Source organism: Paraburkholderia sp. BR10872 (assembly GCF_040965835.1).
GTDB classification, from domain to species: domain Bacteria; phylum Pseudomonadota; class Gammaproteobacteria; order Burkholderiales; family Burkholderiaceae; genus Paraburkholderia; species Paraburkholderia nodosa_A.
The window spans coordinates 57,672-138,627 of sequence record NZ_JBFRCN010000016.1; the positions used below are offsets into that span (position 1 = coordinate 57,672).

Below are 80,956 nucleotides of genomic sequence, written 5' to 3' on the forward strand. Positions count from 1 at the left end.
CGCCCGCTGTCGGTTCGTCGAGCAGCAGCAATTCGGGCTCGTGCAGCATGCAGGCCGCGAGCGCGAGCCGCTGCTTCCAGCCGCCCGAAAGCGCACCCGTGAGCTGGCTCGCGCGGCTGGCGAGCCCGAGCGATTCGAGCGCGCGGTCGACGGCTTCGCGCCGGTTCGGCATCTCGTAGATGCGCGCGACGAAGTCGAGGTTCTCGCGGATCGTCAGGTCTTCCCAGTACGAGAATCGCTGCGTCATGTAGCCGACGTGACGCTTGATCTGCGCGCTCTCGCGCAGGATGTCGTAGCCAAGGCAGGTGCCCGAACCCGAGTCGGGCGTGAGCAGCCCGCACATGAGCCGGATCGACGTGGTTTTGCCGCTGCCGTTCGGGCCGAGAAAGCCGAAGATCTCGCCGCGCGCCACACGCAGCGACACGTCGTTGACGACATGCTTGCTGCCGAAACGCTTGTTGAGATTGCGCACGTCGATGGCGTAGTCGCCGGCGGATCGATCAGGTGTGCTCATTGAAGCGTCACCTCGACCGGCTGGCCCGGATGCAGCTTCACGGCGTCTTCTGCGGAAGGCCGCGCCTCGATCATGAAAACGAGCTTCGCGCGGTTCTCGTTGCTGTAGATGACGGGCGGCGTATATTCGGCGGCGTTCGAAATCCACGTGATGGTGGCGGGCACCAGGGCGGCGCAGCCGTCGCAGCGCACGTTCACCTTGCGACCGGGCGCGAGCGATCCGACGATCGTTTCCGGCACGAAGAAGCGCACCTTCACGTTCTGAGGCGGCAACATCTGCACGACGGGGTTGCCCGCCTGCACCCACTCGCCTACACGAAATAGCGTGTCGTAGACGAGGCCGCCGCTCGGCACACTCACGCGCTTCTGGTCGAGCCGCCACTGCGCCTGTGCGAGCGAGGCGCGCGCGGCCTCGACGTCGGCGGCCTGGGCGGCGATTTGCGCGCTACGTCCCGGCAGATTCGCCACGCGCACCTGGTTTTGCAACTCGCGCACCTGGGCGGCCGTGGAGGCAGCCTGCGCGCGCGAATCGTCGAGCTGTGCCTGCGCAATACCGCCCGCGCGAAGCTGTGTTTCGTCGCGCGTGAGCTGGAGCGCGGCCTTGCGCGCGTTCGCCTCGGCCTGCGCGAGCTGTGCCTCGGTCACGCGCACTTCGGGCGGACGCTTGCCCGTCTGGAGGTCGGCGAGTTGCTGCTGTGCGGCCGTCAGCCGATGCTGCGCCTCGTCGCGCGCAGCCGCTTCCTCGACGGAGTCGAGCGCGAAGGCGGCCGCATTGGCGGCGACAGTCTGCCCGCGTTGCACTTCGAGGTGTGTGAGCGTGCCCGGCTGCGAAGAAGCGAGATAGACGTACTCGCCTTCGGCATAGCCCTGCCAGCCAGCCGGTCCATGCCTGGAACACGCGGCTAACACGAGCAACGCAGTGCATATGACGGCAATGAGGCGCTTCATGACGCGTCCCCCTTGCGGCTCCCCGTCGAGCCCGTCGCGCGGCGCGCACGCGTGGCCTGCGGCGCGGGCCGCAAGGCCGCGCTCAACAGCGCGCTCACATGCCGATGCAGTGCCTCGCGCTCGATCTTCGGAAAGCCGCGCACACTTTGCCAGAGCTTCGAAGTGGCGAGCGGCAGCATGACGAGCGCGAGAATCGAGATGAACAGCAGCGGAGCTTCGAGTTCGGCGTTGACGCTGCCATCGCGCTGCGCCTCGTTGACGCGCGCGGCAAAACGTTGCAACTGCTCGGTGGGCAGACGCTTGAGCATGCGCTCGCGCAGCAGGCCGCCTTCGTTGACGATTTCGCGCAGCCAGAGCGGCGGCAGCCAGGGCATGCGCGCGGTGACGTCGAAGAGCCGCGCGACTAGTTCTTCCACGAGCGCGTGAGGGTCTTGCGAGAGATCACTGTCAGCGCTATCCACACTCTCCCACACGAAGGCAATGGAGCGCGCGATGCGCTCCTCGACCACGGCGTCGAGCAGCTTTTCGCGATTCGTGAAGTAGTAGTGAACCATCGCGGACGTCACGCCGGCGGCCTCGGCGATCTGCGCCATGGTGGTGGCCGCGATGCCTTGCTCGCCGAACAGTTGCGTGGCGCTGGCGAGCAGCCGCTCGCGCATGTCGAGGTCGGCGGCGGCGGGGCGCCGGCCTCGCGGGCGGGCCGCAGCAGCAGCGGTGCGGGTGATCATCGTTCTACTTTAATTCACGCGTTAGTTAAATTCAAACTATGAGAGCAATGGGTTAACCCTGCGACAGTTTCTTGCGGGTTCTTTCAGAACTTTCCTATACACAATTGCCGCCAGGTCGTTCAGGCTGTGAGATTCACGCTGAAGGGTCAAACAAATACGCCACCATGGAACAAAAAATGAAACGCGTCGTCGTCATCGACGACCATCCGATCGTGCTGAAGATGCTCGCCAACGTGCTCAATACGGAGTACGAACTGGTCGGCGAGTGCAGCGACGGCGAAGCGGGCCTGCGCCTCGTCCAGCAACTGCATCCCGATCTGGTCATTCTCGACCTCGAGTTGCCGAAGCTCGACGGCCTTTCCGTGATCCGCGGCGTTCGCACGACGCAGCCCGGCGCACGCATTCTCGTGCTCTCTGCGAAGCCCGAGCTGGTCATGGCCAATCACACGCGCGTCGCGGGCGCGAACGGCTATGTCAACAAGAATCGCGGTGTGGAGGAACTGTGCGGTGTGGTCAAGGCGGTCTTGCTCGGCTACGACTGCTTCCCGGCAGGTAGCTGCGGCGGCGGACGCGACGTCGCGCTCAACGGGCTGTCGCCTCGCGAAGTCGAAGTCCTGCAGTATCTAGCGCGCGGTTTGAGCAACAAGGGTATCGCGGCACGGCTTGGGCTTTCCGATAAAACCGTCAGCACCTACAAGACCCGCGTACTGGACAAGCTCGGCGTGTCGTCGCTTGCGGCGCTGATCGAGTTTGCGACGTTGAACAAGCTGATCGAATAGCTCGACCCGGAGCCCAGTCGAAAAAAAAGCCCGACTTGCGTCGGGCTCCAAGTGTGACCGCACCCGTTGCCGGGCGCGGCACCTGCAAAAAACTGCGTACTTACGCCGCGAGCAGCGAGCGCAGCACGAACGGCAGAATACCGCCGTGCTTGTAGTAGTCGACTTCGATCGGCGTGTCGATGCGCAGCAGCACCTGCACGCGCTGGTCCTTGCCGTCCTTGTGGTGGATCACGAGCGTCAGGTCCTGTTGCGGCTTGAAGTCGTCCGTCAGGCCTTCGATGTCGAACGTTTCTTCGCCGGTCAGGCCGAGCGACTGAACGCTGTCCGAACCCTTGAACTGCAGCGGCAGAACGCCCATGCCAACGAGGTTCGAGCGGTGGATACGCTCGAAGCTGCGTGCGACCACGGCCTTCACGCCCAGCAGCTGCGTGCCCTTGGCTGCCCAGTCACGCGACGAACCGGTACCGTACTCTTCGCCTGCGAACACCATGGTCGGCGTGCCGGCGTCGATGTACTTCATCGCTGCGTCATAGATCGAGAGCTGTTCGCCGCTCGGCTGATGGATCGTCAGGCCGCCTTCCACGCGCGTGCCGTCGGCCTTCGCCGGGATCATCAGGTTCTTGATACGCACGTTCGCGAAGGTGCCGCGCATCATCACGTCGTGGTTGCCGCGGCGCGAGCCGTAGCTGTTGAAGTCGGCCTTCTGCACGCCGTTTTCCTTCAGCCACTTGCCTGCGGGCGAGTCTTCCTTGATCGAGCCAGCCGGGCTGATGTGGTCGGTCGTGACCGAGTCACCGAAGATGCCCAGTGCGCGCGCGCCCTTGATTTCGGGCACGCCCGAGGACGGCGTCATCGAAAAATCGCTGCCGAAGAACGGCGGCTCGGCGATGTAGGTCGACTTCGGCCAGTCGTAGACCTGACCTTCTTCACCTTCGATCTTGCTCCACAGGTCGCCCTTCTTCGTGAGCTGGCTGTAGTTCTTCTGGAACGCGTCCGGATCGAGCGCGAACTTGAGCAGCGCGTTGACTTCGTCGCTCGTCGGCCAGATGTCGCCGAGGTAGATGTCACGGCCGCCGTTGCCCTTGCCCACCGGTTCCGTCATCAGGTCGCGCGTGATGTTGCCCGCGATCGCGTATGCGACCACCAGCGGCGGCGAGGCCAGGAAGTTCGCGCGGATGTTCGGGTGGATACGCGCTTCGAAGTTGCGGTTGCCCGAGAGCACCGCAGCCGCGACGACGTCGTTCTTGACGATCGATTCGTTCAGTTCGGGCGTCAGGTCGCCGGCGTTGCCGATACAGGTCGTGCAGCCGTATGCCGCGAGTTCGAAGCCGAGCTTCGAGAGGTACGGCAGCAGGCCCGTTTTCGTCAGGTATTCGGTGACGATGCGCGATCCCGGCGCGAGCGACGTCTTGATGTGCGGCGCGACCGTCAGGCCCGCTTCCACGGCCTTCTTCGCGAGCAGACCGGCGGCCAGCAGCACGCTCGGGTTCGACGTGTTCGTGCACGACGTGATCGCGGCGATCAGCACGTCGCCGTTGTGCAGCTTGACCTTGTCGCCCGCCGCGTATTCGGCGGAGAGGTCGGCGGCCTTCTTGTTGAAGCCGTTTTCCGCGACCGGCTTCGAGAACAGGTCCGTGAAGGTCGACTTCACGTTGCCGATTTCGATGCGGTCTTGCGGGCGCTTCGGACCGGCCAGCGACGGTGCGACCGTGCCGAGGTCGAGGACGAGCGTCTTCGTGTAGTCGATGTCGCCGGCCTTCGGCACGCCGAAGAGGTCCTGCGCCTTGAAGTAGTTCGCGAACGCCTCGATTTCGGCTTGCGTGCGGCCCGTGCCCTTGAAGTAGTCGATCGTCTTTTCGTCGACGGGGAAGAAGCCCATCGTCGCGCCGTACTCCGGCGCCATGTTGCCGATCGTCGCGCGGTCGGGCACGCCGATCGACGCCGTGCCTTCGCCGAAGAACTCGACGAACTTGCCGACGACCTTCTCCTTGCGCAGCATTTCGGTGATGGTCAGCACGAGGTCAGTTGCCGTGCAGCCTTCGCGCAGCTTGCCCTTGAGCTCGACGCCCACCACGTCAGGCGTGAGGAAGTACACCGGCTGGCCGAGCATGCCGGCTTCCGCTTCGATGCCGCCCACGCCCCAGCCCACCACGCCGATGCCGTTGATCATCGTGGTGTGGCTGTCGGTGCCGACGAGCGTGTCCGGGTAGTAGACGGTATCGCCGCCCTCGGCCTTCTTGTGCACGCCGCGCGCGAGGTATTCCAGGTTCACCTGGTGGACGATGCCGATGCCCGGCGGCACGACCTTGAACGTGTCGAACGCCTGCATGCCCCACTTCATGAACTGGTAGCGCTCGTTGTTGCGCTGGAATTCCAGTTTCATGTTCAGGTCGAGCGCGTCTTTCTGGCGGAAGTAGTCGATCTGGACCGAGTGGTCGACGACGAGATCCACCGGCACGAGCGGCTCGATGACCTTCGGGTCCTTTCCGACCTGCTTTGCCACGCCGCGCATGGCGGCGATGTCGGCGAGCAGCGGCACGCCGGTGAAGTCCTGCAACACGACGCGGGCGACCACGAACGGGATCTCGTCGACGCGCGTGGCGTTCGGCTTCCAGTTCGCGAGTTGCTCGATGTGCTCTTCCGCGATCTTCTTGCCGTCGTAGTTACGCAGCACAGACTCGAGCACCAGACGAATCGAGACCGGCAGACGATTGATCTTCACGCCAAGCTGCTTGCCGAGTTGCGGCAGCGAGTAGAACTTGCCTTTGCCGGAACCGCTGTCGAATTCTTTTAGCGTTTTGTGGAGATTGTGGGCCATAGTGTTTTCCTTCGTTTAATCGCGGAAATAACGCTTACTGCTCGTTTGCTGCTGTCACTGATACCTGCCTGATTGCTCAGATCACATACATGTCGACGTACTCGTTGACGGGCAGGGCGCAAAGCCGCGCCTCGTCGAGCGAGACATCGAGAATCGCCTGCTGCTGCTTCGCGGGGAAGCGGCGCGCGAGGTTGATTCGAAACTTCTCGATCAGCAGCGGAATGCCTTCTTCGCGGCGCCGCTTGTGGCCGATCGGGTACTCGACTACGACCTCGTCGAGCGTCGTGCCGTCGATGAGCTCTATGGTGAGCGCATTCGCGATCGAGCGCTTGTCCGGATCGTGATAATCCTTCGTAAATTGCGGGTCTTCCACGCATACCGTCTTCGCGCGCAGCGCGTCGATGCGCGGGTCGCTCGCGACGTCGTCTTCGTAGTCGGAGGCGGTGAGGCGGCCGAAGATCAGCGGCACGGCGACCATGTACTGGATACAGTGGTCGCGATCGGCCGGGTTGGCAAGCGGGCCGCTCTTGTCGATGATGCGGATGGCCGCTTCATGCGTGCGGATGGTGATGCGCTTGATGTCCCCAGCCGTCTTGCCGCGTTGCGCCAGCACGCCGTGCAGCGTCATCGCGGCTTCGGCAGCGGTCTGCGCGTGGAATTCGGCGGGGAACGAAATCTTGAACAGCACGTTTTCCATGACATACGTGCCGTAGGGGCGTTGAAACCTGAACGGCTGTCCCTTGAACGAGACGTCGTAGAAGCCCCACGTTTTTGCCGTGAGCGCCGAGGGATAGCCCATCTCGCCCGTTTTCGCCATGAGCGCTAGGCGCACGGCGCGCGAGGTGGCGTCGCCTGCGGCCCACGACTTGCGCGAGCCCGTATTGGGCGCGTGGCGGTAGGTGCGCAGCGACTGGCCGTCGACCATCGCGAGCGAAACGGCGTTGATCAGCTCGTCGCGCGTGAGCCCGAGCATTTGTCCGACCACGGCGGTCGAGGCGAGCTTCACGAGCAGCACATGGTCGAGACCGACCTGGTTGAACGAGTTTTCCAGCGCAATGCAGCCCTGGATCTCGTGCGCCTTCACCATGCCTTCGAGCACGTGCTTCATGGTGAGTGGCGGCTTGCCCTGTGCGACGGCGGTGCGCGAGAGCCAGTCGGCGGTCGCGAGGATGCCGCCCAGGTTGTCCGACGGATGGCCCCATTCGGCGGCGAGCCAGGTGTCGTTGAAGTCGAGCCAGCGGATCATCGCGCCGATGTTGAACGCGGCCTGAACCGGATCGAGCTGGAATGGCGTGCCCGGCACTTTCGCACCGTGCGGGACGATCGTGCCCGGCACGATCGGTCCCAGCAACTTGGTGCAGGCGGGGTAGGAGAGCGCCTCGAGTCCGCAGCCGAGGGTATCGATCAGGCAATGCCGGGCCGTCGTCAGCGCGAGCGCGCTGTCAACCCCGTCTTTGGCAAACCCGCCCAGCACGTAATCGACGATATCGACCAGTACCTGGTCCGGCTGCGGCCTGACGTTGGAGATCAGGGCGGACATCGAGGCGATCCTGCGGTCCTTACTGGCCCGCGGCGCCGCTGGCGGCTGCCGGAGCGCGGTTAGCCGGGTTCAGCGCTTGAGCCTGGGTCGGCGCCATTGCGCCTTGCTGCATTGCAACAGTCTTGCACTCGTCGGCCAGACGCGAGCTGTCCTTGTCCGAGAACAGCATGGCCTTCGTCGGGATCACGACGAGGTCGAGGCCGGTGGCGGCGTCGTGGAAGCGGTCGGCGCCCGTGGTCGTGACCTGACGCGGCAGGTTGTAGTTCTTGTTCGCCCAGTGAACGGTGACGATCTGGTCACGCGCCATGTCGCCCTTCAGGTCGAATTGTGCGCCTTCAGCGCAGCTCCAGTGCTCCGAGCCTTCCGGGATCGGATCCATCTTCGCTTCCTTGGCCGGGTTGGCCTTGCGCTTGATGATGCGATGCTTCGGAGCCGGCTTCTTGGCGGTCGTGGTCGACGTGCCTTGTGCGGCGGCGTCGGTGGCAGCCAGCATCAGCGTCGAGGACAGCGTGCCGATGACAGCGGCGATCAGCAGTTTCTTCATGAGTGTCAAACCTTTATCTATCTAAAAGCGGTTGATCAGTGCGCGGTTGAACAGGCAACCGCCGTTTGCACTGCGCGCGCCCGGAAAGCGCGCAGCGGACGCTATTTTCACCTATTTATCGCCATGAACTTCAATTTCTCCGGCCCGGTGTTGTTTGCGCCGTGGTTCGCAAGTAACTGCCTGTAACTGTCCGTGACTGCCGTCGCTGCGCCAGGTGGCGCGCGATGCGCCTGTTTGCCTTGGCGCAGTATGTTGAAAACGTTTTCTGCGTCTTCCCGGCGCGCATTCATGCCGACTCCCGCGTCGGCTCCCCGCTCGCGAACAGCGGCGCCGCTTCGGCCGGCACGGCGCGGCCCGTGGCGCGCGCGCGGCGCAGCACCGACCAGTAATAGCGATAGCTCGCGCGGTCGTGCAGCGTGTCGCCGTGGCGTGTCGGACCCCATTGTGCGTGCTGCGCGGCCAGCAGGATTTCGGCGGCCAGCGCGATTTCTTCGTCGCGCGGCGCGAAAGCGGCCACGATTGCGGGAATCTGCGCCGGGTGAATGCTCCACATGCGCGTGTAGCCGAACTCGTTGCGTGCGCGGCGCGCGTCGTTCGCCACCACGTCCATGTCGCGCACTTCCGTACTGACGTTGTGCGAGGGCACGCGCCCGAACGCATGGCACGCGGCCGCGATTTCGAGCTTCGCGCGGCGCACGAGCGGGTGGTCGAACTGGCCGGGCGAGCGCATCGCCGTGTCGGGAATCGCGCCGTCGTGCGCGGAGACGAAGTCCATCAGCCCGAAGCTCAGCGACTCGACGCCGCGCAGCGCGGCGAGGTCGAACACACGAGCGAGTGCGCCATGCGTTTCGACGAGCAATTGAACGGGAATGGGCTTGTCGATCCCCATCTCGACGCGCGTGGCCTCGATGAACGCCGTCATTTCGGCGGCGTCGCCCACGGCGCGGATCTTCGGCAGGGTGATGAAGGCCGGCGCGCGCTTCGCGGCGCGCAGGATCATGCGCACGTCGTCGCGCCAGTGGGGATGATGGAAATCGTGGATGCGCACGCCGATGCGGCCGAAGCGGTCGTGTTCGCCGCCGATGAACGACGCCACGAGTTCGGCGTGTTCGGCTTCGCGGCCGACCTGCGCGCCGTCTTCGCAATCGAGCGTGATGTCGAATACCGGGCCCAACTGCTGCTGCAGCGCGAGCGATTTGAGCATCAGCTTCTCACTGCCCGCGTAGTGGTCGCATGCGGGCAGGATGGCGGGCGGCGCTTCGCCGTCAAACAGCACTTCGGCTGGCAGAATGGCGCGCATCTTCGGCGTCGGGAGTCGAGTTTTGTAGGAGATACCGGATTCGCATGCGCCCTGCCGGCAAGGCGCATGCGGATCGGGTCGAGGCGGGCCGCGGAGGCTGCCCCGCGTGCCCATAAAGCAGAACGGAACGGGCGTCAAACGCGCGTTCCGTTCGTCCAGCCGGCTTACTTGCCGAGCAGGTGAGCGACGCCTTCGCGCTCTTCGAGCAGCTCAGCCAGCGTGCCGTCCATCTTCTCGCGCGAGAACGCGTCGATTTCGAGGCCTTCCACGCGCTTGTATTCGCCGTTTTCGCAGGTCACCGGCACGCCGTAGATGATGTCTTCGGGGATGCCGTACGAGCCGTCCGACGGGATACCCATCGTGACCCACTTGCCGTTCGTGCCGAGGACCCAGTCACGCACGTGGTCGATTGCAGCGTTGGCGGCCGAAGCTGCCGACGAGAGGCCGCGCGCTTCGATGATCGCCGCGCCGCGCTTGCCGACCGTCGGGATGAACGTGTTGCGGTTCCATTCGTCGTCGTTGATCAGCTTGGTCAGCGACTGGCCTTCCGCCGTTGCGACACGGAAGTCGGGGTACATCGTCGGCGAGTGGTTGCCCCACACGGCGAGCTTCTCGATCGAAGCGACCGGCTTGCCCGACTTGGCGGCCAGTTGCGAGAGCGCGCGGTTGTGGTCCAGACGCAGCATGGCGGTGAAGTTCTTCTTCGGCAGGTCCGGAGCCGACTTCATGGCGATGTAGGCGTTCGTGTTGGCCGGGTTGCCGACGACCAGCACCTTCACGTCGCGGCTGGCGACGTCGTTCAGCGCCTTGCCCTGAACCGTGAAGATTTCGGCGTTGGCCGAGAGCAGGTCCTTACGCTCCATGCCCTTCGAGCGCGGACGTGCGCCAACCAGCAGGGCGACGTCGGCGTCCTTGAACGCGACCTTCGGGTCGTCGGTGATGACCACGCCCGCGAGCAGCGGGAATGCGCAGTCGTCCAGTTCCATCACGACGCCCTTGACGGCGGCTTGCGCTTGCGGCAGGTCGAGCAGTTGCAGGATGACGGGCTGATCCTTGCCGAGCAGGTCGCCATTCGCAATGCGGAACAGCAGGGAGTAAGCGATCTGACCTGCGGCGCCGGTGACGGCAACGCGCTTTGCGGGCTTAGCCATTGAAAATCTCCAGGAAGATGCGTTAGACGCCAGGGTAAAACGCCATTCTATATGCGCGATACACGAAGCGTAGGTGAAACAGGCGGTCTTGATCGCCGGCGTGCGCGCTTCACTGGAACGACCATGACTGACAAGCCGTGAAGCGTGCGCCGCCGGCACGGACCGCCGTGCCGGTAACCTGTGCAACATGGCAAGAGGTGAACGGGGCGCCCTTCGAGGGACACCAGACGCTGGCCGCTTCGCGTGTGCCGACTCCTGCAACAGCTCGCTCGGGCTCTACCACAGACGCGCGGCGCGCAACGACTCACGCGTGCCGGCTGGGCGGATCGAAACCTTTACTGCGTTTACTGCGTGAGGGAACAGCATCGTGCAAGGCGGCTCGCGGCGCATTCGCCACGAGGTGGATGCAGCCGGCGGCGCCTCTTCGTCATGCCTTTTTCATCTCCTGAAATTAGCATGCAGGCCGCCCGCAAACCCTTGCTCGATCGGGAGTGTAGGAGTCGTCAGGGTCAAAGTCAACAGTATCTTATGTCTTATATAAGACATAACTATTGCAGGCAAAATGCTTGATGCGTAGGGGGCTTTATGTTGAAATGCGCGCCATGAGTGCAAACCCGGCCAGCAACGCGAATTCCACCGCTCCCGAGAGCGGGGCTCAAGCGTCTGCGCCCGCGGTTCCGCCGTCCCCGACCTTCAGTCCGCTGTACCAGCAGATCAAGGGGCTCATTACCCAGAGCCTCGAGTCCGGCGAATGGAAGCCCGGCGAAATCATCCCCAGCGAAGTCGAACTGGCCGCCCGTTACAAGGTGAGCCAGGGGACCGTGCGCAAGGCGATCGACGAGCTGGCTGCCGACAATCTGCTGGTGCGCCGCCAGGGCAAGGGCACGTTTGTTGCAACGCACAACGAAGAGCGCGCCCAGTTTCGCTTTCTTAGATTACTCGCCGATGACGGCGCGGAGCACCCGCACGTGAGCAAGCTGCTCGAGTGCCGGCGCCTGCGCGCTTCGGCCGAGATCGCGCGACAGCTCGACCTCAAGCCCTCGGACCCGGTGGTGCTGATCCGGCGTCTCTTGCAGTTCGACGGCGAGAGCACCGTGCTCGACGAAATCTGGCTGCCCGGCGGGGTGTTCCGCGGGCTCACGAGCGAGCGCCTCGCCGAGTACAAAGGCCCGCTCTACGCCATGTTCGAAGCGGAATTCGGCACGCGCATGATTCGTGCGACCGAGAAGATCCGCGCCGTGGCCGCGGAGCCCTCGGTGGCCGATCTTCTCAAGGTGCCCGCAGGTTTTCCTTTGCTGTCGGTCGAGCGCGTGTCATATACCTATGGAGACCGGCCGGTCGAGGTGCGCCGCGGATGGTATGTCACAACCGGGTACTACTATCAGAACGATTTGAGTTGACGGGCGACCGCGCAAAAGGCGCGGAGCCTTCCCCAGAGTGCCTTTGCTTGCGCGCACCACCAGCCGTACCCGACGTGGATTTCGCTGCAGCGCGATATGAAAAGGCGCTAAAATTGCGAATTAGTGTTAACACATAGTAGGGGTCTAGCATGGCAGAAGCCGCAAAAAAACCGAGGCCGGAATACCGGAACATCGGGCTTGGGCAGATATTGTTCGCATACCGCCTGCCTCTGGCCGGTCGTGTGTCGATCGGCCACCGCGTCAGCGGTGCGTTGTTGTTCCTGTTCCTGCCTTTCATCTTGTTCCTGTTGGACCAGAGCCTCACTTCGGAGCTTAGCTTCGAGGTATTCAAGGGCTTCCTCTCCAATATCATCGTCAAGCTCATCGTGCTGGTCCTCGGGTGGGCGTTCCTGTTTCACTTCTGCGCTGGCGTGCGTCACCTGTGCATGGACTTCAACCATGGCCTCGTGAGCAAGGAAAAAGGCAAGTCGACCTCCCTCGTCGTCGTGATCGTCTCCACGGTCCTCACGATCGCCTTTGCGGCAAAACTCTTCGGAGCGTTCTAAAAAATGTCGGCTAATAACGGTATCGGTCCGAAGCGCCTTGTCGTCGGCGCTCACTACGGCATTCGCGACTGGATCGCGCAACGCGCCACCGCCGTGATCATGGCGATCTACACGATCGTGCTGCTCGTGCTGTTCTTCGGCGCGCACGACTTCTCGTATGACGGCTGGGCCTCGATCTTCGCCGCGCAGTGGATGAAGCTCGCGACGTTCGTCACCCTGATCGCGCTGTTCCTGCACGCGTGGGTCGGTGTGCGTGACATCTGGATGGACTACATCAAGCCGGTCGGCCTGCGCATCACGCTGGACGTCCTCACGATCGCATGGCTGCTGGGCAGCCTCGGCTACGCCGCTCAGATTCTCTGGAGAGTGTAAAAGAATGGCTGCAATCAAGAATTCATTGCCGCGTCGCAAGTTCGACGTGGTCATCGTCGGTGCTGGCGGCTCGGGGATGCGCGCTTCGCTGCAACTCGCGCGCGCTGGCCTGTCGGTTTGTGTGCTCTCGAAGGTATTCCCCACGCGTTCGCACACGGTGGCGGCCCAGGGCGGCATCGGCGCCTCGCTCGGCAACATGAGCGAAGACAACTGGCACTACCACTTCTACGACACGATCAAGGGCTCCGACTGGCTCGGCGATCAGGACGCGATCGAGTTCATGTGCCGTGAAGCGCCGAACGCCGTGTACGAGCTCGAACACATGGGCATGCCGTTCGACCGTAACGCCGACGGCACGATCTACCAGCGCCCGTTCGGCGGCCACACGGCCAACTACGGCGAGAAGCCGGTCCAGCGCGCCTGTGCTGCTGCTGACCGTACCGGCCACGCGCTGCTGCACACGCTGTACCAGCAGAACGTCGCGGCGAAGACCACGTTCTTCGTCGAATGGATGGCGCTCGACCTGATCCGCGACGCCGACGGCGACGTGCTCGGCGTGACCGCGCTCGAAATGGAAACGGGCGACGTCTACATCCTCGAAGGCAAGACCACGCTGTTCGCCACGGGCGGCGCGGGCCGGATCTTCGCGGCATCGACCAACGCGTTCATCAACACCGGTGACGGCCTCGGCATGGCGGCCCGTTCGGGCATCGCGCTGCAGGACATGGAGTTCTGGCAGTTCCACCCGACCGGCGTGGCCGGCGCGGGCGTGCTGATCACGGAAGGCGTGCGCGGCGAAGGCGGCATTCTGCGTAACTCGAACGGCGAGCGCTTCATGGAGCGTTACGCGCCGACCCTGAAGGACCTGGCGCCGCGCGACTTCGTTTCGCGTTCGATGGACCAGGAAATCAAGGAAGGCCGCGGCGTGGGTCCGCACAAGGACCACGTGCTGCTCGACCTTTCGCACATCGGCGCCGAGACGATCATGAAGCGTCTGCCGTCGATTCGCGAAATCGCGCTCAAGTTCGCGAACGTGGACTGTATCAAGGAGCCGATCCCGGTCGTGCCGACCATCCACTACCAGATGGGCGGCATCCCGACGAACATCAACGGCCAGGTCGTTGGCACGCCCAAGGGTCATGAAGAAGTCGTCAACGGCTTCTACGCCGTGGGCGAATGCTCGTGCGTCTCGGTGCACGGCGCAAACCGTCTCGGCACGAACTCGCTGCTCGACCTCGTGGTGTTCGGCCGTGCGGCTGGCAACCACATCGTCAAGCACGTCAAGGAGCTCAAGGACCACAAGCCGCTGCCGGCCGACGCCGCCGACTTCGCGCTCTCGCGCCTTGCCGAGCTCGACAAGTCGACCTCGGGCGAGTACGCGCAAAGCGTCGCGAACGACATCCGCGGCTCGATGCAGAAGCACGCAGGCGTGTTCCGCACATCGAAGCTGCTGGCAGACGGCGTGAAGGACATCGCGGAGATCGCTGAGCGCGCGAAGCACATTCACCTGAAGGACAAGTCGAAGGTGTTCAACACGGCGCGCGTGGAAGCGCTCGAAGTGGCGAACCTTATCGAAGTTGCACGCGCAACGATGGTTTCGGCTGAAGCCCGTAAGGAAAGCCGTGGTGCACACGCACAGAGCGACTTCGAACACCGCGACGACGAAAACTGGCTGCGCCATACGCTCTGGTTCAGCGAAGGCGACCGACTCGATTACAAGCCGGTCCACATGCAACCGCTGACCGTCGAGTCCGTGCCGCCGAAGGCGCGTACGTTCTAAGGCACACGCCAGTCAAAAGGAATTGGAAATGGCCAAACGCATTTTTGAAGTCTATCGCTACGACCCGGACAAGGACGCGGCGCCGCGCATGCAAACGTACGAGCTGGAACTCACGCACGAGCGCATGCTGCTCGACGCGCTGGTCAAGCTCAAGGAACTGGACGAGACGCTGTCGTTCCGCCGTTCGTGCCGTGAAGGCGTGTGCGGTTCGGACGCCATGAACATCAACGGCAAGAACGGTCTCGCGTGCCTCACGAACCTGAACGACCTGCCGGCGAAGATCGTGCTGCGTCCGCTGCCGGGCCTGCCCGTCGTGCGCGACCTGATCTGCGACTTCACGCAGTTCTTCAACCAGTACCACTCGATCAAGCCGTACCTGATCAACGACACGCCGCCGCCCGAGAAGGAGCGTCTGCAGTCGCCTGAGCAGCGTGACGAACTCGATGGCCTGTACGAGTGTATTCTGTGCGCAAGCTGCTCGACTTCGTGCCCGAGCTTCTGGTGGAACCCGGACAAGTTCGTCGGCCCGGCAGGTCTGCTGCAGGCTTACCGCTTCATCGCGGACAGCCGCGACGAAGCGACCGGCGAGCGCCTCGACAACCTCGAGGACCCGTACCGTCTGTTCCGCTGCCATACGATCATGAACTGCGTCGACGTTTGCCCGAAGGGCCTGAACCCGACGAAGGCGATCGGCAAGATCAAGGAACTGATGTTCCGCCGCGCGGTTTGATGTTGTTGTTCTGAAATGGAATCGCACCAGTCTGACCCCCATCGCCGCGCGCGCCTTCGCTGGCGCGCGCGGCGCGGCCTGCTCGAAAACGATCTGATTTTTGAGCGGTTTTTCGAGCGCTATGAGCATGAACTCAGCGACGCCGACGTGGGCGCTCTCACGCGCCTGCTCGAGCTGAGCGATAACGACCTGATGGACTTGCTGCTCGCGCGCAAGGAACCAGAAGGCGACCTTGCCGACCCGGACGTGAAGCGGGTGCTGGAGCTGCTTCGGAACGTCTGAGCGCGGCGGCAATATGGAGGCGCCGCGCCCGACGTACAAAACTATCGAATCCCGTGTTTATCTTCGATTGAGGATGTGCTATGACCCCGTCTGATGTAAAAGCCACGCTATCGTTCAGCGACAATTCGCCGAGCGTCGAACTGCCGATCTACAAGGGCACGATGGGCCCGGATGTGATCGACATCCGCAAACTGTACGGTCAGACCGGCAAGTTCACGTATGACCCGGGCTTCATGTCGACGGCCTCGTGCAACTCGGCGATCACGTACATCGACGGGGACAAGGGCGAGCTGCTTTACCGCGGCTACCCGATCGACAACCTCGCGCAAAACGCCGACTTCCTCGAAACCTGCTACCTGCTGTACCGCGGCGAACTGCCGAACGCGGCGCAGAAGGAAGAGTTCGTGAAGACCGTCACGCAGCACACGATGGTTCACGAGCAAATGCAGTTCTTCTTCCGCGGCTTCCGTCGCGACGCGCACCCGATGGCGATTCTGGTCGCCGCAGTCGGCGCGCTTTCGGCGTTCTATCACGACTCGCTCGACATCAATAACCCGAAGCATCGTGAAGTTTCGGCGATCCGTATGATCGCGAAGCTGCCGACGCTCGTCGCCATGGCGTACAAGTACTCGATCGGCCAGCCGTTCGTGTATCCGCAGAACAATCTGTCGTACAGCGCGAACTTCATGCGCATGATGTTCTCGAACCCGTGCGAAGAGTACAAGGTCAACGACGTGCTCGTGCGCGCCCTCGACCGTATCCTCATCCTGCACGCCGACCACGAGCAGAACGCTTCGACGTCTACCGTACGTCTGGCCGGTTCGTCGGGTGCGAATCCGTTCGCGTGTATCGCTGCGGGTATCGCCTGTCTGTGGGGCCCGGCGCACGGTGGTGCGAACGAAGCCGCACTGAACATGCTGGAAGAAATCGGCTCGCCGGACAAGATTCCTGAGTTCATCAAGCAGGTGAAGGACAAGAACTCGGGCGTGAAACTGATGGGCTTTGGCCACCGCGTGTACAAGAACTACGATCCGCGTGCGAAGCTCATGCGCGAAACGTGCTACGAAGTGCTCAACGAACTGGGCCTGCACGACGATCCGCTCTTCAAGCTCGCCATGCAGCTCGAAAAGATCGCGCTGGAAGACGAATACTTTGTGTCGCGCAAGCTGTACCCGAACGTCGACTTCTACTCGGGCATCGTGCAGCGCGCACTGGGCATCCCGACCTCGATGTTCACGTGTATCTTCGCGATGGCACGTACGGTGGGCTGGATTGCGCAGTGGAACGAAATGATCGCCGACCCCGAGCAGAAGATCGGCCGTCCGCGTCAGCTGTTCATCGGCGAAACGCCGCGCGAAGCGAAGCCGATCTCGCAACGCTAAGCAGTTTCGCTTTGCCACGCCGCGCGCTCGATGGCGCGCCGCGTGCGAGCTCTCATGCAAACGCCCCGACGGGTTATTGCCCGTCGGGGCGTTTTCTATTTGAGGCCGCGGCCGCGCTCAAATCCAGCCGTCGATCTTCAGCCCGCTCGCCGCTTCCGCTTCCTCGCGCGTGACCTCGCGCACCGTCTCGCCGAAGCTCCACACGTGGCCTTCGGGGTCGCACGCCACATAGACGCGGTCGCCGTAGAACTGGTCCGCCGGCTCGCGGATGATCTTTGCCCCGGCGGCGCGGGCGCGTTCGCAATGCGCGTCGAGGCCGCTTTTCAGCTGCACGTGGACCGACTGCGTGTTCCTGCCTTCCAGTTCGGCGGGGCTCGTGTAGGGCATGCCGGGCCAGCCGCCGCAAATCATCACGTAGCCGTCGCCAAAGCGCATTTCCGAGTGACCGAGCTTCCCGTCCGGCGACGTGACGACGAACTGGCGCGTAAAGCCGAATGCCTTTTCGAGCCAGTCGAGCGCGGCGAACGGATCGCGATAGTAGATGGCAGACCCGAAGGCCGGACGCGGCGAGATATTGCTCATGCTTGTCTCCCAGGCAGTACGTGTGACGAATCTAGCACCAGCGTGGTGCGATTGCGCGCAGCGCGCTCACGCCCGGCCTTACCTCCCACGTAATCGTCAGCTCGCACGGCATCGACGACGATGTCGCTCATCGGCACACCCCACCCGCAAGGAGCGACGACCATGGCAACTTTCAACGCCCGCCAACCCGGCTACATCCGCATCGACGACGATACCGCGCTGCACTATCGCGACTGGGGCGATGGCGCACCGCTCGTGTTCCTCTCGGGCTGGACGCTCAACGCCGACATGTGGAACTACCAGTGCGCGCCGCTCGCGGCCGCGGGTTTTCGCTGCGTGGCCTACGACCGCCGCGGGCATGGCCGCTCGAGCGACCCTGGCCGCGGCTACGACTATGACACGCTCGCCGACGATCTCGAAGCCGTCCTTGCCGCCCGAGGTCTGGAACGCGCCACGCTGGTCGGCCATTCGTTCGCGAGCGGCGAGATCGTGCGCTATTTGAGCCGCTACGGCTCGCGCCGCGTGGCAGGCATTGTGCTGCTTTCGCCGGCGTCGACGCCGTGCTTGCTCAAGACTGCTGACAATCCTGGCGGCCTCGATGCGAGTCTTTTCGAAGCGTCCATCGAAGAGATGCTCACGTCGTTTCCCGACTGGATCTCGCGGCGCGCCGAGGCTTACTTCAGCCCCGGTACATCGCACGCGGTCATTCAGTGGACGGCCGACATGATGCTGAACGCGTCGCTGTACGGCGCGGCGCAGCTGTCGCGCGTGCAGATGGTCACCGACTTTCGCCGCGAACTGGCCGCGATCGACGTGCCGGCGCTCGTGCTGCACGGCGACTGCGATGCCTCGGCGCCGCTCGAGATAACCGGACGTCCCACGGCGGCCGCGCTCGAGCACGCGACGCTGAAGGTCTATGAGGGCGGCACGCACGGCATGTACTTCAACCACGCCGCGCGTGTGAACGACGATATCCGGGAGTTCGTCAAGCGGTGGCAGGCATGAAACGCGACACGTCCAGTTCGCGGAACCACGTCGCGATACAAGTCGTAATCAGGGCCTGGCCGCTCGCGCCGGGCGCAACGGAATAGTGCCCCCGCGCCCCTCGTTTTGCAGATGACACGCGGCCGGCGCGAGCCCGCTCACGCGCTGCGTGCCAGGCGTACCGATGGAGTCTTCACGGCCAAGGCGCACAGCCCGTGCGCTGCGAGGCCGGTCCGTCGAGAGGGGCGACATCATGCGCAAACTTCTCGTCTTCACGGCGCTGGCCTGTCTGGGCGCCTGCACGACGTCGGCCACGTCGCAGCAGCCCGCGGACGCGTCGTCTTACCCGCCGCCCGACTGCCGCACCGTCACCGGCACTGCCGAGATCGACGGCGCGCCGCAGGTGATCAGCGGTCTCGCCTGCCTGCAGCCCGACGGCACCTGGCAGATCGTGCAGGGTAACGACGGCACGCTGGTCTACCCGGTGGCATGGACCGACGCGACGACCTGGTACGCCGGTCCATGGTACGGCTGGTGGCCGCCGGTGTTCGTGGGCGGCTCGTTCGTGTTCGTCGATCACTTCCATCACTTTCATCACATGGATCACGTCTTTCCTGGCGGCCCACATATGCATCCGGGGCCAGGCATGCACGGCGGATTTCATGGCGGTTTCCACGGTGGTCACGGCGGCGTCTGGAGCGGGGCGGGTGGCATGCATGGCGGCTCGCATCGCTGAAACCCACCGCACGGCCTGATTTGCGCACGGCGAATCCTTTATGATGGAGCGCGCCTTCCCACCCGAGACGCTCCATGTTTTTTGCCGCGCATTCCCTGCATCGCCGCCTGAGCATTGCGATCGGCACGCTCGCGATCCTCGTCGGCATGCTGGGTGCGCTCGGCACCTTCCTCGTCGTGCGCAGTCTCGCCGCCGAGTTCAACACGACGCTGCGCGATGCAGCCGCGCACGTGCAGACCGGCGTGCCGCATCGCGCGATCGAGCCGCGCGGCGACAGCGACGCCGCCGACAATTTCGTCGTGCAGATCTGGTCCGCCGACGACGGCGAAGTCCCGAGCCGTACGAGCAACGCGCGTGTCGCGCTGCCGCGCGCGCCAAGCGGCTTCTCGTCGGTCGAATACGACGGCGAGTCATGGGACGTGTTCGCACTCGCCGCCGGCGACGAATACATTCAGGTGGCCGAATCGCGCAGCATGCGCAATCGCAACGCCTTGCGCGTGGCGTTCTGGAGCCTGTCGCCGGTGCTCGCGCTGCTGCCACTGCTCGCGCTCACGATCGCGGTGACGGTGCGCGTTTCACTGCGGCCGCTGGAGCGCGTCGGTCGGCGTGCGGCGAAGGTCGATCTGCACGACCTCAAGCCGCTCGAAGTGGGGCAGGCACCCGTCGAGCTGCGACCCTTCGTCGAGTCGATCAATCGTATGATCGAGCGCCTTTCCGTGCTCGTGAATGCCGAGCGCATGTTCATCGCCGATGCCGCGCACGAACTGCGCTCGCCGATCTCCGCCATGCAGTTGCAAATCGACAACCTGCACAACGCGCCGCCCGAACAGTACCCGGAGCGCTTCGAGGAACTGCGCCGCGGCATCGTGCGCACCGGGGCGCTCGTTTCGCAGCTGCTCGGTCTCGCGCGCGCCGAAATCGGCAGCACGCAACGCGTGCTGGCGGAGGTGCCGCTCGCGCAAGTCGTCACTGACGTGCTGGCCGACCTGCTGCCGCTTGCCGACGCGCGCGGTGTCGATCTGGGCGTGACGTGCCTCGACGACGTGACGATGCGCGCAACCGAAACAGACATGCGCGTGCTCGTGCGCAATCTCGTGGACAACGCGATTCGCTATAGCCACGCAGGCGCGAACGTTGACGTGGCGGTGCGTCGCGAGGACAAAAGTGTCGTCATCGACGTGATCGACAACGGACCCGGCATCGCCGAGGCCGATTTGCCGCGCGTGTTCGACCGGTTTTTTCGCGCGGGTGGTCATCGGGGTGACCCGCGTGGTAAGCACGACTCGCACGGCAGCGGCCTTGGTCTCGCCATCGCGCAGGCGGTAGCGCGCAGCTATCGCGGGTGCGTGACGCTCGCGAACCGGCGCGATGGGCAAAGCGGAATCGTCGCGCGTATCGAATTACCGCGCGAGTTGCCGCGCGCGTGAGCACCGCGTCGATCTAGCGAGCACAGGTCAGGCAAATCCGGGAAGCATGCGAAACAAGGGACAGACACGATGCGCATTCTGCTGATCGAAGACGATCTGCTGATCGGCCCAGCGCTGCTGCGCGCGTTGAAGGACGCGTCATACAGCGTCGACTGGGTGCGCACGGGCGAGAGCGGTCGCGACGCCATTCGCGACGGCTCGTATACGGCGGTGCTGCTCGACCTCGGTCTCGGCGATATGAGCGGGCTCGACGTGCTGCGCACGCTGCGCGAGTCGCAGGACGCCACGCCCGTGCTCATCATCACCGCGCGCGACGACGTGGACACGCGCGTGGAAGGCCTCGATCTCGGCGCCGACGACTATCTCGTGAAGCCATTCGAGAGCAAGGAGCTGCTCGCGCGCATCCGCGCCGTGGTGCGACGCAAGTCGGGCTTTGCCTCGCCGACCATGGGCAGCGGCCGCGTCACACTCGACATGAACGCGCGCCGCCTCACGTTCGACGGTCAGTCCGACGATCTCTCCGCGCGCGAATACGCGCTCATGCTCGCGTTGCTCGAGCGGCCGGGCGCGATCCTGTCGCGACAGCAAATCGAGGAGCGGCTCTATGGCTGGGGTGAGGAAGTGGAAAGCAACGCGGTCGACGCCGTAATCTACAGCGTGCGCCGCAAGTTCGGTCACGCGGTGATCCGCAATGTGCGCGGGCTCGGCTGGGCCGTGTGCGTGTGAGCGTCGGCGCAATCGAAGAAAAAAGCGCGCAAAAAGCTGCGCGCTGTAAAAACCGCGGCGGGCGCGGGGCTCGCCGCGTGGCGCGATGCGCGGGGGAAGGTCACGCATCGCGCTCGAACTTACGCCAGCAGGCGCTGCCAGGGTTCCTTCTGCCACGCACGGCTAAGCGAGGCGAGCAGCGCGACTTCGCTTTCGGCCACGTGCCGGTCCGAATACACGGCCACATGGCACAGATTCAGCACTTCGGCACGCAGCGCGGGATCGTCGAGCTCGCGCATCACCTGCTGCATCACGTCGGAGTCGAGCTTGCACGCATCGCTCCAGTTCAGGTGCGAAGTGGTCTGCAAGTCTTCGCAGAGGCCCTTGAGGATGTCGCCGAATTCGCCGGGCGCAAGGCCGAGCCGGTCGGCCAGGCGCGCGCGATGGACGGCTGCAAGCTCCTCGCTGCTCAGGTGGCCGTCTGCGAGCAGCGCGACGGCGACGATGCGGCCCGCGGCTTGCGGGCTGTTGCAGGTATAGGTACGCATGGTCAGGAATCCTCTTCAAACGTGATGTCGATAAAACGGCAGGCGCAGCAGCGGCTCAGTCGAAGATGTCCTGCAGCCACGACTTGCGACGGTGGCTGTTGCCGCGGTAGCTTTCGTGAGCGCGGCGCGGGGCATAGTCGCCGTGTCGCGCGCTGTGCTTCGAGCCGTGCTGGCGGAATGCCTGTGCATCGCCTTCGTTGCGATAGTGCCGGTTGCCGCTGCGTTCGATCAGCTTGTCGAGTTCGCCGCGATCGAGCCAGACGCCGCGACACTGCGGGCAGTAGTCGAGTTCGACGCCCTGACGCTCAGTGAGCGAGAGGGTGACGTCAGGGCAGTTGGGGCATTTCATGATGCGCTCCGTGATGAGTGACAGTTCATCGAGGCCCGTGCCGTCTTGCCTGAAGGGCAGTGCGGCCTCGATGGAAACCATCCTGACAGAGCAAAATGAGCGAAGAATGAGGAGCGCGCCGGCCTGACGCCGGTCAGGCGGCCGGCCACACTAGAACTGGTAATTGATCGAGACGTCGCAAACGCCGCCCGTCTTCGACTGGATGATCGGGCTGTGCGAGGCGCTGCCGAGCAGGCGCTTGATGGCGCCGTCCGCGCTCACGAACCAATGTTTGTTGACGAAGTAGACCATCGTGATGCCGAAGCCGGCCGACTTGAGGCCCGCGCTCGCGTCGTACTGACGGTAACCCGACGCGGCCGCCTGCTGCGGCGTCACGCCAAACCAGCTCTGCATGTAGTTCGAGTCGGCGAATGTGACCGAGGGGCCGGCGAACCAGTAGAAGTTCTGGTTGCTGCCGGGCAGCGGCATATAGGCGCCGAGATCCGCGGTCCAGCCGTTCGAACCGCCGAAACTGCGCGTGAAGGCGGTGCGGAACACGAGCGGAAAGTCCTTCGAAATCACGTACTCGCCGGCGATCTTCAATTCGGGCGCCGGGTTGATGTTGCCCATGCCGTGCAGCCGCGTCGGGTCGTCCTGGCCGCGACGTCCGAGGTCGTAGGCCCCGGCGACGCTCACGCGCCAGTTCGGGCCCTGCAGAACGTTGACGCCGAAGCCTTCGCCCGTCGAACCGAACAGGATGTCCTTGTAGCGCAGATCGATGCTCGGCCCGACCAGCGTGTGATAGCGGTCCGAGCCGTCGTAGCGCGGTTCGAAGGTGGCGCCCACGCCGAGCCGCGCCTCGAAGTCGGGACGGTTCGGCTGAAACATCTTTTCCAGCGGAATGCCCGCGGAATATTGCCATTCGCCGAGCGGCGAGGGGGTCTGCGCCTCGGCACGCGGGGCGAGCGCGGCGAGAGCGCATGCCGCAGCGGCGAGAGACACACGCTGCGTGGCCCGCGAGCGGCGCGGCGCCGATGGTTTTATTCTGTTTTTTCGTTGTTGCGCAGTGCGGATTGCGAGTGGCATGAAGCCTCCGGGTTTGCCTGGTGAGCCGCGGCGTCGTTCGTTGAGTGCGACGCACTCACAATGGAACTCCGCGCGGCCGGGCTCGTCGAGCAAACCTCGTGCCTGGCTTGTCCATGACCGGGCGGCGTCCGCCCCGGCGACTCGCCGCGCCCCCCGGTGGCGATGGCCGTCGAAAGCGTGAAACGAGTCTTGATAATAAGGAAAACTAATTGAATTGCGAAGGCTCCACGCACCGTTCTGGAGCGCCGCAATCACCCGATTAAACCTTGGCGCCGATTTGCCGTTAGACAGCTATGGACCTCGGCGATGCGGCCCCCCTGTGTCGCGGAACCCGAAGCCCATGTTGCACCGTTCTCACAGCGGTCACCAACTTGCGCCGGTCGTGGTCGGGCCGGCGCATCCTCTTTTTTGTATCCCGAACCCTTTTGACGCACGGCCGAGCGGCGCCCGCTACGGCGTGGCGCCCCTGCGCGCCGACGACGCGCGCGCCGGGTAACGCTGATACAGGTATCGCGACTACCACCCAACTCCCTGTTTTTTATCGCTTTTTTTCGGAAGGGGTCCTGTGGTGAGCGGGTTTCGCGTGGCATAATCGATTCACACTGTATTGCCCCGCAGTCAAACATTTCCCCGCACATCATGGCAAAGACGCTCTACGACAAATTGTGGGACACCCATGTGGTCCACACGGAAGACGATGGCACGACGATTCTCTACATCGACCGTCATCTGTTGCACGAAGTCACCAGTCCGCAGGCTTTCGAAGGCCTGAAGCTGCACGAGCGCCCGGTGTGGCGCATCAGCGCGAATCTGGCCGTTTCCGACCACAACGTGCCGACCACGGACCGCAGCCACGGCATTGCCGATCCGGTCTCGAAGCTGCAGGTGGACACGCTCGATTCGAACTGCGACGCCTTCGGCATCACGCAGTTCAAGATGGCCGACCAGCGTCAGGGCATCGTGCACATCGTCGGTCCGGAACAGGGCGCAACGCTGCCCGGCATGACCATCGTCTGCGGCGACTCGCACACGTCCACGCACGGCGCGTTCGGTGCGCTCGCGCACGGCATTGGCACGTCTGAAGTCGAGCACGTGCTGGCCACGCAAACGCTCCTGCAAAAGAAGAGCAAGAACATGCTCGTGAAGGTCGAGGGCCAGCTGCCGCGCGGTTGCACCGCGAAGGACATCGTGCTCGCCATCATCGGCAAGATCGGCACGGCGGGCGGCACGGGCTACGCCATGGAGTTCGGCGGCTCGATGATCCGCAGCCTCACGATGGAAGGCCGCATGACCGTGTGCAACATGGCGATCGAAGGCGGCGCGCGCGCCGGCATGGTCGCCGTGGACGACACCACGATCGAATACCTCAAGGGCCGTCCGTACTCGCCGCAAGGCGCGGAGTGGGATCAGGCCGTCGAGTACTGGAAGAACTTCCGCACCGACGAAGGCGCGCATTTCGACCGCGTGGTCGAACTGAGCGCGGCCGACATCGTGCCGCAGGTCACGTGGGGCACGTCGCCGGAAATGGTCACGGCAGTCGACAGCCGTGTGCCGGACCCCGAGCGCGAGAAGGACCCGGTCAAGCGCGACGCGATGGAACGCGCGCTGCAGTACATGGCGCTCGAACCGAATACGCCGATCGAGTCGATCAAGCCGGACAAGATTTTCATCGGCTCGTGCACGAACGCACGCATCGAAGACCTGCGCTCCGCCGCTTACGTCGTGAAGAAGCTCGGCCGCCGCGTGGCGCCGAACATCCGCCTCGCGATGGTCGTGCCGGGCTCGGGTCTCGTGAAGGCGCAAGCCGAGCGCGAAGGCCTCGACAAGGTGTTCACCGAAGCCGGTTTCGAATGGCGCGAGCCGGGCTGCTCGATGTGTCTCGCGATGAACGCCGACCGGCTGGAGCCGGGCGAGCGCTGCGCGTCTACGTCGAACCGCAACTTCGAAGGCCGTCAGGGCGCGGGCGGTCGCACGCACCTCGTGAGCCCGGCCATGGCAGCCGCCGCGGCAATCGAAGGCCATTTCGTCGACATTCGCAAGCTGGGCTGAGCAGAGGCTACACGGATCATGGAAAAATTCATCGTACACACCGGCGTCGTGGCGGCGCTCGATCGCGAGAATGTCGATACCGACGCGATCATTCCCAAGCAGTTCCTCAAGTCGATCAAGCGCACCGGCTTCGGCCCGAACGCCTTCGACGAATGGCGTTACCTCGACCACGGCGAGCCTGGTCAGGACAACTCGAAGCGCCCGCTCAACCCCGACTTCGTGCTGAACCAGCCGCGTTATCAGGGCGCCTCGGTGCTGCTCACGCGCAAGAACTTCGGCTGCGGCAGCTCGCGCGAACACGCGCCGTGGGCGCTCGACCAGTACGGCTTCCGCGCGATCATCGCGCCGAGCTTCGCGGACATCTTCTATAACAACTGCTTCAAGAACGGCCTGCTGCCGATCGTGCTTTCCGAAGCGGATGTGGATCACCTGTTCAACGAGACGTACGCGTTCAACGGTTTCCAGCTCACGGTCGATCTGGACAAGCAGGTCGTGCGCACGACGGACGGCTCGAAGGAATATCCGTTCGAAGTGGCCGCGTTCCGCCGCTACTGTCTGCTGAACGGCTTCGACGACATCGGCCTCACGCTGCGTCACGCCGACAAGATCCGCCAGTACGAAGCCGAGCGCCTCGCGCGCCAGCCGTGGCTGAACAACCGCGTGCTCTGATAACTGCACATACGCACACTGAACAAACAGCGAGGAATCACAGGATGAAGATTGCAGTGCTGCCGGGCGACGGCATCGGTCCCGAGATCGTCAAGGAAGCCGTCAAGGTGCTCAATGCACTCGGCGAAAAGTTCGAGCTGGAAGAGGCGCCGGTTGGCGGCGCGGGCTACGAGGCTAGCGGCCATCCGCTGCCCGAGGCAACGCTCGCGCTGGCGAAGTCGGCCGACGCGATCCTGTTCGGCGCCGTGGGCGACTGGAAGTACGACAAGCTCGAGCGCGCGCTGCGTCCCGAGCAGGCCATTCTCGGCCTGCGCAAGCATCTGGAACTGTTCGCGAACTTCCGCCCGGCGATCTGCTATCCGCAGCTCACGGGAGCGTCGTCGCTGAAGCCGGAAATCGTTTCGGGCCTCGACATCCTCATCGTGCGCGAACTGAACGGCGACATCTATTTCGGCCAGCCGCGCGGTACGCGCGAAGCGCCGGACGGCAACTTCAAGGGCGCGCGCGAAGGCTTCGACACGATGCGCTATGCAGAGCCCGAAGTGCGCCGCATCGCTCACGTGGCGTTCCAGGCCGCGCAAAAGCGCCAGAAGAAGCTCACTTCTGTCGACAAGGCCAACGTGCTCGAAACGTCGCAGTTCTGGAAGGACATCATGATCGATGTCTCGAAGGAATATCCGGACGTCGAGCTGTCGCATATGTACGTCGACAACGCGGCCATGCAGCTCGTGAAGGCGCCGAAGGCGTTCGACGTGGTGGTGACCGGCAACATGTTCGGCGACATTCTCTCGGACGAAGCCGCGATGCTCACGGGCTCGATCGGCATGCTGCCCTCGGCCTCGCTCGACAAGAACAACAAGGGTCTGTACGAGCCGTCGCACGGTTCGGCACCGGATATCGCGGGCAAGGGCATCGCCAATCCGCTCGCCACGATCCTTTCGGCTGCCATGATGCTGCGTTACTCGCTGGGCCGCCCGGAACAGGCGGACCGCATCGAGAGCGCGGTGAAGAAGGTGCTGGAACAAGGCTATCGCACCGCCGACATCATCACGCCGGACTGCAAGCAGGTCGGCACGGTGGCAATGGGCGATGCGGTGATCGCAGCGCTGTAAAGTCGCACGAAGGGCATGCCGTTTCAGGCGTGCCCTTTTTTGTTTCGCGCGCCTGAACGGGCGTCCAAATAGCGGAAAGCATGGTTTTTCCGCGCAAATTAACTGTTTCGTGTATATTGCTTCGATGGCGAAGATCTCCCAGATCACGACTGTTACGAACATCCACGGCATGAAAGCCCGTGCGATTTCGCTCGCCATCACCACGAAAACGACGATTATCAAAACGATCACCATTCGTTGATCGCTCGTCGTGCCCGCTCATCTTCCCCGCGCGGCCACGCCGGGCGAGCGAAGCGGGGAAGTGTCCATCTCAAGGGTTAGTCATGAACGTAGGTCTCGTAGGTTGGCGCGGCATGGTCGGCAGCGTGCTGATGCAGCGCATGCAGGAAGAACGCGATTTCGACCTGATCGAACCGGTGTTTTTCAGCACCAGCAACGCAGGCGGCGCGGCTCCGTCGTTCGCCAAAAACGAGACGAAGCTCAAGGACGCGAACAGCGTCGACGAGCTCAAGAAGTGCGACATCATCATCACTGCCCAAGGCGGCGACTACACCAACGAGGTGTATCCGAAGCTGCGCGCGGCAGGCTGGAACGGCTACTGGATCGACGCCGCCTCGGCGCTGCGCATGAAGGACGACGCCGTCATCATCCTCGACCCGGTCAACCTCGACGTCATCAAGGACGCGCTGGTCAAGGGTCAGAAGGACTTCGTCGGCGGCAACTGCACGGTCAGCCTCATGCTGATGGCGCTGGGCGGCCTGTTCCGCGAGAACCTCGTCGACTGGATGACGGCCATGACCTACCAGGCCGCTTCGGGCGCGGGCGCGCAGAACATGCGCGAACTGCTCTCGCAGATGGGCGCGCTCAACGCATCGGTTGCGGGCGATCTGGCGAATCCGTCGTCGGCGATCCTCGACATCGACCGCAAGGTGCTGGCCACCATGAACAGCGACGCCATGCCGACCGAACACTTCGGCGTGCCGCTCGCGGGCTCGCTGATTCCGTGGATCGACAAGGATCTCGGCAACGGCATGTCGAAGGAAGAGTGGAAGGGCGGCGCGGAAACCAACAAGATTCTCGGCAAGCCGGCCATGGGCCAGCCGGGCTCGATTCCGGTCGACGGCCTGTGCGTGCGTATCGGCGCGATGCGCTGCCACTCGCAGGCGCTCACGATCAAGCTGAAGAAGGACGTGCCGCTCGACGAGATCGACGGCATCCTCGCTTCGGCCAACGACTGGGTCAAGGTCGTGCCGAATCAGCGCGAGGCGTCGATGCGCGATCTGTCGCCGGCCGTGGTGACGGGCACGCTGTCGGTGCCGGTTGGCCGTCTGCGCAAGCTGGCCATGGGCGGCGAGTATCTGTCGGCCTTCACGGTGGGCGACCAGCTGCTGTGGGGCGCGGCTGAACCGCTGCGCCGCATGCTGCGCATTCTGCTCGACAAGTGAATGAATTAAACTACGCGGCTAATGACGCGTAGACAGGGTGAAAAGCGCCGCGCCAGTCGCGGCGCTTTTTTTGTTGCATGCTTTTTATTGCATGCATCGATGCAATCGCCCCGAAGCACACACCTATTTGATCGACAGCCGCAAGAGCGGTATGCCAGGGCAACTGATGATCGTTCGATTTGATTCTGTTTCCGCCGCGCCTCGCGCGAAGCGCGCCCAAGGGCGGCGCGCCATCCGCGCCACCGTGGCGGCGGCGAGCTTCCTGTTCTGCGGCCTCGCCGCTGCGCAGGGCGGCGCGAGTGCGGCGCAAGGCGCGGCAGGTGCCAGTGCCCCCAGTGCTGCATCGTCCACCGCGGCGGCGGTGAGCATCGCGGGGCAATACACCGTTCGTCCCGGACAGTCGTTGCATGACGTGGCCGTCGACCTCACGCAGTCGCACGACAAGGGCACGCTCGCACGCATGAGCCACGCGCTCTTCGATGCGAACCCCAGTGCGTTCATCAAGCAGGATCCCAGTCGCATGCGCGTGGGTGCGACGCTGAACGTGCCGGCCACGCCGGACGTTTCGAGTGCGCCGCAGGGCATGACGGCGGCATCGGGTGGGGCTGCAGCTTCGGCTGCCGCCAGCGCTGCCGCCACGGCGGCCGCACCTGCTGCACCTGCTGCACCTGCCAGCACCCCGGCCGCTGCTTCGAGCGGCGCTGCCGAGGCGGTAGCGGCTGCATCGTCGGCGGCTGCTGCCGCAACGGGCGGCGCGAGTTCGGCAAGTGCTGCCGCGACGACTGCGGGGGCTGCCTCGGCAGTCGCAGCGAGCGGCCCCGAAGCGCCGGCGCCAGGCGCTTCTGGTGCCGCTGCCATGGGCGCCAGCGCCGCGGCGCCGGCGTCGGCGGGCAGCGACTCGCACGTATGGAGCGGTGCGGTTCAGCAGGCCCCGGCCAGCAGCGCATCGGCACAAGGCGCGAAGGCGCCCGTGACCGTCTCCAGCCTGCAGCAGCTCCTCGCACTGAAGAACCGCGTGCTGATGGCGTTGCAGCAGCACGGCATCGGCAAGCCGGCGCAAACGGCGGGCGGCGCGTCCGCGGGTGCGCCTGCTACCCAAGGCGGCGCGCCTGTGCAGAACGGTGCGGCGAACGCCGGCCCGGCTGGCGGTCAACCGGAAGTCTCGCCGATCGCCATGGGTGCCGTGGCGGCGATCGTCGTCGCGCTGCTGGCGTTGTTCGTGCGCCTGCTTACGCGCAAACGCAAGAAACCGGCTAAGCAGGCGCCTGAGGTTTCGCCCGAAGCGCACGAGCCGACACCGTCTGGGTCGGCTGCTGCCGCCGTTGCCGCCGCGCCTGTGGCCGACGAGCCGCCGGTGTTGCACGAGCCGATTTCGCGCGCCGGGGATGAGCCGGGCGTGAACGAAGTCGCGCCTCTCGAGGAAGCGGAGTTTGTGCCGCCGGTTGCGCCGGCTGAACCCGCTGCGAACGAAGTCGCGATCACGCCGGTGCCCAACCCAGCCGTGACTGCCGCGCCGCTCGAACACGACGAAGCGCTGCCGCCGACGCTCACCGACACACTGCACCCGGCCCCTGCGCAAGCGCCTTCGGCAGCGCAGGAAGCTCACGCGGCCCCCGAACTGCCGCACGACGTCGAATCGGCGGAGCCGCAGACGCTTGCCGACGCGACCAACGCGGCCAGCCTCGCCGCAGCGGCGGAGTTGGGCGCGGATGCGCTGCCGCCCGAAAGTCTCGGCGCGCCGCGCACAGCCGAAGACGCCGAAGCGCTGGCGCGCACGCTGGAGGAACCGGCGCACGCCCAAAAGCCGGCTACGCCCGATCTCGCGCTCGACTTCGGCGACGGCGCACCGCAAGCCGCGCAGCCGCAGCAAGCCGCGCAGGCGCCGCAGGCCGAATCGCCCGTCGCGACACCGCCCATCACCGAAGCCTTCGAGCGCCCGCCGGCGCCGCTTACCGCACCTGAAACCCCGTCAGCACCCGCAGTCACCGCAGAGGACACGAGCTACGCCGAAGTCCCGATCGCGTTCCCGCAAGATGCAGTAGACGCGCTGGGTGGCCTCGACCTGCCCCTGCCGCCGCGTATCGGGGAGCCGGTCATGCCCACCGCGCCGCTCTCGACCGAGCCGGCCGCCACACCCGAGGCGTCGGCGCGTCTTTCTTCGCCGTTCTTCGACCCGCCTCCGCCGCTGGCGGGCCAGGCCATCGAAGCGGGTACGGCGGGCGCAGGCGCGCTCGCGGGCCTCGGCGCGCCGCGCTTTGGTGCGCTCACGCTCGACTTCGACCTGAACCTGCCGCCCGATTCGGCCGAGCCGCTGCCGGTCTTCACACCCGAGCAGCTCGCGCGCATCGCGCGCAACAAGCTCGACCTCGCGCACGAGTACATCGCGCTTGGCGACGTGTCCGGCGCCCGCTCGCTCATCAACGAAGTGATCGAGTCGAACGACCCCGCCACGCGCAGCGACGCGCAGGCGCTGCTGTCGACGCTCGCTCCGCTTTCGTGACGCTGCTGCAAGCCGTATGCGTATCGCGCTAGGAATCCAGTACGACGGCGCCGCGTTCTGCGGCTGGCAGTCGCAGCCGCACGGCAAGACGGTGCAGGACGCGCTCGAACGCGCACTGCGCGAGTTCGCCACCGTGCCGCTGTCCACCATCGTCGCGGGCCGCACCGACACCGGCGTGCACGGCCTCGGCCAGGTGGTGCACTTCGACACCGACCTCGACCGCACCCCGTTCTCCTGGGTGCGCGGCACCAACGCGTTCCTGCCCTCCACGGTGGCGGTGCAGTGGGCCAAGCCGATGCCCGACGCATTCCACGCGCGCTTCGCGGCGTTCGAGCGCACCTACTACTACGTGCTCTACGTGAACCCGGTGCGATCGCCGATGCTGGCGGCCCGCGCGGGCTGGATCCATGCGTCGCTCGACGTCGATGCCATGCGGGAGGCGGCGGCATGCCTCATCGGCGAGCACGATTTTTCGTCGTTCCGCTCGTCGGAATGCCAGGCGAAGACGCCGGTCAAGCATCTGTACCAGATCGACATCCGGCCGCAGGGCGACTTCATCCACTTCCGCTTTCGCGCCAACGCGTTCCTGCACCATATGGTGCGCAACCTCATGGGTTGCCTCGTGGCCGTGGGGCGAGGGCGCTATCCGGCCGCGTGGATGGCCGAGGTGCTGGCGGGCCGCGACCGCACCGCCGCCGCGCCGACCTTCATGCCCGATGGCCTCTATCTCGCCCAGGTAGGCTATCCTGATGAGTTCGCGGTACCCGCGCCGCATACTGCGAGCGTGCCGTGGAGCGCGATCTGGAGCGACGCGCCCGAAGGCCGTGCCTGAAGCGGCCCGCACCGCAAATCGCCCCAGTCAATCACGTTGCGATTGAAGCATCGAGACCAACACCGCATCCAGAACCATGACGTCAGCCGAGCAACTCGCCCCCGCGCACCGCACCCGCATCAAGCTGTGCGGACTTTCGACGCCCGAGGCGGTTGCGCACGCCATCGACCTGGGCGCCGACGCCGTCGGTTTCGTGTTCTATCCGCCCAGCCCGCGTTCGGTGAGCGTGGCGCAGGCGGTCGAGCTCACGCGCGACCTGCCGCCGTTCGTCTCGGTCGTGGGCCTCTTCGTGAACGCCACGCCGCAGTGGATGAGCGAAGTGGCCAGCAATGTCTCGCTCACCATGCTGCAGTTCCACGGCGACGAAACGCCCGAGCAGTGCGAGTCGCTGGCTTCCGTTGCCGGTTTGCCCTGGTTGCGCGCGCTGCGAGTCGCGGCCGATACTCAGCAGGCCGATTTGATAGAATCGGCTAATCGTTATTCATCAGCCAGCGGCCTGTTGTTCGACACCCATGTCGAAGGTTACGGCGGCGGCGGAAAGGTCTTCGATTGGTCACTTATTCCCGCAGGGCTCGCGCGTCGGGCCGTTTTGAGTGGTGGCTTGAACGCGCAAAACGTCAGTGATGCGATACGCCAGGTGCGTCCGTTCGCTGTCGATGTCTCCAGTGGCATCGAAGTGCCGGGCGCAAAGGGCGTGAAGGATCACGCCCGCATGGCGGCGTTCGTACGCGCGGTGCGCGAAGCGGACGCGGGATGAAATCCGGGGCGCATGCCCCTTTGGCCGGGACGGCCCGCGCAACGCGGGTCCTTCCAAGCCCGGCCGAGCGAGTGACTTATGTACAATTTGCCAGATGAACGCGGCCACTTCGGCCCTTATGGTGGCGTATTCGCTGCCGAAACCCTCATGCAGGCGATCGACGAACTGCGCGACGCCTACGCGAAATTCAAGGACGATCCCGACTTCCGTGCCGAATATGAGCGCGAGTTGAAGCATTTTGTCGGCCGTCCGTCGCCGATTTATCACGCACAGCGGTGGAGCGAGCTGCTGGGCGGCGCGCAGATCTATCTCAAGCGCGAAGACCTGAATCACACCGGCGCGCACAAGGTGAACAACGTGATCGGCCAGGCGCTGCTCGCCAGGCGCATGGGCAAGCCGCGGGTGATCGCCGAAACCGGTGCAGGCCAGCACGGCGTGGCCACCGCAACGATCGCGGCGCGCTTCGGCATGGAGTGCGTGGTCTATATGGGCGCCGAGGACGTGCGCCGTCAGGCCGCCAACGTCTACCGCATGAAGCTGCTGGGCGCCACTGTGGTGCCGGTCGAGTCGGGCTCGCGTACGCTCAAGGACGCGCTCAACGAAGCCATGCGCGACTGGGTCACCAACGTCGAAAACACCTTCTACATCATCGGCACCGTGGCGGGCCCGCACCCGTACCCGATGATGGTGCGCGACTTCCAGCGCGTGATCGGGGACGAATGCCGCGTGCAGATGCCCGAAATGACGGGCCGCCAGCCCGACTCCGTGATCGCCTGCGTGGGCGGCGGATCGAACGCGATGGGGATCTTTTACCCGTATATCGACGACACTTCGGTGCAGTTGATCGGCGTCGAGCCTGCCGGCGACGGCATGGACACGGGCCGTCACGCCGCCTCGCTCGCGGCGGGCACCGTGGGCGTGCTGCACGGCAACCGCACGTACCTGCTGCAAGACGAGAACGGGCAGATCATCGAGACGCATTCGATTTCGGCGGGCCTCGACTACCCGGGCGTCGGTCCTGAGCACGCGTGGCTCAAGGACAGCGGCCGCGCGCAGTACGTCACCATCGACGACGAGGAGGCGCTCAAGGGCTTCCACGACTGCTGCCGCATCGAAGGCATCATCCCCGCGCTCGAATCGAGCCACGCGCTCGCGTACGCGGCGAAGCTCGCACCGACGTTGCCGAAGGAGAAAATCCTGCTGGTGAACCTGTCGGGCCGCGGCGACAAGGACATGCACACGGTCGCTGAGCGATCGGGCATCCAGTTCTGAGCGCCCGGAGCGACACAAGCGATGCGTGACGAGTTCGACGAGCCGCAGATGCCGGCGCCCGTGGGCGAGGTGAACGCCGAAGCGGCCGCTCTGGAGGCCGCAGAGGCGGTCGCCAACGCGGCCGCCGAGTTACCCATACTCGCCACGGTGCCGGAGACCATCCGGCTCCTGAACCGCGATTTTCTGACCGATGCAGCCAACCTGCCCGACGCCTCGATCGATCTGATCGTCGCCGACCCGCCCTATGGGCTCGGCAAGGACTACGGCAACGACTCCGACATGCGCTCGGGCGAGAACTTCCTCGCCTGGACGTATGAATGGCTCGACCTGGCGATTCCGAAGCTCAAGCCCACGGGCTCGCTCTACGTGTTCTGCACGTGGCAGTACGCGCCCGAGATCTTCGTCTATCTCAAGTCGAAACTCACGATGATTAACGAGATCGTCTGGGATCGTCGCGTACCCAGCATGGGTGGCACGACGCGCCGCTTTACCTCGGTGCACGACAACATCGGTTTCTTCGCGGTGTCGAAGAATTACTACTTCGATCTCGATCCTGTCCGCATCCCGTATGATGCCGCCACGAAGAAGGCGCGTTCGCGGAAAATATTCGAAGGTAGCAGGTGGCTGGAGCTCGGCTATAACCCCAAGGACGTCTGGTCCGTCTCGCGGCTGCATCGCCAGCACGCGGAGCGCGTGGATCATCCCACCCAGAAGCCCCTGGAAATCGTCGAGCGCATGGTGCTCGCGAGCTGCCCGCCGGGCGGCCGCGTGCTCGATCCGTTCATGGGCAGCGGCACCACGGCAGTCGCTTGCGCACGTCAGCAGCGCGAATTCGTCGGCTATGAAATTAACGAAAGTTACTGCGCGATCGCGCGCGAACGCGTCAGCGCGGCCGCCGCAAGCGCCGTTGCGGCCGGCGCCTGATGCGCCGCCGCCGGACCCACGCGCAGTAACGCCTAAAAGCTGAGGACCCTGAAATGTCCCGTATCAAGACCACGTTCGAGGCGCTTGCCGCCCATGGCCGCAAAGGCCTGATCCCGTTCATGACGGCCGGCGACCCCGACCCCGCGCGCACCGTCGAGTTCATGCATGCGCTGGCCGCAGGCGGCGCCGACGTCATCGAGCTGGGCGTGCCGTTTTCCGACCCGATGGCCGACGGCCCCGTGATCCAGCAATCTTCCGAGCGCGCGCTCGAGAAGGGCGTGACGCTCAAGAGCGTATTCGCCGACGTAAAGCGCTTCCGCGAAACCGACGACAAGACGCCCGTCGTGCTGATGGGCTACGCGAACCCCATCGAGCGCATGGGCGCCGATGCGTTCGCGCGGGCCGCGAAGGAAGCGGGGGTGGACGGCGTGCTCGTGGTGGACTACCCGCCCGAGGAGTCGGTCGAGTTCGCGGCGAAGATGAAGGCCGCCGACATCGATCCGATCTTCCTGCTCGCGCCGACTTCGACCGATGAGCGCATCGCCGAAGTAGGGCGCGCCGCGAGCGGCTATGTTTACTACGTCTCGCTCAAGGGCGTGACGGGCGCCGCGAATCTGGACGTTTCGAGCATCGCGGGTAAAATCCCGGCGATCAAGAAGCATGTCTCGCTGCCCGTGGGCGTGGGCTTCGGCATTCGCGACGCGCAAACGGCCGCTGCCGTCGCGCAGGTTTCGGACGCCGTGGTGATCGGCAGCCGAATCGTTCAACTGCTCGAACAGGCCGCGCCGGAGACGGCCGCCGATACCCTCACGGAGTTCATCACGGGCATTCGGTCGGCGCTGGACGAAGTCTCCGCCGGGTAGAGCTGGCAGGCTAGCGTAGTTGGCTAGATTCGAGACTGCTGTAAAATCCACTTTTCGCCATGCGCGGTCGGGGTCGGAACCCGGTCGGTTTTACCGATCGGGCGATGAAACGGTCCGCCGCGCCCGCGCATCACGAAGGTCAAGGAAGGAACATCAATGAGCTGGCTCGATAAACTGCTGCCGCCCAAGATCAAGCAAACCGATCCGAAGAGCCGCAAGAGCATTCCGGAAGGGTTGTGGATCAAGTGCCCGTCGTGCGAAGCGGTTCTGTACCGCAACGATGTCGAGGCAAATCTCCACGTTTGCCCGAAATGCGATCACCACATGCGCATCAATGCGCGCGAGCGTCTTGACGGCCTGCTCGATCCGGAAGGCCGCTACGAGATTGGCCAGGAGATCCTGCCGGTCGACGCGCTCAAGTTCAAGGACAGCCGCAAGTACCCGGACCGCCTGAAAGAGGCGATGGACGAAACCGGCGAAACCGACGCCATGGTGGTGATGGGCGGCGCGATCCGCACGCTGCCCGTGGTGGTGGCCTGCTTCGAGTTCTCGTTCATGGGCGGCTCGATGGGTTCGGTGGTGGGCGAGCGCTTCGCGCGCGGCGCGCAAAACGCGCTCGAGCAGCAAGTGCCGTTCATCTGCTTCACGGCTTCGGGCGGCGCGCGCATGCAGGAAAGCCTGCTTTCGCTCATGCAAATGGCCAAGACCACGGCCATGCTGACCAGGCTGGCCGAAGCCAAACTGCCGTTCATCTCCGTGCTGACCGACCCGACGATGGGCGGCGTTTCGGCGAGCTTCGCGTTCCTTGGCGACGTGGTCATCGCCGAGCCGAAGGCGCTGATCGGCTTTGCCGGCCCGCGCGTGATCGAGCAGACCGTGCGAGAAAAGCTGCCGGAAGGCTTCCAGCGCGCGGAATTCCTGCTGCAGAAGGGCGCGATCGACATGATCCTGGACCGCCGCAAGCTGCGCGACGAAATCGCGCAAATGCTGGCGCTGCTGCAGCGTCAGCCTGCCGACGCGGTGGCTTGAACCCGGCTTTGAGCGATCTGCGGCGCTGCGTGCGCCGCAAGCCGCAACGCTTTACCCGACGCGCCGCGAGCGAAAGCAAGCGGCGCGTTGTCATTTCCGCGATAATGCCGTTCTTTCGAAGCGGATCATTCGCGTGAACCCTCCGCCGTTGGCGGCGTCTCACGCGCAGCACCTGGCAATTTCTATCCTGATGAGTACCTTTCCCACCCTCGACGCGTGGCTCACGCACCTCGAAACTGCGCATCCGGTCGGCATCGACATGGGGCTGGACCGCATCCGTCAGGTGAAGGACGCGCTGGACCTCAAGTTCGACTGCCCGATCATCACGGTGGGTGGCACGAACGGGAAGGGCTCGACCTGCGCGATCCTCGAAACGATTCTGCTCAAGGCGGGCTATCACGTGGGCTGCCACACCTCGCCGCATCTGCTCGAGTTCAACGAGCGCGCGCGCGTGGACGGCCAGCAGGCCAGCGACGCCGAGCTGCTGCCGCACTTCGAGGCCGTGGAAGCCGCGCGCAATTCGCTCGCCACGCCCGTTACGCTCACGTACTTCGAGTTCACGACGCTCGCGATCATGCATCTGTTCGCCTCGCGCGGGCTCGATGCCGTGATCTTCGAGGTGGGTCTGGGCGGGCGTCTGGACGCCGTCAACGTGCTCGACACCGACTGCGCGATCATCACGAGCATCGACCTCGATCACACCGAATACCTGGGCGACACGCGCGAGAAGATCGCGTTCGAGAAGGCCGGCATCTTCCGTGCGGGCAAGCCTGCGATCTGCGCCGATCCGATGGCGCCGCAGTCGCTCATCGACCATGCCGAGGCGATCGGTGCCGAACTTTGGCTCTTCGGCCGCGATTTCCGCTACGAAGGGCAGCCCGGCAACGAGCGCCAGCAGTGGAGCTACGTGGGCCCGACGATGCGGCGCTCGGCGCTCGCCTATCCGGCGCTGCGCGGCGCGAACCAGCTGATCAACACCTCGGCCGCGCTCGCGGGCCTCGAGTCGCTGCGCGACCGCCTGCCGGTTTCCGCGCAGGACATCCGCCTCGGCCTCGCCAACGTCGAACTGCCTGGGCGCTTCCAGGTGCTGCCAGGCAAGCCTTCGATCATCCTCGACGTCGGCCACAACCCGCACGCGGCGGCCGTGCTCGCGCAAAACCTCGGCAGCATGGGCTATTTCCCGTACACCTACGCGGTGTTCGGCGCGATGCGCGACAAGGACATTGCGGGCGTGATCGAGCACCTGAAGGGCGAGATCGACCACTGGTGTGTGACCGACCTGCCGCTGCCGCGGGCGGCCACGGCCGAACAGCTCGAAGAAGTGCTGCGCGATGCGGGCGTGACGGACGGCGCCGACAGCAGCGTCACACGCTATGAAAATCCCGCTGCCGCGTTCCAAGATGCGCTAAAACGTGCAACCGAAAATGATAGAATTATTGTTTTCGGAAGTTTTCTGACGGTTGCCGGGGTGATGGCCTGGCGAAAGTCGCAGCAACACTGACCGCCCGGCACCGTACGCCGCCCACGTAAGACAGGCCAGGTAGGCCAACAGCAAGCCATACATGGGAATTTTCTCGTTCGGCAAGAAAGATGACGCTGACGCGCCCCGCCGGCGCGGCACCGAGTCCGGCTCCAGCCGGCGCAGCAACCAGAGCACGCGCGTGGAACGGCGCAGCCGCCGGCCGGACCGGTCGGGCGACGCCGAGGCGATGCTGCTCGACCCCACACTCCCTGAAAAGCAACGCGCGCGCCGGCGTCTCGTCGGCGCGATCGCGCTCGTGCTCGCGGCCATCGTGATCCTGCCGATGGTGCTCGATTCGCACCCGAAGCCCGTCACCGACGACATCGCCATCGACATTCCAAGCCGCCCGGTCGACAAGGCCGCCGCGCGCCAGCACGACGCCGAAGACACGCAGGCCGGCGTCGCGCCCGACAATCCCGCAGCCGCTGAAGCGTCGCCAGGTGCGTCGGGCCTCGCGGCCGCTTCGGGCGCCGCGGCCACGCAGAGCGCCCAAAGCACGGTCAACACGCCGGCACCGGCTGCCAAAAGGCCCGCACAGGCGGCAGCCGCTCCCGCCCAGTCGACGCAAACCGCCCAAACGCAAAAGCCCGCTGCCAAGCCGGCCGCGTCGGCCAGCGCGACCGTCGCCGCGAACAGCAAGCCGACGACTGCCGCAAACGACGCCGCCGACACCGGCGGCGCAAATGGCGCGAAGGCCGAGTCCAGCGCCCCGGCGACGCCCCCGGGCGCACGTTTCGCGGTGCAGCTCGGCGCGTTCTCGAACGGCACGACGGCGAACAATTGGGTAACGAAGTTGAAAGCGGCGGGAGTACCCGCATATACCGAACAGCGTAAGGAAGCAGACGGCACGACGCGCACGCTGCTGCGCGCGGGCCCGTTCCCGGACCGCGCCTCGGCCACGGCGGCGATCGCCAAGGTGCGTGGCGCCGGCCTGATGGCGGGCTCGAACGCCAACGCGGAATAAGCCGTCGATGTTCACCGCATTCGACTACGCTGTAATGGCGGTGATGGGCCTGTCGGCGCTGCGCGGCGCATGGCGGGGCTTGATCGGCGAGATTTTTGGATTGATTGGCTGGATCGCGGCGTTGCTCGTGGCCTGCCGCTACGTGGATCACGTGGTGCCCTGGATTCCGGCGAACTGGCCGGGCGGGGCGCTGACCCAGTGGCTGATCGCCTTCGCGCTGATCGTCATTGCCGTGGTGCTCGTGGCCGGCGTGGGCAACGCATTGATCGGCCGTCTGGTGCAGGTGAGCGGATTGTCCGGCGTGGACCGTTCGCTCGGGATGATGTTCGGCCTCGTGCGAGGCGTCGTGCTGGTGCTGATCCTCGTCGTCCTCGGCGGGCTGACCGAGCTGCCCCAGCAGGACTTCTGGCGCCACGCGCTGCTTCGGCCTTATGCCGTGCAGGGCGTGCTCGAACTGAAACCGTTGTTGCCCGAGGCGCTCGCGGCCTACGTTCACGTCTGATCAGAAACTGATCGGACGCGATGCGAGGCACAGCTTCCCGGCAACACTGCCCATTTGCGGCGCTCGACCGGTGTGAATGAAGCCGGGTGACCCGCGACCGATTTCGCTTTTTTGAAGGACCTGCCATGTGCGGCATCGTAGGCGTAGTTTCCCGCTCTCCCGTCAACCAGCTCCTCTATGACGCGCTGCTGCTGCTGCAGCACCGCGGTCAGGACGCGGCCGGCATTGCCACCGCGAACGGCAGCACGTTCCACATGCACAAGGCCAACGGCATGGTGCGCGACGTGTTCCGCACGCGCAACATGCGCAGCCTCCCCGGCACCAGCGGCATCGGCCAGGTGCGCTACCCGACGGCCGGCTCGGCGTCGAGCGAAGAAGAAGCCCAGCCGTTCTACGTGAACGCGCCGTTCGGCATCGTCCTCGCTCACAACGGCAATCTCACGAACTGGCAACAGTTGAAGGAAGAGATGTTCCGTGTGGATCGCCGCCACATCAACACGCATTCCGACACCGAAGTGCTGCTCAACGTGCTCGCGCACGAAGTGCAGCTCGCGACCTCGGGCCTCGAGCTCGACCCGGCCGCGCTCTTCAAGGCGGTTGCGGGTGTGCACCGCCGCCTGCGTGGCTCGTACGCGATCGTCTCGTTGATCTCCGGCTACGGCCTGCTCGCGTTCCGCGACCCGTTCGGCATTCGCCCGCTGTGCATCGGCAAGATGGAAACGCCGGAAGGCACCGAATGGATGCTCGCATCGGAATCGGTGGCGCTCGAAGGCATCGGTTTCGAGTTCGTGCGCGACGTTCGCCCGGGCGAAGCGGTGTTCATCGACTTCGACGGCAACCTCTACTCGCAGCAATGCGCCACGGCGCCGACGCTCAACCCCTGCATCTTCGAACTCGTGTATCTCGCGCGTCCGGACTCGGTCCTCGACGGCGTGCCCGTGTACAACGCGCGTCTGCGCATGGGCGACTATCTCGCCGAGAAGATCAAGCGCGAGCTGCCCGACGTGAAGATCGACGTGGTGATGCCGATTCCCGATTCGTCGCGCCCCGCGGCCATGCAGGTCGCGAACAAGCTCGGCGTGGAATATCGCGAAGGCTTCTTCAAGAACCGCTACGTGGGCCGCACCTTCATCATGCCGGGCCAGGCCATGCGCAAGAAGTCGGTGCGCCAGAAGCTCAACGCCATGGGCATCGAGTTCAAGGGCAAGAACGTGCTGATCATCGACGACTCGATCGTGCGCGGCACCACCTCTCAGGAAATCGTGCAGATGGCGCGTGACGCCGGCGCGACCAAGGTGATCTTCGCTTCGGCGGCGCCGCCCGTGAAGTACCCGAACGTCTACGGCATCGACATGCCCACGCGCGGCGAGCTCGTAGCGCACGGCCGCACCGATGACGAAGTGGCGCGCATCATCGGCGCCGATTACCTCGTGTATCAGGACGTGGACTCGCTCAAGCAGGCAGTGCGCGACATCAATCCGGAGTTGAAGCAGTTCGAGGCTTCGTGCTTCGACGGCGACTACATCACCGGCGACATCACCAGCACTTACCTCGACAACATCGAGACCGCGCGCCTCGCGCCCCAGGCGCAATCGGACCGCGACGCCGCGAGCGACGCGATGGACGGCGGCTCCCGCTCGCAATTGCACCTGCAGCTCTCGGTGGAGTGATCCCTTCGGCAAACGCGAGCGTGAGGCTCGCGTTTGCGCCGATTCCGAAAGCCCGCTTTCTGCCGACGCAAAAGCGGGCTTTTTTGCGCCTGCGCGTGCAGGATCGAAGCCTGATTGTTCAGCACACGGAGAACACGAACATCGACGACACCTTGGCTCGCGGACGATCTCGCACGCGGGCTCGATGCGGCGCAGTAAGTAGTTTTAAGCAGGGGTTGTATCATCGTGGGTCGGGCGCTGCCCGGCCCATTTCCTTTTTTCTTTCCCGTGAGTTCACCATGCCCATTGTCCGTGCGTTGTTCGTCTATCCCGTGAAGTCATGCGGCGCGATCGCGCTCGACGATGCGCAGCTCGGCCTGAAGGGCATCGAGTGGGACCGCCATTGGATGGTCGCCGACGAGAACGGCCGGTTCGTCACGCAGCGCCAGTACGCCGCCATGGCGCGCATCGTGCCCGCGTTCGTCGAAGACGGCGTGCGCCTCACCATGGAAGGCATGAGCGAAGCGCTCCATCTGCCGTTCGCGCAGCGCGGCGGCGAGGCGCGCGTGCCGGCGACGGTCTGGGACGACGATTTCGAGGCGCTCGACGAAGGCGATCACGCGGCGCAGTGGTTCACGCAGGCGATAGGCGTGCCGGTGCGGCTGCTGCGCTTCGCGCATGACGTGACGCGTCTCGCGAGCAAGAAGTGGACGAACGGCGAAGACGCGCCCACGCAATTTGCCGACGGCTTTCCGATTCTCGTGACGAGCGAGGCGTCGCTCGCGCAACTCAACGAGCGCCTCGCGGCGAAGGGCGCGCCGCCAGTGCCGATGGCGCGCTTTCGTCCGAACATCGTCGTCGGTGACATTGGCGACGCATTCGAGGAAGACTTCATCGACACGCTCACCATCGAATCGGCTACAGGCGGCGAAGCGGTCGTGCTGCGTTTCGTGAAGCCCTGCGCGCGCTGCCCGATCACGACGATCGATCAGCTATCGGGCGAGCGCGACGCGCAATGGCCCACCGAACCGCTCGACACGCTGGCCGTGTTCCGCGCCGATCCGCGCGTGGACGGCGGCCTCACGTTCGGCCAGAACGCGATGGTCGTGACGGGCGCGGGCAAGCACGTGACGGTGGGCGCACGCGCCGAGTGGGAATACCGCTTCGACGATTGAGGCGCGCTTGCGCGCTCAGTGTGACGGCAGCGCGCGCCACTGGCCGGGCGCGAGGCCAAAGCGGCGCGTGAATGCGTGCGTGAACGCGCTTTGGTCGCCGAAGCCGACTTCGAGCGCGATGTCGGTGAGCGAGGCGCGCGGGTCGGCGAGCAGCGTGAGCGCCGTGTCGAGCCGCAGCCGCTGTAAATAGCGATGCGGCGTCTCGCCGAACGCTTCGATAAAAAGCTGATGAAAGCGCCGCATGCCGAAGCCGCAATGCGCGGCGAGATCGGCAATACGCAGCGGCTGGGCGAGATGCGCGCGCAGCCACCGGTCGATGCGGGCGAAGTCCAACCCGGCAGCCGCGCTGAACTGGGCGCTGGCCGCCACGCCGGTTTGTGCAATGAAAGCCGCGCACAGACGCGCCGAGGCGTCCCAGTGAAAGCGGCGCGCGCGCAGGTCGGCACTGTCGCGCGGCGGCGTGGCTGCGGCGGCGCGCTGCGCGATCTGATTCACGAGCTGCGTGAGCGCGGGGTCGAGGCGCACGGCGCGCGCGGTGTCGAACAGCCGTTCGGGCACCGCGAGCGTTGCCGCGGGCAGGTCGAGCACGAGCTGGCGGTTATCGCCAATACCCATGTAGTCATGCCGTGCGCCCGCCGGAATGAGCCACGCGGAACAACTGTCGATGCGCTCGCCCCGGCCGTTCACGGTCATCTCCATTTCGCCGTCGAGACCGAGCACGATCTGGTGAAAATCGTGCAGATCGGTTTCCTCGATCGCGCCGTAGCGGCGCAGTTCGACGCCGGGCGCGGTGACGGGAGCGTGGTGATGCGGATTCATGATGACCGGTTGCGATTGCAAATAAGGCGAGCGCCGTGAAGCGTCAAGCGGGCATCAGACGTCGAGCAGTTCGACTTCGAACACGAGCGTCGCGTTCGGCGGAATCACGCCGCCCGCGCCGCGCACGCCGTAGCCCAGTTGCGGCGGAATCGTCAGCTTGCGCACGCCGCCCACCTTCATGCCCTGCACGCCTTCGTCCCAGCCCTTGATGACCATGCCGCCGCCCAGCACGAACGCGAACGGGTCGTTGCGGTCCTTGCTCGAATCGAACTTCTGGCCGTCCGTCAGCCAGCCGGTGTAGTGCACGCTGACGGTCTGGCCGGCCTTGGCTTCGGCGCCGGTGCCTTCGGTCAGGTCCTCGTACTTGAGGCCGGATTCGGTGGTCACGATAGACATGGAAAAACTCCTGATTCGGATAGGTTGGACCCGTTATTGTAGGCGCTTTGGAGGGCCGGGCGGGCGGCGGCTCGTCGGGCACGCCAGTTGCTCACTACGCGCTGCCTATAATGGGGACCGCTCGCCCGGCTTGGGGCGAAACACGAGGAATCAGATGTCGACTTCGCAAAACCGTACCGAGCGCACGGCGCGCCTGTGCGCCGAAGCAGCGTTGTTCATGCGCGACCACGTGCTCTCGCGCGTCTCGCATGATCTGCGCAGTCCGCTCAATGCAATTCACAGCTGGGCTTACGTGCTCGAACGCAAGATCGACAACGCCGACGCCTCCGCGCAACGTGCGCTCGGCGGCATTCGCACGGGCGTGGAGCAGCAGGTTCGGCTGCTCGAAACGCTCGTCGATACCACGCGCGCGCAGACGCGCAAGCTGCGTATCGAGCGCGCGCCGTTCGCCGTCGCGGCGCTGCTCGGCGAAGCCGCGGATGACGCCCGCGCCGCGCTCGGCGATGCGCGCGGCGTGACATTCGCCGTGCAGGACGCGACAGGCGCGGCGACGCTCGACGGCGACCGGGAGCGCATTGCGCAGGCGCTGTGGCTGATGCTGGTGTTCGCGGCGGAAACGAGTGCTCAGGGAGCCAGCGTGACGCTCGCGGCGAGCGCGAGCGCCACTGCCGCCCAACTCGAAGTGCAATGGCGCGCCACGCGTGCGGCGCTCACCGACGGCGCGCTGGCGCACGTGCTGGAACCGTTCGCGCGCGCCCAGGCGAGCGAGCAGCAGGAAGCGGGTCGCTACGCCTGGGTGCTGGCGCTGTGCCATCGCGTGGCCGAGGCGCATGGCGGACGCTTCGAGGCGCCGGCTCTCGTGGGCGAGGGCGAGGAGATGGTGCTCGTACTGAATGTGCCGCTGAGCGGCGCGTGAGCAGGGTCGAGCCGGATCGCACCTGACCGACTGCCGCGTGAGCGTCGGGCCGGATTGAGCCCGCCGCATCTTTCATCCACCTTGCACCCTTATACTGAGCGCTTCGTCCCTCGGAGCCTTGTGTCTTGATCCAGCTTCTCGCCCTCATCGGGGCGTTCCTGCTCGTTGCCCTCAACGGTTTCTTCGTCGCGGCCGAGTTCGGCCTCGTCAAGCTGCGCGCCACGCGCGTGCAGGCCCTCGCTCAGCAGCACGGCTTGCGCGGCCGCCTGCTCGCCAAGGTTCACGGCCAGCTCGATGCCTATCTTTCCGCGTGCCAGCTCGGCATCACGCTCGCTTCGCTCGGCCTCGGCTGGATCGGCGAGCCGGCGTTCGCGCAGTTGCTCGCGCCGGTGTTCGAACTGCTCGGCGTGCAATCGGCGGAACTCGTGCACGCCATCTCGCTGGTGTTCGCGTTCACGGTCATTTCGTTCCTGCACATCGTGGTGGGCGAGCTTGCGCCGAAATCGCTCGCCATCCGCCAGTCCGAGAAGATTTCGCTGTGGACGGCCATGCCGCTCTACGGCTTCTACTGGACCATGTATCCCGCGATCTGGGTGCTCAATACGAGCGCGAACGCGGTGCTGCGTCTCGCGGGCCTGTCGTCGGAGCACGGCCACGACACGCACTATTCGACCGACGAACTCAAGCTGATCCTGCGCAGCCGCCGCGCCGCCGCCCAGGCCGAGGCCGAGGCGCATGACGCGACGCACGAGCCGCGCGGCGCAAAGAGTGCAAACGGCGCGGTGCCGCTGCTGCCCGCACCCGCCGCGAACGCCTATAGCGCCGACGAATGGAACACGCTTGCCCATTCGCTCGACTTCTCGCGCCTCACCATTTCCGACCTCATGCGGCCGACGCACGAGATGGTGGGCCTGCGCCGCGACCTGTCGCTGCGCGAGAACATGCAGATCGTGGCGCGCCATCGTTTCAGCCGCTACCCGCTGTTCGAAGACGCCGCGGGCGAGCGCGTGGCAGGCCTCATCCACCTGAAGGACCTGCTGCTCGCCCGAGAGGCGGGCAACGCCCTCAGCGATCTCGGCAAGTTCGTGCGCCCCGTGCAATACGTGCGGCCCGAGACGCCCGCACTGGCATTGTTTCGCCGCTTTCGCAAGGGCGCGCCGCATTTCGCGCTGGTGGGGCACAAGAACGCGCGCCCCGTCGGCTTTCTCACGCTCGACAACCTGCTCGGCGCGCTCGTGGGCCAGATTCACGACGAGTTTCACCAGGCCGACACCGACTGGACCCGCATGGACGACGGCACGCTGATGGGCCGCGGCAGCCTGCCGGTGGTGTCGCTGGAGCAGGCGCTCGGCATCGATATCGACGAAGGGCGCGCGGAGTCGGTGGGCGGCCTCGTGATTCATGCGCTCAACGACCTGCCCACCGAAGGGCAGCGCGTCGGGTTCGACCGCTTCGATATCGTCGTGAAGAAAATGAAGGGGCCGCGCATCGTGCTCGTGCGCGTGTATCCGAAAGATCTCGAGGACGAGGGCGGCTGAGCGCGCCTCGCGTGCAGCCTAGCTGCGCGCGAGTGTGGCGAGCACCGCGACGGGCATTGCGCCCAGGATGTCGCGCAGTGCGAGCGTCCCGCCTTCGCGCACCGTGTGCGTGGCGTCGCTGAGCCAGTCGTGCAGCGTGGCTGGCGCGCATCCTTTGGGCAACTCGACGGTCGTATCTTCCCAGCGTTCGGGCGCGACGAGCGGGGTGTCGCCATCCAGCAAGCCCGCCGCGAAGCGTGTGCCGATCACGATGGCCCACGCGTCGCCGTGATGGCGCGCGAAAGCGATCACATGCGAGGCCTGCGCGCCGCTCACCGTAAGCGGCAGATAGTCGCCTTCGCGCAGCAGTTCGGGTGCGCGCGCTCGCAGCGCGAGCAGGCGGTGCACGGTGGCCAGCTTCACCTGGGCGTTGCGCCAGTCCTTCAGCTTCGCGGCGGGCGCCTGCTCATCGAGCGCGGCCGCGCGGGCGGCGTAATCGACGGGCCGCCGGTTATCCGGATCGACGAGGCTGAAGTCCCAGAGTTCGGTGCCCTGATAGAGGTCGGGCACGCCCGGCGAGGTGAGCCGCAGTACCGTTTGCAGCAGCGTATTGAGTGCGCCAGCGGGCGCCACACGCGCGACGAATTCGGCCAGCGCCTGCAGAAAGCCGTCGCGCCGTTGCGGTGCGAGGATATCGAAGAGAAATGCCTGGCACTCCGACTCATAGGTTTCGTCGGGCGAGAGCCAGTTCGTGCGCAGCTTCGCTTCGCGCAACGCCTTGAGCAGCCACGTCGAGACGCGCTCCGCCAGCGCATGCACGCCCGCTTCGTCGCCCGGGTCCAGTTTGGGCGGCCAGCAGCCCACCAGCGTTTGATACAGCATCGCCTCGGCGGCCGGTCCCGGCGACCATGCCGCGCCGGCCGTCCCTTCGTTGCGGCGATGCGTCTGGTTCAGCGTCGACCAGGCGCGCAGCGTGGCACTCCAGTCGAGCGCCATCTCGCTCAATACGGCGAGCCGCGCCCGCACGTCCTCGCCGCGCTTGTGGTCGTGCGTGGCCGTGGCGAGCAGCCCATAAGGACGACGCTGGCGCAGCCGGTTCGTCGCATGAAAGTCATGCAGCGTGCGCGCGAAATCGTCGGGGTCCGCGCCCACTTCGTTACGCGAGAGCAGGCGGCCGTAGCGATAGAGCGCCGTGTCCTCCGTGGCCTTCGCCGCGAGCGGCGCGGTGAGCTGGGAGAACAGCGCGAGCGCTGTGCGCTGCGCGATGAGCGCGTGGCTGAGCGGCGTATTCCCCTGGTTGCCGCCCGCACCCGCGTTCGCCCCGGCTGGCGCGGCGCGTGGCGTCCTGGCGGCGCTGCCTCCACTGTTGCCGCCGCCGCTGCTGGCGTTGTTCGCGGCAGGTTCGGGGGCGCGACCGCCGAGCCAGCCGTCGACGAGGTCGAGCGCCGCGAGGCTCGCGCGCGGCAGTGCACGTCGCGCGGCGTCGAGCGCAACGTCGAAATAACGGTTGTCGAGCGCGCTGCGCAAACCGTTCGCCGGATAGATCCGGTAGATCGGGAAGTACATGGCCAGATGGGCAGCCACGCGATGCACCGACGCATAGGTGGTGTCGCGCGTGCCCGGGAGTTCGCGCGCGATGCGGTGCAGCGCACGCGTCACGTGGTCGAGTTCCGCGGGCAGATAGGCGGCCAGCATCTCGCGGCGCGCGTCGAGCGCGTAGGCCGCGAACGGCCGGTCGTCGCCGGAGATGGCGGCCCACGCCTCGGCGAGCGGCGCTGCGCCTGCAGGATCGTGCAGCAAGGCGCCCACGTCGTTCATGAAGTCGTAGCCGGTCGTGCCTTGCACGGGCCAGTCGTCGCGCAGCGTTTCGCCTTGCGCGAGGATCTTCTCGACCACGATGTAGGGCGGCGTGGCGCGCAGCGAGGCGAGCCGCTGCCGCAGGCGTTCGCAGTACTCGCGCGGGTCCGCGAGCCCGTCGATATGGTCGATGCGCAGGCCGTCGATCACGCCGTCGGCGTAAAGGCGAAACACGAGCTTGTGCACGGCCTCGAACACGTCGTGACGTTCCACGCGCACGCCGGCGAGCGCGGTGATGTCGAAGAAGCGCCGCCAGTTGATCTCGTCGGTGGCCGTGCGCCACCACGCGAGCCGGAAGTGCTGGCGCTCCAGCAGGCGGTGCAGCCGCTCGCGCGGCACCGGGTCGCCGCTTGCATAGGATTCCAGAACGAAGTCGATGGGGTCCGTGCCGACCCGCTCGACGAACGCGCGCAGCGCGTCGCAACCGGCGCTGGCGCGCGCCTGGTCGTCGGGCTGGGTCGTGAGGCCCTGGAATGGTCCGGCGAGCGTGTTGAGATCGGCGCGGTTCGCGGACTGCAGGAGCGTCGCGTAATCGGTCGGGCAGATCGGGCACACGTGCGGCCCGTACTGCACGTAAAAGCGCGCGGCGGCGGGATCGAACTTCAGCTCGATGCGGCCTGCGGCGAGTTCTTCGCCGTACTGGGCGCCGAGAAACGGCATCAGCACCTTGCCGCGCAGGGCGGGGTCGGGCGAGTGCCAGTCCACGTCGAAGTGGCGCGCGTACGCGCTGTGACGTCCCCATTCGAGGATGTCGAGCCACCAGGCGTTGTGGCCGCCGCCCACGCCCATGTGATTCGGCACGAAGTCGGCGATGATGCCCATGCCGCGCTCGTGCACCTTCGCGGCGAAGCGGCGCAGCGCGCCTTCGCCGCCCAGTTCCGCGCTCACCGTGCCGTAGTCGACGGTGTCGTAGCCGTGCATCGAGCCGGGCTGCGCGGTCGTGACGGGGGAAAGGTAGAGATGGCTCACGCCGAGCGCGGCGAAGTAGTCGAGCTGCGCGAGCGCGTCGGCGAACGTGAAGCCGTGATGGAGCTGCAGGCGCAGCGTCGCGCGAGGGTGTGTCATGGCGTCGGCTTCTTTTCGGTCGCACCTGGCGCCGAGCTGGCGGTTGAGTTCGCGGTTGAGTTGGCGTCGCTCGCGCCTGCACCGGCGCTCGGCTCGGCGCGCGTGCGCGCAACGGCCTCGCGTGCGCGTACGACGGCTTCGACGCGCGCGGCGACGGCCGGATCGGCGAACAGCGTCTCGACGGGCAGCGGCAGGCGGCGGCGCCAGTTCGGATGCTCGTCGATCGAGCCGGGCAGATTCGGCTGGTCGGACAACGCGAGCAGGTCTTCGAGCGGGCAGGTGACGAGCGGGCTATGCGTTGCCGCGACATAGGCGAGCGCGGCATTCACGGGCGGCTCGTCGGCCGGCGGCGGTTCGGTGTCGCGCGGCGCGAGCCCGCTGTGCTGCAACGCATGCCAGAGTGCGACGCGATCCGTCGCGCGCCGCGCGCGGTCGAGCGCGACGGGGTCGCGTCCGTCGGCACGCGGGAGCGTCTGGCCGATGCGGTTGCGCCAGTCGATGTCCGCGCCGCTCCACCAGCCCGCGACGGTCGGCAGATCGTGTGTGGTGGTCGTCGCGACGCCGTGCGGGTCCCAGCGCGCGGGCGCGAGAAAGCCCTTGCCGTCGTGCTCGAACCACAGCACGCGAATGCCATACAGGCCGTGCGCGGCGAGCCGCTCGCGCAGCCCCGGCGGCACGGTGCCGAGGTCTTCGCCGATCACGATCGCGCGATGCCGCCACGATTCGAGCGCGATGAGCCGCACGAGGTCGTCGAACGGATAGCGCAGATACGCGCCGTGGCGCGCGCTTTCGCCTTCGGGCACGAGCCAGAGCCTGCGCAGCCCGAGAATATGGTCGATGCGCACACCGCCCGCATGGGCGAAGGCCGCGCGCAGCATGTCGATGAACGCGCGGAAGCCGTTGTTGTGCATGGCGCGCGGCGAGAACGTCGTGAGCCCCCAGCTTTGCCCGGCCTGGTTGAAGATGTCGGGCGGCGCGCCGACCGAAACGCGTTGCAGCATGTCCTGCGGCAGCGACCACGCGTGCGAGCCCGCGCCGTCGCAGCCCACGGCGAGATCGGCGACGAGGCCGATCGCCATGCCGGCCTCGTGCGCGCTGCGCTGCGCGCCCGAGAGCCCGAGCGCGGCGAGCCATTGCAGGAAGCGGTGAAAGTCGACTTCGCGCCGGTGCTCCTGCGCAAACGTCGCCACGTCGGCGCTGCGCGGGTCGCGCAGCGGCTCGGGCCAGTCGCGCCAGTGGCGCTCGCCGCCGGGACCATGCAGCATGGCTTCCTGCAGCGCCTCGAAACGCGCGTGGTCTTCGAGCGCCTCGCCGCCCTGCGCACAGAACGCGGCGAAGGCGGCGGCACGCGGCGAGCCGCTCGCGCGCTCGTCGGCGTCGAAGCGCTCGAACAGCGCGCGCAGCACCTTGAGCTTGAGCGGCAACGCACGCTGCCAGTCCACGAGCGGCGCGGCTTCGAGTTCGCGCCACGCGTCGAGCGCATTCGCGGCCGCGCTCGCGTCGTGCGCGGCCTTGGCGCCGAAGTCCGCAGCGGGGTCGATGTGCGCGACATTGACCCACAGGCGCGACGACGGCGAATAGGGGCTGAAGTGACCCGGCTCGGCGCTGAACATCGCGTGGGTCGGGCTTACCGCGAGCGCCTGCGCGCCGCGCCGCGCGCTTTGCGCGGCGAGCGCGGCGAGCGCGCTGTAGTCGCCGATGCCGCCGTCGCCGTTGCGTCGGAGTCCGTACAATTGCGCGGCGAGGCCCCACAGCGGCGGCACTGTGCCGCTGTCGCCGTGACGTGCGCGCCAGGCGTCGGCGACGGTATGGCAGTGCGGCGGCGCGACCGCGATCGTCAGGCGATGGTCGTTGACGGTGAGCGTGTGATAGCCCGGCTCCGCAAGCGGCGCGAGCAACGCGCTCTCGCCGCGCGGCGAGGTGAAGCGGCCCTCGATATGCTCGCCGCTTTCGAGGTCGATCCGATAGTGGCTCCCCGCGCGTACGGCAGAAGGCGGCAGTTCGATCGCGCTGTCGTATTCGGCGGTGATGAGCGGCGGCAGTCGCCGCGTCGACTGTTCCGCATTGAGTGCGGAGGTGCTCTGCCGGATTTGCGTGGCGTTGGCGCAAGGCAGGCCCGCGCATTCCAGCAGAGCGGAGAGCGTGCTGTCGGGAACGCGCTGCACGGCGCCGTGTGCGTCGGTCCATTCGACCTCGAAGCCCGCGCGTGCGGCGAGTGTCGCGAGCGTGTCGCTGCGGCGCGCCGTGCTCATGCGTTGGGCTCCTCGCGATGCACGATGCGCGCGTCGTGTTCGCTCGAGTACTCGGGCACGTTGCCGGTGAGCCATGCAACGCACGCGCTCTCGGGCAGCAGGCCATTTTCGGCAAGGTCGCGCGCACGTGGCGGCGTTTCGAATATCACCATGCCTTCGGGCCGCGGCTCGAGCGGGACGCCGTCGCGGCCCAGGTTCAGCGCGATCGTGAGCGTTTCGCCATCGTCGAGGCGCCAGCGCGCGACGAGCGCGGCGAGACCGTTCGCAGCGTCGTCGGCGAGCACGGTCGCGCCGAGCGCGCGCGCGTGGCGCAAGCGCGGCATGAGCAGGTGCGCCCGCACGCATAGCGCCGACTTATAGAAGTGCATCCATTCGAGCCGTTCGCCGTCGAGCGGCGCGTCGGCCAGCGGCGACGAATTCACGAAGGTCTGCAGATCGTTCGGATCGGGAATGCGCGCCCGGCTCGCTTCGTCGTTGAACGCGCTGAATGCCTTGAATTCGCTGCGGCGGCCTTCGCGTACCGCATCGGCCAACTGGCCGGTGAAGGCGGTGAAAAACTGGAACGGCTGCGTCGAGCCGTATTCCTCCTCCATGAAGAGCAGCGGAATTTGCGGCGAAAGCAGCAGCATTGCCGTGGCCGCGCGCAGGGCGTCGTCGTCGGCCAGCGTGCGCAGCCGGTCGCCCATCGCGCGGTTGCCGATCTGGTCGTGGTTCTGCAGGAACATCACGAACGCGGTGGGCGGCAGGTGCGCGCTCGGTTCGCCGCGCGGCTTGCCCCCGTGCACGGGCGACGGGTCGCCCTGGTACACGAAACCTTCGCCGAGCACGCGCGCGAGTTTGCCGATGGGCGAATCCTCGAAGGCGCGATAGTAGCCTTCCGACTCGCCGGTGAGCAGCACGTGAAAGCAGTGATGCGCGTCGTCGTTCCATTGCGCGCTGAAGTGCGATTCGAGCAGATTGGCTTCGTTGTGCTCGTTTTCGAGCACCAGGTGCACATGGCGGCCGGACTCGACACGCGCCTTCACGTGGTCGGCCAGCTCGCGCAACCAGTCGGTGTTGCCGATCGCATGTGCAGCGTCGATGCGCAGACCGTCGAAGCGATATTCCGTGAGCCAATAGAGCGCGTTGTCGCAGTAGAAGTCACGCACTTCGAAGCGGTCGAAGTCGAGCGCTTCGCCCCACGGCGTCTTCACGTCCTGGCGGAAAAACGGTTTGGCGTAGAGGCCGAGCCAGTTCCCGTCGGGGCCGAAGTGGTTGTACACGACGTCGATGAACATCTGCAGCCCCAGCCCATGCGCGGCATCGACGAGCGCTTTCAGTTCGTCAGGACTGCCATAGGCCGCGTGCGGCGCGTAAGGCAGCACGACGTCGTAGCCCCAGCCGCGCTCGCCCGGATAGTCGTTGAGCGGCATGAGTTCGACGGCCGTCACGCCGAGCGCCGCCAGCGCGGGCAGACGTTTCATTACACCCTGATAGCCGCCCAGCGCGCCCACGTGCAGCTCGTAGATCACGGTCTCTTCCCAGGGGCGTCCTTGCCAGTGCGCATGCTGCCAGGCGTACGCGCGCGGGTCTAGCACTTCGCTCGGCCCATGCACGCCCTGCGGCTGGAAGCGCGATGCGGGGTCGGGTACGCGTTGCTGGCCGTCGAGGCAGTAGCGGTACAGCGTGCCCGGCCCGCACGACGCCTGCGCTTCGAACCAGCCGTTGCCGGTCGGCGTCATGTCGAGCGGCGGCGCGTCTCTCACGTTCTCGAACACGACCTGCACCGTTTGACACGACGGCGCCCAGAAACGAAAGCGCGTATGCGGCTGCGAGTGCGCCGCGCCGATCAGCTGCGCGCCGAACGGCAGGCAATGCATATACTGGCGGGCGTGCGGATCGTGCGAAAGCGGGGACATGGTGGATTCCTGGTTGCGTCCTGTTCCTATCCAGCGGCTGCTTGGTCCGGGGCCGCGGGGGCGCCCGACCCGGAGGCGCCCGGCGTGCGGCGCGGGTCCGGCGTGGCCGCGTCGCCGCGCGTGCCCGCTGGCCGGTGCGTGTCGGCACGCGCCGGACGGGCACAGAGCACGGCGAGCGCGCGCGCAGCCAGTTCGTACGTCGTGTCGGGCAGCGCGTAGGGCACTGCGTCGGGCCGCGCGGTATCGAGCAGCACCTCCCATGCCATGCGCGGCGCGGGCGCGACGAACGTCACCGCGCCCTGCGAGGCGTTCAGCATCATTAACAATACTTCCATTTGGCCGTGGAGTCCCGCTCCGGCGCGTCGCATGGTGAACGCGCTTGCTTCCGGGTCGTGCCAGGCATCGGGCGAGAGCGGCTCGCCGCGTTCGTCGAACCAGTCGATGTCGTGCACGCCGGGCATCAGCTCGCGCTCGCCGAACAGAAAGCGCGTTTCGTGCAGCAGCGGATGTTCGCGGCGCAGCGCGATCACGCGCGCGGCGAAACGCGTCATGGCCTTGCCCTGGGGCGTTTCGGCGAGCGCCCAGTCGAACCACGAAATGTCGTTGTCCTGGCAGTACGCGTTGTTGTTGCCGCGTTGGGTGCGGCAAGCCTCGTCGCCCGCGAGCAGCATGGGTGTGCCGAGCGCGATGAGGAGTGTGGCCATCATCGAGCGGCCCACGCGTGCGCGCGTGGCGAGGATTGCGGGGTCGTCGGTCGGGCCTTCCACACCCCAGTTCGCGCTCCAGTTTTCATTGTGGCCGTCGCGGTTCTCTTCGCCGTTCGCTTCGTTGTGCTTGCGCTCGTACGAAACGAGATCGGCGAGCGTGAAGCCGTCGTGCGAGGTGACGAAATTGATCGACGCCCAGGGCCGGCGCTTGCGTTTGTCGAACAGATCCGCGCTGCCGGTCAGGCGCGCCGCGAGGTCGGCGCGCTGGCCCGGCGCGCCGCGCCAGTAGCGCCGCACGCTGTCGCGAAAGCGATCGTTCCATTCGGAAAAGCCGGGCGGGTGGTTGCCAAGCTGATAGCCGCCCGGGCCCACGTCCCACGGCTCGGAAATCAGCTTGCATTGCGAAAGCACGGGGTCCTGGCGCAGCACGTCGAAGAAGCCGCCGTTCGGGTCGAAGCCCGCGGGCTCGCGCCCGAGCGTGACGCCCAGGTCGAAGCGAAAGCCGTCGATGCCATATGACGTGACCCAGTGGCGCAGCGAATCGGCGACCATCTGCAGCACGCGCGGATGCGAAAAGTCGAGCGTGTTGCCGCAGCCCGTGTCGTTGATGAAGTGGCGCTCGTCGCCAGGCACGCAGCGGTAATAGCTGGCGTTGTCGAGGCCGCGCCACGAGACGGTGGGGCCCATTTCGCCGCCTTCGCAGGTGTGGTTGTAGACCACGTCGAGAATGACTTCGATACCCGCCGCATGAAGCTGGCGCACGGCAATGCGCATTTCGTCGGTGTCATAGCCCACGAGGTAGCTGGGCTCGGGCGCGAAGAACGCGGCCGAGTTGTATCCCCAGTAGTTGCGCAGTCCGCGGTCGATCAGAAAGCGCTCGGAGAGAAACGCGTGTACCGGCAGGATCTCGATGGCCGTCACGCCGAGGTTGTGCAGATGGTCGATGAAACGCGGCGCGGCCAGCCCGGCAAAGGTGCCCCGCATGTGCGTGCGCAAATCGTAACGCTGCATCGACAGACCGCGCAGATGCGCCTCGTAGATGATGGTGTCGCCCCACGGTGTGTTGGGCCGCCGGTCGCGCGACCAGTCGAAGTTGTCGTTCACGACCACGCACTTGGGCATGGCCGGCGCGGAATCGCGCCGGTCGATCGAGAGGTCCACGCGGTTCGAATGCGCGCGGTAGCCATAGAGCGTGTCCGACCAGCGGAACTGCCCGATGAGCTGCTTCGCGTAAGGGTCCAGCAGCAGCTTGTGCGGATTGAAGCGGTGCCCCAGATGTGGCTGATAGGGGCCATGCGCGCGCAGGCCATAGACGGTGCCGGGATGCGCGCCCGGCAGATAGCCGTGCCACACCTCATCGGTGCATTCGGGCAAGGTGTAGCGAATGCGCTCCTTGCGGCCGGTGGGGTCGAAGAGGCACAGCTCGATGCGCCACGCGTGGGCCGAGAACACGGCGAAGTTGGTGCCGAGTCCGTCCCACGTCGCCCCGAGCGGCCAGGGGGAGCCGGGCAGCAGGCGCTCAGGCGGACCGTTTGCCATGACGATGCTCCATCTGTTGTTCTTCGTTTTGCATCGGGTTCCTGATCAAATCCCGCCGCTGCGCCGGCTTAGCGGCGCAGGCGCAGGATCAGCGTGCCGAGCGGCGGCAGGACGAGTGCGGCCGACTGCGGCTTGCCATGGCTCACCACGCCCTCCGTGCTGACGAGGCCCCCGTTGCCCATGTTCGAGCCGCCGTACACTTCGGCGTCGGTGTTGAGCGCCTCTTCCCACTGTCCCGGCTGCGGCATGCCGATGCGGTAGCCGTGGCGCGGCACCGGCGTGAAGTTGCAGATCACCACGATCTCGCGGCCCGATCCGTCCACGCGGCGCCACGCGAGCACGCTGTTTTCGCTGTCGTCGGACACCAGCCATTCGAAGCCGCCGGGTTCCGAGTCGAGCGTGTAGAGCGCGGGCTCGCTCGCGTAGAGGTGGTTCAGGTCGCGCACGAGCGTTTGCACGCCGCGGTGCAGCGGATCGTCGAGCAGGTTCCAGTGCGGCGTGCCGTCGTGATCGAATTCGGCCATCTGCCCGAACTCGCCGCCCATGAACAACAGCTTCTTGCCGGGGTGCGCCCACATGAAGCCGAAATACGCGCGCAGGTTCGCGAACTTCTGCCAGCGGTCGCCCGGCATCTTGCCGAGCAGCGACCCCTTGCCGTGCACCACTTCGTCATGCGACAGCGGCAGCACGAAGCGTTCGGACCACGCGTAGACCATCGCGAACGTCATCAGGTGATGGTGATAGCGGCGATAGACGGGGTCTTCGTGCATGTAGTGCAGCGTGTCGTGCATCCAGCCCATGTTCCACTTGAACTGGAAGCCGAGGCCGCCATCCTCGGGGCGCGCCGTGACGCCCGGCCATGCTGTGGATTCCTCAGCAATGGTGATGACGCCGGGGCGTTGCGGAACATATTGCGTTTCGTGATTGAGGCGCTTGAGAAACGCAATCGATTCGAGATTTTCGCGACCGCCATAGATGTTGGGTACCCATTCGCCTTGCGCACGCGAATAGTCGCGGTAGAGCATCGAGGCGACCGCGTCCACGCGCAGCGCATCCACGTGATAGCGCATGAGCCACGCAAGGCCCGAAGCGACGAGGAACGCGCTCACCTCGCGGCGTCCCAGGTTGTAGATCATCGTGTTCCAGTCGGGGTGATAGCCCTCGCGCGGATCGGCATGCTCGTAGAGCGCCGTGCCGTCGAAATCGATTAGACCGTGCGCGTCGTTCGGGAAATGCGCGGGCACCCAGTCGAGAATCACGCCCAGCCCCGCTTCGTGCGCGCGGTCGACGAACGCCGCGAAGTCCACCGGCGCGCCAAGGCGCGCGGTGGGCGCGAACTGCGAGAGCGGCTGATAGCCCCACGAGCCGCCAAACGGGTGTTCCGCCACGGGCAGCAATTCGATGTGCGAGAAGCCCATGCCCTGCGCGTAGGGGATCAGGCGCTCGGCGAGCGCGCCCCAGTCGGGCGCGGGGGCATCGGCGCCTTGCGTGGGCAGCCAGGAAGGCGCATGGACCTCGTAGACCGACATGGCCGCGCGTGCGTTCTGCCGTTCGGCGCGCGTTTGCAGCCACTCGTGATCGCGCCACGCGTAGTGGTCGATCGCCTCGACGGGCGCCACGATCGAAGCCGTGCCCGGCGGGCACTCCGTCTGCAGCGCACAGGGATCGGCCTTGAGCGGCAGGACCGCGCCGCGCGCGCCGAGTATCTCGTACTTGTAACGCGCACCGGCCGCCACACGCGGAATGAACAGCTCCCATACGCCGGCTTCGTGGCGCAGCCGCATGGGGTGACGCCGCCCGTCCCACGCGTTGAAGTCGCCCACCACTGAGACGCGCTTCGCATTCGGCGCCCAGACCGCGAAGCGCACGCCGGGGATGCCGTCGCAGATCAAGGGCCGCGCGCCAAGGCATTCGAGCACCGCGTAGGGGTCCCCGTCTGCGAGACGCACCAGCGCTTCGTGCGATAGCTGCGGGCCGAATGAATAGGTATCCTCGATTTCCTGGCTCACGCCATGCCAGTCGACCACGAGCCGGTAGGGCACCGCTTCCGCGAGTGGTCCCGCATAGAGGCCTGCCGGATGCACGAGCGAGAGTTCGCCGAGCGTGTGGGCGCGGTCGCGCGCCACCACGCTCGCGCCCGAGGCGTTCGGCAGCCATGCGCGCACGTAAGGGGCGCCGTCCACCCAGTGCAGCCCGAGCACGGAGAAAGGATCGGAGTGGTACGCGCCGGCGAGTGCGTCGGCGTCGTGGAGATTCAGCCCGGCTTGGGCCGCGCGCTCAACCATGGCCACCTCCGCCGGAATGCGATTGCGTGGACTGCGTAGGGGTGAGTCCGAGCACGCGTGCCGCCAGCGCCGCGAGACCGCGTACCGGCAGCGCGAGCCAGGTGGGACGGTTGGCCGCCTCGTAGCGGATCTCGTAAGCCGCTTTCTCGATCAGGAACAGGTCGAGCAGCGCCTGCTCGTGCGAAGCGCTGACGAGCGTGAGCGGTCCTTCTGCCACGGCCGCGCGGTACTGGCTCAGGAATGCTTCGGCCGCATAGCCGCGGAAGCGCTCGAACAGGGCGCGCTTGCGATCGACGACTTGCTGCGGCGCGTTTTCGAGCGTCGATTGCGCGGCGGCGCCCGCATACGAGAGCGAGCGCAACAGGCCCGCCACGTCGCGCAGCGGCGAGGTCTTGGCGCGCCGGTAGTCGAGCGCTCGCGCGGGCTCGCCTTCGAAGTCGATCAAATACGCGTCGCCCTGGGAAAGCAGGACCTGGCCCAGGTGGAAATCGCCGTGGATGCGGATGCGCGCGGCCTTGGTGTCGTCGGGCACGAGTTCGTCGATCTTCGCGACGAGCGCCTTGCGGCGATCGATCAGGCTGCGCGCGAGGTCGCGCGCGTCTTCGTCGAGCGTTTGCTCGTCTTCGCCCGTATGCTGCGCGACGATGTCGAGTGCTTCGTTGAGCATGGTCTTGGTGTCGGCAATCCAGTTGCGCACGTCGTCGGGGGTGGCGGCAACGGGCGCGAAGGCTTCGTCGTCGCTGGGTTGGGAGAGCATCGCGTGCAACTCGCCCAGGCGCTTGCCGATGGCGCCGATCACCGCGCAGTAGCCGTGCACGGCTTCCTCCTCGTGCGCCTGGTCGACGCTCGTGTCGTCGTCCACGGCGAGCGCGAGTTCGTCGATCGTGCGGCGCAGATAGTCGAGCGCCCAGTCCCACGCATTGCCCTGATTGTCGATGAAACCCTGCACGATGATGAGCGTATGCGGTACGCCCGCGGGATCGACACGCACCACTTCGCCATAGAGCGGCGCCGTGTTCGCGTAGCCGAGCTTCGTGAGGTAGCGGCTCATTTCCGCTTCGGGGTGCACGCCCGCCATCAGCCGGCGCACGATCTTGAGCACGAGGGTTTCCGCGATCACGAGCGAACTGTTGCTCTGCTCAGCGGCGAGCCAGCGCACCTCCGGCGTCTCGCCAAGGTCGAGTTCGTCGAGTCGCTCGGTCGGCTCGAAGCGGATCGTGCTCTGCTGCACGGTGGGTACCGTGGCGCGCTCGCGCAGCTTGCGCAGCACGCCATAGGCGAACCACGGCAGCGAGAACGCATCCGTGAGATAGCCCACCGTGCGGCCGCGCCGCACGCGCGAGAGCGCGAGCTGAATATGCAGCGGCGTGGTGATTTCGGTGCCCCAGGTAATCGCGATCGGCAGGACGTAGCGCTCGCTCGTGCCGTCCGACAGCTCGGCCTCGATTTCTGTGAACGCGAAGCCCGCGCCGTAAATCGTCGTGAGCGCCGCGAGGCGCACGGAGCGCAGCGGCTTGTCCTTGGAGGCGAACCAGCGGCGACGCGAGAGCCACGAAGGCAGCACTTCCGATTCGAGCAGCCGCACGTTTTCGGGCGTCGCACCGGTTTGCCCTTCGCGGATCACCACGGTCACGAACTCGGGCAATTGCTCCGAAGTCGGCTGGCTCCACGAAGGCCGCTGATCGCCGGCGCTCAGGAGGAACCACAGGAAGCCGTAGGGCGGGAAAGTCAGCAGATAAGGCAGTTGCCCGATGGCCGGAAACACGGAGTCGGCCGTCATTTCGACGGGGGACATGCCCGCGAATTCGGAAAGATCGAGTTCCACCGCCTGTGGCGCGCGTGAGAGGTTCGCCACACAGAGGATCGGCGCTTCGCCGGGCATCTCGCGCAGGTACGCGAGAATCTTGCGGTTCGCGGGCCGCAGGAAGCGGATCGTGCCGCGCCCGAACGCCTGCTTTGCGCGGCGCGTGGCGAGCATGCGACGCGTCCAGTTGAGCAGCGAATGCGGATCGCGGCTTTGCGCTTCGACGTTGATGGCGTCGTACCCATAGAGCGAGCCCATGAGCGGCGGCAACACGAGCTGTTCGGGGTCGGCGCGCGAGAAGCCGCCATTGCGGTCCGACGACCACTGCATCGGCGTGCGCACGCCGTCGCGGTCGCCCAGGTGGATGTTGTCGCCCATGCCGAGTTCGTCGCCGTAATAGATCACGGGCGTGCCGGGCATGGAGAGCAGCAGCGAGTTGATGAGTTCGATGCGGCGGCGGTCGCGCTCCATGAGCGGCGCGAGACGCCGGCGAATGCCGAGGTTCAGGCGCGCGCGCCGGTCGCTCGCGTAGGTGTTCCAGAGGTAATCGCGCTCGGAGTCCGTCACCATTTCGAGCGTGAGTTCGTCGTGATTGCGCAGGAAGATCGCCCACTGGCAGCTCGGCAGCAAGTCCGGCGTCTGCTTCATGATGTCGAGAATCGGGAAGCGGTCCTCGCTCGCAATCGCCATGTAGAGGCGCGGCATGAGCGGGAAGTGGAACGCCATGTGGCATTCGTCTTCGTTGCCGAAGTACTCCTGCACATCTTCCGGCCACTGGTTCGCTTCGGCCAGCAGCATGCGGTTCGGGTAGTGCTCGTCGATGGCCGCGCGGATCCGTTTGAGAATGCCGTGCGTTTCGGGCAGGTTCTCGTTGTTCGTGCCTTCGCGCTCCACGAGATAGGGCACGGCGTCCAGACGCAGCCCGTCGATACCCATGTCGAGCCAGAAGCGCATGACCTGCAGCACTTCGCGCAGCACGGCCGGATTGTCGAAGTTCAGGTCGGGCTGGTGCGAATAGAAGCGGTGCCAGTAGTACGCGCCGGCCACGGGGTCGTGCGTCCAGTTGGACGGCTCCGTGTCGATGAAGATGATGCGCGTGCCCAGGTACTTCTGGTCGGTGTCGGACCACACGTAGTAGTTGCGATGATTCGAGCCGGGCTTGGCGCGCCGCGCGCGCTGGAACCACGGGTGCTGGTCCGAGGTATGGTTGATGACCAGTTCGGTGATCACGCGCATGCCGCGCGCATGCGCTTCCTGAATGAAGCGGCGCACGTCGGCGAGCTGGCCGTAGTCGGGGTGCACGTTGCGATAGTCGGCGATGTCGTAGCCGTCGTCGCGGCGCGGCGAGGGGTAGAACGGCAGCAGCCAGATCGCCGTGACGCCGAGGCTGGCAATGTAGTCGAGTTTCGCGAGCAGGCCAGGGAAGTCGCCCACGCCGTCATTGTTCGCATCGAAGAACGATTTCACGTGCACCTGATAGATGATCGCGTCCTTGTACCAGAGCGGATCGTCGGACAGCATCGACGCCTTGCCGCGCCGTTGCGTGCCGCGTTCCTCATGGTGTGGATCGTGTGCGGTAGAGTCTCGCGTGACGGTCTGCACGTTCGTTGCGACAGGCTCGTGGGTAGCGGGGTCGCGTTTCATGTCGCTCCTCCGGGCGGGAAGTCCGCGTCCAGTTCGGGATGGCCCTCGATGTGCTCATCGGCGTGTTCAGGCAGCGGCTCTTCGCGCGGCAGGCCCGTCGCGGGCTCGATGCGCCAGATCGCGAACGGGCGCGCATGCGGGTCGAGCCGCACGTGCTGCCAGCGCCCACGCCACTCGAAGCGCTCGCCCGTCATTTCGTCGATCACATTGAGGGGGGCGTGGTCGTCGAGGTGCCAGCGCTGGAACGTCGCCCACGAAAGTTCGAAGTCGGCGCCCTGCTCGTTGAAGGCATCGAGGTTGATGGCCACGACGAGCACGTTGTCGCGCGCGGGCGTGGCCTTCTCGAAGCAGAGCAGCGAGTCGTTGCGCGCGTCGAGGAACGTGATGCCGAGATGCGTGTGCAGCGCCGGGTTGGCGCGCCGGATGCGGTTGAGCGTGGCGATCTCCGCGACGATGTTGCCGGGGCGATGCCAGTCCCATGCGCGCAGCTGATATTTTTCGGAGTCCAGATATTCCTCCGAATTGGGCATGGCGCGCCCTTCGCACAGCTCGAAGCCGCAGTAAACGCCCCACAGCCCGGAAAGCGTCGCAGCCAGCGCGGCGCGGATCAGGAAGCTCGAACGCGCGCCAGTCTGCAGATGGCGCGGATTGATGTCGGGCGTGTTGACGAAGAAGTTAGGCCGATAGAAGTCGCGCACCTCGGTTTGTGTGAGTTCCGTGAGGTACTCGGTGAAATCGCGTTTCGATTCGCGCCACGTGAAGTAGGTGTATGACTGCGAGAAGCCGAGCTTGGCGAGCCGGTACATGAGGCGCGGCCGCGTGAAGGCTTCGGAGAGGAAGATCACGTCGGGGTGACGTGCGCGCACGTCGGCGATCATCCATTCCCAGAACGGCAACGGCTTCGTGTGCGGATTGTCCACGCGGAAAATGCGCACGCCCGTGTCCACCCAGAACAGGATCGCGTCGCGCAGCGCGAGCCACAAATCAGGCTTCGCGTCGTGCGCGTAGAACTCGGGGTTCACGATGTCCTGGTACTTCTTCGGCGGATTTTCGGCGTAGCGCAGCGTGCCGTCGGGCCGCCATGCGAACCAGGTGGGATGCGCCTTCAGCCACGGGTGGTCGGGCGAGCATTGAATCGCGAAGTCGAGCGCGATTTCGAGGCCTTGTTCGCGCGCCGCGGCGAGCATGCGGCAGAAGTCCTCGAGCGTGCCCAGTTGCGGATGCACCGCGGTATGGCCGCCTTCGGCCGCGCCGATCGCGTAGGGGCTGCCCACGTCGCCGGGCTGCGCATTGAGCGTGTTGTTGCGCCCCTTGCGGTTGGCGAGGCCGATGGGGTGGATCGGCGGGAAGTACAGCACGTCGAAGCCCATTTCGCGGATGCGCGGCATCTTCGCGATCACGTCGTCGAAGGTGCCGTGGCGCGATTCGTCGTCGCTCATCGAGCGCGGGAAGATCTCGTACCAGCTCGCGAAGCGTGCGGCGCCGCGCTCCGCATCCACGCGATTGACGATTGTGTCGCGCGAGAGAAACGGGCGGTGGCGCGCGGCGCGCACGGCCGCTGCGGTCGCAGGCGCGGCGATGATCGCGCAGCGTGTTTCGGTGTCCGCAGCAATGAAGCGCTTGACGATGGCGTCGAGCGTTTCGTTGTTGCGCTTCTGGTCGTCGTCGCCCGAGCCCGACGTTTCCGCAGTGGCGAGCACGAGCGCGAACAGGCGGCTCGCTTCTTCCAGTTCGAGATCGACAGGCTGGTTCGCCGCGCGCTTCTTGTGCAGATGTTCCGCAAGCGAGGCGAAGTCGTCGCGCCAGGCAATCACGACGTATTCGTAGCGTCCGATGCGATCGAGCGGAATGTGGCCCGCCCACAGGTCGGTGCCCGCGGGCGGCACGGGCGTCATCGGCGACTCGTGCCAGGCGGTTTCGTCGGCGGCGCGCCAGAGCACCGCGGCGTCGATGCGGTCGTGGCCCTCGGCGAAGATGGCCGCGCGCACTTCGCAGCGCTCGCCGACGGTGCGCTTCGCGGCGAAGCGGCCGTGATCGACCGAGGGCTGCGCGCTCTCGATGGCAATACGCGGCGCGGCGATCGCTTCCAGCACGCTCTTGTGTCCACTCGTGTCGGTCTTGCCGCGATCTTCGGGCGGCGCGAGCACTACGAGCGGACTCGCGAGCGCGCGGAACATCCAGCATGCACCCGCGGGCAGCGCGAACGCATCGGGAATAGCGCTCGCGTCGCGCGGCGCGGGCAGGCGCGCGCCGCGCAGCGTTTCGGCGTCGAGCGGCGCGAAGCGCGTGAAGCCGCCGGGCACACCGTCGAGCAGGCGCGCGAGATCCACGCGCACAGGCGCGGCGAGCGCGGGATTGATGAGCGTGAGGATGGCGTCTTGCGCGTCGCGCAGGTCCGCGCGGTCGCCGCGCAAGAGCGCCGCGACGCTGGCGCCAGGGCCACTGAGTGCGCGCAGTTCACCGTTGGTCTGCAGCGCCCACGTTTCGCGTTGCAGCGCGTTGGCGTGCGCGACATCGGCGCTCAGATCGAAGGGCGCGCGGGCTTTCGCTGCTTCCCACGTCTGCGTGCTGTTGCCGCTGTGCGAGGTCGCTTCGTCCACGCCATATTCGAAACCCATCGGCATGAGCCAGCCGGTGCCGAGTGCCGCTGCCGCGCGCAGCATGCGGCGATAGGCGCGCTCGACCGCGCGCGCATCGGCGGCGCCTTCCTGATCGTGCGCGTAGCGCGCACCATAGGGCGCTTCTGGAAACGTTATCGGTGAGCCCACGCGGCGCAATGCGGCGTGCTCCTCGACCATCCAGCTCGACGAGAAGTCCCACCAGCGCAGCGAGGAGAAGGCGGCGTCGAAGCCCGCACCTTCGAGGTGCGTGATCGCTTCGCGCGGCAGGCCTGGTGTCGCGGCGAGCCAGCGCGCTTGCGGAAAGCGTGCGCGTACGGCATCGAAGATCGCGCGTAGCACGTGGGGCGGCGTGCGGTGCGGCGAGTCCACGCGAAAGCCGCCGATGCCCGCTTCGACCAGCGCGATGGCGCGCGCCGTCCACCATGCGATGAGCGGCGCGCTCGCGCGCTCGAAATCGGCATAGGCCACGTTGGCTTCGCTGTGGCCGTGGCGTGGGTCGAGGCGCGCGTCTTCGGGCTCGAAGGGATGGAACCATTCGGGATGCGCAGCGTAGAGCACGCCGTCAGCGGCGCTGCGGTCGAGCACGAGATCGGCGAGCAGCGTGACGCCGCGCGATTGCGCCGCGAGCGCGAGTTCGCGCACGGCGTCGTCGGCGGAGAGCTGGCTGCCGAAGGCTGCGTTCAGGCGCGCGTGGTCGGCGACAATGCGGTCGTCGCCCGACGCGCCCGAGGCGAACAGCGCGCCGATCAGGACGTGATCGAAGCCAAGCGACGCCGCGCGGGCGATGTGCGCCGGCCACGCGTCGAGTGGTCCTGCCAGGACGGAATGGACGAAGTAGATCCGCGGCGCATAGGCGTGGGGGGGTTCCATCGGTCGTATTCCAGGTACGTCAGGCGAAGGGGATGCAAGTCGGGGTTAGCCGAAATGCGATCGCGCCGCCCGGGGGCTGCCGGAGCGTGCCGCGCTGCGCGTGGTGGACAGGCACCTGTTCAGAGTAGTGCAAGAGCAGGCCGGAACCAAACCGCTTGCGCCGCGTGGCGACTTGCGGGGGAATCGAGCAAGGCACATGCCCATGAGCGAGCCAGGCGCGCGCCGCCGCCTGCAGGCGCATGTTCGCAAAGCCTGGGCGCAAAGGCGGGCGAATCCAGCGGAGAACCCGGCGGCGATTGCCGGTATCGGTTGCAGCGGAGAAAAACGGATCAGCTACCGACCATGCTCGCGGCAATGTTCACGCACAGGCCTAGCACAGAAACGTTGAAATAGAACGACAAAATCGATTGCGCGAGCACGCCGCGCCGCGCGCTGCGCCCGCGCAGGCCGATATCGGCGGTTTGCGACGCGCAGGCGATGGTGAACGAGAAGTACAGAAAGTCCCAGTAATTCGGCGTGAGCTTTTTGTCGGGAAACGCGAGGGCGGGCTCGTTGGGATCGGAGCCGTAGTAGAGGCGTGCGTAGTGCAGCGTGAAGATGGTGGGAATGAGGAACCACGCCCCGATGAGCGTGAGCCCCGTGAGCAGCGAATGCAGCACTTTCGAGGCCGTGCCGAGATCCTTCGTCGTACCCAGCTCGATGACGATGGCGACGATGCTCGCCACCGTTGCGATGCAGATGAGAAACAGCACAGTCCCCGCGTTTTCGTCTTCGCGGCGGGCGTTCGCGCGCACGCTCTCTTCGTTTGCTAACACCATGTGTAGCCAGATCAGCACGAGGTAGGTCCATACCGTGGCGTCCCAGCCGAGCAGGACGCGCGCGGAAGTATGGATCGAGGCGGGCGAGAGCAAGCCGAGCACGACGCCCACGGCGATGGCGATCATCAAGTGCGGCCGGTTGCGCAGTACCAGCGGTATGAAGTTCATGGCGTGGCCCGGGGTCGCGCGGGTTAGCAATCAATTGCGGCGATTCTACCGTGCGCGGTCCGCCGGAGTGACGCGCTGTTCACTGTTATGCCGGGCATGCAAGCTTTCGGTTTGTCTTATCGGGCCATAAGGGGCTATATTGCTTGCGCAACGCGCAAGCGCGCTCTCGCAGTCAGCGCAACGACGGTGCATATGCATTTATCCGCGTTGAACGACGATAGCAAACGTTTTTCGTATGGCCTGTTTTCAGGCGCCGCCCGCGCCGGCGGCAAGCGTGTTTCGCCCCCAGCCAAGGGGAGCCTGGCGGGATCGACGTCATCTGGAGTGCCCATGACAGAGGTGACACAACACGGGATGTCTCAGGCGCCGCACGATCTTCCTGCTGTATTTGAGGGCCTCGGCCGTCCTGGCCGCAGGCGTTTCGTCTCGGGAACGTGCGCAGCGGCGCTGCTCGCCTTCGCGGCTGCCGGGCGCTCGCGCGCGCCTTTCGGCGTGGGCCGCGCTTTCGCGGCCACCTCGGCGAGCGCATCCGGTACCGGCTATGACGCCTTCATCGAGCTATCGCAGCGCCTCACTGGCCGCACGAGCTTCGACGCCGTGCTCGGCAAGCGCGTCTATGCCGCGCTCGGCCACGCGAGCAGTCAGTTCGACGCGAATGTCGCGACGCTCAACACCTGGATTCAAGGTCATGGCGGCGTGCCCTCCGATACCGTGACCGCCGCGCTCAAGCCCGATCAGCCGGAGCTCGCATCGATGGTGGGCGACATCATGCGCGCGTGGTATCTCGGTCTCGTGGGCGAGATGCCGAAGGTGCAGGTGGTGGCCTTCGAAAAGGCGTTGATGTTCGACCCCGTCAACGACGTGCTCACGATTCCCTCGTATTGCCGCGACGTGCCGTTCCACTGGAAGCACAAACCCGCAGGCGAATAGCGGAGCAACCGGCACATACATCACGGCCGCGCCAGGCCACCACAACGAAAGCCAAAGGATGAGGTCGACAATGGCGACAGGACGTTGCGCCGACGTGGTCGTCGTCGGTTCCGGCGTGGCGGGCAGTCTGGTGGCGCACCAGCTCGCCCGGGCCGGCGCTTGCGTGGTGCTGCTCGAAGCGGGGCCGCGCGTTGCGCGCTGGCAGATCGTGGAGAACTTCCGCAATTCGCCCGCCAAGGCCGATTTCGCCACGCCGTATCCGTCTGTGAGCTACGCGCCGCATCCCGAATACGCGCCGCCCAACGAGTATCTCGTGCAGAAGGGCGATTATCCGTACAACTCACAATATTTGCGTCTCGTGGGCGGAACCACGTGGCACTGGGCCGCCGCCGCGTGGCGCTTGCTGCCGGCGGACTTTCGTTTGAAAACGCAGTACGGCGTGGGTCGCGACTGGCCCTATCCCTACGAGACGCTGGAGCCGTGGTATCAGCTCGCGGAAGAGGAGCTGGGCGTGTCCGGTCCGGACGCGACGTACGATCTCGGCTCGCCGCGGGCAAAGCCGTATCCAATGAGCATGCTGCCGCTTTCCTGGATGGATCAGCGCTTCTCGCAAGTACTGAATGCGAATGGCTTTCACGTGGTGCCCGAGCCGGTCGCGCGCAATAGCCGCCCGTTCGATGCGCGTCCCACCTGCTGCGGCAACAACAACTGCATGCCGATTTGCCCGATCGGTGCGATGTACAACGGCGTGGTTCACGCGGACAAGGCCGAGCGCGCGGGCGCGAAGCTCGTGCCGCAGGCCGTGGTCTATCGCATCGAGGCCGACAACAAAGGGCTCGTTACCGCCGTTCACTACAAGGATCCAGGCGGCAGAAGCACGCGTGTGACCGGCAAGCTCTTCGTGCTCGCCGCGAACGGCATCGAGACGCCCAAGCTCATGCTGATGTCGAAGAGCGACGCGTTTGCGCACGGCATTGGCAATAGCTCCGGGCAGGTGGGCCGCAATCTCATGGATCATCCGGGCACGGGCATCACGTTCATGGCCAACGAACCGCTGTGGCCGGGGCGCGGGCCCATGGAAATGACCTCGGTCGTGAACTTCCGCGACGGTGCGTTCCGCTCCGCGTATGCCGCGAAGAAACTGCATCTGTCGAACGGGGTGCCCACCATGGCCGTGACGGCCGCGCTCATCGCGAACGGCTTGACCGGCGCGGAACTGGACCGGGAGATACGCGAGCGCACGTCGCGCACGCTCACCATCAACAGTTTCCACGAGCATTTGCCCGAGCCGCAGAACCGCGTGCTGCCCTCGAGCGAACACAAGGACGGACTCGGCATTCCACAGCCCGAGATCTATTACTCGATCAACGATTACGTCAAGAAGAGCGCGGCGAACACGCATGAACTCTATGCGCAGATCGCGCAGCTTTTCGGCGGCACGGACATCGCATTCGACGATACCTTCGCGCCCAACAATCACATCATGGGCACGACGATCATGGGCGCGAACGCCGCCGATTCGGTCGTCGATGCCGATTGCCGCACGCACGATCATGCGAATCTGTTCGTCGCCAGCAGCGCGGTGATGCCCTCGGCCGCCTCGGTGAACTGCACGCTGACGATTGCCGCGCTGTCGCTGAAGCTGGCCGACAAGCTGCGCCACGAGCTTTGATACGAGCCAGACGATGAAAACAGCGAAGTCCTCCACAGCGGCCACCACGAATCACGAGCGAGAGCGACGCGCGCGTGCCGCTCTCGCGGCCGCGCTTTTCTGTGCCTTCGCGCTCTATATCGCGTGGCACGCCTCGCACGAGTCGAACTCGCGTCCCGTCGACGAACTGCCGATGTCCACGGCGCGCGGCGACGACACGTCGACGCCCATTGCGGACGCCGACAAGCCCGAGCTCATCAAGCGCGGCGCCTATCTAGCGCGCATTGGCGACTGCGTTGCGTGCCATACCGCCGATCCAGGCCGGCCGTTTGCGGGCGGCCTGCCCATCAGCACGCCGCTTGGAAAAATCTACACGCCGAACATCACGCCGGACCCCGATACCGGCATCGGCCAGTGGAGCGATACCGACTTCATACGCGCGTTGCATGAAGGCATTGGCAAGGGCGGCGAACGGCTGTACCCCGCGTTTCCCTACGTCGAATTCACGCGGATGACTGAGCAGGACATGCTTGCGATCCGCGCCTATCTGAATACGATCGCGCCGGTGCATTACACACCGCCCGCGAACGAGCTGCGCTTTCCATTCAACCAGCGCTGGCTGATGATCTTGTGGAATCTCTTCAACTTCAACGAAGGCCGCTTCGTGCCGGACCCGAAGCAAAGCGCCGAATTCAACCGCGGCGCCTATCTCGTCGAAGGCCTCGCGCATTGCGAGGAATGCCACACGCCGCGCAACTTCATGCAGGGTCTCAAGACGACGGAGCGTTTCTCGGGCGCGACGCAAGCAGGCTGGCAGGCCTACAACATCACGCCCGACCGCACGAGCGGCATTGGCAACTGGAGCGACGACGCGCTGATCGCCTATCTCTCCACGGGCATTGCCGCGGGGCATGCGAGCGCAGCCGGTCCGATGGCCGACGTGGTCCAGCACTCGACGCAATATCTGACGCATGAGGACCTGCGCTCGATCGTGGCGTATCTGCGCGCGCTGCCGCCGGTTTCGGGCGGCGTGACGCGGCCGCGCGATGCCTGGGGCAAGCCCGCTGTGAACGACATCACCGCGCTGCGCGGCACGACGATCACGACCGTGAGCGGCTTGCAGCTTTTCGTGGCGAACTGCGCCAGCTGCCACCACTGGACCGGCGAGGGCGTGGGGGGAAGCGCGCCGGGCGCGTATCCATCGCTCATTCATAACAGCGTCGCGGGCGCGCCGAGACCGGACAACCTCGCGATGGTGATCCTGCACGGTGTGCGGCGCCAGACGAAGGACAGCGACGTGCTGATGCCGGCATTCGGCGATGCATTGAGCAACGAACAGGTGGCAGCCATTTCCAACTACGTGACGACGCAGTTCGGCGATCTGCAGGCCACGCTCACGGCGGGCGAGGTCGCGGCGCTGCGTGCCCAGCCCCAGTAACTCACCGTAACGCCGGGGCTTTGCGCCGCGCTCGCGGCGGCACTCATAACCGCAAACGCGTATGCTGTGAACGCAGGCACGCCGCTTGCGTGTTGTCTGCTTTGTGACGCGCCTGTCGCAATCGCAACCGATACGATATTTGGCGCTCATATGGCCCACTCACACAGCGCTATGATGAAGTGATGACGCATACACCCGACGCTCTCGTGCAGCACCATGCCGCCAATCTTGCAGGTCGCGACTTCGTAGTAGGCGATTTGCATGGTTGCGTGGAGGCGTTGCGCTATCTTTTGCGCGAAGTCGAGTTCGACACCGCGCGTGACCGGCTGTTTTCTGTGGGCGATCTCGTTGACCGCGGCGAGCGCGAGCAGTGCGAACAGGCGCTCGCGCTGCTCGACAAACCGTGGTTCTACGCCGTGCTCGGCAATCACGAAGACGCACTGTGCGCCGTAGCCGAAGGGAAGATGCCGCGCAACCGCTGGTATGGCATCGGCGGCGGCTGGGCGCAGAGCGTGCCCGACGCCGAACTCGTGCACTACGCGCAACGGCTGCGCCAATTGCCGCTCGCGCGCGTGGTGGGTGAGGGCGAAAAGCGATTCAATATCATTCACGCTGAATTTTTCGGCGACGACGCCGCGCTCGACAGCGGCCAGTTCGATTCCGACGTGCGCGAACGCATGCTTTGGGGCCGCGATCTCGTGCTCGGCACGGGCGATCCGGCGCGCCATGCGCTCTCGCTCACGTTCTGCGGGCATACGCCGGTGCGTGAAGTGCGGCAGATCGGCTCGCAGGTGTTCATCGACACCGGAGCGTTCATCACCGAAGGACGCCTCACCATGGTCGAGGCGCTCACATCGCGCATCTTGTCGGTCTCGCAGGTCGAGGCGCTCGCGCACGGCGCGGCCGCGATCGTGCTTCCCTGAGGCCTCGCGCCTGCCGGTCTCCCGTTGGCCGCTCGGCTCATACGATGCGGTTCAACTCGAACACCATGTCGATGGTGTGCCCATTCCAGTTGTATTCCAGATACGCCGCGTGATGGCACGCGCGCAGCAGCGTCGTGCTGAAGGCGGCGAGACATTGGCCGTCCTCGTCGCGAACCGAGGGATACGCAATGCCCGGCGCACGCGCCTCGCGGGCGGCGCGGCCTAGCGCCTGGCCGGCCGTGTAGTCGTCGGGCGAGAGCACGCCCGGGTCGAGCGCGGGGTCATCGCGCAGATCGATTACCTCGCCGTGTGCGATCACCGTATAGAGCCGCATTTGCTGGCGGATGGGCGGCTCGTTCGTGGCCGCGAGAAAAAGCCCCGAGTGATAGCGCGTTTCCGCCACGGCGGTGGCGCGCGAGCGCGCGCAGTAGAACACGCCGTAGGTGCCGTCGGAAAAACGGCTGCCCTGCGGATTCAGATGCGTGAAAGCCGCCATGATCGGCCCGTAGCCGGGGCCGAAGCGGCGCTCCTCGCGCGGCACGAGGTCGAGGTCGCCGGTTTCGGTGCGCAGCCGGTCGTTGGTGAGCGCTTCGAGCGCGTAGAGCGCCTCGAAGTCGTCCGCGGAAGCCACGCGGTCGAACAGGTTCACGGCTGGAAACCGGGTGGGGATCACCCTGAACGCGGGTGACCAGGTGAGATGCGCGCTGCGCCAGCGGTCTTGCCAGTTCGTTTGCGTCACGCCCAGCCGCCTCGCATTGCGTCGAGATACTGGCGCACCGCCACGAGGTCGCTGACGTTGCCGGCCAGCATGCGGTCGAGCGCGCGCCGTCCGCCAAAGGGCGGCGCGCTGTTGGGACGCTTGATCCAGGTGTCGGCGGAGGTGGGTTGGGGCAGGAGAATCTGCAACGCCTTGTAGATGCCGAGCAGCAGCGAAAGGCGTTCGAGTGTGTCGCGGCCCAGCCGGGCGGTGTGCGGGGACTGCTTCCACTTGAAGAACGTGGATCGGCCCGGCGAGCCGAGCAGAATAATCTGCTCTTCGGCGCTCAGGTCCCAGTCGCGCGCAATGTTGAAGAACGCCCTGAGCCCCGCCGCCGACATTTCGGTGAGCGAAGGTTCGGCGCGGGGGCGTCGCGACGGTGTGACGGAAGCAGTGGCGGGTGACATGGTGGTCGAGTCCTGAATTGAACTTTTAGTAGATATTAGTCCATATATGGATTATTGCAAGTTTTGACTCGGTATAATCCTCGCCGGACATTGGGACGGCTTTGGGGAGAGACGAGGTGCGGGCAGGTGTATTGATGGCTCACGCCCGGCGAGGCCCACGCGGCAGCCCGTGTGCATCATCCCGCTTCCGGCGCGGCGCCCGCGTCCAAAAGTGCGATTCCCATGCCGCACGCGCTGCCGCCCATCCTGAGCTGAACGCTATCTAGCCTGTGCCGAGCCCCGACGCGAACAATTGCAGCGTCCCCGCGGTTCGCGGCTCGCGCACCCGCGAGTGAAGCAGGACCTGCGAAACCGGCAGCGCGGGCAAACCGAGCCGAGCGCCGACGTCGATCAGTTCGCGCGGCGCGACCCGGCGCGCCAGCGGCGAAACCGCGAGACCAGCGGCCAGCGCCGCGCCCACCGCGGCGACACCGCCGCCCACGAACACTTCGGTCCACGCCACGCCCGCGGCGTCGAGCGCGCGAGTCGCTGCGGCCCGCACCGCGCATGGCGCGGCGAGCAGTGCGAGCGGCAGCGCCGTGCCGGGCTGCCACTGCCATTGCGGCGCGGCGAGCCAGACGAGCGGCTCCGCGAAGAGCCGGCGGGCATCGCCGCGCGGCGCCTCCTCTTCCTCCTGACGGACGATGACGGCATCGAGCCGCCGCTCGTCGAACTGCGCGAGCAGATGCGCCGAGAGCCCCAGATGCAGCTCGATCAGGAGTCCCGGATCATGGACGCGAAGCTGGGCGAGCTGGCGGGCGAGGTTGGCGTCCGCAACATGCTCGCTCAGGCCGAGCGCGAGCCGCCGCTCGTCGCCCGCAAGCGCCCCGAGCGCGCGCTCATGCGCGCCCAGCAGGTCGCGCGCGGCGGCGAGGAACGTGAGGCCATCCGCCGAAAGCCGCACGACGCGCGGCGTGCGTTCGAGCAATTGCTTGCCCAGATGCGCCTCGAGGCGCTTGAGCTTCAGGCTCACGGCCGATTGCGTGGTGTCGAGGGCGTCGGCGGCGCGCGTGAAGCTGCGCAGCTCGGCGACGAGCACGAAGGCGCGCACGGCGTCGAGATCCAGTGGTTTCATTTCAGATGAAAATGGATGAAATATCTATCTATGCCTGTTTATTATGATAGGTCGCACCTAAGCTGATGTCATGTCAAACCCACCGAAGCAGGAGATCGACATGCCGTTCACTCGTATCGCGGTTCGCGCAGGCAAGCCCGCCACGTATCGCAAGGCGCTCACGCAGGGCATTCATCAAGCGCTGATGGAGGTGTTCAAGGCGCCCGAAGACGACATCTTCATGATCCTCACCGAGCACGATGCCGATAACTTCGTGTTCGGCCGGCATTACCTCGGGATCGAGCGCAGCGACGATCTGGTCATGATTCAGATCGCCGTGAACAACACGCGCGGGCAGGAGCAGAAGAAGGCGCTGTTCGCGCAGATTGCCGAAAACCTCGCGCGCGATCCGGGGGTGAGGCGCGAGGACGTGTTCGTGAATCTCGTGGATGTCGCGCGGGAGAACTGGTCGTTCGGGAACGGGGTGGCGCAGTACGCGACCTGAGCGCGGAGCGTGCCGCCTGACGCGGCCGTCAGCCGGCCGCGCGATTGCTCCCGCGCGGCAGCCACGTCACCACTTCTTCTCGTCGAGCAGGCGGTCGAACAGCCGTTCCCGCAGCGCGTCGGGCACGGCCGACAGCCCGAGCAGCGTGCTGAACGCGATGCCGCTCGCGGCGAAGTAGCGTAGCAACGAGAGTTCGAGGTCGCGGGCCTCGACCTGCAGCTGTTCCATCTTGGCCGCGTCCTGGGCCTTCAGGTCTTCGAGCAGCGCTGGGCTTTCGACCAGGGCCGCGAGCACGGCGCGCGCGACGGAGTCCGGCTGGTTGATCGACTCCCTGAAAATCGCGATCTGCGCCGAAAGGACCGGTTCTGCCCGGGCCTGGCCGCCCGCCGCCAGGTGATCTTGCGCGATCTGCTCGAATTGTTCCCGCTGACGATCCAGCAGCGCGCGCAGCACGCCCAGTTTGTTACGGAACTGGTGTAGCAATCCGCCTTTGCTGATGCCGCTTTCGCGTGCGAGCGCATCGAATGTCAGTCCGCCGACCCCGTCGCGGGTCAGGATCGCAAGCGCCGCGTCAATCGCCTTTCTGCGGGAAATCTCGGAACGTGTCTGGTTATCCATGGGCGCGATTGTACCCCTGCATCGTTCCACAAACAAACCGGATAGACGGTTTACATTCTCCGAGACCGATGCTACGCTTCGTCTCGTCGTGGACTCGGCCGGATGCCAGGCGGTATCCGGCAACTTTTAAAAGGATGCCTTCGTGCTCAACAACCGTTTTCTTCACATGTCGTCGGCTTGCGTAGTACTCCTGATGTTGTCGGCGTGTGCGGGCGTGCAGCCCGTGGCCTATAACAGCCTCGCCTCGTCCTCCCAGCTCAAGGAGAACCGGGATCACGACGCCGCGCAGACGCCATTCCGCTATGCGGCGCCGGTGCTCTGGTCGCGCTACTCGCAGGTCATCGTCGATCCGGTCGCGGTGTATCAAGGCGCCGACAATCAGTTCGGCGACCTGTCGGACTCGGACAAGGACGTGCTCGCCGCCTACATGCACAAGACGTTTGCCGACACGCTATCGAAGCGTTTCGACCTGGCGACCCAGCCGTCGCCCGCGACGCTGCGCGTGAAACTCACGTTGACCGGCGCGGAGAAAACGACTGCCCTGATCGGCCAGGCGATGCATTTCGACATCGCGGGCAATCTCTACAACGGCGTTCAGGCGATCCGGGGCGGCAAAGGAGCGTTTAGCGGCTCGGTGTCGTATGCCGTGGAGGTGTACGACAGTGCGTCGGGGCGTCTGCTTCGCGCCTACGTGACAAAGCAATACCCGAACGCGATGAATCTGCCCGCTGCCTTCGGCTCCCTGAGCGCGGCCGAAACCGGCATCGACAAGGGCGCCGATGCGCTCGTCGAGCAGTTGCGCTAACGGCGAAGCCGCCTGAGCGCAAAGGGCGCCGCCGGTCCGAACCCCATCGACTTTCTCGCCAGATCTTCAACGCACCGTGAGTCTCTTCAGCTTCTTTGCATGCGCGGTTGGCCATGCGCTCGCCTTTGCATCCCGATTTGCGAGGCGCGTGTGGCATGTCGTCGTGGGGAAGTTGTGAGTGACCGGCGGTGGTTGCATGCCGCAGTCTGGGCCGCGTGGGTTTTGGCGAACCTGGCTGGCGGCCTGATGCTCGCTCAAGCGCTGTCGCAACGCAGCACCCGTGTAACCGTGAGCTTCGTGTCGGGCGCCGGGCTCGTCGCCGGCAAAACGCCGGTGCGATATCGCGGCGTGGTCGTTGGCCGGCTCGAGCATCTGCGTTTGTCCGCGGATGGTCAGCGCGTGGATGCCGAACTGAGGCTCGATGCGGCCGGACCACACATCGCCATGTGCGGGACGAAATTCTGGGTCGTGCGTCCGCGCATCGACGTGAAGAACATCTCCGGGCTCCTGACCGCCGTATCGGGAACCTGGATCGACGTCGATATCGACATTCATTCGCCCAGGGCGTGCTACACATTCACGGGCTTCGACACGCCGCCGGCCATCACCAGCGACGCAGAGGGCACGCGTTTCGTGATTCGCGCCCCAACGCTCGGCTCGCTGAATGCCGGCTCGCCCGTTTATTTTCGCGGTGTGCAGGTCGGGGAGGTGCTCGGCTATTCGCTGGTGACCAGTGGCGATAACGTCCGTATCGGCGTTTTCGTCAGGAGACCGTTCGATCGTCTGGTCACGTCCGATACGCGCTGGTGGCAATCGAGCGGCGTCGAACTCAAGCTCGAATCCAGCGGCATGCGGCTGGAAACGCCGCCGGCCGCGGCGCTGCTCGCGGGCGGCCTCGCATTCGATACGCCGCGTGGGAGCGTGCGCCCAGTGTCCGCCACGAGCGTCGAGGATTTCCGGCTCGCGGAAAGCCGCACTGACGCGATGCGCGCGAACGAAGGTCCGCCTGCCGTGGTGCGCATGCGCTTCGCGCAGTCGGTGCGAGGGCTGTCCGTTGGCGCGCCAGTCGAATTCCGCGGCGTTGGGTTGGGCACGGTCACGGCAGTCGCTATCGACCTCCAACCCGAAAGCGGACGTTTCGACATGCTGGTCACGCTGAGCCTGTATCCCTCGCGGCTCGGCCGCAACTACCGCGACGCGCTCGGCGACGGTGCGGGAACGGCGGGCAAGAGCCTGCTGCACCAGCTCGTCGCTCAGGGACTGCGCGGCCAGCTACGCACGGGAAGTCTATTGACGGGGCAGAAGTACGTCGCACTCGACATCTTCCCGCGCGCACCCGCGGCGCGCGTCGACACGGAGCGCTCGCCGGTCGAATTGCCGACGGTGCCCAACTCACTGGAAGAACTCCAGGACCAGGTGTCGAATATCGTGCGCCGGCTCGACCGCATGCCGCTTCAGGCGATCGGGCGCAACCTGGACGCGTCGTTGCAGCAGTCGAATGTCCTCTTTGCGCGGCTCGATACGGAGCTCGTACCGCGTGCGCGTTCGACGCTCGAATCGGCGCAACGGGCGTTTCGTTCCGCGCAAGCGATGCTCGACCAGGATTCGCCGTTGCAGAGCGACGCTCATCAGGCGTTGGCCGCGTTGCGGCGTACGCTGGCCAGCCTGAACGCCTTATCCGATTACCTCGAACGCCACCCCGAGGCATTGATCTGGGGGAAGCGCGCAGACCCGTGAATCGGCAAGGCCGCCTACGGCGCCCGACTCACCAGCAACGGATCGACCACCCCGATCGCCTCTGCGTCCCGGCTCGCATAAGGCAGCTTGTGCAGCACGAATCGCATGGCATTGAGCCGCGCGCGCTTCTTGCAATCGGAGCGAACGACCGTCCACGGCGCATCGGCGGTGTCCGTCTGCGAGAACATGGCCTCTTTCGCCAAGGTGTACGCCTCCCACTTGTCGAGCGAAGCGAGATCGACGGGACTCAGCTTCCATTGCTTGAGCGGATGCACCTTGCGTTCCTTGAAGCGTCGCCGCTGCTCGGCACGGCTCACCGAAAACCAGAACTTGATCAGATGGATGCCGCTCCGGATCAATTGCCGTTCGAACTCCGGCACCTGCTGCATGAAATCGGCATATTCCTCCGGCGAGCAGAAGCCCATGACATGCTCGACGCCCGCGCGGTTGTACCAGGACCGATCGAACAGCACGATCTCTCCGGCCGAAGGCAGATGCTGCACATAGCGCTGGAAATACCATTGGCCGCGCTCGACTTCGGTGGGCTTTTCAAGCGCGACGACGCGCGCGCCGCGCGGGTTCATATGCTCCATGAAGCGCTTGATCGTCCCGCCCTTGCCGGCCGCGTCGCGGCCCTCGAACAGGATCACGACGCGCTGACCGGTTTCGCGCACCCACGCCTGGAGCTTGAGCAGTTCGACCTGCAGCCGGTACTTCTGGCGCTCGTAGGCGCGGCGCGACATCAGGTTGCGATACGGATAGCCGCCTTCGCGCCAGCCGGAGGCGAGTTCCTCGTCGGGGTGGCGCGAGCGCGAGTTGCGCCAGTCGGCAGGGTTGCCTTCGAGGATCAGACTGCGCAACTGGGCGGCTTCGTCGGGCGACATGCCTTGCATCAATGCTGCGATCGACTCGAGCAGCATGGCGGGCGGATTGTGCCCGGCGCGAATGCGCGCGACGAGATCATGGACAGCGCCTGCGATCGTCTCGCTCGCGGATTCGACGGCACTGTCGACGGTGCGCAATTCGGCGCTGTGGGGCGTGACGAGCGGCAGTCGTGCGGCGGGGCTGGCGGCGTCGGAAGCGGGGTAGGGAATGGATTTGGGCATGGTGTCGGCGGATGCGGGGATGGGAGTGCATGCGCAGTGACTCGCATTCAACGCGGATGCATCGAAGGCGCGCGCGGCAATGGCACGCAGGGAAGTCGTCGGGGCTTGATTGGCAGGGCGGCGCCGAGGCAAAAGCCTGCGCGCCGCTGGCCAGCGCCGGCCCGCTTGTCCAGCTAACGGCCAGTGCTGGACGCCGGCCGGCTCAGGCGTTTGCCGCCTTTTTGAGGATGAGGTAGAGCGAGTCCTTCAGTTGAAGCTTTTCCTTTTTTAGCTGCTCGACTTCCATGCTGTGCGAAGCCACGACACCCGCTTCCATGTTCTTGATCTGCTGGTCGAGTTCGTTGTGACGATGAAAAATCCGGGCGAAATGGTCGTCCTGGATCTTGAGGCGCGAAATCAAATCTCTGTACTCAGGGAACACTCAACACTCCTTACAGACAGGCAAAATGGGAGAAATTGGCAGGTCGTTATTTTTCCACCGTCTGGTCGTGGCAGTCTTGACCATCATCAGACTCCGATTGCCCGAAGCGTCAGGGACGTTACCTGGGGCATCGGGGCGCGCTCGCGTGTACCATCGATCGCGTCGTCGCAGTTCCTGGTTCTCCATCCGCTTGCACTGTTCCAAGCCGTCGCCCGACAGAACCCTGGAGCGTTCATGGATCGCGTTCTGGAAATCGTGCTGGATGTCGTGATCCCGGCAGCGCCGGATAGAAAAAACGCAAAAGCCGTCGCCGCCACGGGAGCGGCGTCCAGGACGCACGCCAGCCCGAAACCTTCGGAGCGGGCCGCCAGCCTGGGCGCGGCATTGCCGATGCTCGTGGCGCTGCCCGACGCGCGCGAGCGCGTGACGACGGTCGCCTTCGATCGCGGCGGGGTCCTTCGGGGGCTCGGCTGGCGCGTGGCGGTCGAATCGCGCGGCGACACGCAGCGCGTTGTCGTGTCGAGCCGACGCGTTCATACGCCTGGGGTTACCGTGGTCGCACCGATCTTCGAGGCGGCGCTCGATGCGAACGGCATCGCGCATGCGCTCTTCGACGCCGCGCCCGAGCCGTTTCGCGAGGCGCTGGGCAGCGCGGACGATCTCGCTCCATCGGCCACCCTCGTGGCGATGCGCAGCCGCTGGCAGTGGCCGCGCGATGGCATCGACGTATTGCTTACGCTCGACGAAGACTTGCACGAGCCGTCGGCAGCGCAGCAAGAAATGGTGGCTCGGGACACTCACGGCGCGGATGCGGCGCCCCCGCCCGACTTGTCCGCCTTGCACGAGTTGCGCGTGAGCGCGCCCTGGCCCGAAGGCGAGGACGAGCGGCCTATCGTCGATGCGCTGTTTGCCTGTGCCGGCGACCTGATCGGGGCGCTCCCCGCATTCGTGCGGCTGACCGACGCGCTTGAGCGCGCCAGCGCTGGCAGCGTGACCGGCGACGCCGAAGCCATCAAGGCCGAAGCCGTGGATCTGGCCGGCGCGGCCACCGCCGAGGCCGCGCTCGTGGCGATCGGGCGCAACATCAGCGTGCAGTGGTTCGGCAATGACGCGGGCGTGCGCGACAGCACGAACGGCGAGTTCATCCATCAGATGCGCGTCTCGCAGCGGCGGCTGCGCACCGCCATGCGCATTTTCTCGCGCTGGTGCGACGAGGCGTGGGAGACGCGCATCGAGCCGGAGCTCAAATGGCTCGGCGGCCTGCTCGGCGATGCGCGCGACCGCGATGTCTTCGTCGAATCGACGCTGCCTGCGCTCGCTGCCGCCGACGTCGAGCCGGGGCGCTGGGACGCGATTCGCGACGCGGCAAACGCGCAGCGGCTCGCCGCGCGCGCGCGGCTGCGCGAGGCGCTGGCCTCGCAGCGCTATGCGCTCGCGGCGCTGGCGTGGCTCCAGTGGCTCGACTTGCGCGCGCGACGCGCGCACGACGCCGGCAGCGCCGGGTTTTCGCTGCATCGCCACGCGAAGAAGCGCGTGCGGCGCTACTACGAGCAACTCGCGAGCACGCAAAAGCTCACGGCCATCGACGAGGCGAGCCGTCATCGCGCGCGCATCAACGCGAAGTATTTGCGCTACACGATCGAATTCTTCGCCACGCTCACGTCGCGCCGCACGCGCATGGAGGTGGCGCGCGCGCTAGCACGGCTGCAGAGCGTGCTCGGCGACGGCAACGACGCCGCGGTGGCCCTGCGCTATCTCGAGCGCATGGACGCCGAGCCGTATCAGCTTGGGTTCGCACGCGGCTGGTGCGAGGCCGTCAAGCGCTATACCGCGAAGGAGGGCGAACGCCTGTTACGCGAACTGGGTGCGCCGAAGGTGGCGCGCGGCGCCTGACATGCGTCTCTATAATCGCTGGCGCGGATTGGCGGTTTGGCGAGCCGCGCCGAACCATCGTTCGTTCGTCTCGTTTTCGCTTATGTTGCGCATGATGAATCCCACTGACCTGAACTCACCATCCGCCGGAGCCGGCCAAGCCGACGCCGGCTCCACTGATACATCGACACCCGCCGAGGCGCCGGAACTGGGTCTGGGCGGCTCGGTCTGGTTTCAGTCCGGCCAGCAGATGCTTGGCGGCGCGGCGCGCATTGCGCTGCTGGAAGCCATCCATGCAACCGGTTCGATCACAGGCGCCGCGAAAGCGGTCGGCATGAGCTACAAGGGCGCCTGGGACGCCGTCGACGTCATGAACAATCTCGCGGGCGAGGCGCTCGTGGTGCGCGCGACGGGCGGCAAGGGCGGCGGCGGGACGACGCTCACGCCGCGGGCGCTGCGGCTCGTCGAGACGTTTCGCGCTATCGAGCGGGAGCACCAGCGCTTTATCGAGCGTGCGGCGCACGCGCTTGGGGCCGTTTCGGGCGAAGGCGGCGATGCGTACGCTGGCGGGTTCGCGCGCGACCTCGCCGTGCTCGGCCGCTTCGCCATGCGCACGAGCGCGCGCAATCAGCTCTTTGGCACCGTCTCGGGGATCGTGCGTGGTGCGGTGAACGACGAGGTGTCGATCGCGCTGCCCGGCGGCGAGGGCATCGTGGCCACGATCACACACGAGAGCGCCGAAGCGCTCGGCCTTGCCGCAGGCGCGCCCGTGGTGGCGCTCGTGAAGGCGACGTCGGTCGTGCTGGTCGCGAGCGCGGCAGACGCGGAGCGGCTTTCGGCGCGCAACCGGCTCAGCGGGACGATCGAGGTTGTGCAACGTGGCGCCGTGAACGCCGAAGTGACGCTCGCCCTGCCGGGCGGCACCGTGATCGCCGCGATCGTGACCGAAGCGAGCGTGGACGCGCTGGGATTCGTCGCAGGGCAAGCGGCGACGGCCGTGTTCAAGGCTTCGAGCGTGCTGCTA

The 80,956-nt window shown here is 65.9% G+C and carries 67 protein-coding genes (1 of these 67 running past the window's edge); 39 read left to right on the forward strand and 28 right to left on the reverse strand.

The genetic code is table 11. The annotated features are described in order from the left end of the window. The 3 genes in view from AB4Y43_RS15030 to AB4Y43_RS15040 are tightly spaced (each overlapping or abutting the next) and all read right to left on the reverse strand, a layout consistent with a single transcriptional unit that may run on beyond the window. On the reverse strand, positions 1–514 hold the 5' portion of the coding sequence (locus AB4Y43_RS15030; protein WP_069261404.1) for an ABC transporter ATP-binding protein. It extends 440 nt beyond the left edge of the window; the window shows 514 of its 954 coding nt (coding positions 1–514); it begins with the start codon at positions 512–514; its stop codon lies off the left edge, out of view. Beyond that, positions 511–1,461, reverse strand: coding sequence for an HlyD family secretion protein (locus AB4Y43_RS15035; RefSeq protein WP_368728109.1), 951 nt, complete (start codon positions 1,459–1,461; stop codon positions 511–513). The genes AB4Y43_RS15030 and AB4Y43_RS15035 overlap by 4 nt, the downstream gene beginning before the upstream one ends. After that, entirely contained in the window at positions 1,458–2,189 is a 732-nt protein-coding gene (locus AB4Y43_RS15040) for a TetR/AcrR family transcriptional regulator (protein WP_368728110.1), read from the reverse strand. Before AB4Y43_RS15040 ends, AB4Y43_RS15035 begins: the two co-directional genes overlap by 4 nt. 176 nt (positions 2,190–2,365) lie before the next feature. Here AB4Y43_RS15040 and AB4Y43_RS15045 point away from each other — a divergent pair, with 176 nt between their 5' ends. Beyond that, positions 2,366–2,968, forward strand: a complete 603-nt coding sequence (locus AB4Y43_RS15045; protein WP_069261842.1) for a response regulator transcription factor — start codon at positions 2,366–2,368, stop codon at positions 2,966–2,968. A 100-nt stretch (positions 2,969–3,068) separates the two neighbouring features. On the opposite strand, the gene acnA is transcribed toward AB4Y43_RS15045, so the two are convergent. The 5 genes from acnA to AB4Y43_RS15070 all read right to left on the reverse strand — a co-directional run bounded on the left by acnA (position 3,069) and on the right by AB4Y43_RS15070 (position 10,321). Further along, complete coding sequence (gene acnA, locus AB4Y43_RS15050) at positions 3,069–5,786, reverse strand: aconitate hydratase AcnA (RefSeq protein WP_069261401.1); 2,718 nt, start codon at positions 5,784–5,786, stop codon at positions 3,069–3,071. A gap of 76 nt (positions 5,787–5,862) precedes the next feature. Then, a complete protein-coding gene (locus tag AB4Y43_RS15055) occupies positions 5,863–7,326 on the reverse strand; it encodes a bifunctional 2-methylcitrate dehydratase/aconitate hydratase (protein ID WP_368728111.1) in 1,464 nt (487 codons plus the stop codon). 19 nt (positions 7,327–7,345) lie between these two features. After that, positions 7,346–7,870 carry a hypothetical protein gene (locus AB4Y43_RS15060; protein ID WP_368728112.1) on the reverse strand — a complete coding sequence of 175 codons (525 nt, stop codon included), beginning with the start codon at positions 7,868–7,870 and terminating at the stop codon, positions 7,346–7,348. Between the two features lie 286 nt (positions 7,871–8,156). Beyond that, positions 8,157–9,170 (reverse strand): CoA ester lyase, encoded by a 1,014-nt coding sequence (locus AB4Y43_RS15065; RefSeq protein ID WP_368728113.1) that lies wholly within the window; start codon positions 9,168–9,170, stop codon positions 8,157–8,159. Positions 9,171–9,334: 164 nt separating this feature from the next. After that, positions 9,335–10,321 (reverse strand): malate dehydrogenase, encoded by a 987-nt coding sequence (locus AB4Y43_RS15070; RefSeq protein WP_069261397.1) that lies wholly within the window; start codon positions 10,319–10,321, stop codon positions 9,335–9,337. A gap of 602 nt (positions 10,322–10,923) precedes the next feature. Here AB4Y43_RS15070 and AB4Y43_RS15075 point away from each other — a divergent pair. The 7 genes from AB4Y43_RS15075 (at position 10,924) to gltA (ending at position 16,833) form a co-directional block, all read left to right on the forward strand. Further along, positions 10,924–11,721, forward strand: a complete 798-nt coding sequence (locus AB4Y43_RS15075) for a GntR family transcriptional regulator (RefSeq protein WP_342946963.1) — start codon at positions 10,924–10,926, stop codon at positions 11,719–11,721. 149 nt (positions 11,722–11,870) lie between these two features. Beyond that, positions 11,871–12,287, forward strand: a complete 417-nt coding sequence (gene sdhC, locus AB4Y43_RS15080) for a succinate dehydrogenase, cytochrome b556 subunit (protein ID WP_368728114.1) — start codon at positions 11,871–11,873, stop codon at positions 12,285–12,287. A 3-nt stretch (positions 12,288–12,290) separates the two neighbouring features. Continuing rightward, positions 12,291–12,659 (forward strand): succinate dehydrogenase, hydrophobic membrane anchor protein, encoded by a 369-nt coding sequence (gene sdhD, locus AB4Y43_RS15085; protein ID WP_042273220.1) that lies wholly within the window; start codon positions 12,291–12,293, stop codon positions 12,657–12,659. 4 nt (positions 12,660–12,663) lie between these two features. Then, positions 12,664–14,439: a succinate dehydrogenase flavoprotein subunit gene (sdhA, locus tag AB4Y43_RS15090; RefSeq protein ID WP_069261395.1), complete on the forward strand. Its 1,776-nt coding sequence runs from the start codon at positions 12,664–12,666 to the stop codon at positions 14,437–14,439. Between the two features lie 28 nt (positions 14,440–14,467). Next, positions 14,468–15,169, forward strand: coding sequence for a succinate dehydrogenase iron-sulfur subunit (locus AB4Y43_RS15095; RefSeq protein WP_069261394.1), 702 nt, complete (start codon positions 14,468–14,470; stop codon positions 15,167–15,169). A gap of 15 nt (positions 15,170–15,184) precedes the next feature. After that, positions 15,185–15,451: a succinate dehydrogenase assembly factor 2 gene (locus tag AB4Y43_RS15100; protein ID WP_028202905.1), complete on the forward strand. Its 267-nt coding sequence runs from the start codon at positions 15,185–15,187 to the stop codon at positions 15,449–15,451. Between the two features lie 80 nt (positions 15,452–15,531). Then, complete coding sequence (gene gltA, locus AB4Y43_RS15105; protein WP_133183860.1) at positions 15,532–16,833, forward strand: citrate synthase; 1,302 nt, start codon at positions 15,532–15,534, stop codon at positions 16,831–16,833. A gap of 117 nt (positions 16,834–16,950) precedes the next feature. Here gltA and AB4Y43_RS15110 read toward each other — a convergent pair whose 3' ends face one another. Beyond that, complete coding sequence (locus tag AB4Y43_RS15110) at positions 16,951–17,415, reverse strand: glyoxalase/bleomycin resistance/extradiol dioxygenase family protein (protein ID WP_069261392.1); 465 nt, start codon at positions 17,413–17,415, stop codon at positions 16,951–16,953. A 162-nt stretch (positions 17,416–17,577) separates the two neighbouring features. Here AB4Y43_RS15110 and AB4Y43_RS15115 point away from each other — a divergent pair, with 162 nt between their 5' ends. From AB4Y43_RS15115 to AB4Y43_RS15130, 4 genes are all read left to right on the forward strand, one after another. Then, the gene (locus AB4Y43_RS15115; protein ID WP_368682352.1) at positions 17,578–18,420 is read left to right on the forward strand and encodes an alpha/beta fold hydrolase; all 843 of its coding nucleotides are present in this window, start codon (positions 17,578–17,580) and stop codon (positions 18,418–18,420) included. Between the two features lie 232 nt (positions 18,421–18,652). Then, positions 18,653–19,135 carry a hypothetical protein gene (locus AB4Y43_RS15120; RefSeq protein ID WP_342946966.1) on the forward strand — a complete coding sequence of 161 codons (483 nt, stop codon included), beginning with the start codon at positions 18,653–18,655 and terminating at the stop codon, positions 19,133–19,135. Positions 19,136–19,209: 74 nt separating this feature from the next. Further along, positions 19,210–20,562 carry a sensor histidine kinase gene (locus AB4Y43_RS15125; protein WP_368728115.1) on the forward strand — a complete coding sequence of 451 codons (1,353 nt, stop codon included), beginning with the start codon at positions 19,210–19,212 and terminating at the stop codon, positions 20,560–20,562. A 69-nt stretch (positions 20,563–20,631) separates the two neighbouring features. Next, positions 20,632–21,288, forward strand: coding sequence for a response regulator transcription factor (locus AB4Y43_RS15130; RefSeq protein WP_321930572.1), 657 nt, complete (start codon positions 20,632–20,634; stop codon positions 21,286–21,288). Between the two features lie 119 nt (positions 21,289–21,407). Here AB4Y43_RS15130 and AB4Y43_RS15135 read toward each other — a convergent pair whose 3' ends face one another. The 3 genes from AB4Y43_RS15135 to AB4Y43_RS15145 all read right to left on the reverse strand — a co-directional run bounded on the left by AB4Y43_RS15135 (position 21,408) and on the right by AB4Y43_RS15145 (position 23,145). Next, on the reverse strand, positions 21,408–21,815 hold the full coding sequence (locus AB4Y43_RS15135; protein ID WP_035512506.1) for a TerB family tellurite resistance protein: 408 nt from the start codon (positions 21,813–21,815) through the stop codon (positions 21,408–21,410). Between the two features lie 55 nt (positions 21,816–21,870). Beyond that, positions 21,871–22,164: a zf-TFIIB domain-containing protein gene (locus AB4Y43_RS15140; RefSeq protein ID WP_368728116.1), complete on the reverse strand. Its 294-nt coding sequence runs from the start codon at positions 22,162–22,164 to the stop codon at positions 21,871–21,873. A gap of 150 nt (positions 22,165–22,314) precedes the next feature. Then, complete coding sequence (locus AB4Y43_RS15145; protein ID WP_256094443.1) at positions 22,315–23,145, reverse strand: MipA/OmpV family protein; 831 nt, start codon at positions 23,143–23,145, stop codon at positions 22,315–22,317. Positions 23,146–23,868: 723 nt separating this feature from the next. Here AB4Y43_RS15145 and leuC point away from each other — a divergent pair. The 16 genes from leuC (at position 23,869) to AB4Y43_RS15225 (ending at position 42,493) form a co-directional block, all read left to right on the forward strand. Continuing rightward, positions 23,869–25,278: a 3-isopropylmalate dehydratase large subunit gene (gene leuC, locus AB4Y43_RS15150; RefSeq protein WP_069261386.1), complete on the forward strand. Its 1,410-nt coding sequence runs from the start codon at positions 23,869–23,871 to the stop codon at positions 25,276–25,278. Between the two features lie 18 nt (positions 25,279–25,296). Then, entirely contained in the window at positions 25,297–25,947 is a 651-nt protein-coding gene (leuD, locus tag AB4Y43_RS15155; RefSeq protein WP_368728117.1) for a 3-isopropylmalate dehydratase small subunit, read from the forward strand. 44 nt (positions 25,948–25,991) lie between these two features. Beyond that, positions 25,992–27,059, forward strand: a complete 1,068-nt coding sequence (leuB, locus tag AB4Y43_RS15160) for a 3-isopropylmalate dehydrogenase (protein ID WP_133183870.1) — start codon at positions 25,992–25,994, stop codon at positions 27,057–27,059. Between the two features lie 323 nt (positions 27,060–27,382). Then, positions 27,383–28,504, forward strand: coding sequence for an aspartate-semialdehyde dehydrogenase (gene asd / locus AB4Y43_RS15165; protein ID WP_069261383.1), 1,122 nt, complete (start codon positions 27,383–27,385; stop codon positions 28,502–28,504). Between the two features lie 166 nt (positions 28,505–28,670). Beyond that, positions 28,671–31,004, forward strand: a complete 2,334-nt coding sequence (locus tag AB4Y43_RS15170; protein WP_368728118.1) for a FimV/HubP family polar landmark protein — start codon at positions 28,671–28,673, stop codon at positions 31,002–31,004. 16 nt (positions 31,005–31,020) lie between these two features. Next, positions 31,021–31,836, forward strand: coding sequence for a tRNA pseudouridine(38-40) synthase TruA (truA, locus tag AB4Y43_RS15175; protein ID WP_368616467.1), 816 nt, complete (start codon positions 31,021–31,023; stop codon positions 31,834–31,836). A 76-nt stretch (positions 31,837–31,912) separates the two neighbouring features. Next, on the forward strand, positions 31,913–32,593 hold the full coding sequence (locus AB4Y43_RS15180) for a phosphoribosylanthranilate isomerase (RefSeq protein ID WP_368728119.1): 681 nt from the start codon (positions 31,913–31,915) through the stop codon (positions 32,591–32,593). A gap of 78 nt (positions 32,594–32,671) precedes the next feature. Next, positions 32,672–33,865 carry a tryptophan synthase subunit beta gene (gene trpB / locus AB4Y43_RS15185; protein ID WP_342946972.1) on the forward strand — a complete coding sequence of 398 codons (1,194 nt, stop codon included), beginning with the start codon at positions 32,672–32,674 and terminating at the stop codon, positions 33,863–33,865. Positions 33,866–33,886: 21 nt separating this feature from the next. Then, positions 33,887–34,789, forward strand: a complete 903-nt coding sequence (locus AB4Y43_RS15190; RefSeq protein WP_069261379.1) for a site-specific DNA-methyltransferase — start codon at positions 33,887–33,889, stop codon at positions 34,787–34,789. A gap of 53 nt (positions 34,790–34,842) precedes the next feature. Further along, positions 34,843–35,652, forward strand: a complete 810-nt coding sequence (gene trpA / locus AB4Y43_RS15195) for a tryptophan synthase subunit alpha (RefSeq protein WP_368728120.1) — start codon at positions 34,843–34,845, stop codon at positions 35,650–35,652. Between the two features lie 156 nt (positions 35,653–35,808). After that, positions 35,809–36,681 (forward strand): acetyl-CoA carboxylase, carboxyltransferase subunit beta, encoded by an 873-nt coding sequence (gene accD / locus AB4Y43_RS15200; protein WP_069261377.1) that lies wholly within the window; start codon positions 35,809–35,811, stop codon positions 36,679–36,681. Positions 36,682–36,871: 190 nt separating this feature from the next. After that, positions 36,872–38,182: a bifunctional tetrahydrofolate synthase/dihydrofolate synthase gene (gene folC, locus AB4Y43_RS15205; RefSeq protein WP_342946974.1), complete on the forward strand. Its 1,311-nt coding sequence runs from the start codon at positions 36,872–36,874 to the stop codon at positions 38,180–38,182. Positions 38,183–38,243: 61 nt separating this feature from the next. Next, positions 38,244–39,167, forward strand: a complete 924-nt coding sequence (locus AB4Y43_RS15210; protein ID WP_368605172.1) for an SPOR domain-containing protein — start codon at positions 38,244–38,246, stop codon at positions 39,165–39,167. A gap of 7 nt (positions 39,168–39,174) precedes the next feature. Then, a complete protein-coding gene (locus tag AB4Y43_RS15215; protein WP_069261374.1) occupies positions 39,175–39,669 on the forward strand; it encodes a CvpA family protein in 495 nt (164 codons plus the stop codon). A gap of 125 nt (positions 39,670–39,794) precedes the next feature. Next, positions 39,795–41,339 (forward strand): amidophosphoribosyltransferase, encoded by a 1,545-nt coding sequence (purF, locus tag AB4Y43_RS15220; protein WP_069261373.1) that lies wholly within the window; start codon positions 39,795–39,797, stop codon positions 41,337–41,339. 278 nt (positions 41,340–41,617) lie between these two features. Then, entirely contained in the window at positions 41,618–42,493 is an 876-nt protein-coding gene (locus tag AB4Y43_RS15225) for an MOSC domain-containing protein (protein WP_368728121.1), read from the forward strand. Between the two features lie 15 nt (positions 42,494–42,508). Here AB4Y43_RS15225 and AB4Y43_RS15230 read toward each other — a convergent pair whose 3' ends face one another. Both AB4Y43_RS15230 and AB4Y43_RS15235 read right to left on the reverse strand, forming a co-directional pair. Then, on the reverse strand, positions 42,509–43,312 hold the full coding sequence (locus AB4Y43_RS15230) for an AraC family transcriptional regulator (RefSeq protein WP_069261371.1): 804 nt from the start codon (positions 43,310–43,312) through the stop codon (positions 42,509–42,511). Positions 43,313–43,366: 54 nt separating this feature from the next. Continuing rightward, positions 43,367–43,708: an FKBP-type peptidyl-prolyl cis-trans isomerase gene (locus tag AB4Y43_RS15235; RefSeq protein ID WP_028202932.1), complete on the reverse strand. Its 342-nt coding sequence runs from the start codon at positions 43,706–43,708 to the stop codon at positions 43,367–43,369. A gap of 154 nt (positions 43,709–43,862) precedes the next feature. Between AB4Y43_RS15235 and AB4Y43_RS15240 the strand changes: the two genes are divergently transcribed. Then, entirely contained in the window at positions 43,863–44,624 is a 762-nt protein-coding gene (locus AB4Y43_RS15240; RefSeq protein ID WP_069261370.1) for a sensor histidine kinase KdpD, read from the forward strand. A gap of 125 nt (positions 44,625–44,749) precedes the next feature. After that, positions 44,750–46,162 carry a hemolysin family protein gene (locus AB4Y43_RS15245; RefSeq protein WP_069261369.1) on the forward strand — a complete coding sequence of 471 codons (1,413 nt, stop codon included), beginning with the start codon at positions 44,750–44,752 and terminating at the stop codon, positions 46,160–46,162. A gap of 18 nt (positions 46,163–46,180) precedes the next feature. Here AB4Y43_RS15245 and treY read toward each other — a convergent pair whose 3' ends face one another. From treY to AB4Y43_RS15285, 8 genes are all read right to left on the reverse strand, one after another. After that, positions 46,181–49,063 (reverse strand): malto-oligosyltrehalose synthase, encoded by a 2,883-nt coding sequence (treY, locus tag AB4Y43_RS15250; protein WP_368728122.1) that lies wholly within the window; start codon positions 49,061–49,063, stop codon positions 46,181–46,183. Continuing rightward, the gene (gene malQ, locus AB4Y43_RS15255; protein WP_368728123.1) at positions 49,060–51,315 is read right to left on the reverse strand and encodes a 4-alpha-glucanotransferase; all 2,256 of its coding nucleotides are present in this window, start codon (positions 51,313–51,315) and stop codon (positions 49,060–49,062) included. Before malQ ends, treY begins: the two co-directional genes overlap by 4 nt. Beyond that, complete coding sequence (gene treZ / locus AB4Y43_RS15260) at positions 51,312–53,213, reverse strand: malto-oligosyltrehalose trehalohydrolase (RefSeq protein WP_368728124.1); 1,902 nt, start codon at positions 53,211–53,213, stop codon at positions 51,312–51,314. Before treZ ends, malQ begins: the two co-directional genes overlap by 4 nt. A gap of 26 nt (positions 53,214–53,239) precedes the next feature. Then, positions 53,240–55,459, reverse strand: a complete 2,220-nt coding sequence (gene glgX / locus AB4Y43_RS15265) for a glycogen debranching protein GlgX (protein WP_368728125.1) — start codon at positions 55,457–55,459, stop codon at positions 53,240–53,242. Between the two features lie 68 nt (positions 55,460–55,527). Further along, a complete protein-coding gene (gene glgB / locus AB4Y43_RS15270) occupies positions 55,528–57,744 on the reverse strand; it encodes a 1,4-alpha-glucan branching protein GlgB (protein WP_368728126.1) in 2,217 nt (738 codons plus the stop codon). Continuing rightward, complete coding sequence (gene treS, locus AB4Y43_RS15275; RefSeq protein ID WP_342947174.1) at positions 57,737–61,069, reverse strand: maltose alpha-D-glucosyltransferase; 3,333 nt, start codon at positions 61,067–61,069, stop codon at positions 57,737–57,739. Before treS ends, glgB begins: the two co-directional genes overlap by 8 nt. A 119-nt stretch (positions 61,070–61,188) precedes the next feature. Then, a complete protein-coding gene (locus AB4Y43_RS15280; protein WP_368728127.1) occupies positions 61,189–64,683 on the reverse strand; it encodes a maltotransferase domain-containing protein in 3,495 nt (1,164 codons plus the stop codon). Between the two features lie 329 nt (positions 64,684–65,012). Then, positions 65,013–65,669, reverse strand: a complete 657-nt coding sequence (locus AB4Y43_RS15285) for a DUF1345 domain-containing protein (protein ID WP_069261362.1) — start codon at positions 65,667–65,669, stop codon at positions 65,013–65,015. 354 nt (positions 65,670–66,023) lie between these two features. On the opposite strand from AB4Y43_RS15285, the gene AB4Y43_RS15290 reads away from it, so the two are divergent. The 4 genes from AB4Y43_RS15290 to AB4Y43_RS15305 all read left to right on the forward strand — a co-directional run bounded on the left by AB4Y43_RS15290 (position 66,024) and on the right by AB4Y43_RS15305 (position 70,611). Continuing rightward, positions 66,024–66,599 carry a sugar dehydrogenase complex small subunit gene (locus AB4Y43_RS15290; protein WP_368728138.1) on the forward strand — a complete coding sequence of 192 codons (576 nt, stop codon included), beginning with the start codon at positions 66,024–66,026 and terminating at the stop codon, positions 66,597–66,599. 70 nt (positions 66,600–66,669) lie between these two features. Continuing rightward, positions 66,670–68,271: a GMC family oxidoreductase gene (locus tag AB4Y43_RS15295; protein WP_368728128.1), complete on the forward strand. Its 1,602-nt coding sequence runs from the start codon at positions 66,670–66,672 to the stop codon at positions 68,269–68,271. A gap of 13 nt (positions 68,272–68,284) precedes the next feature. Next, a complete protein-coding gene (locus tag AB4Y43_RS15300) occupies positions 68,285–69,688 on the forward strand; it encodes a c-type cytochrome (protein WP_368728129.1) in 1,404 nt (467 codons plus the stop codon). Between the two features lie 182 nt (positions 69,689–69,870). After that, on the forward strand, positions 69,871–70,611 hold the full coding sequence (locus AB4Y43_RS15305) for a metallophosphoesterase (RefSeq protein ID WP_069261358.1): 741 nt from the start codon (positions 69,871–69,873) through the stop codon (positions 70,609–70,611). Positions 70,612–70,648: 37 nt separating this feature from the next. Here the strand turns inward: AB4Y43_RS15305 and AB4Y43_RS15310 are convergent, their stop codons facing one another. The 3 genes from AB4Y43_RS15310 to AB4Y43_RS15320 all read right to left on the reverse strand — a co-directional run bounded on the left by AB4Y43_RS15310 (position 70,649) and on the right by AB4Y43_RS15320 (position 72,889). Continuing rightward, positions 70,649–71,350, reverse strand: coding sequence for an RES family NAD+ phosphorylase (locus tag AB4Y43_RS15310; protein WP_069261357.1), 702 nt, complete (start codon positions 71,348–71,350; stop codon positions 70,649–70,651). Continuing rightward, positions 71,347–71,775 carry an MbcA/ParS/Xre antitoxin family protein gene (locus AB4Y43_RS15315; protein WP_069261356.1) on the reverse strand — a complete coding sequence of 143 codons (429 nt, stop codon included), beginning with the start codon at positions 71,773–71,775 and terminating at the stop codon, positions 71,347–71,349. Before AB4Y43_RS15315 ends, AB4Y43_RS15310 begins: the two co-directional genes overlap by 4 nt. A 262-nt stretch (positions 71,776–72,037) precedes the next feature. Continuing rightward, the gene (locus AB4Y43_RS15320; protein ID WP_368728130.1) at positions 72,038–72,889 is read right to left on the reverse strand and encodes a LysR family transcriptional regulator; all 852 of its coding nucleotides are present in this window, start codon (positions 72,887–72,889) and stop codon (positions 72,038–72,040) included. Between the two features lie 100 nt (positions 72,890–72,989). Here AB4Y43_RS15320 and AB4Y43_RS15325 point away from each other — a divergent pair, with 100 nt between their 5' ends. Then, a complete protein-coding gene (locus AB4Y43_RS15325; protein WP_368728131.1) occupies positions 72,990–73,373 on the forward strand; it encodes a tautomerase family protein in 384 nt (127 codons plus the stop codon). 66 nt (positions 73,374–73,439) lie between these two features. Here AB4Y43_RS15325 and AB4Y43_RS15330 read toward each other — a convergent pair whose 3' ends face one another. Further along, the gene (locus AB4Y43_RS15330; RefSeq protein ID WP_069261353.1) at positions 73,440–73,991 is read right to left on the reverse strand and encodes a TetR/AcrR family transcriptional regulator; all 552 of its coding nucleotides are present in this window, start codon (positions 73,989–73,991) and stop codon (positions 73,440–73,442) included. Positions 73,992–74,184: 193 nt separating this feature from the next. On the opposite strand from AB4Y43_RS15330, the gene AB4Y43_RS15335 reads away from it, so the two are divergent. Together AB4Y43_RS15335 and AB4Y43_RS15340 are read left to right on the forward strand one after the other, a co-directional pair. Beyond that, positions 74,185–74,796, forward strand: a complete 612-nt coding sequence (locus AB4Y43_RS15335; RefSeq protein ID WP_176732813.1) for a DUF3313 domain-containing protein — start codon at positions 74,185–74,187, stop codon at positions 74,794–74,796. 222 nt (positions 74,797–75,018) lie between these two features. Beyond that, positions 75,019–76,533, forward strand: a complete 1,515-nt coding sequence (locus AB4Y43_RS15340; protein ID WP_368728132.1) for an intermembrane transport protein PqiB — start codon at positions 75,019–75,021, stop codon at positions 76,531–76,533. A gap of 14 nt (positions 76,534–76,547) precedes the next feature. On the opposite strand, the gene ppk2 is transcribed toward AB4Y43_RS15340, so the two are convergent. Together ppk2 and AB4Y43_RS15350 are read right to left on the reverse strand one after the other, a co-directional pair. Beyond that, positions 76,548–77,585 (reverse strand): polyphosphate kinase 2, encoded by a 1,038-nt coding sequence (ppk2, locus tag AB4Y43_RS15345; protein ID WP_368728139.1) that lies wholly within the window; start codon positions 77,583–77,585, stop codon positions 76,548–76,550. A 256-nt stretch (positions 77,586–77,841) separates the two neighbouring features. After that, complete coding sequence (locus AB4Y43_RS15350; RefSeq protein WP_368728133.1) at positions 77,842–78,060, reverse strand: YdcH family protein; 219 nt, start codon at positions 78,058–78,060, stop codon at positions 77,842–77,844. A gap of 234 nt (positions 78,061–78,294) precedes the next feature. On the opposite strand from AB4Y43_RS15350, the gene AB4Y43_RS15355 reads away from it, so the two are divergent. Continuing rightward, on the forward strand, positions 78,295–79,953 hold the full coding sequence (locus AB4Y43_RS15355; protein ID WP_368728134.1) for a CHAD domain-containing protein: 1,659 nt from the start codon (positions 78,295–78,297) through the stop codon (positions 79,951–79,953). 91 nt (positions 79,954–80,044) lie between these two features. After that, the coding region (locus AB4Y43_RS15360; RefSeq protein ID WP_368728135.1) for a TOBE domain-containing protein at positions 80,045–80,956 on the forward strand (912 nt) is incomplete at its 3' end.

Coding starts and splice junctions, on each gene's coding strand:
- AB4Y43_RS15170 (WP_368728118.1), top strand. CDS start 28,671: ATGATCGTTCGATTTGATTCTGTTTCCGCCGCGCCTCGCGCGAAGCGC.
- AB4Y43_RS15120 (WP_342946966.1), top strand. CDS start 18,653: ATGCGCAAACTTCTCGTCTTCACGGCGCTGGCCTGTCTGGGCGCCTGC.
- AB4Y43_RS15315 (WP_069261356.1), bottom strand. CDS start 71,775: ATGTCACCCGCCACTGCTTCCGTCACACCGTCGCGACGCCCCCGCGCC.
- AB4Y43_RS15075 (WP_342946963.1), top strand. CDS start 10,924: ATGAGTGCAAACCCGGCCAGCAACGCGAATTCCACCGCTCCCGAGAGC.
- AB4Y43_RS15070 (WP_069261397.1), bottom strand. CDS start 10,321: ATGGCTAAGCCCGCAAAGCGCGTTGCCGTCACCGGCGCCGCAGGTCAG.
- leuB (WP_133183870.1), top strand. CDS start 25,992: ATGAAGATTGCAGTGCTGCCGGGCGACGGCATCGGTCCCGAGATCGTC.
- AB4Y43_RS15320 (WP_368728130.1), bottom strand. CDS start 72,889: ATGAAACCACTGGATCTCGACGCCGTGCGCGCCTTCGTGCTCGTCGCC.
- folC (WP_342946974.1), top strand. CDS start 36,872: ATGAGTACCTTTCCCACCCTCGACGCGTGGCTCACGCACCTCGAAACT.
- AB4Y43_RS15040 (WP_368728110.1), bottom strand. CDS start 2,189: ATGATCACCCGCACCGCTGCTGCTGCGGCCCGCCCGCGAGGCCGGCGC.
- gltA (WP_133183860.1), top strand. CDS start 15,532: ATGACCCCGTCTGATGTAAAAGCCACGCTATCGTTCAGCGACAATTCG.
- glgB (WP_368728126.1), bottom strand. CDS start 57,744: ATGGTTGAGCGCGCGGCCCAAGCCGGGCTGAATCTCCACGACGCCGAC.
- AB4Y43_RS15060 (WP_368728112.1), bottom strand. CDS start 7,870: ATGAAGAAACTGCTGATCGCCGCTGTCATCGGCACGCTGTCCTCGACG.
- AB4Y43_RS15295 (WP_368728128.1), top strand. CDS start 66,670: ATGGCGACAGGACGTTGCGCCGACGTGGTCGTCGTCGGTTCCGGCGTG.
- AB4Y43_RS15335 (WP_176732813.1), top strand. CDS start 74,185: ATGTTGTCGGCGTGTGCGGGCGTGCAGCCCGTGGCCTATAACAGCCTC.
- AB4Y43_RS15355 (WP_368728134.1), top strand. CDS start 78,295: ATGGATCGCGTTCTGGAAATCGTGCTGGATGTCGTGATCCCGGCAGCG.
- AB4Y43_RS15135 (WP_035512506.1), bottom strand. CDS start 21,815: ATGCGTACCTATACCTGCAACAGCCCGCAAGCCGCGGGCCGCATCGTC.
- AB4Y43_RS15325 (WP_368728131.1), top strand. CDS start 72,990: ATGCCGTTCACTCGTATCGCGGTTCGCGCAGGCAAGCCCGCCACGTAT.
- acnA (WP_069261401.1), bottom strand. CDS start 5,786: ATGGCCCACAATCTCCACAAAACGCTAAAAGAATTCGACAGCGGTTCC.
- AB4Y43_RS15130 (WP_321930572.1), top strand. CDS start 20,632: ATGCGCATTCTGCTGATCGAAGACGATCTGCTGATCGGCCCAGCGCTG.
- AB4Y43_RS15280 (WP_368728127.1), bottom strand. CDS start 64,683: ATGGAACCCCCCCACGCCTATGCGCCGCGGATCTACTTCGTCCATTCC.
- AB4Y43_RS15190 (WP_069261379.1), top strand. CDS start 33,887: ATGCGTGACGAGTTCGACGAGCCGCAGATGCCGGCGCCCGTGGGCGAG.
- AB4Y43_RS15115 (WP_368682352.1), top strand. CDS start 17,578: ATGGCAACTTTCAACGCCCGCCAACCCGGCTACATCCGCATCGACGAC.
- treS (WP_342947174.1), bottom strand. CDS start 61,069: ATGCTGTCCGACGATCCGCTCTGGTACAAGGACGCGATCATCTATCAG.
- malQ (WP_368728123.1), bottom strand. CDS start 51,315: ATGAGCACGGCGCGCCGCAGCGACACGCTCGCGACACTCGCCGCACGC.
- AB4Y43_RS15305 (WP_069261358.1), top strand. CDS start 69,871: ATGACGCATACACCCGACGCTCTCGTGCAGCACCATGCCGCCAATCTT.
- AB4Y43_RS15290 (WP_368728138.1), top strand. CDS start 66,024: ATGTCTCAGGCGCCGCACGATCTTCCTGCTGTATTTGAGGGCCTCGGC.
- AB4Y43_RS15045 (WP_069261842.1), top strand. CDS start 2,366: ATGAAACGCGTCGTCGTCATCGACGACCATCCGATCGTGCTGAAGATG.
- glgX (WP_368728125.1), bottom strand. CDS start 55,459: ATGGCAAACGGTCCGCCTGAGCGCCTGCTGCCCGGCTCCCCCTGGCCG.
- AB4Y43_RS15300 (WP_368728129.1), top strand. CDS start 68,285: ATGAAAACAGCGAAGTCCTCCACAGCGGCCACCACGAATCACGAGCGA.
- treZ (WP_368728124.1), bottom strand. CDS start 53,213: ATGTCCCCGCTTTCGCACGATCCGCACGCCCGCCAGTATATGCATTGC.
- AB4Y43_RS15065 (WP_368728113.1), bottom strand. CDS start 9,170: ATGCGCGCCATTCTGCCAGCCGAAGTGCTGTTTGACGGCGAAGCGCCG.
- AB4Y43_RS15140 (WP_368728116.1), bottom strand. CDS start 22,164: ATGAAATGCCCCAACTGCCCTGACGTCACCCTCTCGCTCACTGAGCGT.
- AB4Y43_RS15330 (WP_069261353.1), bottom strand. CDS start 73,991: ATGGATAACCAGACACGTTCCGAGATTTCCCGCAGAAAGGCGATTGAC.
- sdhC (WP_368728114.1), top strand. CDS start 11,871: ATGGCAGAAGCCGCAAAAAAACCGAGGCCGGAATACCGGAACATCGGG.
- AB4Y43_RS15180 (WP_368728119.1), top strand. CDS start 31,913: ATGACGTCAGCCGAGCAACTCGCCCCCGCGCACCGCACCCGCATCAAG.
- asd (WP_069261383.1), top strand. CDS start 27,383: ATGAACGTAGGTCTCGTAGGTTGGCGCGGCATGGTCGGCAGCGTGCTG.
- AB4Y43_RS15235 (WP_028202932.1), bottom strand. CDS start 43,708: ATGTCTATCGTGACCACCGAATCCGGCCTCAAGTACGAGGACCTGACC.
- AB4Y43_RS15230 (WP_069261371.1), bottom strand. CDS start 43,312: ATGAATCCGCATCACCACGCTCCCGTCACCGCGCCCGGCGTCGAACTG.
- purF (WP_069261373.1), top strand. CDS start 39,795: ATGTGCGGCATCGTAGGCGTAGTTTCCCGCTCTCCCGTCAACCAGCTC.
- leuD (WP_368728117.1), top strand. CDS start 25,297: ATGGAAAAATTCATCGTACACACCGGCGTCGTGGCGGCGCTCGATCGC.
- AB4Y43_RS15125 (WP_368728115.1), top strand. CDS start 19,210: ATGTTTTTTGCCGCGCATTCCCTGCATCGCCGCCTGAGCATTGCGATC.
- AB4Y43_RS15055 (WP_368728111.1), bottom strand. CDS start 7,326: ATGTCCGCCCTGATCTCCAACGTCAGGCCGCAGCCGGACCAGGTACTG.
- AB4Y43_RS15100 (WP_028202905.1), top strand. CDS start 15,185: ATGGAATCGCACCAGTCTGACCCCCATCGCCGCGCGCGCCTTCGCTGG.
- trpB (WP_342946972.1), top strand. CDS start 32,672: ATGTACAATTTGCCAGATGAACGCGGCCACTTCGGCCCTTATGGTGGC.
- AB4Y43_RS15035 (WP_368728109.1), bottom strand. CDS start 1,461: ATGAAGCGCCTCATTGCCGTCATATGCACTGCGTTGCTCGTGTTAGCC.
- AB4Y43_RS15225 (WP_368728121.1), top strand. CDS start 41,618: ATGCCCATTGTCCGTGCGTTGTTCGTCTATCCCGTGAAGTCATGCGGC.
- accD (WP_069261377.1), top strand. CDS start 35,809: ATGAGCTGGCTCGATAAACTGCTGCCGCCCAAGATCAAGCAAACCGAT.
- AB4Y43_RS15210 (WP_368605172.1), top strand. CDS start 38,244: ATGGGAATTTTCTCGTTCGGCAAGAAAGATGACGCTGACGCGCCCCGC.
- AB4Y43_RS15285 (WP_069261362.1), bottom strand. CDS start 65,669: ATGAACTTCATACCGCTGGTACTGCGCAACCGGCCGCACTTGATGATC.
- truA (WP_368616467.1), top strand. CDS start 31,021: ATGCGTATCGCGCTAGGAATCCAGTACGACGGCGCCGCGTTCTGCGGC.
- AB4Y43_RS15240 (WP_069261370.1), top strand. CDS start 43,863: ATGTCGACTTCGCAAAACCGTACCGAGCGCACGGCGCGCCTGTGCGCC.
- AB4Y43_RS15095 (WP_069261394.1), top strand. CDS start 14,468: ATGGCCAAACGCATTTTTGAAGTCTATCGCTACGACCCGGACAAGGAC.
- treY (WP_368728122.1), bottom strand. CDS start 49,063: ATGACACACCCTCGCGCGACGCTGCGCCTGCAGCTCCATCACGGCTTC.
- sdhD (WP_042273220.1), top strand. CDS start 12,291: ATGTCGGCTAATAACGGTATCGGTCCGAAGCGCCTTGTCGTCGGCGCT.
- AB4Y43_RS15110 (WP_069261392.1), bottom strand. CDS start 17,415: ATGAGCAATATCTCGCCGCGTCCGGCCTTCGGGTCTGCCATCTACTAT.
- leuC (WP_069261386.1), top strand. CDS start 23,869: ATGGCAAAGACGCTCTACGACAAATTGTGGGACACCCATGTGGTCCAC.
- trpA (WP_368728120.1), top strand. CDS start 34,843: ATGTCCCGTATCAAGACCACGTTCGAGGCGCTTGCCGCCCATGGCCGC.
- sdhA (WP_069261395.1), top strand. CDS start 12,664: ATGGCTGCAATCAAGAATTCATTGCCGCGTCGCAAGTTCGACGTGGTC.
- AB4Y43_RS15215 (WP_069261374.1), top strand. CDS start 39,175: ATGTTCACCGCATTCGACTACGCTGTAATGGCGGTGATGGGCCTGTCG.